Below are 95,260 nucleotides of genomic sequence, written 5' to 3'. Positions count from 1 at the left end.
TTTATTCTACCTGCTCCTTAGCCTTATTGTTTGTGTAAAATGCTGATTTTTACCCGTTTAATTTCCGAGTTCACGTTGCTTTATAGTATAAGTATAGTATGATTCAACAGAATTGCTTCAGCCATGCTTTTGCTGCCTGATCGTCTGTAAAGCTTTTCATCGGAATGGGCGGTGGCTTTAGCTGAAATAGCATGTTCATGATAAGCCTGGAAAGCCCCGGCTTGGATACCATAGCCATCGCCGAATAAATGACGGGCAACTGCGTGGTTGAGAACTTACGCGTTTCTTTGTCCGGAACCGGAGAGTTTGAAAGGTAGATCAACAAGGGCACTCTTTTATGGCCCGTAATCTTTTTCACCAGCGCCACATTGTCCGTAATATTTGCGACAGTACGTTTCAGGCTTTTAGAGAGGGAAACCAGTATACCCTCATCAAACCAGTAGGTGGCAATCTCCCCTTCAAAAACTTCTCTGTCTGTAGGAACCGTCATGGTGTACTTAAAGATTTTAGAGATAAACTTTTCGCTGAAGTATGCACTGCCATTCCATATTTTAACCAAGTATACTCTAGCGCCGTGCACCTTTACAAGTATAAAGTCCTGCTCCCGAAAAGCAAAACGGCCCGAAATCTCTTTCGGGCCGTTTTTATACTTAAGCTTTGAAAATATTATTTGTTGGAGCCAGCGTTGATCATGGCGCAACGGAAGCCGATGGTTGCTGTAGCGGAGTCCTGCGCCATGAAGCGGCGGGTACCTGGCGACAACCAATAGGCAACATCTTTCCAGGAGCCTCCTTTATATACACGTACCTCGTCGTTTACTAACGAATGGAATCCTTCGCTGGAGTCGTAGTTCTCTTTCTCATCCAGGTAACCGTCGCGGCGGAAAGGGTTCAGGTCTTCCACATCCTGGTAAGACAGCGGGCGGTACAGGTCCTGTACCCACTCGTTTACGTTACCAGCCATGTTGTACAGGCCATAGTCGTTTGGCGGATAGCTGTAGATGTAGTCCGTGATCATGGCACCGTCGTTCAGCGCACCGGCAATACCGGCATAGTCACCACGGCCCCGCTTGAAGTTAGCCATAAACTTACCCATCTGGCGGCCATACGGGTTACGCACCTGGTGTCCGTCCCATGGATAAAGTCTTCTGTTGTTCTGGTTTTCGTCGTCCGTATACTGTGTACCGATCAGGGCCTGAGCAGCATACTCCCATTCAGCCTCTGTTGGGAGGCGGTAATTCGGTAGCACGTAGCCTGACTCAATAGACGGCTTCTCCCCTTCCGGAGCATCGCCCCCTTTTTTCTTTCTGCCAAACAAACCACGACCACCGCCGCCATTTGCCTGATTTGCCAGGTTCTCGTTTACCTTAGCCGTTCGCCAGATGCAGTAATCGTTGGCCTGCAGCCAGCTAACACCTACTACCGGGAAAAAGCGGAAGCCCGGGTAGCGCAGGTAGTACGTTACATAAGGGTCGTTAAAAGATAGTTGGCTAGACCAAACAGTAGTATCCGGCAAAGCGGCCTGGTATACTTCCGGCAGCGAGTCTGCTTTCAGGTAATGCAGGTACTCCAGCCAGTGAATATTAGCCACTTCTGTTTCATCCATATAAAAGGATGCTACTGTTACCGTGCGCTCAATGTTATCACGGGTCATGGCGATGTCCTCCTCCATAGAGCCTAAGGTCGTGCGGCCTCCTTCAATAAAGACCAGGCCCGGCGCCTGCGGAAAAGCAGCGTAATCAGCTACCTGGAATGATGCCTCATCCTCATTGTATTCTATACCAGTGGCCGTACTCACATCCCCCGGATTTGTACTGGTAGGTTGGCCTCCTTTAGAACAGGCAGTCAGGCAAAGCCCTCCTATAACCGCAGCCGATAGATACTTAACAAATTTCATAAAATAGTACCCAATTTAGATAAGGTTCTTGTAACGTAATTTAACGTGCAATTATAACTAAAATTAGAATGCCGGACAAACAATGTTTCTGTTAAATTTGCGTCCTAAGCGGCTTTTAAACAAAAAGTTAAGGTCAAGTCGTTCAAAAGTCAGTGAAATTTCATTTGCCCCTCCTACTTGCCTGCTAAAGCCCTGCAGGCCTACATCATGGCTAAAGCCAACCCGAAACTGTTCTAATTGCAGGCCGGCGATAATTGCCAGCGTCTGATCTTGTTCCGGGCCGCCGGTAAGGGGCACTCCTTTATATACTACTCCTAACGTAAGAGGCGTATAGATAGTGTATAAGCCTAGATCCGTGCGGCTAAAATTTTGCTGCCGGGTATACATAACACTCGGCGAAAAGCTCCATTCGAATAACCTGCCTTGATTTTCGTAGGTGCGGGCGTAAAATTTATACCCGGCGTTGGCCGTTAAACGTACGGGCAGCTTAATGGTTTGTCCGAATCCGTAGGCAGGTTTGTTCAGATGCGCCGCTGTCAGCCCGAACCAGAACTGGTTGGTATACACCAGGCCACCCAGTGCAAAGCTCAGGTAATGTGCCGGTTCAAAACTGCTGGCCTCTGCAGAGGTAACAGCAACCATGCCATTATCTGAAAGCTGGTCTCCGAAAACCAGATTATCATAGTTCACCCGGAGCAATGCGATACTTGCCTGCAGGCCTGCTGCCATCGTCCAGTTTTCGGTCAGGCGGGTGTGATAGCCATAGGCCAGGGCAGCCTGGAATTTCTGCAGGCCGCCTATTCCTGCTTTGTCCTGCTGCAATAGGACTGAGATGGCACTTTTCTGGTCCGGCAGCCTGAAATCGCCAGCCAGTTGGTTGGTGATAAAGGCGCCGTTCAGAGAAGGCCACTGGCTTCGGTGCGCCGCTGTAACGCTCCAGCTGTGGTTAAGGCCGGCAAAAGCGGGGTTTAAGTATAGGCTATTGGCGTACTGTTGCGTAAATACCACATCCTGGGCGCTGCTCCGGAAAGAGCAGAAGCAGCAGAAGCAGCAGATAAGAATACAGTTAAAACGCATACAGGGGAGGTATCTTAGTCGCCGGGAGCTTTTTTGCTGCCAAAGTATCAGGCAGAATATGGCCACATACGCAGGCTTTTTACTAACGTTGAAAAATGTGCCGGTTGTATCTTAAACACGGACTGCTGTTAATAAACCGGCAACGGTATTCCTGCTAAAGAAAGGGCAGCCCTATAACTTTTAATAGCCAAAAGCGTTTCGTGCATGGTTTTTGTCACAAATTACATAGTTTAGCCACTATATCCAGAAAACTCTAATTCATTTATATGAGAAAAGTAATAATAGGCTTTTTTATCTTCCTGGCAGTGCTCTTTGCGGCAGCGGCTATCTTGCCGCTGCTCTTTAAAGATAAGATCAAGCAGGCTCTTGATAAGCAGATAGCTCAAAGTATAGATGCACGTGTGGTTTACCAGACCAACGATGTAAGCGTGTCGCTGCTGCGCCACTTCCCTAACCTGTCGCTGAGCGTCGATAATCTGGCCATTATCGGCAAAGATTCTTTCCAGTTAGATACGCTGGCGCAGATTCCGTCTTTTAACATGGGCCTAAACCTGATGAGCGTGATCAGCGGCGATGAGTTGAAGGTAAACTCCATTACTTTAGATCAGCCCGTTATCCACCTGGTGGTGCTCAAGAGCGGCAAAGCCAACTGGGACATCTATATACCCGATACAACCGCCACTACGCCCGCTGATACAGCTGCCTCTGATTTTAAGATGGCGATCAACCAGTGGGAGGTGAACAGCGGTACCCTCTTCTACGACGACCTGAGCATTCCTTTCGGGATGGCCGCATACCATGTAAACCATACCGGCAGCGGCGATTTTGAGCAGAATGTGTTTGACATGGTGTCGCATACCAAAGCAGATGGCGTAACGATGACGTACAATGGCGTAAACTATATCGAAAATGCCAAGTTGGACGGAGATGTGGCCATGGCCATGAACCTGAACAAATCGCTTTATACTTTTAAAGATAACAGGATCCGGCTGAATGAGCTGCCGTTTACTTTTAATGGTTCCATTCTGATGCCGGACAGCACCATTGATCTGGACCTGGCCTTTAAAGCAACGGAAACAGATTTCCGCAATGTCTTATCGGTGGTGCCGGGCATGTATACGGAGAATTTCGATGACATCAAAACCTCCGGTAAGCTGAGCTTTGACGGGTATGTGAAAGGCCGCTATAGTGAAACAAGTATGCCCGGCTTCGGTACAGAGCTAAAAGTGATCGACGGCATGTTCAAATACCCTGACCTGCCCGACGCTGCCCGCAACATCAACGTAAACATGCGCGTCGACAACAAAGATGGCATCGTGGACAACACGGTAGTAGATATACGCCAGCTGCACATGGACCTGGGGAAGAACCCGATAGATGCTAAAATGCTGGTGGAAGGCCTGAACCCGATGAAAGTGGACGGCAATGTGAAAGCGAATGTGGACCTGGCGGAGCTCACCAAAGTATACCCGATAGAAGGTATGATACTGCGTGGCCTGCTGCGGGTGAACGGTACCGCCAAAGGCACTTACAGCGAAAAGAGCATGCCGGTAATTGATGCCGACCTGAACCTGGCCAATGGCTTTGTTAAGTCGAAGGACTTTCCGGCACCGATCCAGCACCTGAATGTGGTGAGTAACGTGCGCAACACTACAGGCAACACCGATGATACCCGCATCAACATCGAAAACTTTAACATGACACTGGACGGCGAGCCGCTGGAAGGCCGGGTGCTGGTAGAGGGCATCGATAAGCCTGCTTTTGATGCCCGCGTAAAAGGTATTCTGGACCTGACCAAGCTGACCAAGATCTTCCCGCAGGAAGGTATGACGGTTTCCGGGCGTATCAATGCCGATGTGGCAGCCAAAGGAAAGCTGAGCGATGTGGAAGCAGAGAAGTATAACAACGTGATTGCTAACGGCACCATGGCCATCAACAACCTGAACTTTGTAAGCGAAGAACTGCCGCAGGGTATCAAAATTACTAATGCAAATGCTGTGTTTAACAACGAGCGCATTAACCTGCAGAACATGAGCGGCTACCTGGGCAAAAGCGACATTCAGGCCAACGGTATCCTTTCGAACTACCTGGGCTATGCCCTGGCCGACAACCAGGCCTTGCGCGGTAACTTCAACATCAGCTCTAACCGTTTTGATGTGAATGAGTGGATGGTGGACGATGAAGGCGCTCCTGCTGACCAATCAACACCAGGTGTGGTGGAGGTGCCGGCTAACCTCGACGTGACCCTGAACATGAATGCCAAGCAGGTGCTGTATACCGATTTCAAGCTGAACGATGTAGGTGGCCGGGTGCTGGTGAAAAACAAAATAGCGAAGCTGGAGCAGGTAAGCTTTAATATGCTGGGAGCTACTTTTGCTACCAGTGGCAGCTACAACACGCAAAGCCTGCAGCACCCGCTGTTTGATATGAAGCTGAACATCGACAACCTCGAATTTAAAGAGGCTTTCAACAACTTCAATACAGTTAAAGCCCTGGCTCCTATCGCTGGCTTGCTGGATGGCAGGTTCTCCACTAACTTCAGTTTTGCGGGTGAGCTGGGGCAGGATATGATTCCGGTGTTCAACACCCTGGATGGTGCCGGTATAATCAACGTGATCCGCGCGGCGGTAAGAAATGTACCCATTGTAGATAAGATTAGCAGCCTCACCCATTTTGAAGAGCTGAAAACCTTTGTGGTGGAGAATAAGAAGATAGATGCCGAGGTAGTGAATGGCAGCTTAGTAGTGAAACCTTTCGACCTGAAAGTGGGCAACACAGAGATGACGGTGGGCGGCACTAACAACGTGAACGGCCAGATCGACTATGTAACAGCCCTGAATGTGCCGGCAGGTAAAGTAGGCCGCGAACTGAATACCCGCCTCGCCAGCTTGCTGGGCAATGAGCAGGTGCAGGCCTCTGACCGCGTCACACTGAAGCTGAATGTAGGAGGCACGCTCACCAACCCGAAAGTAGGACTTGCCGGCGGCTCTGTTAAAACGCAGGCCAAAGAAATGGTGAAGGAAGTCGTGCAGAACAAACTGGACAACGTGAAGCAGCAGGCCCGCGATACTTTGCAGGCCGAACTGACCAAACGCAAGCTGGAAGTGGAGCGGAAAGCACAGGAAGAACTGGATAAGAAACGCGCAGAAGCCGAGAAGCAACTCAAGCAGAAAGCAGCCGACAAAGTAGGAGGCTTCCTGAAAGGACTATCCAAACCAGCTGCCAAGCCTGATACCACGAAAGCAGGTAACTAATCAGGTAAACGGTTTTAAACAAAAAGCTTTTTGAAAAGCATGAAAAAAGGAGGCTCTGGATAGGGCCTCCTTTTTATTTTATCAGCTATGGTACTTCCAAGTCCGGAAGCTAGCCGTTTGCTTCATACTACCCATTTATACTTGGGTAGCTGTTAGCAAGCGCCTGAAAGTCATTTAGGTTAGTATACCTGGCCCATCAGCTCGCGCACATAGGTTACGTAATCTGTATTAGGCGGCGTGTGGCCGTTCTTGCGCAGATCGGTAGCAACTTGAGCCCGGTGATAGGTTGCATGGTTGAAAGCATGTGTCAGGATGTCGAGCACGCGGGTGCTATACTTGTGGCCCAGGCTGTTGCTGTAGTCTATCAAACGGTTAAATTCAGCTTCGTCGGCGTTTTGCACCAGTTCTGCAATTTTATACGAAGCATAGGCATGCAGCTTCTTCAGCTCTTCCAGCGAGTGCTCCTGCCATACTTTTACAGGGCTCTCGGTGCCGGTAATGCGGGCAATCCAGATGGCCTGTGCATTAAGGGCATGGCTAAACAGGCGGCCAGCATTGTCCGGCACATGGGGCAGGCTGCTGAACACGTCCAGCATCGTTTTGTTCGCCCAGATGTTATACTCTGAAAGGTTTTTCAGTACGTCGTTTCCAGTCATTTTTATCAGTATTCTCGTTTATCTTCCCAAATTAAAGTTTCATTCTTACGCTGTTCCGCGAAATCAGGACAGCGGCCGTCTCCTTTCCCTGTAATGCCACCGTCGGGCTCACAAAGTACGTTACCCTGCTCGTCGTATACTTTGCTTGGTATGTCGCAGCAGCGGCTGGTAAGGTAGTATACCTGCTGGTTGTTGTAAGTATAACGATAGATTCTGGCAGGTGGGTTGGCTGGTTTTTCTTCCTGCAGGTGCTGGATCAGCTGGCTTAGCCATGGCGCAGCCAGTGCATTGGCTGTGGCTGCCTCTGATATTTGCGGAGAAATGCCGGGCTTGCAGGCGCATAGCAGGCAAAGCAGCAACGCAAGTAGTACTCCGACCGGTTCCTTTGTTAAGGCCATAAGGCATGTTGATGATAGCAGCGCAAAGGTAACAAACCCGTCGTTTTAAAAGAAGCCCGCCGGTTAACTGTTAAAGTAGGCTAGCCAATAAGGTACAAAAATGATCAGCCCGATCGCCGCTGCCGTAATGGCAGCCATCAACACGGCCCCTGCTGCCAGGTCTTTGGTCTTGCCAGCCAGAAAATGCTGCTCCGGCGATACCAGGTCGGTGAGAGTTTCGATAGCCGTATTGAAAATCTCGGCCATCCATACCAGGCCCACGCAGAAAACCAGCAGGCACCACTCCATGCGGCTTACTTCAAACCGATAAGCCATCACAAACACGATGACGCTGGCCAGCACGTGCAGGTGCATGTTGGGCTCCGACCGGAACACAGCGCTCATACCTTTAGACGCAAATTTGAAGCTGTTATAGCGGGAGCTGAAGAACGAAGGACGACTCATAAACTTTATACTTTTGATGTCGCCTACCTTATACTTGTGTCGGGCGTGTTGAGTTTATTTCACCGCTTCCTGCTATGTAGTTACGCCTATAAACTGCTGTTTTAACGTGTTGGCTGCCTGAAATTTAAATTTTTCGAGTACTTTATTTTATTATAACTAAATTTTTAGTTAATTCATCATACAAATGCAGCGTTCCTATACTTCCTGACTCTTAAAAGGATTCCTATGAAAACTTTACCTGTAAATGCGCTCGTGCTTCTGACAGCCATAAGCCTGCTTTCCTGCACCAAAGATGTGTATAAGCGGCCAATCACCATCGACCAACTGGAGTTTGCCAACAAGGCCGGTCAGGTTTATCAGCAGCAGTTCCAGCAGGTGAATGCCTGGTACCTGCAAAAGCTGGACTCGCTGCAAGCCGCCGACCAGCGCCTGGTGATCGACACAACAGCAAAAAAGAAGTACCACAAGTATAATTATACGTTGGTAGCTTCGCTGCACAGCTTAGACCTGAACGGCAGCCTGGGTGTGTACTACCAGCTATACCTGCAACCTAACAGTGGCATAGGTAAAATAAAGGGCGGCGTGCAGCACGACATGTATAACGAACTAAAACTCTACTCGCCTGCCTCGCTTTTTCAGCAGCATGGCCGCCGCTATTATCAAGACAGTGTGGTGGCAGGTGCAACCACCGGCATCATACCAGTGCATGTGCTATATAAGCCAGAGAATATGGCCGCATCAGGTATAAAGAACTTCGAAATTGAAGGTATAAACTTCTTTAAGGGGCTAAAGAAAAAGCAGCAGCATAGCCTGATACGCATCATCAACAATGCTATTGTGTTGCGGCAGCAGCGTTTGGCACAGGAGAAAGGCAGCCACAGCAAACCATTCAACTACTATGCTCCCTGGCTGCCCGGTGCTGCAAAAACACCTCCTACGTATGCGCTTACCATGGATGTGACGGAGGATATACTAGCCAATAAAATCACGTTAAAGCTGCATTACAAAGCCAATATTGTAGAGCCGAAGTGGTTAGCTTCTGAAATAGCCATCAACCGCCGCGATTTTTTGGACGGGTACTACTACGAAGCGGACAACAGGATAAGTGGTCTGGTTAACTTTTTTGTCGCGCAGCTGGCTGCTGCCGAACCACAGTAAGCGTTGTAAGTTGGAGTTGCCGTGCTTTAGGGTTGTGCAGCCAGCTTTATAGCCTCTGCGTTGATGCAGTAGCGTACGTGGGTTGGTGTGCGGGTATCCTCAAAAAGGTGCCCCAGGTGCTGGCCGCATTGCCGGCAAAGCAGCTGCGTACGGCTGCGGCCATAAGTATCCAGCGGTTTGTGCTGTACGTGCTCCCCTATCTGGCTCCAGAAACTTGGGAAACCAGAGCCGACCTCAAACTTTTTCGCAGCTTCAAACAGGGTTTCCCCGCAGCAGGAGCAAGTATAAATGCCCTGTTCGTGCTCATACCTGGAGGAGTCTATTGGTTGATTTCGAACCATGTGTAGCTAAAAAGGCAAGTGCATTGCTACACTTGCCTTCTCTTGTTTTATTGCTTCTCCAGTTCTTCCACCGGCACAAACTTCATCGACAGCGAGTTCACACAGTGGCGTACGTTTTTCGGGGTCAGGTACTCGCCCTCGAACACGTGGCCCAGGTGCGCGCCGCAGTTGGCACAAACAATCTCGGTTCGTCGGCCGTCGGCGTCGCGAACACGCTTCACAGCACCGGTTATTTCGTCGTCAAAGCTTGGCCAGCCGCAGTGCGACTCAAACTTATACTCTGAGGTATACAGCGGGTTGTTGCAGCGCCGGCACAGGTATACGCCCTCGGCTTTGTTGTGCTCATACTCGCCGGTGCCCGGGTACTCGGTGCCCTTGTTCACGATGATGCGCGCCTCCTCCGGCGTCAGCTTGTTATATTCAGATGGGTCTTTTGCGACTTTCATAGGGATGTACTTTGGGTTGATGCTTTGTATGTGTGTGCTAGTATAAACAGCATACAAGGGCAAAGAGTTTTCCGGATCACTTGGCGGAGGATAAAAGAGGCGCCAGCCATACTTCTACTATATGCAGCTACAGCCAACCCTGTCTACCTCGGCATACCACAGGTAAACGATCTTGCCGTCCATTACCATCAGCAGCCCCCGGGAGGGCGTTTGCAGCTGGTTGTTTAGCGGAAAGGTATCGGCATAAGTAAAGTACAGGCTATTTACGCCTTTTAAGGCGGCAAACGTTTTTTCCTGCGCTGAGCTGGTCGGGCAGTCGAAACAGGCGGGCTTTAGCTGCTGTTGCATCAACTGGTCTACGCTGGGGTAGGCTGCATACACCAGGTCCAGGTTATAGGGGCTCCCGAAAAGCACCTTATCAGTAGCTTTAAAAGGCTTTGTATCCAGCAGGTAGTTGTAGTACTCCAGGCATTCGTTGGCAAAAGAGCCGAAGTTAACCACTTTTGTTTTCGTTCTACGGCCCGTTGTAAAAGCATACAAAGGCTCGCTGGTATTTTTGAAAAGGGAGTCAGCCAAAGCCGGGTGCAGCACGATCTTGTTTTTAGCCGCTGTGTCGACGGCACCAGTCAGTTTGCTGTTGAGCAGCACCTTGTTTTCCAGGGAGATGTCCTGAAAGGTTTGGTCGTTCTGGTCGTATGCCGGAAATCCCAGCACGCCCAGCTCATTTTTCTCCAGTTTAAAGATCGGGAACAGCACCTGTGATGTGGTAAGGGTGCTATGCCGCTCTTCCGGCGACTGCTGCAGGTATTGTTGCAGGGCCAGCAGAAACATCCTGTTCTGCGCTGTCAGCGCCGGGTTTGCCAGCGCTTTTGGTAATACAACGGTCGAGAAGTAATCTACTTTGGCAGAATCTAGTTTTTGCTGTTCCGCCCAATACGCTTGGCACTCCTTCGCCAAAGCCTCATTTACCTGCTCCACTTCCTTTTGGCTGCTGCTATCAACTGCGGCGGCGGGAGCTTCTTTGCCCATTTCAGTTTCTATCTTATCCAGGTCCGGCACCTTTTCTTTCTGCTGGCAGGCAGCCACAAAGAGCAAAACAAGGGATAAGATTAGGTACTGTACGTGTTGTTTCATAGAAGAGGGCTATGCGTAAGGTGCTTGCATAAGGCATTTATTTCGGCACTAAGATAATTAAGTATCCCGATGTGGCGATATGGCAAGCAAAACTCCTGTTAAACAAAAAGTAGCCTCGCAGAAATTAATTTTCTTTCGCTGCACAAGTATAAAATAAGCGTTTGATACCGCAGGTTTGAGCGTAGCGCGAAGGTGTGGCAGCCAGTTTATAACTGGCGAAAGTATGATTGCAGGAAACGCCAGTTACAAACTAGCTGCAGAGTATAAACACAAATTGCGCTGTCGCTAAACTTGCGGAATAGCTAGTTGTTAGTTTCTGCTGGCGCGAGCTTGTAGTTCGTGTTTAGATTTGGGTATGTAAGTACGAGCTACAAGCTCGCACTAGCGAGGGATCGGACATAATATAAGCCTTTTCATTCAGGCGATAATGTTTTGCTCTTAGAATGTGGTACCACCAAATTTCTCTGACAGCAGCCTGTCAAGTTGCTCGATGTCCGCTATCAACACTTTGAAGTCTGGTGTTGCTGCTAACGCATGCTCGTTTTTCTGATACAGCTTTTTCAACTCGGCTATCTTAAAGTAAAAGGATTCGGATTGTAGCTTGATCTCTAGCAGCGCTACCTTTTCTTCAATAGCATTCTTTCTCTGTTTAGCCACTTCTATTATTTCGATAGCCGAAGTATAATCCAGTTCTTTTCGTTGGAGAGATCTTAGGAGTTCGCAATCGTAGCTGGCACATTGCTTCGGTCTGTCTGGGTAAATAGTGCAGCCATCACAGTAGTTGTTGCAGGGCTGAAGAAAGATTCCATCATTACTTGCCTCCTCAATAGCCATTACTTCTTTGATCCTGGGCAACTCTTCAGGACTAAGCTGTACAAAGCCAACTAAGGTGCCGTCGCAACACAGCCCACAAGCCAAACAGATATTGGTTGAATCAATCATACTTACTGCATTTAAGCACTTCTTTCATGTATTGTTTGAAGGTAGCTTAGATTACAGCTAGTACTAGTATAAACGGAACATTAGGCCTTTTAGTCGCCTTTGCTGGAAAAAGCTACAAACTCGCACGAGTAAAACCACCTAAAATGGCAGATCATCTTCCTCGACTTTATATATTTTATAAAGCCTTTGCTCTTCTTTAAGAAGTATGCTCAACCCATCTTGAGAAATCTTATACTTATAGATGTCTTCGCCATTTCCATCTACATCATTCTCTTTTTGAATTAAGCCTAATTTTTCCATTTTGACAGATGCTATATCAACTCTCGGATCCCTGATTTTTAAAGTTTCTTTAATCTGCCACAAACTTAACCCTGTTGGAGAGTCAGTTGCTGTTGCAATAAGTACAGCTAAAAATTTGAAGTCTATTTCAGATAATTCTATGTCTGTAATTTGAAAAGTAGAATTTGAGGTATTGTATGTATTTATACTTCTTACTAAGCCTAAACCTTCAACCTCTTTTTTGATTAGTGAACACGCATAGTTTAATGCAGATGTGACGTCACCATCAGATCTGTTTGGTTCAAAATCAGCAGTTGTTATACCAAGTAGATCTGTGGGAAGATGCAAGTCAGTGTTACGAGGCTTAACTATAAAGCACCTTTCCTTTCCTAAAGTGCCAATAAACAGCCCTAGTTCAAAAACTACGTTATCTCTAACTATCTTCTCTTCAGTATTCCTTATTGTAGCTAAATCGTCAGGAGAGAAAATGAAGATTGCAAAGTCAATAGAAGTTGCCTTCTCAGTAAGAGAATCTATTGTGTTATTTGACAACTTAAATGTTCCGTTTCTCCAAATAGTAACTTCACATGAATGGTCTAGATTTGCATTAATAGCATCAGCAATACTTAAACTTTCAGTTGAACATCCAATAAATAATCTTGGCTTTCTTTCCATCACTATCAACTTTGATTAGAACCTATAAATATACTAAAAGCTACATAAAGTAGTGTAAAACAATAAAAGCAGCCCCTTCCGGAGCTGCTTTTCCTTTATCTGCACAAGTATAAAATCTTGTGTCTTAAGTCCAGCGTCTATTATTTCAAACTGCCGATCATGTCTTCTGGCTTCACCCACTCGTCGAACTGCTCGTTGGTGAGCAGGCCGAGGTCGAGGGCGGCCTGACGGAGGGTGGTGCCTTCTTTGTGAGCCTTCTTCGCGATCTTGGCCGCATTGTCGTAGCCGATGTGGGTGTTCAGGGCCGTTACCAGCATCAGCGAGTTCTCGAGGTTGTGCTTGATGCGCTCGCGGTTTGGCTCTATGCCCACGGCGCAGTGCTTGTCGAAGGAGTCGCAGGCATCGCCGATGAGCTGGGCGCTCATGAGCAGGTTGTAGATCATCACCGGCTTAAACACGTTCAGCTCGAAATGGCCGTTCATGCCGCCCACCGAAATGGCTACATCGTTTCCGATCACTTGGGCGCACACCATCGTCATGGCCTCGGCCTGCGTGGGGTTTACCTTGCCTGGCATGATCGATGAGCCCGGCTCGTTCTCCGGTATCAGGATTTCAGAAATACCGGAACGGGGGCCAGAAGCCAGCAAACGGATGTCGTTGGCGATCTTCATCAGGCTTACCGCCAGCTGCTTCAGCGCGCCGGAAGTTTCTACGATCGCGTCGTGGGCTGCCAGGGCCTCAAACTTGTTAGGCGCCGTGATGAACTCATGGCCGGCAAATTCGGAGATCTTCTCAGCTACAAGCTCTGCATAACCTGCCGGTGTGTTCAGGCCAGTACCCACAGCGGAACCACCAAGCGCTAAAGTGCTCAGGTGTGCCAGCGTGTTGCGCAGCGCCTTCATACCGTAGTCCAGCTGCGCCACATAACCCGATAGCTCCTGCCCTAACGTTAGCGGCGTAGCATCCATTAGGTGGGTGCGGCCGATCTTCACCACATCCATAAACTCCTCAGACTTGGCCTGCAGCGTGTCGCGCAGCTTCTGGATCATAGGCAGCGTGTGCTCCACCACTTTCTTGTAAGCGGCAATGTGCATAGCTGTCGGGAAGGTATCGTTTGATGACTGCGACTTGTTCACGTCATCGTTCGGGTGGATCTTCTTTTTCTCATCGTTGAGCTGACCACCCAGCAACACGTGGGCGCGGTTGGCCACCACTTCGTTCACATTCATATTCGACTGCGTGCCTGAGCCTGTCTGCCACACTACCAGTGGGAACTCGCCCTCCAGCTTGCCTGCCAGAATCTCGTCGCATACTTCCGAAATGATGTCGGCTTTGTCCTGCGACAGTACGCCTAGCTGAGCATTGGCCTGAGCAGCCGATTTCTTTAGTATAGCGAACGCTTCAATTACTTCTTTAGGCATCGTTTGCCCGCCTATGGTAAAGTTATCTTTTGAGCGCTGTGTCTGAGCACCCCAGTATTTGTCTGCAGGCACCTCTACAGGGCCCATCGTGTCTTTCTCTACGCGAACTTGCATCTAATTTTATTTTAGGTTTACGGAATATCTGTTTGTGGCAAAACTACAAAAATATTTTCTTGCACGCTGCGCCTGACGACCGGCCTCCGCATGGCTGCCTTGCCTGCAGCTAAGCGCTACTGCAACAGCTGCTTTGCGGCCGGTAGTTAGTACCTTTATACTTCTTCTCCGGAGCAAAGGCTACAAAAAGGCGGTGTTTGCCGCGCAGCTGTTTGTAAGTTGCCTTAATGGATCACCCGCTTGCCCGACTCCTGCGAGAGCAGCGCGATCATCTCCGGGGGCACTGGCTTCAGGTAGGCTGTGTTGATGTTGTACTGATCGTTAAAGCGGATCACGTACTCCCCTTCTACTCCCAGCGACTGAATGCTGCTGATATCCTTTATGGCATAGGTGCGTTCCTGCAGCAGCACATTCGTAATCCGGATGCTGTCTTCGTGCACCGTTACGTGCCAGCGCATGGCAAACCAGCCAACCACCGCCGAAAGCACCAGCATCACCACGAACAGGATACCATAGGCACGGCGCGAGTTTTGCCCTTCCTGGTGTTGTATGTAGGTTTGGTACAACTCGTAATCGTGGCCCAGCATTGTACTCTGGATGACTTTAAGCGGGAGGAGCGCCAGGGTAAGGCCGATCAGCAGGCCCGGGGCAAAAAGCGCCCGGAAGTTTGGCGTGAGCACATAGGAGGAGCCGTTGAGCGTATATGCGTGCAGAATACTGGCAACAAGGGCCAGCATGCCGGCTGCAAAAACGGACAGCACCACGGCAAACACATAGTAGGCGAGCGTCAGCTTTAGCTCCTGTCGTTGGATGTACTTCAGTTCTTCGGCGTCCAGCACTGCCGGTTGCTGCGCCGGCGACAGGCGGCGCATGGCATAACGGATCACCGGCAGGAGAACGGCGATGGCAAAAAAGCTAAGTAAGAGACTTTTGATTATTTCCAGCATAGGGCAAATAGAATTGCCGCAAAGTTAATACGGTATCCCCAATTTCCGGTAAATAAAACCAAGTAACCAGGCAGGCCCTATTAGCAGAAACTGCAGGTCCTTCAAAAACGATGGTTTTTTGCCTTCCACCTTATGCCCGTAGAATTGCCCGATCCAGGCCAGCACAAAAATGATGAGGCACAGCAGCCAGAGCGGCGTGCCCGTAGCTGCATCCAACACGTGCACCGCCATTAGCACCAGCAGGCATACCAGCGCCATACCGAAGAACATGGTAACAGACAGGCGCAGGTAAAACAGTAGGCCCAGCATAACCACTACTGTTCCAAAATGCACATACGGCTGCACTGCCGGCGGAAAGGGAGCTTTCAGCGCGTCGCTGGGGATGCTGGCCAGCAGCCCGACCACGCTGAAGAAAATAAGCGGAACGCATACCCAGTGGATAAGCTTATTGGTGTGGTTCTGATGGCTCTCGCCATACGCATCGAACCATTGCTGCATGTTTTTCATACGTGTCCGGCTATGTATAACGTTTATCAAGATAGGCTGCAACTGCAACGCTACATCAAAATACATGTTTTCAGGTATAAATCCAAATATAAGTAACTTACAGAGAACAGGCTGCCGTACAGGCCCCGGATCGTTCATAATTTAGCTTGCTGAATGAAGGCTTTTTTGCTACATTTGGCTATAGCAACAAAACTGCACAAGCTGCGGCAACTACCAGCATATTTTTGCTGCTTTGTAATACCGGCATAACCTGTAGCATATGAATTTTGCCAAGCTGGCTTCTTTTGTAAGAGACTATTTTATCGCTATTTTCTCCTTCCTGCTTATTTTCCTGCTTACGATTTTTATTTATTCGGAGACTAAAAAGAAAGCGGAAGAGCGTAGCGCCAAGCTATTCCACATTCGGGCAGATCAGGTCACTGAATCGATCGAGTCGCGGGTGAAGGATTACATACAGATTCTGGTGGGTGGCAAAGCGCTTTTTGTGGCCTCAGATACAGTAAAGCGCGACGACTGGTATACGTACTGCCAGAACCTGAACCTGAAACAGCGCTACCCAGGCATACAGGGCATTGGCTATGCGCAAATAGTGCGCCCTGAAGAAATGGCCCGGCACCAGCAGTTCATCCGCAGCGAGGGCTTCCCGAACTATAAGATCTATCCTGCCGGCGATCGGCCCATCTACTCGTCCATTATTTTTATCGAGCCTTTTACCGGCCGTAACCTACGGGCTTTTGGCTATGACATGTTCAGCGATCCCATCCGGCAGGCAGCCATGCGCATGGCCCGCGATACCAAGCAGCCGGCCATGTCGGGTAAGGTGCGCCTGGTGCAGGAGAACGGAAAAGACGAGCAGGAAGGCTTCCTGATTTACCTGCCGCTGTACTGGCACAACGCTGATCCGGAATCCATTAAGGACAGGCAGCAGCTGATAAAAGGCTTCGTGTACAGTCCGTTTCGCATCAAAGACTTAATGCAGTCTGTGCTGGGCGATAACTTTGAAGACCTGGACATAGAAGTATTCGATGGCAATACATTAAACAAGTCGGCGCTGCTGTTCAGCACCAGCAGTACCTTGTACTCGCAGCAATCAGATAAGCGCAATTACCATACCCTCGGCACCATTTCGGTTGGTAATCATACCTGGCGCGTGTACATTACCGGCAAGCGGGAGTTTGTGCGCACCACCGACACTGAACTGCCCTATTTTATTTTGTGGGGAGGTAGCATTATTAGTTTACTGATGTTCTTCATCATCTGGTCGCTCTCGGCCACCCGGCGCTCTAACCGCCTGAAGCAAACCATTACAGATAATGCCACCGCTGCCCTTTTTATCATGGATGCCCGGGGATACTGTACCTTCATGAACCCTGCTGCGGAAGAAATGACAGGCTTTACTTTTGAGGAGATCACAGCAAAGCCGCTCCACTACATGATTCACCACCACCACCCGGATGGTACTCCTTTCCCAATTGAAGAATGCCCGATAGACAGAGCGCTGCCTACTAACAATAACATGCGCGCCTATGAAGATGTCTTTATCCGGAAAGATGGCAGCTTTTTTAACGTAACCTGTGCCGCACGCCCTATTATAGAAAATGGGGTGCCGGTGTATACGATCATCGAGGTGCGCGATATTACGGACGAAAAGCGGACGCAGCAGGCGATCATTGAAAGTGAGGCACGCTTCAGGACCATGGCTGATAATGCGCCTGTGATGATCTGGGTAGGCGATACCTGGGGAGAGTGCATGTATGTGAACAAGCAATGGACCGACTTTACCGGGCGCACTTTTGAAGAAAGTATAAGCCTGGGCTGGAAAGAAGTGGTGCCGGAGAAGGATATGGCCAGCTACGTCACCAGGTTCCGGGAAGCGGTAGCTGCCGCCGAGACGTTTAAAATTGAAATGCGCATGCGCCGCCACGACGGCAAGCTGCGCTGGGTCATCAATACGGCCATGCCCCGCTTTGGCGTAAACGACGAGTTCTTAGGCTACATCGGCTCCATTATCGACATTACAGAGATAAAAGAGGCCGAACGCAAGATAAAGCAAAACGCGCGGTTGTTGCAGAAGCTCTTCCTGGAAGTGCCGGCGCTGGTGGGCCTGGTGCGGGCACCCGACTACAAGTATGTGCTGGCCAACCCGCTTTACCGCCAGCTTTATGGCAACCGCCCATTAGTAGGCAGAACCATTCATGAGGCGCACTCCATAACAGAAGGAGCCGGCTTTTTTGAGAAGCTCCTGCAGGTATTTGAAACAGGCAAGCCGTTCATCGGGAAAGAGGTGCCCACCACCATTGACCGCCTGAGCACCGGCGAGCACACCGATGCCTACTTTAACTTAGTATACCAGCCCCTGATGGACAGCAACAACCAGGTGGAGGCAGTGCTGGTATTTGCCGTAGAGGTAACAGAACTGGTAGCAGCCCGCAAAAAGCTGCTGGAAACAAACGAGGTGTTGAGCGAGAAGAACACAGAACTGCAGCGCATCAATAACGACCTGGACAGCTTTGTATATACCGCCTCGCACGATCTGAAATCCCCTATCGCGAACATGGAAGGACTGGTAACGCTGCTGCGCGACATTCTGGATGGGAAACTTAACGAAGAGGACAACCAGATTCTGGGCATGGTGGGCGGCTCTATTGACAAATTAAAGCAGACCATTGCAGACCTGGCCGAGATTACCAAAGTGCAGAAAGAGCTGCAGTCGGAAGTAGAGCCGCTTTCGTTTCAGGATATGTTGCAGGACGTAGAAGCGGACGTGCAGCCGCTGGTGCTGGAGTCGGATGCTACCATCATCACCGATTTTCAGATAGCGCATATCCTCTATACCCGCAAGAACCTGCGCAGCATCATCTATAACCTGGTAAGCAACGCCATCAAGTATAAATCGCCGGAGCGCAAACCGGAAGTACACATCAGCACGCACCTCCAGGGTGATTTTGTGGTACTGGAGGTAACCGATAATGGCCTGGGCATTAAGAAAGAGCAGCAGCACAAGCTGTTCAGTATGTTCAAGCGCCTGCATACCCATGTGGAAGGTACCGGCATTGGCCTGTACATCGTGAAGCGCATCATCGAAAACAACGGCGGCCGCATAGAAGTGCACAGCATCTTGGGCAAAGGCACCACTTTTAAAGTATACTTCAGGCAGGAACCTGTTCCGGTGCAGGTATAACTACCTAAACCTGCCGGGTTGCTCGCTGGCCCCGTCGAAGTATAAATCACAAGTATAAATAAGTACAAAACGGAGTTTTCTGCGCCTGTTTTTTGTTCTGATTAGTTGCGCCTGCTATACTTTAAAAGCACAGCTTATACTTCATCTTTACCTGAACAACGCGTAGCAAAAAACGAACATCGAAATAAATGGCTAAGATAAAAACATCCTACTTCTGCCAGAATTGCGGGGCACAGTCCGCTAAGTGGATTGGCAAATGCCCGGCCTGCGGCGAGTGGAACACCTATGTAGAAGAAGTAGTGCAGCGTGAAGAAGTAACGCCTGCCACGGCCTGGAAGGTAGGCACCAGCTCGGCGCAGGTATCGAGCAAACCCAAGCCTATCGCCGACATCAGCTACCGCGAAGAGCAGCGCATCATGACGCAGGACCAGGAGCTGAACCGTGTACTGGGTGGCGGCATTGTGCCTGGCTCCATGGTACTGATCGGCGGGGAACCCGGCATTGGCAAAAGTACGCTGATGCTGCAGATCGCCCTAAGCCTGACCAGCCTGCGTGTGCTATACGTGAGCGGTGAGGAAAGTGAGCAGCAGATAAAAATGCGTGCCGAGCGCCTGGTAGCCCAAACCTCCGACTGCTTTATACTTACGGAAACCGGCACTCAGAACATTTTCAAGCAGATAGAACAGTTGCGCCCGCAGGTGCTCGTCATTGACTCCATCCAAACGCTGCATTCTTCTTTTATAGAGGCAGGCGCGGGCAGTGTGAGCCAGGTGCGCGAGTGCACCGCCGAGCTGCTGAAGTTTGCCAAGGAGAGCGGCACGCCGGTGTTCCTGATCGGCCACATCACCAAAGAAGGCAACCTGGCCGGCCCGAAGATACTCGAGCACATGGTAGATACGGTGCTAACCTTTGAGGGCGACCGCCACATGACGTACCGCATTTTGCGCACCACTAAAAACCGCTTTGGTTCTACTTCCGAGCTGGGGATTTACGAGATGCTGGGCTCCGGTCTGCGCGAGGTAAGCAACCCATCTGAGATACTGATCTCGCAGCGCGAGGATGCTTTCAGCGGCATTGCCATTGGTGGCACGCTGGAGGGTAACCGGCCGCTGCTGATAGAAGTGCAGAGTTTGGTGAGCCCCGCTACTTACGGCACGCCCCAGCGCACCAGCACCGGCTTTGATGCCAAGCGCCTGAACATGCTGCTGGCGGTGCTGGAGAAGCGCGGCGGCTATCGGCTGGGTACGCAGGACGTGTTTCTGAACATTGCCGGTGGCCTGAAGGTGGAAGATCCGGCGCTGGACCTGGCGGTGTGTGCCTCTATTTTGTCTTCTTTCGAGGAGATGCCCATTCCGAGCACGGCGGCTTTTGCAGCTGAAGTGGGCCTGGGCGGCGAAGTGCGGGCCGTTAACCGCGTAGAGAACCGCATCACAGAGGCCGAGAAGCTGGGCTTCAAGGATATCTACATCAGCAAGTATAACAAAAAGGGCGTGGACCTGAGCAAGTTCTCGATCAACGTACACGCTTTTGGCCGGCTGGAGGAGGTATTTGCCAGCCTGTTCGGGTAAGCACTTTGTGCTTTGGCAAGACTATATTTAGCGCTGCTAATAAAATGAAGCGATGATATGATTTTCTGAATAGTATACTTTGTTGCTGCTGCTCCGGCGCCTACCTTGGGTATAGGTATGGCCCCGGACCAGCGCAGCAAAGCAGCTGTCAAGGCGCTGCCTTAGCCGCAATGCCTTTATATGAAGAAAATCTATTTCCTGTATTTACCGGCCCTGCTGCTGCTCGCGCAGGCTGCACTGGCGCAGGACAAAGCCCTGATCACCGGTAAAATTGCAAAGCCGCTTTCAGAAGAAGTGGTGCTGGCCCTGCACCCCAACCCCATGCTGCCTGAAGAAGTGGAACTGACAGCAGTGCTGCAGAACGGGGAGTTCCGGCTGGAAGTACCGCTAACCGGCGCTATAGTGGCAGAACTGCAACATGGCGATGAGGTGGTGCCAGTATACCTGGAGCCCGGCTCCCAATTGCACCTGACCTGTAACGGTGATAAGTTTCTGAAAACGATCCGGTATGAGGGCAAGGGTGCAAACGAGAATAACTACCTGGCGCAGTATACGCGGCGCTTTGATGAGGTGGAAGATTACCAGGTGCTGCCTGACAACATCAAACTCAAAGAAAAGGAGTTTACCGCTTTCCTGGACTACCGCAGGCAGGATCAACTGAAGAACCTCGACAAGTATGGGGCCCAGCACCCGATAGCAGCTACGTTCCGCGACCTGGCTGTGGCTGAGATTGATTTCAGCTATGCCTCCGACAAGATCACGTATGAGCCTCTACGCGAGCACATCCTGATGACAGAGCGGCTGGAAAAGCCTTCTGCTGCCTTCTATGCTTTCCTGGATAAGCTGGACGTCAACAAGCCGGAGAACCTGCTTAGCCCTGCTTTTATCGGGTTTCTGCGCAACTATGTAGCCTATTATACCCAGGAGGCCGGTTACACCCAAAGCAGCAAGCCATACTATAAAGCCAGCTACGACGTGGCAGCGCAGAAGCTACAGGGCCGTGCCCGTGCTCTGGCGCAGGCCTATGTGCTGGAGCAGTCCATCCAGAAGGGCTACCTGCCTTATACCGAGGAGATGTTGCAGGACTTCGGGGGGCACTACCCGGATGCGGCGGTGAATGCCTATTTTACCAAGCTCTACGATGCGCACAAGCAGTTTGCCATCGGCAGCCTCGCACCTGATCTTCAACTGCAAGACGTAAATGGCGACTCTGTAGCGCTGCGTAGCTTTAAGGGCAAGCTGGTGTACCTGAGCTTTTGGCGCACCGACTGCGGCTTATGCATGGTAGAGCAGCCACACCTGCAGGACCTCACCAACCGCATGAAAGGCAAAGGTCTTGTATTCGTAAATATTAGCCTGGACAAAGACGAGAATGCCTGGCGCAAAGCCGTAACCAGCCGCGGCTTGGAAGGGGAACAATTATACTTGAAAGATACGGATGGCGCCTTAGCGCAGCAGTATGGCCTACAGGAGATGCCTGCCTATTTTCTGCTGGATGAGGAGGGCCGCTTTCTAAGTATAACTGCCCGCCGCCCCACAGACCATGAACTCGTAACCGACATCCAGCGCTACTTAAATACTGGGCAGGCATCGGCCACAAAATAGCCTGTATGACCAATGCCAGCAAAAAGCTGCCGGGTGCCGATCAGAGCGCTCGGCGGCTTTTTGTATGTTGCTTTGTACCCTGTGTGTTCCGGGTGGATTAATAACCGTTGCCTGTTTTGCTGCGTACTTTAATCTTACACCTCTCTTGTTAAACAGGAGGTTTCTGAACGGAATTTCAGGTGAAAAATAAGCTACTTTAATTTACAAACTTATGGCATTAATCAATAAGAAAGACATTGAGAAGCTCCTTAATGTACAGAACAATACAAATGCCTTGTGCATTTCCTTTTACTTGCCCACCCACCGCGCCGGAAAAGAGACGCTTAACGGAATGGACAGCATTGCCTTTAAAAATCAGATCCGCAAAGCCAAAGAGCTTTTAGAAAAACATGATGTGCCTGCTGCAGAGGCGGCCGAGTACCTGAAACCGGCCGAAGAACTGCTGAACGATAACAATTTCTGGCGCCACCAGGGCGAAGGCCTGGCGGTGTTCATTACCAAAGGGTTTTCTACGTACTACACGCTTCCGATTTCCATGCCTTCGGAAGTATATGTGCTGAACCAGTTCTACATCACACCTATTGTTCCTATCCTGAGCCAGAATGGCCGCTTTTTTATACTTTGGTTGTACCGCGAGAACCTGAGCTTTTACGAGGCCACCCTCGAAAGCATACGCGAGATAGACGTCAGCTCATTTGTGCCTGAAACCATGACTGAAGCGATGGCGCCTGAAGTACGGGGCAACGATCTGGATTATAACAACAGCAGGGGCACTGTGAACGGGGGCTACATTCTTACTACACAGTCGGGTTCTACCAAAGGGGATTTTGAGCACGCGCGGGTCAGAGAATTTGTGCAGCAGGTGGATAATGGTCTGCAGCAGATTTTGCATGATGCTCATGAGCCGCTGGTACTTGCTGGCGTAGACCACTACTGCACCCTTTTCCGGAAGCACAGCAAGTATAAGAACATTGCAAAAGATGTCATTAACGTAAATGAGAATACCGATGTGACCACCGCACCAAAAGTGATGCACGAAAAGGCGCTGGCCATTGTACAACCTTTAATGCACCAGAGCCACACCGAAGCCTTAGACCGTTATCAGAACGTAGCTGGCACCGGCTCTACTTCCGAAGATATTGCCACGATTGCAGCAGAGGCGGTGCACGGGCGCATCGATACCTTGTTTATTGCTCCCGGTCAGCCCGTTTGGGGAACTTACAACAGTGCGAGCGCGGCGGCAGAGATACACGACGAGTACGAGCGCGGCGACGATGACCTGGTAAACATGGCGGCTATCAAAACCTTGTCGCAGGGAGGCAAAGTATACGTGAGCAACTATGACGGCATGTCCGAAGTGAGCAATGGCGCCAATGTTAAAGCGCTCTTCCGCTACTAAAAGCAGCATACTTTTGGCCTTTCGCGTTGAAAGGCATACTTTAGTGGGGCAGCCTTGTAGGGCTGCCCCTTTTTGTTAACAGGGATTGACAGTTGCTTATGCCGCTTCCGGCGCTTTTTGTTACAGGATGCCACACTTAACCGACGGGCTTAATTTCATATCCAGGCTAACGCCGCTGCGTGCTTTTAATGCGCTGCAGGTGGTGAGCAGTTACGTGCTCTCGAAAGCTACCGGCAAGGCAACCCATTGGGGGCAGCCCATCAGTGTTTCGCTGGAGCCCACCACCTCCTGCAACCTGCGCTGCCCGGAGTGCCCCAGCGGCCTCCGCTCCTTTACGCGCCCTACCGGCATGCTGCCCGACGAACTGTTCCGGCAAACCATCGACCAGCTGCACCGCCGCCTGCTGTACCTCATTTTTTACTTTCAGGGTGAGCCTTACCTGCATAAAAACTTCCTGGACCTGGTGAAGTATGCTTCGTCTAAAGGCATTTATACCGCCACGTCTACCAACGCCCATTTCCTGGATGACGACACCGCACGCCGTACGGTGGAATCCGGTTTGGATCGGCTGATCATTTCAATAGACGGCACTACGCAGGAAACGTATGCCGCTTACCGCATTGGAGGCAAGTTGGATAAGGTGCTGGAGGGCACCCGCCAGGTGGTGAAGTGGAAAAAGGCACTCAAATCGAAGACGCCGCACATTATGTTCCAGTTTTTGGTGGTGCGGCCTAACGAGCACCAGCTGGATGACGTAAAGAAGTTGGCGCAGGAATTGGGCGTAGATGAAGTGGTGTTTAAAACGGCCCAGATCTACGACTATGCACAAGGTTCGCCGCTCATCCCAACCATTGATTATTATGCGCGGTACCGCAACAATGGCGATGGCAGCTATAGCATCAAAAACAAACTGCTGAACCATTGCTGGAAAATGTGGCACTCCTGTGTGATTACGTGGGACGGGCTGGTGGTACCCTGCTGCTTTGACAAAGATGCCGAATACCGGCAGGGCGACCTGAAGCAGCACAGTTTTGCCCAAGTATGGCGCGGCCCAACGTATACACAGTTCAGGCAGTCGCTGCTACGCTCGCGTACTGAGATTGACATGTGCCGCAATTGCACTGAAGGCACTAAAGTATGGGCCTGACGTACGTACGTGATAAGTAAGATTCAATTTAAAGTATATATGACCGACATAAATAATTCACTGCATCTACTGCTGAAAAAGGTTCAGAACTGGGGCGAGCACATCTTTATCATGCTGCCCAACATTTTTGTGGCGTTAATAGTACTGATCATCACCTTTGCGGTAGCACGCTTTATCCGCCACGGCATGGACCGGGTATTCCGCCGGTTTACGCATAGTGCGGCCCTCATCAACCTGTTTACAACCCTGGTGTATATTGCCGTACTGATTATAGGGTTCTTCTTTGTGCTGAGTGTGCTGCAGCTTGATAAAGTAGTGCTCTCGCTGCTGGCTGGTGTTGGTATCATTGGTTTGGCCTTAGGCTTTGCCTTCCAGGATATTGCCGCCAACTTTATCTCAGGGGTAATTATTGCTGTGCAGAAGCCCTTTGGTGTAGGTGATATGATCGAAACAAACGAGTACTTTGGCGTGATCGAGCGCATTACGCTGCGTACTATTGATATCCGACAGACGACAGGTGAGCTGGTGTTGCTGCCTAATAAAATGGTGTTTGAGAACCCGCTGACCAACTTCTCTGCGAAAGGCACCCGCCGCATTGACCTGGAGGTCGGTATCTCGTATGGCGAAGACCTGGAGAAGGTGCAGCAGATAGTAATTGACGCCCTGGAGGATGTAAAGAACCGCCTGAAGAACAAGGACATTGAAGTAATGTATGATGCCTTCGGCGACAGCTCCATTAACTTTAAAGTACGATTTTGGGTAAGTTATAAGCGGCAGGTAGATTACGTGCTGGCCAAAAGTGATGCCATTATCCGCATCAAGAAAGCCTTTGATGCCAAAGATATCCTAATCCCATTCCCTATCCGCACCCTGGACTTTGCTATAAAAGGAGGCGAGAAACTGAGCGACGAGCTAAAGGCAGCTTCCGTAAATTTAAAGAACGGGCAGCAATTAGGCAGCGGCAGGTAACGCCATTCCCCTTAAAACAGCAAAGGCCGGTGCTATACAGTACCGGCCTTTGCTGTTTGAAGCGTCTTTTGTTTACTTATCTTTCTTGTCCAGGTTCTTACCCAGGTCTTCTACCTGCTTCAAAAAGGCATCCACCCCTGCATCGGCATAAGGGCCGTAAGAGTTGGAGATGGTACCTTTGCGGCCAGTGTTTGTTTCAATGGCATATAGGATGGCCAGGTCGTCCGGGTTTGTTTCTCCTTCAAACCGGTAGTGGTCCACAATGCGCACCTGGTCTGGCGAAAAGGTTTCTTTATCGGTCATATTGCAAAGCTTTCCTTCTTCAGAAACCTGAAAATCTGTCTTATAGCCATCTTTAAACAGGCGGTTCTGCACGTTTACCAGCGATCTTTCTTCTACTTTATCTTGCATAGCATATATGTTTTAGGGTTCTACTTCCAAGTATAAAAGTATACGCAGAAATAATTATTAGATACGAAAACGAGCGTGATTAAGTGGCTGGCAAAGCAAAGCGAATGCGCTGAGAGGGTGCGCTGTTGCTTTGTAGCATGCAGATTAGCGGGTTAGCGCCTTCTTCTCCAGGTCTTTCTGGATCTTGTTAAAGTCGATGGTAGCGCAGGAGCCGCAGCCTTTGGCGCAGCCGCTTTTAACCGTAAAGCTGCGGTAGAGCATGCGCCCGATATACGCCAGGGCAGCTATAAAAATGACAAGGATGAGGATATGCTGTACCATGATTTTACAACTACACAAAAGTATAAAAAGTTTACTGGAAGGACTCTTTCCAGTGCTCGGCAATGGTCTCCAGCATTTCGCCGTGTATTTTGCCGTTGCTGGCCACTACTTCTCTGCCAAACACATAGTCGCCGCCCTCGGTGAACTTGGATAACTGCCCGCCGGCTTCCTGCACGATCAGCACGCCTGCCGCTACATCCCAAGGGTTCAGGTTATACTCAAAGAAGCCTTCCAAGCGGCCACAAGCGACATACACCAGGTCCAGGGCAGCAGAGCCCAGGCGGCGCACGCCATGCGATTTGTTCATAAAGCCGGCCATCACCTGCAGGTATTGCTGCATCAGGTTAAAGTCGTAGTAAGGAAAGCCCGTTGCGATAAGCGCATTTTTCAGGGCCGGGGTATCTGTAACGCGTATGGCCTTGTCGTTCAGGAAAGCGCCTCCGTTTTTGAAGGCCGAAAAGCACTCGTCGCGGTTGGGGTCGTAGACTACGCCCAGCACCATCTCGTTCCCGTCGGCAAGTGCTACACTCACGCAGTAAACCGGCATGCCGTGGGTGAAGTTGGTCGTGCCATCCAGCGGGTCTATGATCCAGTTGTAGCGTTCGCCCTTGGTTGTCTCGGTCCCTTCTTCGGTAATAAAGCCGGCCTCCGGCAGCAGCTTCTTTAAGCCATCCACCAGTTTTTGCTCCGCCTGCTTGTCCACGTACGATACAAGGTCGTTAAAGCCTTTCATTTCTACTTTGGAGCGGTCGAAGTTTGTGGCTTCGTGCTGGATAAAGGCTCCTACGCTGCGGGCAAGTATGTTCAGATTCTGCGAAAGCTGGTTCAGGTTCATAGTTAGTGGTTTATACTTTAGTTGCGGTTGTACCTACGCAAAAGCCCTAGTTGCCGCTGCTTTTAGTTACTGTTTTTAGCCGGAATAGCCCGGCGCACCACGGCCATAGCTACAGCAAAAAGAAACAGCAGCAGCGCAGCCCATAGCGCTCCATGCCCGATATACTCGCCGTGGCTGCTGTAAAAGGTCATCTGTTTATTTGATAGGATAGTGCCGCGGAGGGCGTCCTGCACCCACCACTTCGAGCGCTGCACGATCTCTCCTTTCTGGTTGATAAAGCCGGAGATGCCGGTATTAGCCGAGCGGGCAATGCTGCGGCGGTTTTCGATGGCCCGGAGCGTGGCATACTGCAGGTGCTGCTTGTAGCCCGGCGAATCGCTCCACCAGCCATCGTTGGTGAACACGAAGATCATACTGGCGCCGTTGCGCACATACGCCGATACAAATTCGCCATAGATCGATTCGTAGCATATAACTGGTGCGGCGCCTATACTTGGCAGCGGGTTGTAGAAAAACACATCGCGCGTGTCCTGGCTGCCTACGCTGCCCACAGTGCCGCCTAAATCAATGGCCAAGGGGCCGAGAAATTTAAAGAACTGCGGGTAAGGCAGCTTCTCGACACCCGGTACCAGCTTTGATTTGTGGTACAGCTGTATCTGCCCGGCCGCGTTGATGTGCATGCCGGCATTAAAAGAGTCGTAGTAGCCGAACCCCGGCGCATAACGCACGGTAGGGGTGGCATCCTTTTTCTCGCCGTAAAAAGTATAGGTATCGATGCCGGTAACCAGTTCCAGGCCGGGGTGGCGCCGCAGGAAGGCTCGTAACTGCTCAATCGCCGGATACGTGTCCATCTGCTCCTCCCAAAAGCCGTTGTCCTGGCGCAGGGCCGTTTCGGGCCATACCACAAACTTCGTATCAGGGGTGATCTGCTTTTCTGACAAGGAGATCAGGCGCTGCATCTGTTCCTCCGACGGAATATAGTTTTCCTGGCTGGCATATTTCTCCTGGTACGGATCAATGTTGGGCTGCACCACAACTACTTCTACCGGCTGCCCCTGCTCCTGGTAGCTGCCAAGTATAGCATAGGAGATGGCAATTGGCACCAGTATAAGTATAAGCGGCAGGACCAGTTTCTTCCAGGCAATCTGCTGCGGGTAATGCCGGAAGGCCTGGAAAAGCAGCACATTCACGGTGAGCACCCATACCGAGCCGCCCAGAAAGCCGGTATACTCGTACCACTGCACCCACTGGTTTAGGGTAGCAAAGCCGTTGCCCAGCGTCAGCCACGGCCACGACAGGTCCCAGGTGAGATGGAACTGCTCAAAAGCCACCCAGTACACGATAAAAGAGATATAGCCGATGGTGCGGCCCAGGTACTTCTTCGTAAAGTAAAAAGCCATAATGGGCGCACACTGAAACAGTGCATTGAAGACCACCGCCGCAATACCGCCCCCAATGGTCGAGTACATCACCCACCAGGTAGTAAACAGGTTCCAGAAGAACAGGGACAGATAGCCATACTTAAAGAACGTGAAGCCCGGCGACTTATGTGCCCGCTGCTCCACGATCAGGTGCTCCAGGTAAAGCAGTGGCACCAGCCCGAAGAACAGGAAAAAGGCCAAGGGTTTTACCGGCCAGCCCAGCCAAAGTATAACCCCCGTAGCCAGCGACAGCAGCGGCAGTATAAAGGGGCTATTTACAACCCTGTACGACCAGGACGAATTCGCCTTTGATTGCTTTGGTTGTGAAGATATAGATAAGCTCATCTAACGTACCGTTAAGGGTTTCTTCAAACATTTTAGAGATTTCACGTGAAACAGAGGCCATCCGTTCTCCCCCGAAATACTCTTTGAACTGGGTTAACGTTTTCAGCAGGCGGTGCGGCGATTCATAAAAGATCATGGTGCGCTCCTCGGCCACTAAACTTTGCAGGCGTGTCTGCCGTCCTTTTTTTACCGGCAGAAATCCTTCAAAGGTAAACCGGTCGGTGCTGAAGCCGGATTTAACCAGCGCCGGTACAAAAGCCGTTGGTCCAGGCAGGCACTCTATTTTCAGGTCATGCTTCAGGCATTCGCGCACCAGGTAAAAGCCGGGGTCTGAGATGCCGGGCGTGCCTGCATCCGAGATCAGCGCCATCACCTCTCCTGCCTTCAGCCTGTCTACCAAGTGGCCGGTGGCTTTGTGCTCGTTGTGGAGGTGGTGGCTGTGCATGCGTTTCTCAATGCCCAGGTGGTGCAGCAGCTTGCCACTGGTACGTGTGTCTTCGGCCAGGATTACGTCCACCTCCTTCAGTATGCGTATGGCGCGCAGCGTAATATCCTCCAGATTGCCGATGGGCGTCGGCACCAGGTATAAATTCGTTTTTTCCGGTTCCTCCATAGCGGGCAAAGTTACGACAAAATGCTTACAGATTGGTGAACGGCTGCCTCGCTAAATTGCTGAATGGTTGAACGGTTAATTGTTGTAGGTCACAGGATAGACGTTCGCAGGTGTGAAGATATCGCCTGGCGCAAGTGTTCAGCATAGCATGTGCCTTTTATACTAGCAAATCTCCAGATTTTCGCTGTTTCAGATTTCCGATCCGGAACAGCGAAGCAGCTAAGCGACCGCTCTTATCTCAACTAAAAGGCATCCCTTAATTCTCTAACTCTTTAACCCTCTAACTCTTTAACTTTTTAACTTCCCATAGATCACATCGATCTGCTCAGCCAATGCGTGGTCTTTCTCTGTCACCGTATTGCCGGCATCGTGGGTGGTGAGTTCGATGGTTACTTTGTTGTATACATTGCTCCACCAGGGGTGGTGGTTCATCGCTTCGGCGACCTCGGCCACCTTGTTCATAAATGCCATCGCCTGCTTGAAATCTTCAAACGTGAAGCGGTGCGTTAACTTGTTCTCTTCTTCCTGCCACATGGTTTTAGTATTCGTTAAAAGTATAAGTACGGCTGCTGCCCGGGTATGGCAGAACATGGCCTGGGTACAGGCGTATAGTTTAAGATTATCAGATCAGAAACGGACGTAACCTACGAAAGCTATGGAAAACAAACCACATTCTTTTCCGCCCGAGCAAATGAAGCAGCCGGGCGAAGAGTATAGAATGACGCCGGAACCGGAAATTATAAGAGACGGGTACAAGGGCAGTGATAAACTGAAAGACAAAGTGGCGCTGATTACGGGTGGCGACAGCGGCATAGGACGCGCCGTAGCCGTGCATTTTGCCCGCGAAGGAGCCGATGTGGCCATTGTATACCTGAATGAGGATAAAGACGCGCAGGACACTAAACAGATGGTGGAAAAAGAAGGGCGCAAATGCATTGTAATAGCCGGTGACGTAGGCCAAGAGGCCTTTGCCAAAAAGGCGGTGCAGCAAACGGTAAGCGAACTGGGCAAGCTGGATATTCTGGTGAACAATGCCGGCGAGCAGCACGAGCAGAAAGACATCCGCGATATTACAGATGAGCAGCTCAAACGCACCTTTTCCACCAACATCTTTGGTATGTTCTACTTCGTGAAAGCCGCACTCGATCACCTCAAAGAAGGCAGCGCCATCATCAATACTACTTCTGTTACGGCCTATCATGGCAACAAACTGCTGCTCGATTACTCTTCTACCAAAGGAGCTATACTTGCTTTTACCCGCACGCTGGCCCAGATGGTGGCTGATAAAAAGATACGGGTGAATGGCGTGGCACCTGGGCCGATCTGGACACCGTTGATTCCGGCTTCTTTTAACGAGGAAAAAGTGAAGACCTTTGGACAGAAAACCCTGCTGCAACGTGCCGGCCAGCCGTCGGAAGTGGCGCCTGCTTATGTATACTTAGCTTCTGATGACGCGGCGTTTACGATTGGGGAAGTGATCCACATAAATGGCGGCGAGATGGTGACAACCTAGACCGGCGGCGGAACCCAACAGCCGCAAATGGAGTAAAACTATACTATAAGCGCCAGTATGGTGCTGCCGAACTAACCAGATAAAGCTATGGCTGAAGATAAAAAACAGGAAGATAAAGCGTCACTTAAAGGGCAGTCGCCAGAGAACCGGCCTGTTCGGGTGATAGAAGACGATACCAGTGAACAGGAAATGCAGATGGGGCACATTATACCAGGCGCTGATCCGCCCAAGAATGAGCACCAGCGCGGCGGCTTCGGTAACCGCGACGGCAAAGAAGGCTTCGGCAGCGACACCGCTTCTGAAGGACCATCAGCCACCGGCGTAAGCGATTATGCCGACGACGGAACGCCACCACCTGATAACATGCGCACGGAGAGCGAAGGGCGGGGTAGCTGATCTTAAAATAAAACTGAAGGGCACTACCCAACAGCTGCTTCTTCAGGTAATTGTTTCATTTAAAAAAGGAGGACATTATGCCATCATATAAGCACACACAACCCAGTTCAGAAAACCACGGGAAACCGTCGGGAGCAGGACAGAGCAAAGCAGCAGGCGGAAAGCCTGTTGACCCGGGCCAGACCCGCTCAGAGCACGAAGAGCTCAAAAAGAAGTATACCGACGGGCCGGATGATGTGGCGCCTGACGTAGCGCAGAACGGCACCGACGTGAAGACTAACAACCCGAACCGTAACCTGGACAAGACTGAAATAGACAACGGCAAGTATAACTAACCGTAACCCGATCTAAAGAAATAGCACCTGTACCAGCAGGTGCTATTTTTATGTTCTTTTGCCAAAATAACCCGGCTCTAATCCTAAGCTGCAAGTATAAACATGGCCCGATACGCCCTTACCGATATTCATGGCTGCGCCCTTACGTTTAAAGCAATGGTGCACGAGCAGTTGCAATTGCAGCAAACAGACGAGCTGTATATACTAGGAGACCTCGTGAACAAAGGTCCTGGTAGCAAAGAGGTGATCGATTTTATATTGCAGCTCCGCGAGCAGCAGTACCAGGTGTTCTGCCTTCGCGGAAACCATGACCAGATGTTGCTAAAAGCCGCTAAAAAGGGAGAAAAAGCGCTAACTCTTACTGAAACAGAGAAAGAACTGGTCTTACAGAGTTTCGGGATGAAAGCGTTTGAAGACTTGCCCAAGAAGTACATTAAATTCCTCAAGAGCCTGCCTTACTACCTGGTGTTGCCAGACTACTACCTGGTGCATGCCGGCTTTAACTTTAAAGAGGAGGACATTTTCGAGGACAAAGAGGCGATGCTCAACATACGCGGGTATGAGGTGGACTGGAGTAAGCTACAAAACAAACGCTTGTTGCATGGCCACACGCCCACAGCCCTGCACAGCATTAAAAAAGGGGCAGGCCACAAAGACCCTCGCTTGAACCTGGATGCCGGCTGCGTCTATTACCGCAACGCTTCTTTGGGTAACCTGGTCGCCTTGGACCTGGATACACAGGCGCTTTTCGTACAAGCCAACCTCGATCGGCCCTACCCTGTTGCCCGAAAGAGCTAAATCTTACATAGTATAAAACTGTTATTAAATGAAATTTTATAACTATTTTAATATTTAATTTATTTATTATTTTAGCTTTTTTACCTACCTCTCTTAAATGAGTTAGTACTCATATCTTTCCAATCTGTTGATTTCTGATTCAAAGCCTTTTAACATTTTTGAATTTATCTAACGCAGGCTTTTTCTCTATTTTTGTAGTGTATAATGCAAAAACAGCTTATTTAGCGTAAGCAGCGGTTGTATAGTAGAAGCTATATGTATTTTTGAACATAGAATTGGAATGCCATATTTATAAAATTTCAGTGCTTACGAAAATAGTTATAAAAAGTTGCAGGAATGAAAAATAATTTATCTTATTTTGTGAATGTTCTAGCGCCTGAAGTCAGGCGGTATTGTATAATTAGAATTTCATAAAACGTCGTAGCCATGGTGCACCTTTACTCTTCAAGTCGCAAAAAGCTTTTCCTGTCGCTGCTCGTGCAGTGTGTTCTCGTGTTAGGTTTTGTCGTTCAAGGGTATGGGCAAACGGCAATATTCCCGAAAGGTGTGGAGACGTTGGGGACAAGTTCGGCAGCCAGTGCCGGCTCCTATTCAGGCTATACGAATCAAGGCGTTATGAATTTCTCTGGTAATGCTGAGATTATTAATACTACTACAGCTAACTCAAGTGGTTATTCTGGAGCTTCGGGAGATAGCCATGTGAAACTCATAGCAGGAACAAGCTTCACAATTTCGAACATAAATACATCTAAATACAATAATATAAATCTATATTTTGGACTAAAAAGAACTGCTACTCGGGGAGGAACACTTATAACCTCAGATCTTTTAGTTGAATATAGTATAGATGGTACAAGTTGGAAGCCATTGAGTTACGGAGAAATTCCAACAACAACAACTTGGGGCTTAAAAACAGTATCAGGTGTTCCTGCAGCTGAAGCTCTTAGTATTAGATTTACTAGATCAATTACAACTGGATCTGATTTTAGAATAGATGATATTAATTTAACTGGAGCTATCCCCCAAATAACAGGCTTCTCTCCTCAACAAGGTGGTGTTGGTACTAGTATAACTATAACAGGTGTAAGCCTAGGCGAAATAGTTGAAGCATATTTCTATCCATCTTTTACTCCTTTGAATATTATTTCTGCATCTGACACAGAGGTTGTTGTTGAAGTGATAGAAGTTAACTCTGAACCAGCTCAAATAGTGTTATATAATACTGCAAATGATGAATTTATAAGCAACGATTACTTTACATTTATCGCACCCTCTATCACCTCTATTTCACCAATAGCAGGAACTGTTGGAACGCTTATATCAATAAGTGGGGATAATCTTCTTGGGACGTATGAAGTAGCTTTTGCAGGAGGAGTAACGGTTGCACCTAAATCTACTTCTAATAATGTCGTAGAAGTTGTGGTACCGGTAGGCGCACAAACAGGACCAGTAGAAGTGCGAACAGATATCGGCAGTACATCAAGTCCTGAAGTTTTCACAATATACGAACCAGCCATTACGCAGATATCTCCTACAAGCGGAGGAGAAGGTGTTACGGTTACAATAAATGGTACGAGGCTCGCTGCTGGAGGTACTGAAACACCAACAGTTACATTTACCGGAGGTGTAAAGGCTGTCGTAACAAGTTCAACTGATACACAACTAAAAGTCACTGTTCCAGTAGGAGCTCAAACAGGTCCAATCACTGTAACTACAAGCGAAGGAACGGCGCAATCGACCGCTTTCACCGTTACTAAGCCTACTCTTACGATTGTCGCAGATCTTCAACCCTTCAAATCATCTTTAAACCAACCTTCTGCAGCGCAGTCCTATACTATCTCGGGGCAATATCTAGCATCAAATATACAGGTTGCCGCGCCAGCCAATTTCCAGGTTTCCTTAGCTCAGACATCAGGTTTTGGAACTTCTGTGATTGTTCCCGTAAGTTCTCAAGGTACGGCTACTTCTGTTGCAGTATGGGTTAGGTATAATCCCACCACCAGCGGGACGCACAGCGGGAACATCACAAACAGCGCGACGGGTGCAACCACACAATCGGTTGCTGTTAGTGGCACTGTACCTACCATCTCCGTAACCTCCAACTTTACTGATTTTATGGCGAACGCCGGTGCTACATCCACTTCACAGTCCTACACTGTGAGTGGCACGAACCTGAATGGAGCAATTACCATTACCGCCCCTATCGCACAATCCTTTCAGGTATCGTTGGATAATACAACCTTTGGTTCATCTGTTGTCATCCCGCTTGCCAGTGGGTCCACTACTATTAGCGCAACTACAGTATATGTGCGCTACAGTCCGACAGATAGCGAGCTGCACAGCGGCGATATCGCCCATACTTCTTCCGGAGCAACAACGATCTATAAAACAGTAAATGGCCAGCCAAACACAGGAACGCTGCCTGTCGAGTTGGTCGCTTTTGACGTGCAGCAAAGCAACGGCGGCACTTTGCTTACCTGGTCAACTGCTTCAGAAAAGAATAACGCCTATTTTGATATAGAAATGGCAGGCGCTACGAATGAAGACTTTAAGAAAGTAGGGAGCGTAAACAGCAAAGCGGGCAACAGCAGCGTACTTACTACCTATTCTTTTACCGACCACAGCCCGGTGCAAGGCACCCGCTATTATCGCCTCAAGCAGGTAGACGTGGACGGTACTTATACTTATAGCAAAGTAGTGGCAGTAACAGGCGCCACTAACACAAAGCAGCACATTGTAGTAGCGCCGAATCCGCTGAACTATAATTCTAAAATATTCTTTACAGCTACGAACACGGGCAAAGCTGTGCTGCGCCTGTATACAACTGCCGGGGCACAGGTATACTTTAAATCAGTAGACGTGCATAGCGGCCACAACGAAGTGCAACTGCCGCTCTACGACCAGCTGCAGCCGGGCGTATACGTGCTGTCTGTTGAACTGGACGGCACCCGGCAGCAGGTAAGGGTGGTAAAACGCTAACTCCTACGCCTAAAAACAACAGCCCGGTATCCGAAAGGAGCCGGGCTGTTGTTTTTATAGGTGTTGCTTAAATCTGAAACAGCGTCCGGTCCCGTATGTCCCGCATATAAACTTCTGAAACATTGGTTTATTGGGGCGCATCCTTTAATTTTGAGCGCTTTATCTAAACCACGGAATCGATGCAAAAAGACACCGCCATATTTGACCTCATTGCCAAAGAAAAAGCCCGCCAGATACACGGGCTAGAATTGATTGCTTCTGAAAATTTTGTTTCGGAGCAGGTAATGCGTGCCATGGGCAGCGAAATGACCAACAAGTATGCGGAAGGCCTGCCCGGTAAGCGCTATTATGGCGGCTGTGAGATCGTAGATCAGGCAGAGCAACTGGCTATTGACAGGGCAAAGGAGCTTTTCGGGGTAACCTGGGTAAACGTGCAGCCGCACTCCGGGGCACAGGCCAATGCCGCCGTTATGCTGGCCGTGCTCGAGCCCGGCGATAAGATTCTGGGCTTTGACCTGTCGCATGGCGGCCACCTGACCCATGGCTCACCGGTAAACTTCTCGGGCAAGCTTTACAAGCCTTCCTTTTATGGTGTAGAGAAAGAAACCGGCCTCATCGACTGGGATAAAGTAGTGGAGCAGGCACGGAGTGAACGTCCGAAGCTGATCATCTGCGGTGCCTCGGCTTACAGCCGCGACTGGAACTATAAAAAACTACGCGAAGCTGCCGATGAAGTAGGCGCGCTGCTGCTGGCAGATATCTCCCACCCTTCCGGCCTCATCGCTCGTGGTCTGCTGAACAGTCCGTTTGAGCATTGCCATATTGTAACCACAACTACTCATAAAACCCTGCGCGGCCCCCGTGGCGGTATGATCATGCTAGGTAAAGACTTCGAAAACCCGTTTGGCCTGAAAACACCAAAAGGCGAGGTGCGCATGATGTCGTCGCTGCTGGATAGCGCTGTATTTCCAGGTACCCAGGGAGGGCCACTGGAGCATGTGATCGCTGCCAAAGCCGTTGCTTACTACGAAGCACTGTCGGATGAGTACCTGAACTATATCAAGCAGGTGCAGCAAAACGCACAAAGTATGGCCAAAGCCTTCTTAACGCGTGGCTACGAGATCATCTCCGGTGGCACAGACAACCACATGATGCTGATCGACCTGCGCTCCAAAGGGCTCACCGGCAAACTGGCTGAGAATACGCTGGTACAGGCCGATATTACCATTAACAAAAACATGGTGCCTTTTGATGATAAGTCGCCGTTCGTAACGTCCGGAATGCGCGTAGGTACCGCCGCTATTACCACGCGCGGCCTGAAAGAAAATGATATGGAACATATTGTTGAGCTGATTGACACCGTACTGACGCAGCACGACAGCGAAGCCAAAATCAGGGAAGTGCGCCAGGAGGTTAACAATTGGATGCAGCAGTATCCGTTATTCGCATACTAAAAAACTACCACGTATAGCACACCCGATAGATGGATCAGTCTTTTATTGAAGAGGAAAAAGAGCAGAAAGAGATGTCCTTTGTGGACCATCTCGAGGAACTGAGATGGCACATCATCAGGGCAGTAGGATCTATCGTTGTGTTTGCGACCATCGCTTTCCTGGCGAAGAGCTTCGTATTTCATGATATCATCCTGGGGCCGTCGCGGCCTGATTTCCTGAGCTACCGCTTACTATGTGAATTAGGCCAGAAGATGGGTTCCTCTTCGCTGTGCATCGATAAGCTGGGCTTCACCATCCAGAGCCGTGAGATGAGCGGGCAGCTGACCATGCACATCATGAGCTCTCTCATTATTGGTCTGGCGTGTGCTTTCCCGTATGCCTTCTGGGAGATCTGGCGCTTTATCAGCCCGGGGCTATATACGCGGGAGCGCCAAAACTCACGCGGAGCAGTATTCTTCGTGTCTATCCTGTTTCTGATGGGCTTGTGCTTCGGCTACTTCCTGGTGGCGCCTATCTCCATCAACTTCCTGGCAGGCTACCAGGTCGATCCTTCCATCACCAACCAGTTCGACCTGTCTTCTTACATCTCCACGCTCACCACGCTTTGCCTGGCCTGCGCGTTTATGTTTGAGATGCCGGTGATCGTGTTCTTCCTGACCAAAGCGGGACTGGTGACGCCTGAGATCATGAAGCTATACCGGCGCCATGCCATTGTGGTGATCCTGATCGTGGCAGCGATCATTACACCGCCAGACGTGATCAGCCAGATGATGGTAGGCTTGCCGCTGCTAATGCTGTATGAGGTAAGTATAGCCGTGTCCAGGCACATCCGCAACAGCGACATTAAACGATTGAACAAAGAAAACACACAAGCATAATGGCCTATAAAATTGCAATTGGCGGCGACCACGCAGGTTATACTTACAAAGGCATGTTAAAAGATGTGCTGGCAGAGCTGGGGCACCAGGTGCAGGATTTTGGCCCTGATTCTGACGCATCAGTAGATTACCCGGACCATGTGCACCCGCTGGCAAGCGCTGTAGAAAACAAAGAGGCTGATTTTGGCATTCTGATCTGCGGCAGCGGCAACGGCGTAGCCATTACGGCTAACAAACACCGTGGCATACGCGCTGCACTGTGCTGGAATACAGAACTGGCGCAACTGGCCCGCAGCCACAACAATGCCAATGTGCTCTGCATTCCGGCCCGCTTCGTAACCGAGCAGGAAGCAACCGACATGATGCGCGCGTTCCTGAGCACGGACTTTGAAGGAGGCCGTCACCAGACCCGCGTAGACAAAATAGTGAACTGCTAAGCCGTTTATACTTACGTAGGTTATACTTAGAAAGAAGCGCTTGCTGCAGCCCTTTAAGGCTGCAGCAAGCGCTTTGTTGTTTTCTCGGGTATGTGTAGGGACAGGTCGCGACCTGTCCCTACGAAGGAAAGCATCAACCTGCAAGTATAACTCGCCTTACCGGACACGCTCGTACACACCTGCGGAAGTAGTGGCTTTATACTTGCCAAACACAGCCGGCAGCTTGTACTGCAGGGTGGGCATGAGTCCGGCTTTATCTATGATATAGGCAGGTTGCTCCGGCTGCATGTTCTTGTAAATATCAAACACAGTCTGGTATTCAGAGAGATGCCTGAAATCGCGCTGTGCCAGTTGCCAGTTCAGGTAAGGTGTAACCGGTTTGTTATGGGCGTAATAGCTGATGTCATTGCCAAGTACCAGCACGGTGGTGTGGTTTATATTCGGGGCCGGGGTATTGTCGGGTAATAGCAGGGCGGTCTCATTGATTTTCAGGAACCTGTCGAGGCCCAGAAGCTGCCGGTAACGCAGCAGCAGCACCCCGGCCAGTACCACCAGGAACACCAGGTTCAGCACCCACTTCTTACGGGCTGAGGTAAAAAAAAACTCGCTGAAGTAAGCAATAGGCGGCAACATAACCACAAACGTACCCGCCGAAATTTCCCGGCGACTAAAGACCATCACCAGGCTCATCACCAGCCATACCCATAACACCTGCTCAAATTTTACCTGGAACACCAGCCGTTGCGGCAACGATAGCATTGCCAGCAGCGAAAGCCCCAGTACCAGCGCCGGCAGCGCCAGCAGCTTAATCAGGTCGGCGGGGGCAAGTATAAAACTTACCTGAAAGTGCCACGGCTGAAACAGATGTAGCAGCACAAACTCGTTGAGCGCACCGATGTACAAGTAATAAGTTATGACCGCGGCATACGGAAAAGCAAAGCCGCACAGCATGAGCATGGAGCTGCGGAAGGTGCTGGAGGCAAAGAAAATAACAGCGAAGAGGCCAACTACCAGGAACAATGCCAGTGGGAGGTAACTTAGGCCAGCCAGGCCTATCATAAAGCCGCCTACAAACAAACGGTTATTTTCAAATCCCTCCCGCGACATGGTGACAATATAGGGCAGCGAAAGGATGAGGAACGTATTGCCGATAAGCAGCGGCGTGAGCATGCTGAACTCAAACGAGAGGCTGCTAAGTGTAAGATAGATTAGCGCCGGCAGGTAATTTTTTTCGGCATATACGTTGTGGCGGTTCAGGGTGATGTTGAACAGCAGCGCCTGCAAGAGGAGCAATGCCAGGGCTACTGCCCGGTAAACAAGGAAAGAGCGACCGGCCAGCAAATCCACTACCCAGTAGATGAGGGCTGCCAGCGGGGCCGTATTGTCGTAGATCTGGCGGTACATGCCAAAGCCGTCGGCCATGCGCTCGCCTACCAGCATGTGCAGCAGTTCGGGTATTGTAGCCGGCACACCTGCCAGCAGCAGCGGCACCTGCAGGGCCAGAAAAAGCAAAATCAGCAGAAGTAAGCGGGAAGGGAGTATGCTGCGGAAGTAACTAATCAAAGGTAGACGGTGTTAGAAGGAGCATGACATTTGCCTTGCCTGAAATGAGTAAGGCCCTTTTGGGGTAAAAATGCGAAATTAATATGATATTTGCAGCTTCGTATGGAAAGTAAAAGACAACAGAAATTCTCGCGCCTGATTCAGAAGGAATTGGCAGACATCTTTCAGCGGGAGACCACCCATTTGTTTAATGGAGCCTATATCTCGGTAAGCGTGGTACGTGTATCGCCGGACCTGGGCCTGGCACGTGTATACCTGGGCGTGATGATGGCGCCTAACGCAGAGGCCGTGCTGCTGGAGGTGCGCGTAAACACCAAAACCGTTCGCCACCTGCTGGCACAGCGCATCAAAAACCAGGTGCGCGTTATTCCGGAGCTCAATTTTTACCTAGACGACAGCGCCGCTTATGCTGCCCGCATGGATAGCCTCTTTAATGACCTCGACATCCCCCCTGCCGGCGAAAACAAGGGCGTGGACGATGAAATATACCCTAACGACTAGCTTTAGCTTCTCCTCCCCTTTATGCACTACGATCCGATCAAGCGGGTACTTGGCGATGTATTTAACAGAACGCCGTTCCTGCGCCGTGTGTTTTACAACCTGCTGGACCTGCTCCTGCTGCGCACCTGGCATGTACACAAAGAACTGCGCACTTGGGCCGAAGACCGCCGCAACAAAGAGCTGCACATTTTAGATGCCGGTTCCGGTTTTGGGCAGTATACGTATTACCTGTCTGGTATGAGTTCGAAGTGGAACATACTGGCCGTGGACGTGAAAGAAGAGCAGGTGTCGGATTGCAACCAGTTTATGCGGGCCATCGACCGCCACAATGTGCTGTTCCGCATCGGCGACCTGGTGCAATACCGGCAGCCGAACAGCTACGACCTTATCCTGTCTGTAGATGTGATGGAGCATATTCTGGAGGACGTGGAAGTATTCAAGAACTTCCAGGCCTCGTTGCGCTCCGGCGGTATGCTGCTCATCTCCACCCCTTCTGACCAGGGTGGCTCAGATGTGCATGGCGACGATGAAACATCTTTTATAGAAGAGCACGTGCGCGATGGCTATAACATCCAGGAGATACAGGATAAACTAAAGTTGGCAGGTTTCCGGAAGGTAGAAGCACGTTACTCTTATGGTAAACCGGGGCAGATCTCCTGGCGTCTGTCCATGAAGTACCCGATGCTGCTGCTGAATACTTCTAAAATTTTCTTTATACTGCTGCCGTTTTACTACCTGGTTACTTTTCCGTTCAGTTTACTGCTTAACTGGCTGGACGTAAATGGCAAGCATCCGTCTGGCACTGGCCTGATTGTGAAAGCTTGGAAGTGATTTAGCAATCCAGTCAAATAACGCAACCCCGAGCAACGCCTAACGTGCAACGACCAACAAAAGCATGAATGTACCTTTTCTGATAGCGAAGCGATATTTCTTCTCCAGAAAGAAGAGGAACATCATCAGCATTATCTCCAACATCGCCATGATTGGGGTGGCTGTGGGCACAATGGCGCTGATCGTAGTGCTCTCCGTGTTCAACGGCCTGGAAGACCTGATCCGGGAAATCTACTCCAGCTTTGACCCCGACCTGAAGATCACAGCGGTAGAAGGTAAATCGTTTGAGACGGATACCGAATTTATGAACCGCATACGCCATACACCTGGTGTGGCGGTGGTGTCGGAGGTGATCGAAGACAATGCCCTGCTGCGCTACAACGACCGTCAGATGGTGGTGAAGGTGAAAGGCGTAAGCGACAATTTCTTTGAGCAAAATAAGATTGATTCGGCCGTAGTAGAAGGCCACAGCCAGCTGATATTGAACGATACGTACTATGCGCTGGTGGGGCGTGGGGTGCAGTACCAGCTCTCCATCCGGCCTACCAACCAGTTTGTGCCGCTGCAATTCCTCTACCCGCGCAATACCCGCTTCGACCCGCTGAACCCCGAAGGCGCTTTCAACAGCCTGAACATTGCGCCTGGCGGTATTTTCGCTATAGAGCGGCAGTACGACGATGCCTATGTCTTTGTGCCCCTCAACTTTGCAGAGCAGTTACTGGAGTATGGCCGCCGCCGCACCTCTCTCGAGATAAAAGTAGAGGACGGTTTTACGGCAGATAAGGTAAAGCAGTCGCTGGAGGAGGTGCTGGGCAGCAAGTTTAAGGTGCAGAACAGCGATGAGCAGCACACCAGCCTGTTACGCGCTGTAAAGGTCGAAAAGCTGTTCGTGTTCGTCACCTTTGCCTTTATCCTGTTCATCGCATCGCTCAACATCTTCTTCTCCCTTTCCATGCTTGTGATAGACAAGAAGAAGGACATCGCCATACTTGCCTCTATGGGTGCGACCGCCAATACCATCCGGAACATCTTTTTGCTGGAGGGCGCGCTGGTGGCCTGCATCGGAGCAGCCTACGGCCTTACCACCGGCATGCTGGTGTGCAACCTGCAGGAAACGTTCGGGTTAGTAAGTATGGGCATGGCCACTTCGGTGGTAGAAGCCTACCCGGTAAAAATGCACGTGCAGGATTTCGTGCTCACCGGCCTGGCTATTGTCATCATCACGTTGCTGGTTTCCATCCGGCCGGCCCGCAAAGCAGCCGCCATGTCTGTCACCGATAACCTGTAGCGGTCATCTCTCCCGTTCCCTTTTGTAGGTACAGGTTGCGACCTGCCCAGTCGTGCACTAGCAATCATTCCCAGAAATTTACCTATAGCTGCTTCAGACAGTTGTGTTTGGAATTACGCTTGCCAGGGACATCCGTGTCCAAATGAGCAGTAGCGGAATGGCAGAATTTATACTTGTAGCCTCAGGTTATACCTCGCGTTTTCATGCTGTTGCCGTTGCAGGGTCAGGCCGGTGCACGGACAGGACGTATGACTGCCTTGTTTGTAGAAACAACTATGCTGGTTTGCTGTTGCTAAAAAGATTTAGCAGACAGCACCTGTGGCTTGGGTAAAAGCAAGCATTCCTATAGGATATTAGCTGGCTTGAACATATATTTGAAGTCCTAATATTGTCTTTGGCATGAAAGTATACACCACGCAGCCTTTTCAGGTGATATACTCGTTGTTTGAGCACGAGTACCTGGGTTACCTGTTTGAGTCGTTTGTGGTGCAGATCAACACCAAAGGCCAACTCACGCTCCAGCACCAGAACATCTCCGCCAAAAATGCCCAGGAGTTCGCCTCCCGCCTGGATGCCAATGATTTCAAGCTCATTTCGCTGATAGACCAGGTGCAGCAGGACGCTGTGCTGAAAAAATTCTCGCCCAAGAAAGTATCGCCGGTAGATTTTTTCCTGAAAGTATACGATGCCGAAAAAGGCGATAAAACCCTGCAGGATGGGATCAGCCATTACATACAGGGGCGTATGGGTAAAATTCTGGAGCTGCTCCGCAACAAGCAAACCTTTATTATGGGCAAGGACGGGGAGCCCACCTGGAAGCAGATCCGCATTGCGCCGGAGCGTGCCACGGTGCTGTTCCACTTCATGCGCAACGACGACAATACCCACTACTTCCCCACGCTAAAGTATGCCGGCCAAAAGCTGGAGTTCCAGTACCGCAACGCTGCCTTGATCTGCTACGAACCCGCCTGGCTGCTGCTGGATGACGTGGTCTACAGCTTTGAGAAGGCTGTAGACGGTAAAAAGCTGCAGCCTTTCCTGAACAAGAAGTTTATTGTAGTGCCACGTTCGGTGGAAGAGAACTACTACAGCAAATTTGTGGCGCCGCTGGTAGAGTCGTTTGATGTGCACGCCAAAGGCTTCGATATTAGGGCCGAGAAGTATAAGCCAAGCCCTTTTCTCACGTTTACGGAGTTAAGCAGCTCGGAAGCGCCTGCCTTGCTGGCAACAGCCAAGCCGGAGCGCGGTGCGGTAATAAGCGACAAGATCCTGTTCGACCTTTCGTTTAAGTATGGCGATTACCTGGTGCAAACGCAGGAGGCCAAGCGCATCAGTGTAAGTATGGAAAAAACCCCGGACTCATACGTGTTTCACAAGCTTATCCGCGATGTGAACCATGAGAAGGAGTTTGTGAAGGAGCTCGGCAAACGGGCATTGGAAGTGAAGAGTGGCCGGGCCATACTGGACAAGAGCGAAGCGTTTGCCTGGCTAAACAGCAACCTGCACGAGTTGGAGCAACTCGGCTTTACGGTGCAGCAGGGGCTGCAAAATGGTAAGAATTACTTTATCGGTGAGGTATCGGTGCAGGTAGGCATCACTGAAACTAACGACTGGTTTGATATTTACGGAACCGTGCGCTTCGGCGAGTTCTCTATTCCTTTTATCAAACTCAAGCATCATATTCTCACCAAGAATAACGAATACAAGCTGCCCAACGGACAGATCGCCATTATACCCGAAGAGTGGTTCACGCAGTACATCGAGCTGTTTGCCTTTTCGGAAGGCGAGGAACACCTGACGCTTAAAAAGCACCATATGGCCCTGGTAAACGACCTGCAGGACGGCAACCTGGCGACGGTGACGCTTACCCGGAAACTGGAGAAGTTGCGGGAGTTCGATGCTATAGAAGACCAGCCGCTGCCGGCCGGCTTTATGGGAGAGTTGCGCCCTTACCAGAAGGCAGGTTATAACTGGCTGCATTTTGTGCAGAATTATAAGTTTGGCGGCTGCCTGGCAGATGATATGGGCCTGGGTAAAACCGTGCAGACGCTGGCGATGCTACAGCACCGCAAAGAACAGGGAGCCGGTTCGGCCTCGCTACTGGTGATGCCAACCTCGCTGGTGTATAACTGGCTGAACGAGGCACAGAAATTTACGCCCGGCCTCCGCATTCTGAACTATACTGGCACCTACCGCGATAAAAAAGTAGCGCAGTTTCAGGAGTATGATGTGGTGCTGACTTCCTATGGCATTGTGCGCCTGGATGCCGAACTGCTCCGCTCCTACTACTTCGACTATATCATTCTGGACGAATCGCAGGCGATCAAAAACCCGGATTCCAACACCTCGCGCTCGGTACGCTCGCTCAAGTCGCGGCACAGGCTTATACTTACAGGTACGCCCGTGGAGAACAGCACCATGGACCTATGGTCGCAGATGTCGTTTATTAACCCCGGGCTGCTGGGCAACCAGCACTTTTTCCGGAAGGAGTTTTTAAAACCGATTGAGAAGGAGAAGGACGAGCAGAAAACGCGTAAGCTGCATGCGCTCATCAAGCCATTTATACTTCGGCGGCACAAATCGCAAGTAGCCACGGAACTGCCCGCCAAGATAGAGCATACCACCTTCTGCAAAATGACAGAGGAGCAGGAGCACGCCTACGAGGAAACCAAGTCCTACTACCGCAATAAGATTCTGACGAACCTGGAGGAGCACGGGCCGGGCAACACGCAGTTTATGTTGTTGCAGGGCCTCACCAAATTACGGCAGATTGCCAATCACCCGCTGATGACAGACCCCGGCTACGAAGGGGAATCGGGCAAGCTGAAGGAAATACTGCGGATGACGAAGAACGTAGTGGGGAAAGGACATAAAGTGCTTATTTTTAGCCAGTTCGTGAAGCACCTCGATATTATACGGCACGCGCTGGACGAGAGAGGGATTACGTATGCTTACCTGGACGGGAATACTAAAAACCGGCAGGAGCAGGTAGAGCTTTTCCAGAATGATAAGAGTATACAGGTATTCCTGATCTCGCTTAAAGCCGGTGGTGTGGGCCTGAACCTGACAGCAGCCGATTACGTGTTTATACTTGACCCCTGGTGGAACCCGGCCGTGGAGGCGCAGGCCGTAGACCGCGCCCATCGCATTGGGCAGCAGAACACCGTGTTCACCTATAAATTCATCACTAAAGACACTGTAGAAGAGAAGATACTGGCCCTGCAGAGCCGCAAGATACAGCTCGTAACCGACCTGATCAGCACCGACGAAACCATTATCAAAAGCCTTACCAAAGAGGATATTGATAACCTGCTGAGCTAGGAAGTGGCGTGCGTACAGGAGAAAGTATAAAAAAGCCACTGCCACGATAACAGCAGCGGCTTTTCTTTTGCCTGAAGTATAACTTTCGCTACGGTGCCTGGTTAAAGTAGAAAGAGCTTGCACCCGCGGGCGTCTGACAGTTCAAGCCTATGCGCCTCCACCTGCAAACCCAAGTAGCCCAAGATTACCTGACAGTGTTCCACGCTTTTGACGAGCAGCTGTTCCGGAAGCTTTCGCCGCCTTATCCGCGCCTGAAGCTGCTGCGCTTCGATGGCTCTGAGCCCGGCGACATTGTGGCGGTAGAACTGCAAACCGGCTTCAAATCCTTCCGCTGGACCAGCCGCATCCTGGAAAGAAGTATAACTGATACCGAAGCTTATTTTATAGACCAGGGCCAGGAACTGCCGCCGCCTTTGCGCTACTGGCACCACCGGCACCAGGTAAGTAAGCGCGGCAGCGGCGCTACGGTCCACGACATCATCACCTATAGCACCGGCTATAAAGGGCTCGACTTGCTGCTATACCCGCTCATGCTGGCCCAGTTTGGCATGCGCAAACCGGTGTATAGGAAGGTGTTTGGGCGCGTAAAAACTTAAAACCTTTCTCTTGCACCACCAGTTACAGCACAGAGTGTATAAAAGCGTATAGGCAAGTATGAAGAAGGCAGTTATTGTGGGAGCGGGTATCGGCGGAATTGCGGCAGCTGTACGGTTGGCTGTGAAAGGGTACGAGGTAACCGTGCTGGAGGCCAACGAGAGCTTTGGAGGCAAGATGCACGAGTTCTGGCTGGGCGGTTACCGCTTTGATGCCGGCCCGTCGCTGTTTACGTTGCCGCATTTAGTGGACGAACTGTTTGCGCTGGCTGGCCGCACACCTGCCGATTACTTTACCTATACCCGCCTTGACCCCATCACGCATTATTTCTGGCCAGACGGCAGCCGCCTGAAGGCCTATGCGGCACCGGAGCGGTTTGCCAGTGAGGCAGAGCGGCAGCTAGGCGTGCCCCAGCAGGAGGTGCTGAAAGCGCTGGCCCGAAGCCGCCGCTTGTACCAGGGTACTGCCGATACGTTTCTGAAGAAATCACTGCACAAGCTAGATACCTACCTCAGCCCTGATGTGCTCAAAACGCTTGCCTGCCTCCCCGATCTGGGCCTGACCACTACCATGCACCAGGCCAATGCCCGGCAATTTAAAGATGCCCGCTTTGTACAGCTCCTCGACCGCTTTGCCACTTACAACGGCTCCGACCCGTATCAGGCGCCAGGCACACTCAACATTATTCCGCATCTGGAGCATAACATTGGCGCTTTTTACCCGAAAGGGGGCATTTATGCTATTGCCAGCAGCTTGGTAAAGCTAGCCGGCGAACTGGGAGTAACTTTTAAGTATAACGAACCCGTTGAGCGGATACTGGCACTTGGAGGCAAGGTGCTGGGTGTGCAGAGCAGCAGCGAGAGTTATAGTGCCGAAGTGGTCGTCAGCAACATGGATGTGGTGCCCACCTACCGGCGCCTCCTGGCAGACCATCCGGCGCCGGAGAAAACACTGCAGCAGCCGCGCTCTAGCTCGGCGCTGATCTTTTATTGGGGTATCAAACGCCAGTTTCCGGAGCTGCACTTGCATAACATCTTTTTCAGCGGCGACTACAAAGCCGAATTTGATCATATCTTTAAACAGAAGACCATCAGCCCTGATCCAACAGTATACGTGAACATCACCTCTAAACTGGAACCGGAAGATGCGCCGCCCGGCCGCGAAAACTGGTTTGTGATGGTGAACGTACCCCACCACCAGGGCCAGGACTGGCAGCAACTGGTAGCTGTTACACGTGAAACGGTGCTGCAAAAGCTCAGCCGCATGCTCGGAACAGAAATAGAGCCGTTGCTGGAGCAGGAGCAGGTGCTGGACCCCTTGCTGATAGAAAGCCGCACCTCTTCTTTTGCAGGTGCGTTGTATGGTAGCAGTTCTAACAACCGGATGGCTGCTTTTCTGCGGCACCCGAATTTCAGCCCCGATCTGGAAGGCTTATACTTCTGCGGGGGCAGCGTACATCCGGGCGGTGGCATACCGCTATGCTTGCTTTCAGCTAAAATTGTAGGAGATTTAGTGCCTGACGTTCAGCGCGAGGAGAGCCTGTAAGTATGACCGAGATCACACAAAATGCACCTGCTGCCTTTTCTACAGCGCGGCAAAAGTATGGCAAGTATGCGCTACCTGCGGCAGTGGCTATACTGGTTATTTTCCATGCGGTAGGCTTCTGGGGGCTGCTGTATAGTGGCGATCCGGTTTCTTTCCAGCAACTCACCCCATTAAACCTGCTGCTTACCAACGTGCTGCTTTTTAGTTTCCACAGCCGCTGGAGCAGGCAGTTCCTGCTTTTTGCAGTAGTCGTTTTTGGCGTCGGCTTTCTGGCAGAAGCAGTAGGCGTGCACACAGGGCTGCTGTTCGGCAACTATAGCTATGGTGCTGCTTTGGGCACAAAGCTGTGGGAGGTGCCCCTGCTTATCGGGCTCAACTGGCTGATGCTGGTGTACGTTACCGGCCAGATCAGCGGCTATGCTCCGTGGCCCTGGCTTGTAAAAGCGGTATTGGGTGCTGCGCTGATGGTGCTGCTCGATTACTTTATTGAGCCGGTAGCGATGCAGTATGATTTCTGGAGCTGGCGCGGCGGGTATATTCCGCTTTCCAATTATGTAGGCTGGTTTGCCGTTGCCTGCCTGTTACAGTTATACTTCCGAAATGTTCCTTCTATCAAACGCAACCCAATGGCGCTGTATGTCTACCTGGTCCAGCTGCTTTTCTTTGTGGGCCTGTATTGGCATACTTAAACATAGTTGCCCGCAGGTAAAAGAATAATCACATTTGCAGGATTAGGGCAGCAATTTTCCATCCGGCATATAGCCATTGTTCTTTTATAACTATATCTTTATACCCGCTTAACAGAAAACACGGGAGCTAGCCATAATATGACTTTTTTAGAGACTATTTTAGAGGAAATTCTGCGCGTTTTCAAGACAGAGGGTATTGAAGCGAACTCAGAAGAAGATATTATAAAAAAACTGGATATCCGCACCTCTACCTTTCGGGAGCTATTCTCCAGCAAAAAAGAAATGGTAAAGCAGGTTACATTATTTGATGTGGCCGAGCAGAAAAAGGAGCAGGCACGCATACTGGCCAAAGCCAGCAACCCGGTAGAGGAGATCATGCTGCTGTTACAAAACGGCATCAAAAAGCTGGGCGAGATCAATCCGGTTATGATTGAGGAGCTGCAGCATCATTACCCGGATTCCTGGGCCATCAGCACAGATTTCCTGATCAACTATAACCAGCATCTGAATGCCGAAATCATCAACAAAGGAATTCTGCAGGGGTACTTCCGGAAAGACATCAACATCCAGCTGGTAACAAAGATCCTGCTGGAGCAGTTTTTCATGATGATCAATCCTGCTGTATTCCCTCCCAGCCGCTACAACCTGGCCGAAGTGTTCCGGAGCATTTACCTATACTATGTGCGGGGTATCTGCACGGAAGCAGGCGGTAAACTAGCCGAAGAATTTTTTGCTAAAAACAACATGTAGCCCCAGCTTCGAAAAAAAACGGCCCGCTATACTATTATTAGCATATCGGGCCGTTATGTTATAAGTAAAACAGGCTAGCTAATAGATACGCGCACTTTTTGCGTATACTGGCGCAGGCTTGTTTTAAAATCGTTGCCGTTGTCTTGCATGTCATTCAGTATCCAGATGGCTGCCAGCGCATGCGTGAGCTGCTCTCCTTCATCTTCGCCCTCTATGGCTATGGCAGGCTGCTGTTCTTCTACAATAGCGCCTTCGGCTGCCATGAGTTCATCCAGCGTATAGCTCTCCACGAGCTTTTTGATAGCAGGTATTTTCATAAGGTTCTAAACGTCTAATTTATGGATCAGGTCCCGTACGGCCTCTTCTTTGCTGGCGGCTACAGAGTCTACCAGCTTACCATCCTGGAAAATAGCGAAAAAGGGCAGGTTGGTTACGTTCGCCAACTTGCGGGCTTCGGGGTTCTGTTCTGCATTTACATCTAAAAACGCCACATTCGTAAACGCATCGTCGTCTGACATACGCTTATACTTAGGGGCGAACAGGCGGCAGTTACCGCACCAGTCGGCATAATATTTTACAACCACTTTGGGGTTGCTCGTTAATACACTATTAAAATCAGCATCGGTTGCTTTTAATACAGGCATAATGTTACGCTTATTTTGTTCATTTAAATCAGGTACGCACTTAAACATACTGGCTTCAAAAGTAAATGTTTCAAGCCAAATATGCAGCTTATTCTATCCTGTGATAACATCTGGCCGCAGCGAATTGTTTAACCAAGTATAAATTAAACGATACGGCAACTGCGGCAGGAAACTATATCAGCAGCTACTAAAGTTATAGAAAAGAGAGAATTACGATGGGTGCACCTCTTTTTCGCTCAAAATGTATTACATAAAAACAGGGCAAAAGTAGTATCTTTGCAGCCTAAAACCACACACGTACGATGTTAGATAAGTTAGAAGCCATAAATCAGCGGTTTGAAGAGGTAAGCCAGCTGCTCATCCAGCCTGACGTGGCCAGCGACATGAAGAAATTCAAGACGTTGAATAAAGAGTACAAGGATCTCGACAAGATTGTTATTGAATACAAGAAGTATAAGAATATCCTGAGCAACATCGACAATGCCAAGCAGGTAATTGCCACAGAAAAAGACGAAGACTTCCGCCAGATGGCCAAGGAGGAGCTCGACGAGCTGCTGCCCCAGCGTGAGGCGATGGAAGAAGCACTAAAGGAGCTCCTGATCCCGAAAGATCCGAACGACAGCAAAGACATTATCATGGAAATTCGCGCGGGTGCAGGTGGCGACGAGGCCTCTATTTTTGCCGGCGACCTGTACCGCATGTATAGCCGCTTTGCTGAAAAGATGGGCTGGCGCGTAGAACTGATCGATGCTACGGAAGGTACTTCCGGAGGGTATAAGGAAATTATCGTCGGCATGTCGGGCGAAGACGTGTATGGCAAGTTGAAGTTTGAGTCGGGTGTACACCGGGTGCAGCGCGTGCCGGCTACCGAAACGCAGGGCCGCATTCATACCTCCGTTGCCTCGGTGGTGGTGCTGCCTGAGGTGGAGGAACTCGACGTGGAGATTGATATGAACGACGTGCGCAAAGACTTGTTCATGTCTTCGGGCCCAGGTGGTCAGTCGGTAAACACCACCTACTCTGCTGTGCGCCTCACGCACATTCCGACAGGAATCGTAGCGCAGTGCCAGGACCAGAAATCGCAGCTAAAGAACTTTGATAAAGCGCTTGCGGTACTCCGCTCGCGCCTCTACGAAATTGAGTTGGCCAAGAAGCAGGAAGCCGAAGGTGCCCAACGCAAGAGCATGGTAGGTGGCGGCGACCGCTCAGATAAGATCCGCACCTACAACTATCCGCAGGGCCGCGTAACAGATCACCGCATTGGCTACACCGTGTATAACCTGCCAAACGTAATGGATGGTGGAATTGAGGATTTTGTAGAAGAGCTGCGCATTGCCGAAAACGCAGAACGCCTGAAAGAAGGTGCCGCAGCCGAATAAAGCGTAAGATATAGTATAAAAGGATGCAGCCGGACATGTGTGCCGTTGGCTGCATCCTTTTTCTTTTTTATTGCTAACTTGTTGAGCGGTACTTTTCCTCTTCGCTCATCTTCAGATTTACACTTTGAAATACCTGCTCGCCATACTTCCATTACTCCTGCTGTTCTCCCTCTTTTCCTGCGAGCCGGAAGATGAGGTAATTACGACAGACCCTAACGCAGTATTGGAGTTTTCCGGTGATACGGTGCTGTTTGATACGGTTTTTGTAAGCCAAGGCAGCGTTACCAAACGCCTGAAGGTCTTTAACCCCAACCAGAAAGCTGTACGCATCTCCGAAATCATGCTCGCTGGGGCTGCCGCTTCGCCCTACCAGCTTATCATCAATGGCAAGCAAAGCCCTGTGGTAAACGACCTGGAGCTGCGGGGCAAAGACAGCCTGTATGTGCTGGTGAAAGTTAACATTGATCCGTCGGATGTGCACCTGCCTTTTCTGGTGGCTGACTCTATCCTGTTTAAAACCAACGGGCAGCAGCAAAATGTGAAACTGGTGGCTTACGGGCAAAATGCGTATTTCCATCGCAAAGAAGTGCTCGGCACCACTACCTGGCCTAACGACAAGCCGCACGTGCTGCTTGACACAGTGCTGGTGCGGGAAGGCGCTACGTTAACTATACCCAAGGGCACGCACCTTTACGCTGGCAGCAAAGCCGTGCTGCTCGTAAATGGGCGCCTGCTGGTGGAGGGGACGCCGGAAGAGCGGGTAAGCTTTCGTGGCTACCGTCGCGAAGAGGAGTACAAAACGGCGCCGGGGCAATGGGAAGGTATCCGCATCCTGACAAAAAGTGCCGATAACGAGATTAGGTATGCTGATATCCGGAATACGCTTTACGGACTTCGGGTTGGCAATCCCGGAAAAGGCGGAACGCTGGTGACGGGCTGTGTGGTAGCCAATGCGTTTCAGGCTGGCATTGTGGGTTATACGTCGGAGGTGAAGGTGGTGAACACGCTCATTTACAACTGCGGTGCGTATGGTTTCGGTGGCTTAGGCGGTGGCAAGTATGAAGTGCTATACTCTACCATCGTGAACTATGGCAACCGGCTGCCGCGAGAGGTGCCGGCCTTTGTGGTGGCAGACTATATTCCGGGTACCGATGTAAAAGACCAGCCGACGGCGCTGCGGCTGCTGAACTCCATCATATACTCTGAAGGGATGAGAGATGAAATATTGCTGGATGTCGGAACCGATGCTACAGTAGACATCGCCAACAACCTGCTGCGCACGGAGGCTTATCAGGAACAGCTAAACCAGAACGGCAACATTCTGAACACAGCGCCTAAATTCAAATTGCCCGAAAAAGCCAACTTCCGCCTAGATACCTTATCGCCGGCCAGTGGCGCCGCCCAAAGGCTGCCCGGCGTTACCACCGACCTGCCCGGCAAACCCCGGAATGCGACCAAACCGGACATTGGCGCGTATGAACGTATCATAGATTAAAGCATGTACAATTAGAGGGCTTCCCATTGTTTACCTGTTAACATTATGTGGTTTCAGAAAGAGATTAGATTGCCGGCTGTAAAGCGGGGTTATCACCTTATCACCGACCTACTGGTGGCGCAACTACCGGAGCTGGAGGATATAGAAGTGGGCCTGGCGCATGTATTTATCAAGCATACTTCTGCCAGCTTAACGATAAACGAGGATGCAGACCCCACAGTGCGGCAGGATTTTGAAAGCCATTTCAACCACATGGTGCCGGAAAACCAAACCTACTACCGCCATACCACAGAAGGCTCGGACGACATGCCGGCGCACCTGAAAGCGGCCATACTTGGAAGTGCAGTGTCCATCCCAATTTCTGGCGGGCAGCTAAACCTGGGTACCTGGCAGGGCATTTACCTCTGCGAACACCGCGATCATGCTTCCAAGCGCACAGTGGTTGTTACCTTGCAGGGAGCAAGTGGTGAAGATTAGGTATAGCTACCCCGCTACACGCACGAGCCAGAGGTAAATGCAAGTATAAAGTTGTTTGGTAGCAATACGAAAGCTGCTTTGCCATTAAACCCCATCCCACATCTGACCTGACCTATCGCACCACGGTAACTTTCTTCACGACTGCACCATACGTGCTGGTGATGTGCAGGAAGTAAACGCCGGGCGGAAGCTGGTGCACATCAAGTCGTAGTACCCGGTCATGCGTTGCAGCGGATAGCAGTAGCTTGCCAAGTTGGTTAAATACCTGCACCTGGCGTACGGCAATGCGGGCTGCCTGCTCAATAATGATAATATCTGAGGCCGGGTTGGGATATACCTCCAGGTCTTTAACGGTGATATGAATGTACTTTACTTTTGCTTCAGAGCTGCTGAGCTCGCCATTCGTGATGGTGAGCCGCACGCTATACTTACCGGAAGCAGGATAAGTGACGCTTGGGGCCAGCTCCGTAGAAACGGCAGGAGTGCCTCCCTCGAACTCCCACAACCTGGAGGTAGCCCGCACCCCTCTCGAGGCGTCTTTAAAAGCTACAGTTTTGCCTTCTACCGTTAACGTATCGCGCAGCTCGGCCGCCTCAAAATCAGCACGCAGGGTGTTGGTGCAGCCCAAGGAGCTAAGCAAAGGGCGGCGCACGCTGCTTATTACACTGCGCATGTAAGCTACCTGTCCTTTGGTAAAGAGGTTCATACAGGCGTCGTCGGTATAATCCATGTAATTCTGGAACATGTCGCCATAAGGCCCGTTGTCGCAGGAAATGTGCGCTTCGCCGGGGCAGCCATTGTTCTGTTCCAATTGGCTGGGAGTATCGTTTATTCCGTCAGAGTCCGTGCAGGATGAGCCGTTGCCCCAGATGTGCTTCAGGCCCAGCCAGTGGCCGATTTCATGTGTGGCGGTACGGCCGGCATTATAAGCCCACTGGTACTTGTTGGCTGGCGCTGCCCCAACGGAAGCATAATGCAGCACTACCCCATCTACGTCGGCGGGGGTGCCTGGCGAAGAGGCGAAGCCCAGCACGTTATCTGCCAGCTCACAAACCCAGATGTTCAGGTACTCGTCGCGGTTCCATATGTCCTCGCCACCAGTGTCTGTATACATCATGTCATAACCCGTGCTGAAGCTAGATTGGGTCGTATAGGTGCGGGTAATGCCGTTCGTCGGACTACCGTCAGGGTCAACAGATGCCAGGCAAAAGACGACCTTTGTGCTGGCAGCATACGGCCGGAAATAGGCAGGCGTAGCAGCTGTATCGGCATTTTGCCTGTTAAAGTCGGCGTTCAGCACAGCCAGTTGTGAAAAGAGTTGTTCTTCTGAAATATTCTGGCTGGGAGTATGGTACACAACATGGAATACCACTGGTATGGTGATCGCTGCCTGCTGCAGTTGCTGCCCCTTTGGCCGGGCCTCCAGCGCCTGGCTAATGGCCTGCGCTGCCTGCTGCTGCATCATCGCGAATTTAGGATACTGCCGCTGCAGAACAGTTTTAAAGGATTCGGTACCACAGTTACGGCCTTTATTGGGCAATAGCGTGCTTTGTGCCCAGGCCGATATGGACAGGAACAGAACGAGAAAGCCGGTCAGGGTAAAGCTGCGCATGAAAGCTTAGGATAATAAATAAACAGGAAAAGCTTCGCTACACAAGATACTGAATTTCTAAATGACTGAGCGTAAGTAGGATGGAATAATTATAAGGTCGCATCCACGCGGTAGTTCAGCGTGTCGCCAAATACGAGCTTCTGAGCGCCCTCTACCCGGTAACTGCTCAGGTTGCCATTGCTGGGGTCAGCCGTTAGCTGCAGCTTGCGGCGGGTAAAAAACAGCACGTTCTGATCTTTTACCAGTGCCTGCAACCGTGCCAAGTGCTGGCTGGGGCTTAGCAGCAACCGTAGGTAAAGTACCGGTGCTTCTGCATCCTCATGGCGGATATAATGAATAGCGGTGCTGCCATCTGATAAGATACTATCGGTGCGGGTATAATACTCCTGCAAGGTAGGCTTGTTGAGGTCCAGGTCATCGAACATGGACAATTCGTCCGTCCAGTCCACTTCAGCGGTTTCAATCGTTTCTACAGGGGCATTCTCGGTCTTCACTGATTTGAGCACCATCGGTTGCTCCTGCTGCAGTCGTGTTTTCTGCTGCTGCAGGTAGGCACTCAGGTTGTAAGCGCCCTTTTCCAGGCCCGAGGCGGGTGGTGTAGGGCGCTCACAAGCTGTGGTGACCAACAAGAGGCCCAGTAAAAGAGATGGGATATATCTGGCCACCGTTAGATTATTCTTTATCGATTAAAGAAACGCCCGTCATCTCGGATGGCTGTTGTATACCCATCAGGTCCAGAATGGTAGGGGCAATATCACCCAGTTTGCCCTCATGCAGCGTACCTTTAAAGTCGTTGCTCACCAGGATGCAGGGTACCAGGTTAGTTGTGTGCGCCGTGTTGGGCGTGCCGTCGGCGTTAACCATAAAGTCGGCATTGCCATGGTCTGCAATAATGATGCTGTCATAGCCATTCTCCAGGGCAGTCGTTACTACTTTTTCAGCGCACTTATCGGCCGTTTCGCAGGCTTTTACCACGGCTTCGAATACGCCGGTGTGCCCAACCATATCCGGGTTAGCGAAGTTGAGGCAGATAAAGTCAGCCGACTTGTTTTCCAGTTCCGGTACAATGGTATCGCGGAGGTCGTAGGCGCTCATCTCCGGCTGCAGGTCGTAGGTGGCTACTTTGGGCGATGGGCACATCAGGCGCTTTTCGCCATCAAACTCTGTTTCGCGGCCGCCGGAAAAGAAGAAGGTCACGTGCGGATACTTCTCCGTTTCAGCGATGCGGATCTGTTTTTTACCGGCTTTTGCCAATATCTCGCCCAGGGTATTGTTCAGGTTATCTTTTTCAAATACCACGTTTACGCCTTCAAAGCTCTCGTCGTACGTGGTCATGGTAATGTAGTGCAGGTCCAGTTTGTGCATGTCCTGCTCCGGGAAGTCGCGTTGCGTGAGTGCCTGCGTAATTTCGCGGCCGCGGTCGGTCCGGAAATTAAAGCAGATCACCACATCGCCGTCTTTAATAGTAGCAATAGGCTGCCCCTGGTCGTTTACCTTCACAATAGGCTTTATGAACTCATCCGATACGCCGGCGTTATACGAGTCCAGCATCGACTTGATAAGGTTCTGCGAAGGCGAGCCCTCTCCTTTTACCATCAGGTCGTAAGCCAGCTTCACGCGTTCCCAGCGGTTGTCGCGGTCCATGGCATAGTAGCGGCCGATGATTGAAGCGATCGTGCCAGTGCTCTGCTCCAGGTGCTGCTCCAGTTCGTTGATGAATTTTACGCCGCTCTTCGGGTCCGTATCCCGGCCGTCGGTAAAGGCATGGATGTATACTTCGCGAAGCTCCTGGTCGTTGGCAGCAGTGCAAAGCGCCTTCAGGTGGTTGATGTGCGAATGCACGCCGCCATCCGATAGCAGGCCGATAAAGTGTACCGGCTTTTTGTTTTCTTTAGCATAGGCAAAAGCGTCGGCCAGCACAGGTTGTGTGGCAAACTTGCGCTCGGCAATGGCTTTGTTAATGCGCACCAGGTCCTGGTACACCACACGCCCGGCGCCCAGGTTCATATGGCCTACCTCTGAGTTGCCCATCTGTCCGTCGGGTAGCCCCACGTATTCGCCCGAAGCCTGTAGCCTTGTATTGGGATATTTCTGAAGTATAGCGTCAAAAAAAGGCGTATTGGCTTTTGCAATAGCCGAAACCTCCGGATGCGTAGCAATGCCCCACCCGTCTAAAATCACTAAGATTACCTTTTTATCCATGGTGCAAATATAACTATAATCTTTAAATGGCTGCTGATGAATCTGGTTGATGGTTGCGGCCGGTTAACAGGCGCTTACTTTGCAAGCGCTCTATCTATAATGGCTACTCCGCTGCCGGCAAAAAGTTGGGCAGTATGATTTCTGTTTCCTAATATTTCGGATATCCTTTTAACTTTATACTTCTAAGCTGTACCTTGTTACTTGGCATAGTTTTAGCTTCTATCAGGCAAGATCACAAACAGCATATATGAAAAGATTTAGACAAATTGTAGTAACTTTTTCCCTGGTATTAGTAGCCGTGTTCTGGATTTCAGGCAAGGCCATGGCGCAAAACGAGGTGATGAGTAGTGTGAAGTCTGCCATGAAGATCGGATCGGCAAAAGACCTGGCGCGCAACTTCAGCAACGTGATAGAGATTACCCTGGATGGCAGCGAAGCGACTAGCTATAGCAACACGCAGGCCGAGTTTGTGATGAAGAACTTCTTCAGTAAAAATGCGCCGGTAGATTTTGCTGTTAACCACGATGGAACCTCTGAAAAAGGCCAGTTGTACGCCATTGGCACCTATACTTCCCGTGATGGTTCCTATACTGTTCTGATCCGGATGAAGGCTGCGGGCGGCAGGTACCAGATACACTCCATGAACTTTATCAAAGATTAACACGATAAATAACAGTTTTTTAGAAAGGCGCGGCATTAATACCGGGCCTTTTTTTATTTTTGCACTGTGAAAACGACTTACCTGACAAAAGAGAGTATCGATGCGTTTATCGCGGCGGCGCTTGCCGAGGACATCGGCGACGGAGATCACTCTTCGCTGGCCGCGATTCCGGCAGAAGCCGAAAACCAGGCGCGCCTGCTGGTAAAAGACGACGGCATACTAGCAGGTGTAGAGCTGGCTAGGTATATCTTTAAGGCCGTAGACCCTGCGCTGCAGCTGGAAGTGCTGCTGCAAGATGGCGCTGCGGTAAGGTATGGTGATGTGGCCCTGACGGTAAAAGGCAAAGCCCAATCCATACTTACGGCCGAGCGGCTGGTGCTGAACTGCATGCAACGTATGAGCGGCATTGCCACTTATACCCATCACTTGGTAGAGCTGATCAAAGGGACTGGTGCCCAGCTGCTGGACACGCGCAAAACCACCCCCAACTTCCGGATGCTGGAGAAATGGGCAGTGCTGATCGGCGGCGGCGTGAACCACCGTTATGGCCTGTTCGATATGATTATCCTGAAAGACAACCACGTGGATTATGCCGGCGGCATACGCGAAGCTATTACGGCAACACAGCGCTACCTGCAGGAGAAAGGCAAAGAGCTGCAGATAGAAATAGAAACGCGTACGTTGCAGGAGGTGCAGGAAGCGCTGAACACAGGCGGCATTCACCGCATTATGCTCGATAATATGTCCCCTGCCCTGATGCGGGAAGCCGTAGCCCTGATCGGGGGCAAGTATGAAACCGAGGCTTCGGGCGGCATTACGGAGCAAACTATCCGTGCCGTGGCAGAATGTGGCGTAGATTATATTTCGGTTGGGGCGCTGACGCATTCCACCAAAAGTCTGGATCTTAGCTTAAAGGCATTCTAAATTAATTACCTTTGCCCTGCACTGGCGGGGCAGCACCTGCTTGCCTGCTATGCCCTCTGTTTAGAAGGCCGAAGAAGTAAGTTTATGGAGAGGAAAGAGTTACGATAGTTATTAGTTTATGCAGCAACCAAACCAACGCGGTTTTCGGGCGCAGCAGGGAGCTTCCCCGCTGGCCATCCGCACAAAAAAATACCAACTAGATAAAAAAGTATACTCCAGCATGGCGCTGAAACAAGTATGGCGTAAAGACTGGTGGTACCTGCTCATTCCGCTGGTGCTCCTGCTATTGCCAGCTATTTTCAGCTTTTCGTGGTGGTGGGTAGCCGCAGCAGTTGTAGTTACGATTCTGTTTGCCTTGTTGCGCTCGGCGCAGGTTATGGGCGTAACGCAGGTAGAGCAGGGCAATGTGCTGTTTGAGAAAGTGAACTACGAGATAGACCAGCGCCAGATTCTGATGAAGCGCAGTGAGCGCGAAGGTATGGCCCTGACCTGGGACATGATTGGCAAGGCAAGCAAGCAGGATGATGCTTTTATGCTGTGGCTGAAGCCTGCCAGCGCCGAGCAACTACCCAAAGGCTGGAAAGGCTGGTTAGCCAGAACCTTCCAGGTGCCTGTTTTCCTGTACCTGCCGTTCCGCATTTTTACAGGTCCAAATGATGTAAAGCTGATGGAAAGCATGCTGCGCCGTAAGAATCTGACAGCATAATATAGCCCCATCCTGCTTTAAAACGTTAAATAAATGTGTGAAGCCTTTCCTTTTTGTGAGGCCCATGTATAAGTATAAATACAGCAACAATGAATAAGAACGTATTAGTAATCTTTGCCGCCGTATGCGGATTATCTCTGACTTCCTGTGGCGACCCTTCTGACCTGCGCCCCGAGGAAAAAGTATCAGTTGACCTGGTAGAGCCGGGCACCCGCGATACCTATAACGTAGGGAAAGTAAATGCCATACATGATGAGAATGATAAGGAGCAGGTAATGCCGGACCGTGACCTGGGTGGCAATACCATTCAGAAAGGCGACAGCGTTTCTGAGCGGAGCGAAACAAATACCAAAGAAGGCGCAGACAAAGACTAAGCTGCACGCTTTTGCTTGATGATGCCTGCCGTTGCCCATCCGGAGCCGCGGCAGGCATTTTTTTGCCGCGGCTGGCGGCTTATACTTTGCCCGCAGGTATGGGGGTGTTCCCAAATTAAAGCCTATATTTGCAACACAATTGCTTTTAACAGATTTATGGCGCAACAGGACGAATGGTTTAGCACCTGGTTCGACTCCCCGTATTACCACATCCTCTATAACAACCGCAATGCCTCCGAGGCGCAGCTGTTTATGGATAACCTGCTGCGCTACCTTCATCCAAAGCCCCACGAGAAAATACTGGACCTGGCTTGTGGCAAAGGCCGCTACTCGCTATACCTGAGCCAGCAAGGGTTCGACGTGACCGGCATTGACCTGTCGGAGCACAGCATTGCCTTTGCTAAACAATTCGAAAACGACCACCTGCATTTTGAGGTGCACGACATGCGGGAGAAGTACAAGCCGCATACCTTCGACTTTATACTTAACCTGTTTACTAGCTTCGGCTACTTTGATAACGAAACGGAGAATGTGGTGGCCCTTTGTGCCGCAGCAGACAGCCTGAAGCACGGCGGCAAACTGGTGATCGACTTTATGAACACCGACCGAACCATTGCCCATCTGGTAGCCACAGAACAGAAAGAGGTGCAGGGTATTACGTTTCACATACACCGGGGCGTGGAAAACGGCTTTATTGTAAAAACCATCCGCTTCCAGGACCAAGACCAGGAGTATTGCTTTGAAGAACGCGTGCGTGCCCTCCGTATGGAAGATTTTAAAGTATATTTTGCAATGGCAAAGCTGCGCCTGGTGGAGGTGTTCGGCAATTATAAACTAGCTCCTTTTGATAGTGAAAAAAGCGAGCGGATGATCTTTGTCTTAAAGAAATAACCCTCCGGATGATTTTGGCCATACTTGTTCTCTTTTTTGCTGTCATCGGCTCAGGATTCCTGGTAAAGGTGTTCCCGCCTACGCAGGGCCATTGGCTAAAACTGGCGCTGGCTTTCAGCGGAGCGTACCTGTTTTCTATTACCATCATCCACCTGTTGCCCGATGTGCTGCTGGATAGCCCTGATCCGCAGCTTGTAGGCTACTGGGTGCTGGCAGGCTTTTTTCTGCAACTGGTGCTGGAGCTGTTCTCGCATGGCGTAGAGCACGGCCACATGCATACGCATGAGCATGGCCGCGTTGGTTCGATGCCCTTTCTGCTGCTGGGGTCGCTTTTTGTTCATTCTTTTCTGGAGGGAAGTATACTCATAGACCAGGGCAGCCGGCACCTCGGGCATGCGCACCAGAGCAACAGCTTTTATCTGGTGTTACTGGGGGTGGCGCTGCACCACGTTCCGGCGGGCTTCGCCCTGATGTCAGTCCTGCTGTCGCGGCTCAACAATTTCCGGAAAGCTTTTTTGTGGCTGCTGGTCTTTGCCCTGGGGTCGCCTTTGGGTATTGTGGTGAGCAATGCACTGCTGCATGACGCCCCTGACAGTACCTTGTATACTGCTCTTACAGGCTTGGTAGCCGGTAATTTCCTGCACATCTCCACCACCATTCTTTTTGAGAGCAGCCCGGAGCACCACGTCAACCGCAACAAATTGGTAGCTACCCTGCTCGGGCTATTGCTGGCGCTGGTCAGTAATTTTGCCTAAGAAAGCACAAGGCGCCAGCCGCTACTTATACTTCCTGTTATGGTGCGGAGCCATGCTGACACGGGCTACTCCTCTTTCTATCATACGCTACCATGGGTAGTATAGAATGCGTGACCAGCAAGCAACCGCTGCTGTTTAAAGTCCTCCGTTGTGTTGCTGCAATACTTCGCGGCGCAGCAGTAGCTGTTGGGGCGTGGCGGTGGAGTCATCCTGCACTACAAATTTAAGTTCTACAGGCTTTGCTTCGGGTGTAAATACTTGTCTGTAAAGCTGGTTGTGGCGCACGTATGTCAGCTCTACTGGTTGAGGGGTTTTTACCTCCAGCATCGGGCCCAGAAGCTGGTATACATTGTCTTCCGTGAGCTTCTCCCCATTTACAGCCTGCAGAATATCATACTGCTGCAGGCCCATGGTGTTGTCCAGCGGCTCGGCTATCCAGTAGAACTTCTGATCCTTTTCAAATCCCAGCCGGAACTCCCCGAAAGTATACTTAGTGCTCTGCTGTTTGTCGGCATAGCGCCAGCCTATCTTCTGATAGTACTCCTGGTACGGCAGCGGCTTGTTTCCCACTACATAATCCTCAAAAAACTGACCGATTTCAGGATATGAGTTGGCTATGATTACCGGTATCAGCTCGTTATCTTTAAACGGCTTGTTAGGGCCATACTGCTTTGCCAGGTGCAGCAACAGTTCGCGCAGGTCCAGTTGCCCTTTACTGAGTTCCTGCAGCCGGATGTCGAGCAGAAAGCCGATGAGAGCGCCTTTCTGGTATACGTTCGGGTACATGTCCTGAAACTCAGGCTCTATGATGCGGCGGCTCATTTCGGTAAACGACACATCCGGAAACGCACTGGCCCGGCGCATCTTGTCCATCATCTCCTCCTGAAAGTGCTCATATGTTTTCAGGTCTTGCTGCAACTGCACCAGCTGCGCAAAATATTCCGTTACGCCCTCATACAGCCACAGGTGTTGCGACAGTTTCGGGTCTTTAAAGTCAAAGTGTTCGATCTCCTCGCTGTGCACGTTCAGCGGCGTAAGGATGTGCAGGAATTCATGTGAGGCCACATCCAGCACCATGTGCTTCAGCTCTTCCCCGTTTTGCTCCGGCAAAAAATAGAACGAGCTGTAGGAGTGCTCCATCGCACCAAACCCACCATAGCGGCTAAGCGTGGTGTTGCTCCTGCGGGAGAAGTATAAAATAAACTGGTAATGATCTACGGGCATGCCGTCGAAAAAGGCCGAAAGCGCCACCGCCAGCGGCCGGATGATCTCGCGCACGGCAGCGGAAGTCACCATGCCGGATTCGGAGTGCACAGCTATTGCCACGGTGGTGTTGCCGGTGCGGAAACTGACAGTATCGGGCACGCTATACAGGATGGGCGAATCTACGAGGCGAACGTAATCGGATGCTTTTACCTGGTCCTGTTCCGGAGAGGCATGCATAAGTGGCAGGGCTGTTGCTCCGAAAAGTGTGGCAGGCTTCTGAATGTTGATCGTATAGGGCCGCATTTTATAACCCTCCAAATAGCCATAGAAGCCGAAGTGGTTGATAACAAAATTGTTGCCTGCCTGAATATTGGTGCCACCCGGCTGAAAGATGTAGTTGTCGTTCTTCTCCACATCCCAGGTGTCATCTACCAGGTACTCCAGGTGGTCCAGCTTCTGTGCTTTCTCGATCAGGAAGAGATTATTGCCCCTTCGGCTGGTCTTTAATTGGTGCCCTTTGGCATCGTAGGCGGCAAATTTATGCACAAAGCGGCCATAGTCTTTCCGGGCATAAGACCCCGGAATTACGCTGGGCATGATATAGGTGGCCTGCTCCTCCTTTACCGCCGGCGTGTGTACCACCACTTTCACCTGGTCGTTGCGGACATGTGTCAGGTCGAGTGAGATGGTATAAGCCTGTTGTGCTATCGCGCCAACGGATAGTAGCAGCAGAGAGGCGGCCAGGAGAATGCATTTCATGTATGTGCGTTTATCTACAACGGAGGCATGGCCCCTGTAAACAGCAGTAGCTACCTTAAAGGTATAAAAGTTACGGTACTTTACGGTATGTAAATAGACATTGGTACGATACAAGTGGCTGCTGCACAACGTTCACTTGCAGGGGAAGTATACTAGTATAAACCTAACATGCACTTAGTTATGAAACTTCTGAAGTACTTTGCAGTGGTTGTGTTGCTGTTGGCTTGTCAGGCAGCCGAGGCACAAACCAGTAACCTGGATGTTTTTGCAGGAAAACTGAAGAAATATGCCGCCACACACCAGGCTAACGGCAAGTGGACCATGCCTGTGCTGAAATCAACTGCCGGACAAGCGCTGATGCCCTCCCCTAAACTTATCGGCTACATGGAAGACTCGGATACGGGCCTGCGATATTATCCTAAGCTAGGCAAGATATGCGATCCGGAAACAAGCTATACGTACGATCTGCGAACGAAGAAAATATACAAGGGCAAGGAGGAGATAAAAATTAAAATGCTTTAGAGAGAAGTTTCATGCAGCATTTTAGGAGCTGTGTCCACACTGATAAGCCGGTTACAGCAAGTAACAGGGAGAGCAAACTACATAATGGTGGAGAGGAGCGTTGCCACCAGTGCTTTTACGGTTAGCATTACAGCGCCGGTGTTTACCGGGGCGTCTGTTGCATCTTCTTCACCTGAAAAGGCATCGCGCAGGTAAGCAATCGGGCTTTCCAGCACTTCAGCATCCAGCACTGACCTTTCCTGTGGCTTGGTAACAGCTTTGGCTTTAGGCTTGGCGGCTGCCGGCGTTCCAGGGGTTACCTGCGGTGAAGCAGGTGCCGTTTGGTTCGCTGTGGCAGTATTGGTCGGAGCCGTAGTAGCAGGAGCATCCAAGGCTAAAGCAGGCGGTGCCAGGCATACAAGCGCAAGAGCTGCCAATGCTACAGAAGTACGTACCGATTGCCACAGATTGATCATGGTCAAAAGTAGTTTTTAATATTTAAAAATACAAGAATACGGTAGGATGTTTTAGAGAATACGTTATTTTATATATTAAGGCTATCCGCCTGACCTTTAGTAACATAATGGTAACGTACTGGAGGGCGCTAACGCTTGGCGGGAGCGGGTTTGATAACCTTGATACGGACAGGTACCACACCTGCTTTTATCGAGTGAAGCCGCCTGGCTGCCTTTTCTGAAAGGTCTACGATGCGGCCTTTAACAAATGGGCCGCGGTCAGTGATCCGCACTTTTATACTTTTATGGGTTTCCAGGTTTGTTACCTTGATTTTGGTGCCAAGTGGAAGCTGTTTGTGAGCTGCTGTCATTCTGCCGTGGCGGTAGGGTTTGCCATTGGCCATTTTGTGACCTTGTAATTTGCGACTGTAGTAAGAGGCTTTGCCTTCTTCGGTGTAGCCGCGCTCACCAAACGCAGGCCTGCCGGCACAGGAGGCAAGCATGAAACTCATAAGTAGCAGCAGCAATAAAAGGCGAACTACAGCAATCAGGCGGGTACGGGGAAAAAAGAGAGGGAGCATAATGTAATAGTAATAGGGATGCAGCCGCAGTTTAGCACACAAGACATATACTGCCGGGCACAGCTACTGCCGCCGCCTACAATAGCAGGGCTATAGCCAAAGATAAACATTATGATTTAAACCTCCTGCTCCGGAGCAATAAAAGCAATGAGCGGTGCTCCCCTGACTGAGAAACACCGCTCATTGCTTTTGTAAGTATTTTCGTGGCTACTACTGCTGTACCTGGTAATTGTATACTTCAATTGCCTGCGTCAGCTTATCTTTCTGGAAGAGGTTGATCACAAACTGAGCTCCCAATACACCTGCTCCGGCATACATAACAGGCGAGATTTGTACAGCGCCATTCCCGTTAGAATTTTTGGCAGTAACAAGCCCGCCGACAGCCAGCAAACCGGCACCCAGAATAGTGACGCCGGTGTTTACCAGTTTATCCTTGCGGTACTTGCGTAGCAGGGCCATACTGGCGGCGTTGTCTGAAAGGGCGTCCTGTAGGTTGTTATAGTCAAACAGGTATAAGGGCCCGTTGTCTTTCGAGAAAAAGTAGATGCGGCGGCGGCTGGTGTTGGGGCCTCCGTAGCCAAACGGGCCATACCCATACCCGTAGGGGCTATAATCATAGGTGGTGCGCGAAGTATAAAACTTATCAATACGCGGCCCGTCAAGGAGGCGTTTGGCGAAAGAGTCGTAGCTGTTGCCCGCCTCTACCCGCGCAAAATAGCCTTCATCATCCTGAAAAGCGGCCACCATACTTGGGTTGACCTTCAGGGTATCGTTGAGTAGAAAGTGATTTTGTTTGAAGATGGGAGATTTATACTGCAGCTTATTGGCATACAGCACCTCTCCGTTCTGTAACTGAACGAAATACTTGCCAGGGCGGGAGTACTCTGTCTGGGCTTTTGCAGCCAGGCCGGTTAGCAGGCAAAGCAGCAGGAGGTAAAAGGCGTTTCTTTTCATAAATAATCAGCAGCAAAATAAGTGCCTGGCTATTAGTTAGCTTTAGTTAAAAAGTAAGAACAACATCAGCAGCATACCCAAGAGCGCCAGGTATACCCAACGCATCAACTGGCCCCGGTATTTGCTAGGCATCATGTTGCTCACCAGCATCACAACGATTAAAAGGCCTAAAATATATAAGAGTATAAACGTAACAGCTTTAACCCAGTTGGGCACAATGGTGTTTTCGGGCTGCACCTGGTCGCTCATACCCATACCTGATAAAACATAGCTCAGGCCAAAGTACATCACCAGCTCAAATACGATAAAGTAAAACAACCAGCTAAGCCAGTTATACTTGCCATTGCTCATAACTTACAGGCTTTTATAAAAATGATAACTTTTGATGTGGAACCCCTCGCGGAAGTAAAACCGGTGCGCTGCCGCATTGGTTACGTAAGCATCCAGCATCACAGTGTCGCAGTGGTGGCGCACCGCCTCCTGCTGCATCCAGTCAGCAAGTAATTTGCCCAGCCCTTGGGCGCGGTAAGCTTCGTGTACCACAAAATTATCTACTTCTAAGTATTTGCCGCTGTACAGCTTGGTATTGATCCAGAAGCCGGACAGGCCCACACAAGTACCGTGCTCCGTGTACACGCCGATCATACGGTATCCGTTTGGCAGCATCTGGGAAAGCAGCTGCTCGTAACGGGCCAAGCTCATGGCGGGGTTTAGCTGTAAGATAAGGGGATGCTGTGCCAGCATTGGCTCCAGCCCCTGAAGTTCTGCCAGCCTGAAAGCCGTGGCGGCTGTCTCCTGTTTATTCATGTAGAAGCGCAGAGGAGGGTTGATAACGGGTGATATACTCCTGTATAGCTGCTACAGGGACATGGCCAGCCAGGGATACCGCTCGTTTTTTGCCCTTGGCGAGGGTCAAAAGCAGCGTCTGCCCGGTAACAGTTATAGAGGCGATCTCCTGCCAGGCATAAAAAGGCTTCTGGAAAGGCGTTAGCCACAGCCGTACTCCCTGGCGCGAAAAAGTGACTGCTGCATTGTTTTTAGTTTGGATTCTTACCACCACAGCCACGATAAACAAGATACAGGCTACCAAAAAAGGCCACCCCAGCCGGGTGGAGCCTTGCGTAAATTGCAGGTAGGCAATGCTGCCCATCACGAGGCTCTCTATCAGGTAAGTGGCCACCCCCAGGTGCCGGATACGGTGGCTGAGCCAATGATGGAAGCACACAATCAGGAACACCGCCAGAGACGAGGCAAAGTATAAAGCGATAAAAGGGGCGTATTCGTGTGCATGTTCCAGTTTGCTTATGCCTTTCATCAGAATCACAAAGGCAGTCAGCAAATGTGTTAGCGTGTCGAGCTTCTGGTTAGGGCGCGGCGCAACAGGCACTTGCAACAGTTTTTCTTGTGGGTCCATGCTCATTTTATCCGGGCTTAACAAAGATAAGCTTCTGGCGCAAATTGCCTGCATGTAAGTTACAATTTACTTAAACGCGCCTGTACAATTATAAGAATATAATTGTACAGATACATTTTTTGAAACAATACCCCCTACTCATCGCGTTAGAATACCAGGAGACAGTAGGGATATGAAATTATTACGGAACATTAAATTAGATAATTATAATTTCTATAACAGCGGAGCAACGAGAAAAATATTTAGTGTGGGGTATGAGAACCTCACTACATTTGTTTATTACCAGGATGCGAGCAACAGGTATACTCTGGTGATTGCCAAAGGGGACGACCCACCGCTGATTGTGGAAAAGAAAATAACCAGAGCCGAAGCGTTCCGGTTGATGAACACCCGACCATAAAATGGCCGGGCTTTTCTGCTTTAAGTCCCTCCTAGCCCTTGAGCTGTAACTTTTTACCTGTTTCCTCGCTCTCCATACCAGTCTGAAAGTACTGCCGCTTCTCTATTTTGGTTTGTACGGATAGTTGTAAGCAGTTGAAGAACTCCTTGCAGGTTGCATTTTGTTGTCTCCGAAGTATAAGTTGTGATTTTAGTAGGTTTTGTGGTAAACCTTTGGAAATAGTAGCAATACACGGCACTTTTTCGGAGCCTAAGTTGCTCTAGTATAAACACAGCCCAAAAACCAGGTATGTCTGAAAAAGAAACCATGTCGGATGTAAACGAAGTGCAGCACATGTTTCTGCATGTGGAGAGCAGCGATGCCATCTGTATGCTAAATATAGCAGGGCACCCTTACCGCCTGCGCGAGTTGATCTTTATGATGGTGCAAAATGGTTGCCGCGTTATGCAAACCAATGCCGACGCTTACCAAACGTTTCTGTACGATAAAGAGACGGTGGAAATCTACGACTTTCTGAGTTCTATCATCAAAGCCAAGTTTTTATAACCTGCTAAGCAGCATATAGTTGGTCAGTAAACAAGAGAGGCTCCACCAATGGAGCCTCTCTTGTTTACTGACTTGTATAGCTATTAGGATTGTTTGATTTCAATTTCACGGGCCTGCCCTGCCGACTCATGATACGGTAATTTTACCTGTAGCTGCCCTTCGTGGTAAACAGCTTCGATTTTGCTAAGGTTTACCTGCGGAGGCAGCGTAAATGTTTTGTTAAACAGCGGGGCTGCCATTTCCGGATTATCCTCGCTGTGTAAGGTAGATAGTACTGTTAGTTGGTTGTTGTGCAGCACCACCCGAAATGATTCAGGGTTTACACCTGCGGCCCATACTTCAATAACGGCCCCTTTCTTATACTTCTTTATATCCACGTAAGTCTCACTTACACCACCACCTACTGTGTTCAGCAAGTCGATTTGAAGGGCGATGTTTCGTAGCAGTTCTTTATCTTTTATAAGTTTCATGTCTTTCTCCTCTTTCTTATCTGAGGAGAATAATGCAAATGCGGTGCCAAGCTCACTAGCAGCTTATACTTGCGATCATAAGCAGTATACTATGCCAATGTGGCTTGCGATAGGTGTAGTTCATCACATCGGTAGGCCATATTGACAGCTGTCGATCTAAAATAGCTCTTTATAGTGCAATTACCTTTAACAGCAGGTATGTTATTCCAGCACAACACCTGCGGCTGCAACTAATCTGGTAAGGCCCTGATCGCCCAGAGATAACAGGCATGCTTTTCCGGTGACCAGGTGGCGTTAAGAGGTATCGTTATAACTACATTTTCCCAGCACAACAAAGTGGCTTTCCCTTTATGGGAAAATTACTGGCCTGGCGAATTGCACCAAAAATAATTTTCTCTGCTTTGCTGCAAGTGCTGAAAGGCTTCTAATAAGCAGTATAGTAGATATTTAATGGATTTGTTCCCGATACAGGCTTCTGCATGTCGCAGGGTGTAGGCGCCTTAGGGCGGGGGTGGCATGCTTCTTTCTTAAGGGGAGAAGCATTAGAGATTACAAGCTTACCACATGAAAAACTTATACATTGCATTCCTTCTCCTGGTCCTTTCTGCTAACCAGGCTTTTGCTCAAACCTTTTCTCAGGCATACGACAGGGTTATACTATACCACGAAAACTTTTCCGGCACGGTGAGCGGCATCACCTCTAATAGCACTTGGGAAATTAACACAATAGCTCCTTTAAGCAATTCAGCGCAGGCTTCTGGTGGCGCTTTCGCCCACACAATTCCTTACAATACTACGAATCCCAAAATATTATACCTCGATAACGCAATTTCTACGGTGGGTTTCAAAAACATTGGCATCATCTGGACCAACTTCCGCACTAAAATCAAGAACAACGTAAACAATAACGCCACCATCACCCTATATTATAGCATTGATAATGGCCCTTATACCGCTGTCGCTTACTTTCCGCAGAGTGAGAACGTGTATAACCAGTGGAACCTAGTAAACAATGGAAGCTTTATTCAACTGCCTGCTGCTGTAGCTAATAAAGCCAATGTACGCTTTTACTGGAGTGTAAATACACCAAGCAAGTTTGGCGACGACTATGCGCTGGATGACATTACTCTCGTCGGCACACCGGACGACGACCAGAGTACGCCTGAAGATGACCTCTCTACCTTTGACTGGAGCACGCGTGCTGTAAATGAGAACCCGTTCGTTACTTCTTCCTCCACGGCAGCGACTCCCTACACAGTAAATGGTATTTCGCTGCGCTGGACGCTTACTGCAGGTGCCGGCGTAAGTGTTAGCAAGGCGGCAGTAGATGATGCTACCTTTCAGGCACCTGTTAAAACGCTCTCTTTAACCCAGTCAGGTGCTTCAGCTACCGTAGGTACCACGGTTCAGTTGGACTTCAGTGACTTTGTAAAAGACCTTACCTTTACCCTTTTCGACGTAGACCAGGCCAGCGGCCAGTTTCAGGATCATGTGGTAATTACGGGCGTTACCTATAGCGGGGGTGTTGTGATGCCTAAAAATAAGATTCAGTATACGTCCAAACACAGTTACAACGCCACCAGTGGGGTTATAACAGGTATATCGGGCACCGATGTGGCCGCTGCGTCTGACGAGGGGAACATAAAAGTATCTTTCGGTGTGCCAGTGTCGCGCGTTAAGATCACCTATTATAATGACGATGCGGCAAAAGGCAACCAGGGCATTGCGATCCACAACCTTTACTGGCGCCGCAACCGCAGCGTAATTACCTTGCCTGTAGAGCTGGTTTATTTTAAAGGGCAGGTTGCCAGCAGCACCGGCAAGTTCCAGTGGGTAACAGCCAGCGAGAAAAACAACGACAGGTTTGAGGTGGAGCGCAGCGAAGATGGCAGAAACTTCCTGAAAATCGGCGAAGTAAAAGGCCATGGCAACAGCAGCAGCGCTATTAACTACAGTTTTATAGATACCAACCCGGCACCCGGCACTAATTATTACCGCCTGCGCCAGGTAGATACTGACGGTACTACCTCCTTTTCGACAGTAGTGGCGCTGGCATTCTCATCGGCTTCATCGCAAACCTTATCAAAAACGTCCCAAGCGTCAGTATATCCTACATTCGCTACTACAGAGGTAACCGTTCGCGTGAGCGAAGCCGCTCGTATACAAGTGCTTGATGCGACAGGTAAGCCCATCACCTCCTTAACCAGCCCGGCCTCAGGCGAACTCATTTTACCGGTACAGCACCTCCAGCGTGGCGTATACTTTGTGACAATATATACCGGGCAGCAGCGCGAAACACTCCGTTTTGTGAAGCAGTAAAGCTATGCCCATACAGGAGCCAGCAAGGTGTAGGCAGCAGCAGTAACATAACGATGCCTGCACAGGCCCGTAAATATAAAGAGACACATTTTTAAACGAACCAATAACACTATGAAAACAACAACTAGGAGAACAACCACCATTACAGCTTTTGCATTGGCAGTAGGTATGCTTACTGCCTGTAACGATCCAAAAGGAACAGTAGAAAACGATACCATGACCGAGGCTACCGCTGATACGGCGGTTATGTACCAGGACAACAACGGACGTGTAGAGGCTGATGGCGTACAGGTAAAAGATATTGGGGACGATTTCTGGAATAACGTAGACTTTGAAGCGCCGGTAGTAGAGGTAGCCACCCTGAAAGGTGTGGACGTAGAAAAACGCGCGACTGAAGATTACACCATCTACACAATGGACGAACGGGTAATGTTTGATACCGATAAAGCAACCATCCGGGAGAATGCTGAACCTAAAATCCAGGAGATCGCTAACGAAATAAAAAATATTCCGGGGAACGGCCCTATTCGTATTTATGGCTACACCGATGCCCGTGCCAGCCAGGATTACAATATGGAGCTTTCCGAAGACCGTGCTAAATCAGTACAGGACTGGCTGCAAAGTAAAGGCGGTATTGATGCCTCGCGTATTAGTATTCAGCCAATGGGCGAGAAAAACCCTATTGCCACCAACGAAACAGCTGCCGGTCGTCAAAAGAACCGCCGCGTAGCCATTGTAGTGGCTACCACCTAATCGGTGGGGCTGCTTGCCCGCTTTATCTTCTACTTTTCAGATGCCGCTTCTGCGTAAGCCTGGCTCGGATTTATGATGCATCCCTACTTTAAGAACCCTTGCGTAAGCCTATACTATAGCCGGGAAGAAAAACTCGGCATGGCGGAATGGGAAGGGCATTTGCGGGGTGCTGATTTTCGGGAGGCCATGCTGCTGTGCCTTGAACTGATGGATCGGTTCGGGCTGAAGGGATGGCTGGAAGACGACCGAAAGGTACTGACCGTAGATGCCGCTGACCTGCAGTGGAGCAAAGGCGTGCTAACAGTGCGGCTTAAGACCATACCGCTGCTACGCCTGGCCCGGTTGCCTTCTGAGGTCGCCCAGCCGACACTCTCTGATGGCGTAAAAGTGGGCGTTCGGCTGGACTCCGGCAGCAGCCTGGCACTGCGCGACTTTAAGGAGAAGCAGGCAGCACTGGACTGGCTGCAGGAGATAGCCTTAGGTATTGCAGTAATGTAGCCAGGCAAACGCCTGCAGATGTACAACTTGCCTGCCTCCGCTGCTGCGAAAACTATATCAGGGAGGCCCCGTAAGTTTAAGGCAGAACACAGACAAACAAATACTATGAAAAAAACAATAATTGCTGCTTCCGTATTGACTACGTGCTTTTTTAGTGCCTGTAACAATCCGAAAGGCGGCGTAGAGAAAGATACGCTTGCTGATGCGACAGCAGATACTGCTGTGATGTATCAGGATAAGAACGGGCAGGTAGCTGCCGATGGTGCGGAAGTAAAAGAATGGGGCGATGTTGATTTTGACGCGCCTACTATTAGCCTTCCTGGCTTTAACGATGCGGATGTAGAAGTACGTGGAAATGATACTTACAACATCTACGCAATGGATGAGAAGGTACTCTTTGATCTGGATAAAGCTACCCTCCGCCCCGGGGCAGAAGACAAACTGCGCGACATTGCCAACTCCATCAAGAGCTTAGGCAACAGTGGCGCGATCAGGATCTACGGCTATACCGATTCACTGGCAAGTAAGTCTTATAACAAGGAACTCTCGGAAGATCGGGCGAACACTGTAAAAGACTGGCTGCAGAACAACACGGACATCGATGCCTCGCGCATGAGTATTCAGCCCATGGGCGAGAAAAACCCTGTGGCGACCAACGAAACCGCTGCTGGCCGCCAGGAGAACCGCCGTGTAGCCATTGTAGTGGCTAAAAACCCGAACGGCTAAGAACATTTCATTATTTTATACCTGACAGAAAGGGCTGCTGTGCAAACAGTGGCCCTTTTGTTTTATAATTTAGGGCTTCGCAGAAACAGGGAATGTGGTAGATCACAAAACTTATAAGCAGAAGTATAGTTTATAGGGGTAAACGGTCTGCGAAGTATGGCCATGTGGCTGCACAAAGCCATAGGAGCTTAACGGTCCGTTACCTAAGTATAAAGGATTTGTTGTATCTAGCAACAAGTCTTGTACCGGAATACGAAAACAATATGCTACAACTATACTATAAAACGGAGTTTATTCGGGTAAGCTATGAAGAGGAGTGGCAGTTGGGAGTAGCCGAGTGGAATGGCTTTGTCAGCAGCGGCGAACTCCGGAAGGCGGCACTGAACTCGCTCAATTTTGTGCATGAAAAAAATATTACCCGCTGGCTGGCCGACCGCCGCAAGATGCGCGCCATCCGCCAGCAGGACCAGCAATGGACAGTAGAGGAATTCATCCCGAAGATGATGGCCAGTCCTCTTCGCCGGCTAGCCACTGTGATTTCGGAAGATATGTTCAACAAAATGGCCTTAGAGCAGATAATTCGCCGCAGCAGTGGCTTCGGAGATATTGCCCTCCGCGACTTCGATAATTTTGCCGCTGCTATGGCGTGGCTGAAAACGCCGCTATCGGAGAATGCAGCGCCGAATACACTATTACCTATAAATGACAATGAAAATATAAATAAGAGAATACTTCTATTATTTATATTTTTAGATTAAATTTCCTGCTTCGATTTTAGAAAAATGATGCAGGTATACTTTACGAACAGCTTTATAAGCCTTCAATATGATAAACAAGCCCAATTAGGCAAAGCAGTATGGCGGGGATCCTTACGAGGGCCAGAACTACGGGAAGCTTTTCTGCTGTGCCTGGAAATGATCGATCGTTTTACATTAACCCGCTGGCTGGCAGACGACCGCCTGATGCTATCTATTGCTCCTGCTGACCTGGAGTGGAGCATGAAATTATTTGTACCCCGTTTGGCGGGCAGCTCCATCCTGCGTTTTGCCCGCCTTCCTTCTAACTCTGAAAGCAACCGCAGGGATGTAGAGTTCATGATCAAAAAAGGTCAGAGTCCCGACCTGGTCGTGCAGCTTCGTGATTTTGCCACTGAGGCTGAGGCAATGGACTGGCTGATGGAGCTACCCTAAGTATAGCAACAGCCAACGGTAGCCCCTCACCCTAAACCATCAAGTAGCGCATGCATGAGCGGGCGCTGCTTACAGCAGTAGGAGCTTCTTCTTAAGTATTTTGCCATTCTGAAGCGTAAGCGCAACGATGTACAGGCCTGCTGGCAGACTGTTCCTTTTCAGGCGTATGCTGTGGCTTGCTATAGCCTGTTGCCATACCAGTTGGCCGGTGGCGTTTAGTAGTTGCAGGTTAACGGGCTGCGGTTGGCTTTGGTCTAACAGAATAGCGACATCATTTCCTGCCGCTGGGTTCGGCCAGATGGTAATCAGCCTGCTACCTGCCTTGTAGTCTTCGGCCAGGCCGGTCACCTGCAGGTTCAGCATGTTAGACATGGCAATGACACTGGTAGCTGCAAGTCTGCCGCCCACTATCCCCGGGCCACAGTTCGCATCCAGCTCAATGCCAATGCGGTATATTTTTTCCTCCGTAGCGGGAGCTCTGTCGATGTACCGGTCTTCCTGTCCGGTAAGTTCGGCTATAGGCAGCAACGCAGTTTCCTCCTCGCCTCTGTAAATGATCGTTTTAGTTGCAGGAGCGCCCTCATACTTATTCCATGTCAGGTTCACCTCGCCTGTAGTGCCTAAACTGGCCTGCAGCAAAACTGTTTTATGATAACTTTCCTGTATCGATTCGTTGCCACAGGCATCCACCGCCTTTATCGCATACCGCTCTGTCTTTGCATTCGGGTGTGAGGCCGGATCGATAAAACTTGCAGGGGCATCAAAGGCGACAGTACCTATTTTGACAGCACCTCCTACGGCATCTTTGTAAATGTTGTAGCCCGCCGTGTTCTGGTCAGCCGTTTTACTCCAGACGATCTTGTTCTTGCCCGTGTCTTTGTCTGCCGTTACATAGCACACCTATAGTTACTGTAACCGGTTCTGTCGCATACAAGCAGCCGATTTCGTTGGTAACCTCCACGCGGTACTCCCCCGTTTGGTTAGCTGTAATGGAGCGGGTGGTCTCACCGGTACTCCACTTATAGCTGGCAAAGCCTTCGCCGGCACTAAGCGTAAGTGACTCTCCGGGGCAGAGGTTCGTTTCTCCTGAAGCGGTAATGCTTGTCTGTATTCCGCAATTTTCCACATTCTGTCCCTTTCCTCTATACACAATCAGACAAGGCGACAGCTCTACCACTACTGTTTGCTGCAAAGGGGTGTTTTTCAGGGAAAAGGCTTTGCCGCCCGGCATTTTTTCTTCCGTTATTAATGTCCCGTCTTTTTCAAAGGTTGCTCTATATGCCTGGCTGCCTTTGGTGCCTAATGTTATAAAGGTTTCGTCAGCCAGGTGCTCAATAAATGCCATCTCATAGTTAACATCCGTTTCACCGTATGTTTTTGACCATGCTGTCTGGCCATCGGGTGAAAGGCGAATCAGAAGCCCACTTTTGATTTCTGTTTCGAAGTCTTGTGCATAGCCGGCAATGATAAAATCCCCGTTCGTAGCTTCCGTAACGGCATATGCTTCGTCATTCCAGGCAATGTCCAGCTTTCTGTTCCACAGCTCGTTTCCGGAGGCATCGAGGCTTACCACCAGCACATCCTTTTTATAGTTCTGGGAATTCTGCGCCCAGCCAACTACCAAAAAGTTGTTGTCCCTTGTTTTTATAATAGCATTCGACTCTGTTATTTCAGTGCTCCTGAACACCTTTCGCCACTGTAGCTGCCCACTTGCATCTACTTTGTATAAATAACTTTTACCTGCGCCACTTCCTACGGCATAAAAGTCTCCGTCTGCAGTTTCCGTAATAGCTCTGGCGTTATACACCTCTTTGTTACGCCATACTACGTTACCTTCTGCATCAGCTTTTATAAGCTCAAAGCCACTGTATAAGTTGGTGGAGATAATGTATCCCTGGTCGCGTGTGCTTTCTATAAGTTCAAATTTATCGCCGGTCGTTTTACTGGCAGATCTGCCAAGGTCTTTCTCCCAAACTTTAGCTCCGCTTACCGTATGGTACTTTTGGAGGAGCATTCTTTGGACAGCAGTACCACTTGTAGAGATCGTTAAGACAACTGCAGTATTATCATCTGCAACCCTAACAGCCATAGGGCCACCCGGACAAATTTGTGTTGATTGGGCTGCACACCAGAGTGGAAGGCACAGCAGAAGCGTGAGTAAGCGTGTTTTCATACGTAGTAGCGTTGCGTAATTCGTGCAAATATAAAACGCTAATATAGGAATACCAATATTATACTATTCTTAGTATGAAAGTCTGTAAGCAGTTGCTGTGGCGCGACAGTAACAGGTGTGCTGAGTTATTTGTAAAGCGGCAACTTAGTCACCTGTCAAACCTATTAACCACCGCCATAGCTCCCTTTCTGGCAGAAGACGAACGATAGCTTTGGATCTTACAACGTGCGCAGCTCCTGTGAGTGTCTGGTAGGGAAAGGCGGTGGCTTGGCAGGCGCAGATGAAGTTAGACGCTCACGGGTCTGGAAGACGCCGCGAGGTCTTGAGCATTTTCTTGAGCATTGCATTAAAAGCTTTTCATGAATCTCTTTGTGTATAAGTTATTGGTTTTCATTGCTTAGTAAAAGTTGTGGGAAAATAAATACTGTAAAGGCTTATTATATATAATTTGTCTTTACGTACTTTAAGCAAAAGAAAAGGCTACTCTAACAGAGTAGCCCCTTTCTAGTGATGTTGAAGTTATCTACGTTTTGCGTAGAAATGAAACACGCCACCGTCCTTCTTATAGACCTTCATACCTTTTATGGTAATGAAACGTGTAAACACTTCAACATAATCAGGATGGTCTTTCAATGACTCCTTTTTCATGTTTGAGATGAATAAGGTGAGACATTACTAGCGGAGGCCTTCTCAACTAGAACCCACTAAGTTCGAGCTTAGTGGGCTTTTTTTGCTCCATCCGTAAGCGTATTTTCAATCTAATATCAGCAGCTCTTCATTTCACAGTCCGCAACATAGGACGTACGTGACTTGCGCAAAATAAAGGGAGAGCCAATCAGCCCTCCCTCTACTTTATACTATGATCCGCAAGCTTCGCAAGCGTCCGGGTTATCTAAACTGCAGCTCATGTCGCTGCGGTTCTGATCCTGGTACACTGGCGAGAGCGTTTCGGCGGCCTGCTTCTCTACGGTAAACTTAATGGCGTCTACGGCAGACTTGGTGCGCAGGTAGTACATGCCGGTCTTCAGGCCTTTCTTCCAGCTGTAGAAGTGCATAGAAGTCAGTTTGCCGAAGTTCACGTTCTGCACGTGCAGGTTCAGCGACTGGCTCTGGCAGATGTAGGCACCACGGTCAGCGCTCATGTCGATCACGGTACGCTGGCTGATCTCCCATACTGTTTTGTACAGGTCCTTGATGTTCTGCGGAATGTTCGGGATATCCTGCACCGAGCCGTTGGCCGCGATGATATCCTGCTTCATCTTATCATTCCAGATGCCCAGCGCGATCAGGTCTTTCAGCAGGTGTTTGTTCACCACCATAAACTCGCCTGAAAGCACACGACGCAGGTAAATGTTAGACGTATAAGGCTCAAACGACTCGTTGTTGCCCAGGATCTGCGCGGTAGAAGCAGTTGGCATTGGTGCTACCAGCAGTGAGTTGCGCACGCCGTGCTCGATCACTTCCTGGCGCAGTTCTTCCCAATCCCAGCGGCCAGACTCCGGCGTTACGCCCCACAAGTCGAACTGGAACTTACCTTCTGACAGCGGCGATCCTTTAAACGTCTCATAAGGGCCCTGTTTCTTTGCCAGGTCTTTAGAAGCCGTCATGGCAGCAAAGTAAACGGTCTCGAAGATATCCTTGTTCAGTCCTTTCGCCTCGTCACTCTCAAATGGCATGCGCAGGTGTATGAACGTATCGGCCAAACCCTGCACGCCCAACCCGATCGGACGATGGCGCAGGTTAGAGTTGCGTGCTTCCGGAATCGGGTAGTAGTTAATATCAATTACTTTGTTCAGGTTCTTGGTAACATGGTAGGTTACATCAAACAGCTTCTGGTGATCGAAAGTCTTATGGCCATCCTCCTCTTTTATAAAGCGGGGCAGCGCCAGCGAAGCCAGATTACACACGGCCACCTCGTTCTCGTCGGTATACTCCATGATCTCGGTGCACAGGTTCGAGCTCTTGATAGTACCCAGGTTCTGCTGGTTGCTCTTACCGTTAGCGTTGTCTTTATAAAGGATGTATGGCGTGCCTGTTTCGATCTGCGACTCCAGCACTGCAAACCACAGGTCCTGCGCTTTTACCGTTTTGCGGGCACGGCCTTCGCGCTCATACTTCTCATAAAGGCGCTCAAAATCTTTGCCCCAGCACTCGCTCAGGCCAGGCGCTTCGTTCGGGCAGAACAGGCTCCAGTCGCCGTTCTCCTCCACGCGCTTCATGAACAGGTCTGGCGTCCAGAGGGCGTAGAACAGGTCGCGGGCGCGGTTTTCTTCCTTGCCGTGGTTCTTTTTCAGGTCCAGGAACTCGAAAATATCGGCATGCCATGGCTCCAGGTAAATCGCGAAAGCACCCTTGCGCTTGCCGCCACCCTGGTCTACGTAGCGGGCCGTATCGTTAAACACCTTTAGCATCGGGATGATACCATTGGAGGTACCGTTGGTCCCTTTGATGTAAGAGCCGGTGGCCCGCACGTTGTGGATGCTGAGGCCAATGCCGCCGGCGCTTTGCGAAATCTGGGCGCACTGCTTCAGCGTGTCGTAAATGCCGGGAATGCTGTCGTCCTTCATCGTTAGCAGGAAGCAGGAAGACAGTTGTGGCTTCGGTGTGCCGGCGTTAAACAGCGTTGGTGTTGCGTGGGTAAACCACTTCTCTGACATGAGGTTATAGGTCTCAATAGCAGATTCGATGTCCTCTTTGTGTATGCCCACGGCCACACGCATGAGCATGTGCTGCGGGCGCTCCACTACCTTGCCGTCCAGGCGCAGCAAGTAGGAGCGCTCCAGCGTTTTGTAGCCGAAATAGTCGTAGTTGTAGTCGCGGTCGTAAATGATCGTCGAGTCGAGCTGAGCGGCATGCTTGCGGATGATCTCATATACATCTTTGGCGATCAACGAGGCGTTCTCTCCTGTTTTCGGGTCCTCATAAGTATAGAGGCGCTTCATGGTGTTGGAGAACGACTTGCTCGTTACCTTGTGCAGGTTTGAGATCGCAATGCGAGCGGCCAGCACGGCATAGTCCGGGTGTTTGGTGGTGAGCGAGGCGGCTGTCTCAGCGGCCAGGTTGTCCAGCTCCACGGTGGTTACCCCGTCGTAAATGCCGTCAATCACCTTTTTGGCCACCTCAATCGGCGACACGTAATCCATGTGCAGGCCATAGCACAGCTTCTCAATACGCGCGGTAATCTTATCAAATTTGACGGATTCGCGACGGCCGTCTCGTTTTACTACTAACATAGGCTATACATTTAGCGAGGGTCAAGGCCTCGGTTACAGGTTGAAATACAAGTACTGGTATGTGTAAAGCTTCTGCCGAAGCAGAAGAACGTTGTGTTCAGGATAGTATACAGTCAGCCCATACGGATGTAGAAGTATAAGCCGTTGCAGTACAATCAATTATCGGTTAAGCCAAATGCTTTTACTATATAGTGGGGCTGAGATGCCCCTGCAGCTGGCGGTGATGCCAGCCGTTGCCCCGGAATGCCTGCAGCCGCTACGTTTGCGCCCTCCTCAGCACCCGGCATGTTACGCTTGCTTTAGGTAAAGCGAAGCAGATTCCTTTCGCCTTCCTAAATATAGAAGTTTTAACGTATTCTTAAAAATCCTCGTCCATCGAGAACACATTTTTATCAGAGCCTCCGAGCACACCGGCTTTTTGGTATTCGCCCACGCGCTTTTCGAAGAAGTTGGTCTTGCCCTGCAGCGAGATCATCTCCATAAAGTCGAATGGGTTGGTGGAGTTGTATATTTTGGCGCAGCCGAGCTCGCCCAGCAGGCGGTCCGCTACAAACTCGATGTACTGGCTCATGAGCTTGGCATTCATCCCAATCAGGTCGACGGGCAGCGCATCGGTCACAAACTCCTGTTCTATACTTACCGCATCGCGGATAATCTCCTGCACACGGCTCTCCGGCAGTTTGTTCTGCAGCATAGAGTACAGCAGGCAGGCGAAATCGCAATGCAGGCCTTCGTCGCGGCTGATCAGCTCGTTAGAAAAGGTAAGTCCCGGCATCAGCCCTCGCTTCTTCATCCAGAAGATTGAGCAGAAAGAGCCGGAGAAGAAAATACCTTCCACGGCGGCAAATGCTACCAGGCGCTCGGCAAAGTTTTCGCTCTCTATCCACTTCAGGGCCCAGTCACCTTTGCGGCCTACTGCCGGCACGGTTTCCAGGGCATTAAACAGGTGGTCTTTCTCACTCTGTTTTTTTACATAAGTATCGATCAGCAGCGAGTACGTTTCCGAGTGAATATTTTCCATCATGATCTGGAAACCATAAAAGCACCGCGCCTCTGGTATCTGCACCTCGTTCATGAAGTTGACGGCCAGGTTCTCGTTCACAATGCCGTCAGAGGCAGCGAAGAAAGCCAGCACATGGCTGATGAAATGACGTTCGCCATCGTTCAGGTTTTCCCAGTCTTTCAGGTCTTGGCTCAGGTCAATTTCCTCAGCCGTCCAGAAGCTGGCTTCCGCCTTCTTATACATCTGCCATACCTCATCGTTCTGGATCGGGAACAGGACAAAACGGTTCGGATTCTCTTTGAGTATGGGTTCCATAATTGCGTAGCTTTTATAAGTTAAAAATTTGGCCAGTCATCGCTTGCACAACCTGCCGTTCATCAAAATTGTTTATGGCGAAGCCTCGTGGCCAGCCCGCTGTATCAGGAGTTCAAATATAGAAAATTGAACTTGAAAACGAGGGTGAAAGTTGTTCAATTTATGCACAGCTGGGTAAGTGGTTGTGGTACTGTATTTTAGCGCGTAATACACAGGTTTATCCACATTGTTAACAAACTATATAGTCGTGCTAATGTATTGCTGGATAGGTGTTTATGCGGTCTAAAGAGCCTTTGAGTTCGTATATCACGCTGCTTTTGTGGCTATGGCACAAGTTGTTGGCGCAGGTTACCTGCAGGCGCCCGGAAGCACACAGATAATAATTTGGCTAAGTATAAAAGTGCAATGCGTGTGGAAAAGTGAAATTTGTTCAATGCGTTGAATAGTAGCTGTTTGTAGCTCTTTTGGCCGGTGTTATACGTAGGTGCTGAAGATTTCAACAGCGTTATCCACAAGTATGTGCAGAAGTTGTTATTACGCACAGAACAATTTATGCAGCAGGGCGTTGCATTTTTCAAATAAGTGCCGTACTTTTGCAGACTAAATTTTAAACATACATTGAAGCTGATGTACGCAATTGTAGAAATCGCAGGTCAACAGACCAAAGTAGAGAACGGCAAGTTCATCTACGCTAACAAGCTTTCCGGCAATGAGGGTGACGCCGTTGAGTTCACCAATGTTCTTCTTACTGATGATAACGGCACGATCAGCCTGGGCGCCCCTTTTATTGATGGCGTAAAGGTAGTAGGCAAGATCCTTGGCGACGTGAAAGGCGACAAAGTGATCGTTTTCAAAAAGAAGAGAAGAAAAGGATACCGTAAGAAGAATGGCCACCGCCAGCAATTTACGAAGGTCCTGATCGAGAGCATTGGATAAGCAGTAAGAAGAAATTTATCGTAGAATCTTTTTGGGGGATGCACCCGCTACCCTGAATTAAATAGTAAAACAACATGGCACACAAAAAAGGAGCTGGTAGTTCTAATAACGGCCGCGAGTCGCATTCCAAACGACTTGGTGTTAAGATTTACGGTGGTCAGGATATCATCGCCGGCAACATCATTGTAAGACAGAGAGGCACTGCGCACCACCCAAGCGCAAACGTAGGTATGGGCAAAGACCACACCTTGTTTGCACTGGTTGACGGTGTTGTTCAGTTCAGAAAAGGCAAAAAGAACCGTTCATACGTTTCTGTATTGCCTAAAGTAGAAGCTGTAACAGCAGAAGCCTAAGCATTGCACGCTGCCAGCTGGTGGCACTTGAAAAAGGGAAGCTCTTGAGCTTCCCTTTTTTATTTTAAGCTAGTTTGCAACCAGGGCTGCCGCTTTGCCCTTGCCGGGCATGGTGGCCATACTTCCTGCCCGCCCTCCTTTGGCATAAGAAAACAGGCCCACTGCCAGGCCGACTACAACCACCACATACGCGGTAGCCATACTATAAAACGATACGGGTATACTGATCAGCACAAGTATAAGACCCGCCAGCCACAGCAGCCCGAATTTTACCGGCGAGGCAGTAGGAACCGGTGGGGTATACGTGGTGCTAAAGCCAAGCAGGTGGAGTAATTTAGGTGCTTCCGCAGTTAACAGCATCAGGTTTAGCAGCAGAAAGAAACTGAGCACATAAGGCGTGCCGGGCCATTGCTGCGACACTGTTACCATCAGGATATTCAGGAGCATCGGCAGCAAGGCAATAGCACCGATGGTGCGGTATCGGAGCGTCAGCAAAATAAAGCCGACAGCGATCTGCGAGTAAGCGATAAAGCGGGCGAAAAGACCGAGGCCATACTGTGCCAGCCTTTCTTCCAGCCACACAGGCCCGATGAGCCCGGGAAATTTGTGTCCGAAGTAAAGCTTGGCCATACCCGCCGTGAAAAAGATAAGGCCCAGAAAGACGCTGGTGCCGTTCAGGAAAAATGTTTTGAGACGCATCGTTTCAGTGCTTGGTAGCGAAGGTACTGTAAAAACAAGGTACCGCTTTTAAGTTGCCAACAGCTAGAAACTAGATGAAGCAGAAAATTTAATAGACGATTAACTGCATTTCATAGGCCAGGTGGTGCTATACTACTATTTATACTTAGCCAAGTAGGAAATGCAAGGCGACCGGGCAAGACCGGAAGAAATGCAAAATGCAACAAAATTTTATATTCTGCGGATATAGGCTTAACTTGCAGCTTCTTATCAAGAAAGACCGAGGGATAGGGCCCGCAGACGTCTTAGCAACCTTGTGATAGCTTGGTGCTAACTCCCTTCTGAAGCAACCGCTTTGGAAAAGATAAGAGAGTCCATCCTGCCTTTGGGTGTCCTTCTTGATAAGCAGAATTGCTGACGACTTACGAGAAGAAAGACATCCATGATACAGAACCATCCCATCCACCAGCTGCTTCGCGAACGTGTACTAGTGCTCGACGGCGCTATGGGTACCATGATCCAGCGTTACCAGCTTTCTGAAGCCGACTTCCGCGGAGAACGTTTTAAACACCACGCCAGCGATCTGAAGGGCAACAACGACCTGCTCTCCATTACCCGCCCCGACATCATCAAAGCCATTCATACCGAGTACCTGGAAGCAGGCGCCGATATCATCGAGACGAACACTTTCAGCGGCACCCGCATCGCCATGGCCGATTACCACCTGGAGGAGCTGGTGTATGAGCTGAACTACGAATCGGCCCGGCTGGCGCGGGAGGCAGCAGATGAAATAGAGGCGAAGGTACCAGGCAAGCCGCGCTTTGTTGCCGGCGCTATCGGCCCCACTAACCGTACCGCTTCGCTTTCGCCGGATGTAAACAACCCCGGCTACCGTGCTATTACGTTTGACCAGTTAGTGGACGCTTACTATGAGCAGGTGCGTGGCCTGGTAGAGGGTGGTGCCGACCTGCTTTTAATCGAAACGGTATTTGATACGCTCAACTGCAAGGCAGCCCTGTTTGCAGCACAACAGTACGTGCAGGACGGTGGCAAGGAGCTGCCGATCATGGTATCCGGCACGATCACGGATGCCAGCGGCCGCACCTTGTCGGGCCAGACGGTGGAGGCATTCTGGAACTCTATTTCGCATGCGCCTATACTTAGCGTGGGCTTTAACTGTGCGCTGGGCGCACGCCAGCTCAAAACGCACATCCAGGAGCTCTCGCGTATTTCCAACACCTACATCAGCGCCTACCCCAACGCCGGTCTGCCCAATGCCTTTGGCGGATATGATGAAACTGCGCAGCAAATGGGTGCCATTGTAGAAGAATATTTAAAGGAAGGGCTGGTTAACGTACTAGGTGGTTGTTGTGGCACCACGCCAGTGCACGTGCAGGTTATTGCTGACCTCGCTGCCAAGTATAAACCGCATACACCACCCGAAATTGCCCCGCTTCCGCGCTTCAGCGGTTTGGAGCCGCTCACCATCACCCCGGAAATGTTATTCGTGAATGTGGGGGAGCGCACCAATGTAACCGGTTCCAAGAAATTCTCACGCCTGATTGTAGACGGTAAGTTTGAAGAAGCCCTTTCCGTGGCGCAGCAGCAGGTAGAAGGCGGCGCCCAGATCATTGACGTGAACATGGACGAAGGCATGCTGGACTCGGAAGAGGCCATGACCAACTTTCTAAACCTGATCGCTTCCGAGCCCGATATTGCCAAGCTGCCTATCATGATCGACTCTTCGAAGTGGACGGTGCTGGAAGCAGGCCTGAAGTGCGTGCAGGGCAAATCGATCGTGAACTCTATCAGCTTAAAGGAAGGCGAAGAGAACTTTAAGCAGCAGGCCCGCAAGGTGCGCCAGTACGGTGCCGCTGCCGTGGTGATGGCCTTCGATGAGCAGGGCCAGGCGGATACTTTGGAGCGCCGCATTGAGATCTGCAGCCGTGCCTACCGCATCCTCACTGAGGAGTGTAGTTTCCCACCGCAGGACATCATTTTCGACCCGAACATACTAGCTATTGCTACCGGTATCGAAGAGCATAATAACTATGCCGTCGAGTACCTGGAGGCGGTGAAATGGATTAAAGCCAACCTGCCGCACGCGCTGGTGAGCGGGGGCGTGAGCAACCTGTCGTTCTCCTTCCGGGGCAACGATGCCGTGCGCGAAGCCATGCACACCGTATTTTTATACTATGCCGTGCAGGCCGGTATGGACATGGGCATTGTGAACGCCGGCATGCTGGGCATTTACGAAGAGATACCGCTGGAACTGCGCAACCTCATAGAAGACGTGATCTTTAACCGTCACCCGGATGCCACCGAGCGCCTGGTAACCTATGCCGACACGGTAAAGAGCAAAGGCAAAACTGCTGCAGTTGCTGATACAGCCTGGCGCGATGCACCGGTAGAGGCGCGCCTGAAGCATGCGCTGGTGAAAGGCATAGTAGAATTTATTGAGGAGGACACCGAAGAAGCCCGCCAGAAAGCTGTTAAAACGCTGGATGTGATCGAAGGGCCGCTGATGGCCGGCATGTCGGTGGTAGGCGATTTGTTTGGCGCCGGCAAAATGTTCCTGCCGCAGGTGGTAAAGAGCGCCCGCGTGATGAAAAAGTCAGTGGCTTACCTGCTGCCGTTTATGGAACAGGAGAAGCTGGCTTCTGATACCTCTAAGTCCACGGCAGGCACCATTCTGATGGCTACCGTAAAGGGCGACGTACACGACATCGGCAAAAACATTGTGGGTGTGGTGCTGGCCTGTAACAACTACGAGGTGATAGACCTGGGCGTGATGGTGCCACTGGATAAGATACTATCCGAGGCTGAAGCGCAGCAAGCGGACATCATTGGCCTGAGCGGTCTGATTACGCCGTCGCTGGACGAGATGGTGTACGTGGCGCAGGAGATGGAGCGACGCGGCATGACCATTCCGCTGCTGATCGGCGGAGCCACTACCTCTCGTGTGCATACCGCCGTAAAAATTGCGCCGCAGTACAGCGGGCCGGTGGTGCACGTGCACGATGCCTCGCGCAGCGTGACGGTGGTGAGCAGCCTACTGGGCAGCGACCGGGACGCCTATGTGGCGGAGATCAAGGCCGAGTATGCGAAGTTGCGGGAAGACCACCTGAGCCGCACCAAAGACCGCGCTTTTGCAAGTATAGCCGAGGCCCGTGCCAACAAGTATAAAGTAGACTGGGAGGCCACGCAGCCGGTTAAGCCACGCTTGATCGGCAACAAAGTATACGAGAACTACCCGCTTTCCGAGATCGTGCCATACATCGACTGGACGCCGTTCTTCCATACCTGGGAACTGAAGCGGCAGTACCCGAAAATACTGGATGATCCGGAACTAGGTGTGGAAGCGCGCAAGCTGTTTGCCGATGCCCAGAAAATGCTGCAGGAGATTGTAGACAAGCAACTGCTGGAAGCCCGCGCGATAGTGGGCTTCTACCCAGCTAACGTAGAGGCTGACGATACCATCGAAGTATACACCGATGACACACGTGAAACTATACTCACGGAGTTCCATACGTTGCGGCAGCAGGGCAAAAAGGGCGGCAATGTGCCAAACCTGGCCTTTTCTGACTTTATCGCTCCGAAAGAAACAGGTATACCGGATTACATCGGCGGCTTTGCCGTGTCGGTGGGCTTTGGCATCGAAAAGCTGGTAGACAAGTATGAGGCCGACCACGACGACTACCACTCCATTATGGTAAAAGCCCTGGCTGACCGGCTGGCAGAAGCATTTGCGGAACTGATGCATGCCAAGGTGCGGAAAGAGCTTTGGGGTTATGCGCCTGAGGAACAGCTGGGAAGTGAGGAGTTGATAAAAGAGCAATACCAGGGCATTCGTCCTGCGCCCGGCTACCCCGGCTGCCCGGACCATACCGAGAAGATCACGCTGTTCAACCTGCTGGAAGCGCAGGAAGCCGGTATTGTGCTGACGGAGAACCTGGCCATGTACCCGGCTTCTTCAGTAAGCGGTTTATACTTCTCGCACCCGGATTCGCGCTATTTCGGCCTCGGCAAAATAGGCGAAGACCAGGTAGCTGACCTTGCCCGTCGCAAAGGCATGCCGCAGGAGGAAATGGAACGCTGGCTGTCGCCGAACCTGAACTACGAACCAACGCCAGTAGCGCAGCAGCAGGCGGTGTAGCAGGAGTTATCCAACTACCCCTGCCCCTCCTTTTCTAAGGAGGGGAGCCTGCTTTTGCTTTGGTTGAAGTATAGGCATTGCAGCTTTAGATATACCGGAACACCTCTCTACCCTCCTCGAGGAGGGAATTTGGCTGTTGGAGGGGAAAAGTATAGTTTGTATAACATCAGCTTGACCTCCCTTCTACCAAGGTTCTTTCAGAATGAGAGAAAAGAGAAAACAAGGATGAAAGAAACCGTAGTAAGTAAAGCTCCCCGCCTTAGACAAGCGAGAACGCGAGTTCAAAGTTTGCGAGCGTAGCGCTGAGGGGGACCCGGTAAGAAAGCAGTTTAGCGGAGATTAAACGAGGCAAAGCAAACAATTCAGCCCTCCGGTTATTTAACAATTAGAAAGCATCACCCTAAAACGATAGATGAAAGTAACAGAGCATTTTAAGAACGCCAACGGCAAAACGCTGTTCTCTTTCGAAATACTGCCGCCGCTTAAAGGCGAAAACGTTCAGACACTCTACCAGCACATCGACCCGCTGATGGAGTTTAACCCGCCTTTCATCGATGTAACCTATCACCGCGAGGAGTACATCTACAAGCAGCATGACAATGGCCTGCTGGAGAAGCGCTCTACCCGAAAACGGCCGGGCACTGTAGGCATTTGTGCGGCCCTGCAAAGCCATTACAAAGTAGATACGGTACCCCACCTGATCTGCGGCGGCTTTAACAAAGAAGAAACCGAGAATGCACTTATCGACCTGCACTTCCTGGGCATCGACAATGTGCTGGTGCTGCGCGGCGACTGCGTAAAAAATGAGCCTCGCTTTATACCTGAGGAGGGAGGACACAGCTATGCTACGGAGCTGATCGAGCAGGTAGCGGGTATGAACAACGGGCGCTATTTAGATGATGAGCAGGTGAACACCAACGGAACAAGTTTCTGCATTGGCGTGGCTGGCTACCCCGAAAAGCACTCAGAAGCACCCAACCTGAAGGCGGACCTGCGTTGGCTGAAGCGGAAGATAGAACTTGGGGCTGATTATGTGGTAACGCAGATGTTCTTCGACAACCAGAAGTACTTCGATTTTGTGCGGCTGTGCCGCGAAGAAGGCATTGACGTGCCCATCATACCAGGTTTAAAGCCAATCACTACCAAATCGCAGCTCTCGGTGCTGCCCAGCGTATTCCACATCGATATCCCCTGCGACCTGGCAGATGCGCTGGAAACCTGTGCCGACAACAAAGCTGCCGCACAGGTAGGCGTAGAGTGGGCCGTGAAACAGTCGAAGGAACTGATGGCGTTTGGGGTGCCCTGCCTGCACTATTACTCGATGGGCAAATCCGGCTCCGTACGGAAAGTGGCCGAACAGCTGTTTTAAGAACTTAACGTAAAGCAACGCACTCCTGCTTAAGGAAGTATAGCCGGACAATGGCGGCACAAGTATAGGCTTTATACTTGTGCCGCCACATTATGCACATGCTGGTGCAGCAGTCTGTTGCGGCCTTGCTACAAGTATAGGTCAAAAAGCGATTCCCAGGCAAAAGCCAAGTCCCCGGATACCCAGCAGCATGTCGTCTACCTTTGCCTTTGCTCCTTGGTCCGTAACGGTTGCCTCGATATAATTCTTATCTCCTATTTCTATCCAGGATTCCAACTCGTCCTGCAAAGCGCTCTTTTCCGCTGCCGTCATAGAAGAAAGGTCGGCCGTAGCGGGGGCATCTACCTTTAGCTTGCCGGCGTGTCCTCCTATGATGTACCAGTCGAAGGTGATACGTTTAGCGATCAGCCATTGAGCGCCCAGCATCACCCCGCCGGCGTAGCCTGTTGCGGTGCCTTTAAACGGCAGCAGGTACGTTTTTCCGCTGGTCGTGTAATCATAGGCATAATCAAAGTCGATGTTGGTGTAGCGGCCATACAGCGACAAGTAGAGGCCGCGAGCGCCGGGATGTCTGCCACCGTAAAATCTGAACTCGCCTGTATAGGTATTGTTGGAGGTAGTAATTTTAGAGAGGTCGTCGGTGATATCGGGTTCGTCCAAAGCGTTGCTCACCTTTTCCGTCAGCCTCAGCGAGCCCAGGTTGGTTTCAGGCATAAAGCGGTATCCGGCCACAAACGTAATTTTGCGGGTGAGGGAGCGCTCATAACTCAGGCTATAGTTATGGAAGGCAAGTGATGAAAGGTTGATTTTGAGGATGTTCTTCCGGAACACTTCGTCCTCGCTTGCTGCTGCCGTTGTAGCATGCGTGTATGCCGTTGCGCTGGACGTGAACGCCTGGTTGCTGGTATAAAGGCCAGTAGCAGTGTTGCCATTGACCTGGGCAAAAGCGCAGGAAGCTGCCATCGCCAGTAAAATCGTAAAGAAAGCTTTCATGTGCAGGAGCGTTATGGTAAAGTATAGATTCCATAAAAGAAGGGCGTCCTGATTTAGAAGGTGCTATAGGCTATAGCAACATGCAACGGCAGGAATTGCATGTAAAGGCATAAATGGGTATATACTAAGTTTATTTAGTACGATCAAAAGATAAGATAAGTTCTAAAGCCTAGTAGCTGATTACTTGACAAGTATACTGGCGCTAACTGGTTTATACTTCCTGCTCCTCTACCAGCAGGTCCAGCGTGATCTGGTCGGCCAGCAGTTTGCCTTTATCAGTGAGGTATAGCACATTTCCCTTTATAATTGCCAGCTTTTTGTGCTGCAGGTCCTGCAGGTAAGCAGCATGAAGCGTTTGTATATCATACCCATACTCCTCCTGCATTTTATACAGGTCGCAGCCCCAGGTGGTACGGAGGGTGGTGAGCAGGTAGTCGTTGGCCTGGTCAGCAGCGGAGAGTTCTTCCAGTTCAAACGGCACGGTGTCCTGTGCAATTGCATCTACATACTTCTTGTTATGCGCTACATTGTACTGGCGGGAGTGGCCGTTAAAGGAGTGCGCGCTGGGGCCTACACCCAGGTAGTGCACGCCGCGCCAGTAGTTGCTGTTGTGTTTTGATTCATAGCCGGGCTGGCAGAAATTGGAGATCTCGTACTGCACAAAGCCCTGCTGCCGCATCTGCGCCAGCAGCATCTCAAATTGTTCGGCCGTATACTCATCCTCGGCGGGCTTGAACTTTCCTTTTTTGCTCCAGCGGCCTAGCGCCGTGTCGGGCTCTATGGTGAGGGCGTAGCAGGAAACATGCTGCACGCCAAGCGAAAACAGCGTCTGCATATCCTGTTGCCAGGTAGTATGGTCCGGAGACGGGATGCCATAGATCAAATCAACCGTAATGTTGTCGAAACCGGCAGCTTGCGCATCTTGCACGCTGTTTATACTTTCTGCGGCAGTATGGGCGCGGTTCATCAGGCGCAGGTGCGGCTCATGGAACGATTGCAAGCCAATGCTCAGGCGGTTGATGCCGGCTGCGCGGAGCTCCTGCAACTTGGCCGGCGTCAGGTCATCGGGGTTGGCCTCCAGCGTAATTTCCACCTCCTCCGAAACTATAAACAGCTCCCGGATTGTTTGCAGCAGCAGTTGAAGTTCCTGCTTGTTGAGTAAAGAAGGCGTGCCGCCGCCAAAGTATATGGTCTGCACCAGCTGCCCCTGTAGGTAATCTTGCCGCAATGCCAGTTCCCGGGCAATAGCCTGCACCGTCTGCTCCTTTAGCCCCATAGACGTGCTGAAGTGGAAGTCGCAGTAATGACACGCTTGCTTGCAAAAAGGAATGTGGAGGTAGATGCCGGCCAATGGTAGGAGCTAAAAGGTGAAGGTGCTGATGAGATAATGTTTATATTTCCGTATTTGTTCAATGGCAGTAAGTTTTACCTTTACAAGGTGGGCCAACACTAAAGGGCACAGGCCATACATACCAGCTCCTGCTTTAATCCTGATAGTTCAACCCGCGAACGCAGTACCATCTTCAACACAAATGTATAAAATCATTGCCTTAATTTGGTGTTTGCTTTTGTGCCTACCTGCTGTGGCACAACTGCAGGGCAAAGCAGCGCCTGAGCACTTGCCGCCAACACAGCGGAAGGTGGCGCTACGGTTTTATACTTCTGCCGCAGATAAACAAACGCTCCGTAAGTATACTTACACAGGGCTACTTCCAGATTCGGTAGCTGCGCGGCAGGAAGTGCAGTCGCTAATTTATGAGTTGCAGCAGGATGCCTACCTGCTGGCTTCGGCCGACAGTTTATACTTGCGCGGCGATACGCTCCACGTGAAACTCTATGTGGGGCAGCCATTTGCCTGGGCACAGCTGCGCAATGGCAACCTGAGCGAGGGGGTGCTGGTAGAGTCAGGATTCCGGGAAAAGTTTTACCATAACACGCCTTTTAAGCCTGCCGAATACGTGAAGCTGCAGCAGCGCATCCTGGACTATGCCGAGCGCAGCGGTTATCCTTTCGCCTCTGTCTGGCTTGATTCGATCCATATCAAAGATAATGAGATTGAGGCGGCGTTGATGGTAGAGAAGGCCTTTGTAGTTACTTATGATTCGTTGCAGGTGATGGGCGGGAGCAAAACGCAACCTAAGTTTCTGATGCGCTACCTGCAGTTATACCCGGGCCAGCCTTACAACCAGCAGCAGGTTGAGGCGTCGCAACGGATGCTCACCGCTTTGCCCTACATCAAGGTAACGCGGCCGCCGCAGGTGCGCTTCGCCCGCAACAAAGCGCGCGTCTACTATTTCCTGGAAGACCGGCAGGCAAATCAGCTGGACGGCATCGTCGGTTTTCTCCCCGACCCTACCCGCAGCGATAATAAACTATTGATCACTGGCGAGGCCAACCTGAACATCCGCAACATCTCAGGTACTGGCAAAAGCCTGGGGCTGCAATGGCGGCGCGTCAACAAAGGCTCGGTTATCCTGAATGGCGAATACCTGCACCCTAACCTGTTTGGGACGCCCTTTGAACTGGGCGCGAAATTTAATCTGCTCAAGCAGGACTCGTCATATATCACGGTGCAGCCGCGCCTGCAACTAGGCTATTATACTTTAAAGTATGGCAAATTTAGTGTGTTCAGCGAATGGCGTAATTCGCGTATCTTGTCGGCCGCCAACCGGCAGCAGTTGCAGCGCCTGGACCTGGCCGATGCCCGCACCACCACCTATGGACTGAACTACCTCTGGAACAACCTTGACGACTTTTACTTTCCGCGGCGCGGCCGGCTGGTGGAAGTGCAGCTGACAGCGGGTAGCAAACAATTGCTGCGAAACGCCGACTTGGAGAAAAGCTTCTACGATACCCTGGACCTGAAAACAAGCCAGCTAAGTATAAGCGCCCAATTAGAGAACTTCCTGCGGCTTGGCAAAAACAGCGCATTGCTCACGCGGCTACATGGCGAGGCCCTGCTCAACGACCAGATCTTCCTGAACGACATGTACCGGCTAGGTGGCCTCTCCTCCCTCCGCGGCTTCGACGATTACTTTTTCTTTGCGTCCTCCTACGCTGTGGGTACGCTGGAGTACCGCCTCTTCACCGCTGCAGACTCGTACGTGCAGTTGTTCTATGATCAGGGCTATTACCGCAGCGACCTGGAAACATCACGAACCAGTGGCTTTCCGTTAGGCGTCGGTGGGGGCATCAGCTTTAGCACCGGGGCTGGCATTTTCCAACTAGTTTATGCCTTGGGCAAATCGGCGCAACAGCCACTATCGTTTAAATATTCGAAGATACATTTCGGCATAACCAGCAAATTTTAAAAAAGACTAACTTTTTTGCAGAAAATAGGTAAGTATAGCTTGCATGGTAAAAACATTCGTTATACTTTTGCATCACAATAACAGTGCGGGGTGGAGCAGTTGGTAGCTCGTTGGGCTCATAACCCAAAGGTCACAGGTTCGAGTCCTGTCCCCGCTACCTCAGATGAAAACAAAGGCTTGTAGGTTTTACCTGCAGGCCTTTGTTGCTTTTGGGCCACTCCTGTCTTCGCCTGTTATCTTATTTTCGACTGCTGCTGGTGTGCCTGATGCGCTTATAGGGGATATTTAAATAGTAAAAAATTGCTAAAGGTGTTTAAACAAATGTTGTAGATAGTTTTCCTTCCATGTATCTTTTGTAGATAGAAAACAGATGCCTTATACAAAGAGGCCTGTCACTTGACTGATGGAATGGTTGTAACATAGTAACCTCTGCTAACATGAAAAAAGTTTTACTATCTGCCGCCCTTATTTTACTCTTCTACAGCCAGTCCTTTGCACAGGGGTGCGTGGCCATCCGGAGCAACGGCATGATGTCGTGTACGTTGGAACATCCTGCCGACGAGGCGGCGGCAAAAGGGTGGCAACTGAACGTGGCCGGCCGGTACTTTAAGTCATTCCGGCACTTTAGGGGCGATGAGGAGCAAAAGGAGCGCCTCGAGAAGCATACCGAGGTTATCAACTGGCAGTATAGCCTGGACCTGACCCTGCTGCGCCAGTTCGATAGCAGATGGTCAGTGGGGGTGGGGCTGCCGCTGCTGGCCAACAAGCGGTCTTCACTGTATGAGCACGGGCGGCAGGAGCGGCATAGCAGCAATTCGGCCGGTATTGGCGACATGCGGATCGTGGGCTATAGATGGCTGCTGAACCCGCTGCAGACCAAAGGAAACGTGCAACTCGGGGTGGGGGTGAAGCTGCCAACCGGAAACTACCGGTTTGAAGACACCTTCTACAACGTCGGTCCGGATGGAGGCACCGAGCAGCGGCCCGTAGACCAGTCGATACAGCTTGGGGACGGCGGCATAGGCGCTGTAACAGAACTAAACGCTTTTTATACTTTGGGCCAATTCCTCAGCGCCTATGGCAACGTGTATTACCTGTTTAACCCCCGCGGCCAAAACGGCACCCGCACCTACCGCGAAACGCTCTCCCCGATGCTGGCCAACGAAGCCATCATGAGCGTGCCGGACCAGTACATGGTGCGACTTGGTGTGAGCCATAACTTTACAGGGCATTTAAAAGGATTAGTAGCCTCAGTAGGCGGACGAATGGAAGGCGTGCCTGTGGAGGATGTCTTTGGGAGCAGCAGTGGCTTCCGCCGTCCGGGTTATGTGCAGTCGCTGGAGCCGGGGGTAAGCTACTTTGTAAGCAAGGTGAATGTATTTGCCACAGTACCCATGGCCCTAAAGCGAAACCGCCTCCAAAGCGTGACAGACAAGGAAAACAGCCTTGCCACCGGTAAAGACGTGCATGGCGACGCGGCTTTTTCGGATTATGCGGTAAACATAGGCTGCGCCATTAAATTTTAACCATGCCAGGAGGTATTCCTTGCTACCCATTGTATGGTTCGAGGCGGATACAGTGCATCAACCTGCCTCACGCTCCTGCCTGAACTGGACGCAGAGGTCACATTCGTGCAAGCCCATTTTTGCCGCACCTCTACAGGTAGCAGTCTCTTGGCTCTCCCCGGCAAGGTTCAGGTATGGGTTTATACGTTGGGCAATTTCGCTAAGGCAAGCTTAACAGCGCTGTTGTAAATTGCTGGCGTTACAAGTTGTTGGCTCCAAAATCCCAACTGGTTCATCTTGCTCGTGGTTCCATCCGGAAATTTCGTAAATTCATATCTTATGTCGGAGTTCTTATCAGAAAACCCTTGCGGCTCCTGCGCATTGAGCGGATAGAATACCACGCGTCTGGTTACCCGGAAGGTTTCCAGGTTTAAGCCTGCCGGAGCGCGCCGCAGTTGGGAGAGCATTTGCTCGCTGAACGGAACGTTCTCCAACTTTAGGGAGATAACCCGGAGGTCTTTGTTAAACACGATTCGTAAAACAGCTTTGCTGAATTGCTGAATCCATTTCTCGCATACCTGCTTAAACAGTTCGTACTGATTGTAGCCGGAAAGTTTTTTCGTCCTTTGATAATTCTGCTCGAAAACTTTCCGGATAAGCTTGTCCTTACTGATCATCGGCACCAGCAATTCGGCCAGTTCTCTATAGTTGGAATTGAGTGTGATTTTCAGGTTAGAAAAAAACTCCTTTTCATCTACAATGTAGTTGATCAGGTCGTTCTTGCTTTTTAAAGCCGCATACTGCTCCTGTCTTTCCTTATAGCTATTGATGAGGTTGGCTAAGCTCATGCTCCCTTTCGTTATTTTAAGCAAGGTGCCCACCACCGGAATGTCGCCGGCGAAATCAGCCGCTACGTCAATCACTTCTTTCGCCACCTCAAACGCGAACTTCGGCGATATGCCCTGCA

90 protein-coding genes, 1 tRNA gene and 1 riboswitch (1 of these 92 cut by a window edge) are annotated in these 95,260 nt (G+C 50.5%); of the genes, 49 read left to right on the top strand and 42 right to left on the bottom strand.

Features of this window, described 5'->3' with window-relative positions; all coding sequences use genetic code 11:
* Positions 1-103 precede the first annotated feature (103 nt).
* The 3 genes from ABDW72_RS06405 to ABDW72_RS06395 all read right to left on the bottom strand — a co-directional run bounded on the left by ABDW72_RS06405 (position 104) and on the right by ABDW72_RS06395 (position 2,973).
* The gene (locus ABDW72_RS06405; RefSeq protein WP_347157646.1) at positions 104-700 is read right to left on the bottom strand and encodes a DUF7793 family protein; all 597 of its coding nucleotides are present in this window, start codon (positions 698-700) and stop codon (positions 104-106) included.
* The gene (gene gldJ / locus ABDW72_RS06400; RefSeq protein WP_347157645.1) at positions 667-1,896 is read right to left on the bottom strand and encodes a gliding motility lipoprotein GldJ; all 1,230 of its coding nucleotides are present in this window, start codon (positions 1,894-1,896) and stop codon (positions 667-669) included. Before gldJ ends, ABDW72_RS06405 begins: the two co-directional genes overlap by 34 nt.
* Before the next feature lie 63 nt (positions 1,897-1,959).
* On the bottom strand, positions 1,960-2,973 hold the full coding sequence (locus tag ABDW72_RS06395) for a PorP/SprF family type IX secretion system membrane protein (RefSeq protein WP_347157643.1): 1,014 nt from the start codon (positions 2,971-2,973) through the stop codon (positions 1,960-1,962).
* A 266-nt stretch (positions 2,974-3,239) separates the two neighbouring features.
* Between ABDW72_RS06395 and ABDW72_RS06390 the strand changes: the two genes are divergently transcribed.
* On the top strand, positions 3,240-6,227 hold the full coding sequence (locus ABDW72_RS06390) for an AsmA family protein (protein WP_347157641.1): 2,988 nt from the start codon (positions 3,240-3,242) through the stop codon (positions 6,225-6,227).
* A gap of 179 nt (positions 6,228-6,406) precedes the next feature.
* On the opposite strand, the gene ABDW72_RS06385 is transcribed toward ABDW72_RS06390, so the two are convergent.
* The 3 genes from ABDW72_RS06385 to ABDW72_RS06375 form a co-directional block, all read right to left on the bottom strand.
* Positions 6,407-6,883 (bottom strand): DinB family protein, encoded by a 477-nt coding sequence (locus ABDW72_RS06385; protein ID WP_347157640.1) that lies wholly within the window; start codon positions 6,881-6,883, stop codon positions 6,407-6,409.
* Between the two features lie 5 nt (positions 6,884-6,888).
* Positions 6,889-7,281 (bottom strand): DUF6970 domain-containing protein, encoded by a 393-nt coding sequence (locus ABDW72_RS06380; protein ID WP_347157639.1) that lies wholly within the window; start codon positions 7,279-7,281, stop codon positions 6,889-6,891.
* Positions 7,282-7,344: 63 nt separating this feature from the next.
* Complete coding sequence (locus ABDW72_RS06375) at positions 7,345-7,725, bottom strand: diacylglycerol kinase family protein (RefSeq protein ID WP_347157638.1); 381 nt, start codon at positions 7,723-7,725, stop codon at positions 7,345-7,347.
* Between the two features lie 225 nt (positions 7,726-7,950).
* Here ABDW72_RS06375 and ABDW72_RS06370 point away from each other — a divergent pair, with 225 nt between their 5' ends.
* Positions 7,951-8,883: a hypothetical protein gene (locus tag ABDW72_RS06370; RefSeq protein ID WP_347157637.1), complete on the top strand. Its 933-nt coding sequence runs from the start codon at positions 7,951-7,953 to the stop codon at positions 8,881-8,883.
* Between the two features lie 26 nt (positions 8,884-8,909).
* Here ABDW72_RS06370 and ABDW72_RS06365 read toward each other — a convergent pair whose 3' ends face one another.
* The 8 genes from ABDW72_RS06365 to ABDW72_RS06330 form a co-directional block, all read right to left on the bottom strand.
* Positions 8,910-9,224, bottom strand: a complete 315-nt coding sequence (locus tag ABDW72_RS06365; protein ID WP_347157636.1) for a peptide-methionine (R)-S-oxide reductase — start codon at positions 9,222-9,224, stop codon at positions 8,910-8,912.
* 47 nt (positions 9,225-9,271) lie between these two features.
* Positions 9,272-9,670: a methionine-R-sulfoxide reductase gene (locus ABDW72_RS06360; RefSeq protein WP_347157635.1), complete on the bottom strand. Its 399-nt coding sequence runs from the start codon at positions 9,668-9,670 to the stop codon at positions 9,272-9,274.
* 117 nt (positions 9,671-9,787) lie between these two features.
* Positions 9,788-10,804 carry a hypothetical protein gene (locus ABDW72_RS06355; RefSeq protein ID WP_347157634.1) on the bottom strand — a complete coding sequence of 339 codons (1,017 nt, stop codon included), beginning with the start codon at positions 10,802-10,804 and terminating at the stop codon, positions 9,788-9,790.
* 438 nt (positions 10,805-11,242) lie between these two features.
* A complete protein-coding gene (locus ABDW72_RS06350; protein ID WP_347157632.1) occupies positions 11,243-11,746 on the bottom strand; it encodes a YkgJ family cysteine cluster protein in 504 nt (167 codons plus the stop codon).
* A 138-nt stretch (positions 11,747-11,884) separates the two neighbouring features.
* Positions 11,885-12,700 carry a TIR domain-containing protein gene (locus ABDW72_RS06345; protein ID WP_347157631.1) on the bottom strand — a complete coding sequence of 272 codons (816 nt, stop codon included), beginning with the start codon at positions 12,698-12,700 and terminating at the stop codon, positions 11,885-11,887.
* Positions 12,701-12,840: 140 nt separating this feature from the next.
* The gene (fumC, locus tag ABDW72_RS06340; RefSeq protein ID WP_347157630.1) at positions 12,841-14,235 is read right to left on the bottom strand and encodes a class II fumarate hydratase; all 1,395 of its coding nucleotides are present in this window, start codon (positions 14,233-14,235) and stop codon (positions 12,841-12,843) included.
* 224 nt (positions 14,236-14,459) lie between these two features.
* Entirely contained in the window at positions 14,460-15,182 is a 723-nt protein-coding gene (locus ABDW72_RS06335) for a hypothetical protein (RefSeq protein WP_347157629.1), read from the bottom strand.
* Positions 15,183-15,206: 24 nt separating this feature from the next.
* Complete coding sequence (locus tag ABDW72_RS06330; RefSeq protein WP_347157628.1) at positions 15,207-15,689, bottom strand: Mpo1 family 2-hydroxy fatty acid dioxygenase; 483 nt, start codon at positions 15,687-15,689, stop codon at positions 15,207-15,209.
* Positions 15,690-15,948: 259 nt separating this feature from the next.
* Here ABDW72_RS06330 and ABDW72_RS06325 point away from each other — a divergent pair, with 259 nt between their 5' ends.
* From ABDW72_RS06325 to ABDW72_RS06300, 6 genes are all read left to right on the top strand, one after another.
* Positions 15,949-18,870, top strand: coding sequence for a CHASE domain-containing protein (locus ABDW72_RS06325; RefSeq protein ID WP_347157627.1), 2,922 nt, complete (start codon positions 15,949-15,951; stop codon positions 18,868-18,870).
* A 188-nt stretch (positions 18,871-19,058) separates the two neighbouring features.
* The gene (radA, locus tag ABDW72_RS06320; RefSeq protein WP_347157626.1) at positions 19,059-20,438 is read left to right on the top strand and encodes a DNA repair protein RadA; all 1,380 of its coding nucleotides are present in this window, start codon (positions 19,059-19,061) and stop codon (positions 20,436-20,438) included.
* Between the two features lie 180 nt (positions 20,439-20,618).
* Entirely contained in the window at positions 20,619-22,043 is a 1,425-nt protein-coding gene (locus ABDW72_RS06315) for a TlpA family protein disulfide reductase (protein WP_347157625.1), read from the top strand.
* Between the two features lie 211 nt (positions 22,044-22,254).
* On the top strand, positions 22,255-23,442 hold the full coding sequence (locus ABDW72_RS06310) for a baeRF3 domain-containing protein (RefSeq protein WP_347157624.1): 1,188 nt from the start codon (positions 22,255-22,257) through the stop codon (positions 23,440-23,442).
* Positions 23,443-23,569: 127 nt separating this feature from the next.
* On the top strand, positions 23,570-24,589 hold the full coding sequence (locus ABDW72_RS06305; RefSeq protein WP_347157623.1) for an SPASM domain-containing protein: 1,020 nt from the start codon (positions 23,570-23,572) through the stop codon (positions 24,587-24,589).
* Between the two features lie 39 nt (positions 24,590-24,628).
* Positions 24,629-25,558: a mechanosensitive ion channel family protein gene (locus tag ABDW72_RS06300; protein WP_347157622.1), complete on the top strand. Its 930-nt coding sequence runs from the start codon at positions 24,629-24,631 to the stop codon at positions 25,556-25,558.
* Between the two features lie 72 nt (positions 25,559-25,630).
* Here the strand turns inward: ABDW72_RS06300 and ABDW72_RS06295 are convergent, their stop codons facing one another.
* The 6 genes from ABDW72_RS06295 to ABDW72_RS06270 all read right to left on the bottom strand — a co-directional run bounded on the left by ABDW72_RS06295 (position 25,631) and on the right by ABDW72_RS06270 (position 30,038).
* Positions 25,631-25,969, bottom strand: coding sequence for a hypothetical protein (locus tag ABDW72_RS06295; protein WP_347157621.1), 339 nt, complete (start codon positions 25,967-25,969; stop codon positions 25,631-25,633).
* A gap of 144 nt (positions 25,970-26,113) precedes the next feature.
* Positions 26,114-26,290 (bottom strand): FeoB-associated Cys-rich membrane protein, encoded by a 177-nt coding sequence (locus ABDW72_RS06290; protein WP_347157620.1) that lies wholly within the window; start codon positions 26,288-26,290, stop codon positions 26,114-26,116.
* A 31-nt stretch (positions 26,291-26,321) separates the two neighbouring features.
* Positions 26,322-27,125, bottom strand: a complete 804-nt coding sequence (locus ABDW72_RS06285) for an inositol monophosphatase family protein (RefSeq protein WP_347157619.1) — start codon at positions 27,123-27,125, stop codon at positions 26,322-26,324.
* A gap of 62 nt (positions 27,126-27,187) precedes the next feature.
* Entirely contained in the window at positions 27,188-28,891 is a 1,704-nt protein-coding gene (lnt, locus tag ABDW72_RS06280) for an apolipoprotein N-acyltransferase (protein ID WP_347157618.1), read from the bottom strand.
* Positions 28,818-29,504, bottom strand: coding sequence for a 16S rRNA (cytidine(1402)-2'-O)-methyltransferase (gene rsmI, locus ABDW72_RS06275; RefSeq protein ID WP_347157617.1), 687 nt, complete (start codon positions 29,502-29,504; stop codon positions 28,818-28,820). The genes lnt and rsmI overlap by 74 nt, the downstream gene beginning before the upstream one ends.
* A gap of 288 nt (positions 29,505-29,792) precedes the next feature.
* Positions 29,793-30,038: a 4a-hydroxytetrahydrobiopterin dehydratase gene (locus ABDW72_RS06270; protein WP_347157616.1), complete on the bottom strand. Its 246-nt coding sequence runs from the start codon at positions 30,036-30,038 to the stop codon at positions 29,793-29,795.
* 121 nt (positions 30,039-30,159) lie between these two features.
* Here ABDW72_RS06270 and ABDW72_RS06265 point away from each other — a divergent pair, with 121 nt between their 5' ends.
* The 8 genes from ABDW72_RS06265 to rpiB all read left to right on the top strand — a co-directional run bounded on the left by ABDW72_RS06265 (position 30,160) and on the right by rpiB (position 38,294).
* A complete protein-coding gene (locus ABDW72_RS06265; RefSeq protein WP_347157614.1) occupies positions 30,160-31,017 on the top strand; it encodes an SDR family oxidoreductase in 858 nt (285 codons plus the stop codon).
* An 87-nt stretch (positions 31,018-31,104) separates the two neighbouring features.
* On the top strand, positions 31,105-31,413 hold the full coding sequence (locus tag ABDW72_RS06260; protein ID WP_347157612.1) for a hypothetical protein: 309 nt from the start codon (positions 31,105-31,107) through the stop codon (positions 31,411-31,413).
* A 77-nt stretch (positions 31,414-31,490) separates the two neighbouring features.
* A complete protein-coding gene (locus ABDW72_RS06255; protein ID WP_347157611.1) occupies positions 31,491-31,748 on the top strand; it encodes a hypothetical protein in 258 nt (85 codons plus the stop codon).
* A 102-nt stretch (positions 31,749-31,850) separates the two neighbouring features.
* A complete protein-coding gene (locus tag ABDW72_RS06250; protein ID WP_347157610.1) occupies positions 31,851-32,546 on the top strand; it encodes a metallophosphoesterase family protein in 696 nt (231 codons plus the stop codon).
* Positions 32,547-32,972: 426 nt separating this feature from the next.
* Positions 32,973-35,525, top strand: a complete 2,553-nt coding sequence (locus tag ABDW72_RS06245) for a T9SS type A sorting domain-containing protein (protein ID WP_347157609.1) — start codon at positions 32,973-32,975, stop codon at positions 35,523-35,525.
* A gap of 179 nt (positions 35,526-35,704) precedes the next feature.
* Positions 35,705-36,979 carry a serine hydroxymethyltransferase gene (gene glyA / locus ABDW72_RS06240; protein WP_347157608.1) on the top strand — a complete coding sequence of 425 codons (1,275 nt, stop codon included), beginning with the start codon at positions 35,705-35,707 and terminating at the stop codon, positions 36,977-36,979.
* A gap of 29 nt (positions 36,980-37,008) precedes the next feature.
* Complete coding sequence (gene tatC, locus ABDW72_RS06235; RefSeq protein ID WP_347157606.1) at positions 37,009-37,857, top strand: twin-arginine translocase subunit TatC; 849 nt, start codon at positions 37,009-37,011, stop codon at positions 37,855-37,857.
* Positions 37,857-38,294, top strand: a complete 438-nt coding sequence (gene rpiB / locus ABDW72_RS06230; RefSeq protein WP_347157605.1) for a ribose 5-phosphate isomerase B — start codon at positions 37,857-37,859, stop codon at positions 38,292-38,294. The genes tatC and rpiB overlap by 1 nt, the downstream gene beginning before the upstream one ends.
* A gap of 156 nt (positions 38,295-38,450) precedes the next feature.
* On the opposite strand, the gene ABDW72_RS06225 is transcribed toward rpiB, so the two are convergent.
* Complete coding sequence (locus ABDW72_RS06225; protein ID WP_347157603.1) at positions 38,451-39,857, bottom strand: LTA synthase family protein; 1,407 nt, start codon at positions 39,855-39,857, stop codon at positions 38,451-38,453.
* Between the two features lie 102 nt (positions 39,858-39,959).
* Between ABDW72_RS06225 and rbfA the strand changes: the two genes are divergently transcribed.
* The 8 genes from rbfA (at position 39,960) to ABDW72_RS06185 (ending at position 49,376) form a co-directional block, all read left to right on the top strand.
* Complete coding sequence (gene rbfA, locus ABDW72_RS06220) at positions 39,960-40,358, top strand: 30S ribosome-binding factor RbfA (protein WP_347157602.1); 399 nt, start codon at positions 39,960-39,962, stop codon at positions 40,356-40,358.
* A 21-nt stretch (positions 40,359-40,379) separates the two neighbouring features.
* Positions 40,380-41,189 (top strand): class I SAM-dependent methyltransferase, encoded by an 810-nt coding sequence (locus ABDW72_RS06215; protein ID WP_347157601.1) that lies wholly within the window; start codon positions 40,380-40,382, stop codon positions 41,187-41,189.
* Positions 41,190-41,253: 64 nt separating this feature from the next.
* Positions 41,254-42,477 (top strand): ABC transporter permease, encoded by a 1,224-nt coding sequence (locus tag ABDW72_RS06210; protein ID WP_347157600.1) that lies wholly within the window; start codon positions 41,254-41,256, stop codon positions 42,475-42,477.
* A gap of 399 nt (positions 42,478-42,876) precedes the next feature.
* Positions 42,877-45,798, top strand: coding sequence for a DEAD/DEAH box helicase (locus tag ABDW72_RS06205; protein ID WP_347157599.1), 2,922 nt, complete (start codon positions 42,877-42,879; stop codon positions 45,796-45,798).
* Between the two features lie 149 nt (positions 45,799-45,947).
* Positions 45,948-46,394 carry an SRPBCC family protein gene (locus ABDW72_RS06200; protein WP_347157598.1) on the top strand — a complete coding sequence of 149 codons (447 nt, stop codon included), beginning with the start codon at positions 45,948-45,950 and terminating at the stop codon, positions 46,392-46,394.
* A gap of 58 nt (positions 46,395-46,452) precedes the next feature.
* The gene (crtD, locus tag ABDW72_RS06195; protein WP_347157597.1) at positions 46,453-47,937 is read left to right on the top strand and encodes a 1-hydroxycarotenoid 3,4-desaturase CrtD; all 1,485 of its coding nucleotides are present in this window, start codon (positions 46,453-46,455) and stop codon (positions 47,935-47,937) included.
* A 2-nt stretch (positions 47,938-47,939) separates the two neighbouring features.
* A complete protein-coding gene (locus ABDW72_RS06190; RefSeq protein WP_347157596.1) occupies positions 47,940-48,626 on the top strand; it encodes a carotenoid biosynthesis protein in 687 nt (228 codons plus the stop codon).
* Between the two features lie 138 nt (positions 48,627-48,764).
* Complete coding sequence (locus tag ABDW72_RS06185) at positions 48,765-49,376, top strand: TetR/AcrR family transcriptional regulator (RefSeq protein WP_347157595.1); 612 nt, start codon at positions 48,765-48,767, stop codon at positions 49,374-49,376.
* 74 nt (positions 49,377-49,450) lie between these two features.
* Here the strand turns inward: ABDW72_RS06185 and ABDW72_RS06180 are convergent, their stop codons facing one another.
* Together ABDW72_RS06180 and ABDW72_RS06175 are read right to left on the bottom strand one after the other, a co-directional pair.
* A complete protein-coding gene (locus ABDW72_RS06180) occupies positions 49,451-49,693 on the bottom strand; it encodes a DUF6952 family protein (RefSeq protein ID WP_347157593.1) in 243 nt (80 codons plus the stop codon).
* Positions 49,694-49,699: 6 nt separating this feature from the next.
* Positions 49,700-50,020 carry a thioredoxin family protein gene (locus tag ABDW72_RS06175; protein ID WP_347157592.1) on the bottom strand — a complete coding sequence of 107 codons (321 nt, stop codon included), beginning with the start codon at positions 50,018-50,020 and terminating at the stop codon, positions 49,700-49,702.
* A gap of 302 nt (positions 50,021-50,322) precedes the next feature.
* On the opposite strand from ABDW72_RS06175, the gene prfA reads away from it, so the two are divergent.
* The 3 genes from prfA (at position 50,323) to ABDW72_RS06160 (ending at position 53,371) form a co-directional block, all read left to right on the top strand.
* Positions 50,323-51,399, top strand: a complete 1,077-nt coding sequence (prfA, locus tag ABDW72_RS06170) for a peptide chain release factor 1 (RefSeq protein WP_347157590.1) — start codon at positions 50,323-50,325, stop codon at positions 51,397-51,399.
* 124 nt (positions 51,400-51,523) lie between these two features.
* Entirely contained in the window at positions 51,524-52,894 is a 1,371-nt protein-coding gene (locus ABDW72_RS06165) for a hypothetical protein (RefSeq protein WP_347157589.1), read from the top strand.
* A gap of 45 nt (positions 52,895-52,939) precedes the next feature.
* Positions 52,940-53,371 (top strand): secondary thiamine-phosphate synthase enzyme YjbQ, encoded by a 432-nt coding sequence (locus ABDW72_RS06160; protein WP_347157588.1) that lies wholly within the window; start codon positions 52,940-52,942, stop codon positions 53,369-53,371.
* Between the two features lie 112 nt (positions 53,372-53,483).
* Here ABDW72_RS06160 and ABDW72_RS06155 read toward each other — a convergent pair whose 3' ends face one another.
* The 3 genes from ABDW72_RS06155 to gpmI all read right to left on the bottom strand — a co-directional run bounded on the left by ABDW72_RS06155 (position 53,484) and on the right by gpmI (position 57,185).
* Entirely contained in the window at positions 53,484-54,983 is a 1,500-nt protein-coding gene (locus ABDW72_RS06155) for a M43 family zinc metalloprotease (protein WP_347157587.1), read from the bottom strand.
* Positions 54,984-55,072: 89 nt separating this feature from the next.
* Positions 55,073-55,648 (bottom strand): hypothetical protein, encoded by a 576-nt coding sequence (locus ABDW72_RS06150; protein ID WP_347157586.1) that lies wholly within the window; start codon positions 55,646-55,648, stop codon positions 55,073-55,075.
* A 7-nt stretch (positions 55,649-55,655) separates the two neighbouring features.
* Positions 55,656-57,185: a 2,3-bisphosphoglycerate-independent phosphoglycerate mutase gene (gene gpmI / locus ABDW72_RS06145; RefSeq protein WP_347157585.1), complete on the bottom strand. Its 1,530-nt coding sequence runs from the start codon at positions 57,183-57,185 to the stop codon at positions 55,656-55,658.
* A gap of 247 nt (positions 57,186-57,432) precedes the next feature.
* Here gpmI and ABDW72_RS06140 point away from each other — a divergent pair, with 247 nt between their 5' ends.
* From ABDW72_RS06140 to ABDW72_RS06115, 6 genes are all read left to right on the top strand, one after another.
* Entirely contained in the window at positions 57,433-57,846 is a 414-nt protein-coding gene (locus ABDW72_RS06140) for a DUF4783 domain-containing protein (protein WP_347157584.1), read from the top strand.
* 66 nt (positions 57,847-57,912) lie between these two features.
* Positions 57,913-58,770 carry a carboxylating nicotinate-nucleotide diphosphorylase gene (nadC, locus tag ABDW72_RS06135; protein WP_347157583.1) on the top strand — a complete coding sequence of 286 codons (858 nt, stop codon included), beginning with the start codon at positions 57,913-57,915 and terminating at the stop codon, positions 58,768-58,770.
* Positions 58,771-58,888: 118 nt separating this feature from the next.
* Positions 58,889-59,476: a hypothetical protein gene (locus ABDW72_RS06130; RefSeq protein ID WP_347157582.1), complete on the top strand. Its 588-nt coding sequence runs from the start codon at positions 58,889-58,891 to the stop codon at positions 59,474-59,476.
* Between the two features lie 89 nt (positions 59,477-59,565).
* Positions 59,566-59,850, top strand: a complete 285-nt coding sequence (locus ABDW72_RS06125) for a hypothetical protein (RefSeq protein WP_347157580.1) — start codon at positions 59,566-59,568, stop codon at positions 59,848-59,850.
* A gap of 156 nt (positions 59,851-60,006) precedes the next feature.
* Positions 60,007-60,741 (top strand): class I SAM-dependent methyltransferase, encoded by a 735-nt coding sequence (locus ABDW72_RS06120; protein ID WP_347157579.1) that lies wholly within the window; start codon positions 60,007-60,009, stop codon positions 60,739-60,741.
* A gap of 8 nt (positions 60,742-60,749) precedes the next feature.
* Positions 60,750-61,496, top strand: a complete 747-nt coding sequence (locus ABDW72_RS06115; protein ID WP_347157578.1) for a ZIP family metal transporter — start codon at positions 60,750-60,752, stop codon at positions 61,494-61,496.
* Positions 61,497-61,631: 135 nt separating this feature from the next.
* Here ABDW72_RS06115 and ABDW72_RS06110 read toward each other — a convergent pair whose 3' ends face one another.
* On the bottom strand, positions 61,632-63,461 hold the full coding sequence (locus tag ABDW72_RS06110) for a M61 family metallopeptidase (RefSeq protein ID WP_347157577.1): 1,830 nt from the start codon (positions 63,459-63,461) through the stop codon (positions 61,632-61,634).
* Between the two features lie 180 nt (positions 63,462-63,641).
* Between ABDW72_RS06110 and ABDW72_RS06105 the strand changes: the two genes are divergently transcribed.
* On the top strand, positions 63,642-63,983 hold the full coding sequence (locus ABDW72_RS06105) for a hypothetical protein (RefSeq protein ID WP_347157576.1): 342 nt from the start codon (positions 63,642-63,644) through the stop codon (positions 63,981-63,983).
* A gap of 77 nt (positions 63,984-64,060) precedes the next feature.
* Here the strand turns inward: ABDW72_RS06105 and ABDW72_RS06100 are convergent, their stop codons facing one another.
* From ABDW72_RS06100 to ABDW72_RS06075, 6 genes are all read right to left on the bottom strand, one after another.
* Positions 64,061-64,438 carry a hypothetical protein gene (locus tag ABDW72_RS06100; protein WP_347157575.1) on the bottom strand — a complete coding sequence of 126 codons (378 nt, stop codon included), beginning with the start codon at positions 64,436-64,438 and terminating at the stop codon, positions 64,061-64,063.
* 128 nt (positions 64,439-64,566) lie between these two features.
* Entirely contained in the window at positions 64,567-64,929 is a 363-nt protein-coding gene (locus ABDW72_RS06095) for a septal ring lytic transglycosylase RlpA family protein (protein ID WP_347157574.1), read from the bottom strand.
* Between the two features lie 279 nt (positions 64,930-65,208).
* Complete coding sequence (locus tag ABDW72_RS06090) at positions 65,209-65,952, bottom strand: hypothetical protein (protein ID WP_347157573.1); 744 nt, start codon at positions 65,950-65,952, stop codon at positions 65,209-65,211.
* 42 nt (positions 65,953-65,994) lie between these two features.
* A complete protein-coding gene (locus ABDW72_RS06085) occupies positions 65,995-66,303 on the bottom strand; it encodes a hypothetical protein (protein WP_347157572.1) in 309 nt (102 codons plus the stop codon).
* Between the two features lie 3 nt (positions 66,304-66,306).
* Complete coding sequence (locus tag ABDW72_RS06080) at positions 66,307-66,759, bottom strand: GNAT family N-acetyltransferase (RefSeq protein ID WP_347157571.1); 453 nt, start codon at positions 66,757-66,759, stop codon at positions 66,307-66,309.
* On the bottom strand, positions 66,752-67,372 hold the full coding sequence (locus tag ABDW72_RS06075) for a hypothetical protein (protein ID WP_347157570.1): 621 nt from the start codon (positions 67,370-67,372) through the stop codon (positions 66,752-66,754). The genes ABDW72_RS06080 and ABDW72_RS06075 overlap by 8 nt, the downstream gene beginning before the upstream one ends.
* 166 nt (positions 67,373-67,538) lie before the next feature.
* Between ABDW72_RS06075 and ABDW72_RS06070 the strand changes: the two genes are divergently transcribed.
* Both ABDW72_RS06070 and ABDW72_RS06065 read left to right on the top strand, forming a co-directional pair.
* Complete coding sequence (locus ABDW72_RS06070; protein WP_347157569.1) at positions 67,539-67,766, top strand: hypothetical protein; 228 nt, start codon at positions 67,539-67,541, stop codon at positions 67,764-67,766.
* A 288-nt stretch (positions 67,767-68,054) separates the two neighbouring features.
* Positions 68,055-68,312 (top strand): hypothetical protein, encoded by a 258-nt coding sequence (locus ABDW72_RS06065; RefSeq protein ID WP_347157568.1) that lies wholly within the window; start codon positions 68,055-68,057, stop codon positions 68,310-68,312.
* Positions 68,313-68,395: 83 nt separating this feature from the next.
* Here ABDW72_RS06065 and ABDW72_RS06060 read toward each other — a convergent pair whose 3' ends face one another.
* Complete coding sequence (locus ABDW72_RS06060) at positions 68,396-68,782, bottom strand: Hsp20/alpha crystallin family protein (protein WP_347157567.1); 387 nt, start codon at positions 68,780-68,782, stop codon at positions 68,396-68,398.
* Positions 68,783-69,346: 564 nt separating this feature from the next.
* Here ABDW72_RS06060 and ABDW72_RS06055 point away from each other — a divergent pair.
* From ABDW72_RS06055 to ABDW72_RS06030, 6 genes are all read left to right on the top strand, one after another.
* Positions 69,347-71,101 carry a T9SS type A sorting domain-containing protein gene (locus ABDW72_RS06055; RefSeq protein ID WP_347157566.1) on the top strand — a complete coding sequence of 585 codons (1,755 nt, stop codon included), beginning with the start codon at positions 69,347-69,349 and terminating at the stop codon, positions 71,099-71,101.
* A 111-nt stretch (positions 71,102-71,212) separates the two neighbouring features.
* Positions 71,213-71,854: an OmpA family protein gene (locus ABDW72_RS06050; protein ID WP_347157565.1), complete on the top strand. Its 642-nt coding sequence runs from the start codon at positions 71,213-71,215 to the stop codon at positions 71,852-71,854.
* A 72-nt stretch (positions 71,855-71,926) separates the two neighbouring features.
* The gene (locus ABDW72_RS06045) at positions 71,927-72,352 is read left to right on the top strand and encodes a hypothetical protein (protein ID WP_347157564.1); all 426 of its coding nucleotides are present in this window, start codon (positions 71,927-71,929) and stop codon (positions 72,350-72,352) included.
* 105 nt (positions 72,353-72,457) lie between these two features.
* Entirely contained in the window at positions 72,458-73,078 is a 621-nt protein-coding gene (locus tag ABDW72_RS06040) for an OmpA family protein (RefSeq protein ID WP_347157563.1), read from the top strand.
* A 263-nt stretch (positions 73,079-73,341) separates the two neighbouring features.
* Positions 73,342-73,836 (top strand): hypothetical protein, encoded by a 495-nt coding sequence (locus tag ABDW72_RS06035; RefSeq protein WP_347157562.1) that lies wholly within the window; start codon positions 73,342-73,344, stop codon positions 73,834-73,836.
* A 24-nt stretch (positions 73,837-73,860) separates the two neighbouring features.
* A complete protein-coding gene (locus ABDW72_RS06030) occupies positions 73,861-74,268 on the top strand; it encodes a hypothetical protein (protein WP_347157561.1) in 408 nt (135 codons plus the stop codon).
* Between the two features lie 69 nt (positions 74,269-74,337).
* Here the strand turns inward: ABDW72_RS06030 and ABDW72_RS06025 are convergent, their stop codons facing one another.
* The 4 genes from ABDW72_RS06025 to ABDW72_RS06010 all read right to left on the bottom strand — a co-directional run bounded on the left by ABDW72_RS06025 (position 74,338) and on the right by ABDW72_RS06010 (position 80,992).
* Positions 74,338-75,168 carry a T9SS type A sorting domain-containing protein gene (locus ABDW72_RS06025; protein ID WP_347157560.1) on the bottom strand — a complete coding sequence of 277 codons (831 nt, stop codon included), beginning with the start codon at positions 75,166-75,168 and terminating at the stop codon, positions 74,338-74,340.
* On the bottom strand, positions 75,113-76,282 hold the full coding sequence (locus tag ABDW72_RS06020; protein WP_347157559.1) for a hypothetical protein: 1,170 nt from the start codon (positions 76,280-76,282) through the stop codon (positions 75,113-75,115). The genes ABDW72_RS06025 and ABDW72_RS06020 overlap by 56 nt, the downstream gene beginning before the upstream one ends.
* A gap of 1,016 nt (positions 76,283-77,298) precedes the next feature.
* On the bottom strand, positions 77,299-79,674 hold the full coding sequence (locus ABDW72_RS06015) for a ribonucleoside-diphosphate reductase subunit alpha (protein ID WP_347157558.1): 2,376 nt from the start codon (positions 79,672-79,674) through the stop codon (positions 77,299-77,301).
* 358 nt (positions 79,675-80,032) lie between these two features.
* Complete coding sequence (locus ABDW72_RS06010; RefSeq protein ID WP_347157557.1) at positions 80,033-80,992, bottom strand: ribonucleoside-diphosphate reductase small subunit; 960 nt, start codon at positions 80,990-80,992, stop codon at positions 80,033-80,035.
* Between the two features lie 627 nt (positions 80,993-81,619).
* On the opposite strand from ABDW72_RS06010, the gene rplU reads away from it, so the two are divergent.
* Together rplU and rpmA are read left to right on the top strand one after the other, a co-directional pair.
* Positions 81,620-81,928 (top strand): 50S ribosomal protein L21, encoded by a 309-nt coding sequence (gene rplU, locus ABDW72_RS06005; RefSeq protein ID WP_347157556.1) that lies wholly within the window; start codon positions 81,620-81,622, stop codon positions 81,926-81,928.
* 74 nt (positions 81,929-82,002) lie between these two features.
* Positions 82,003-82,281 (top strand): 50S ribosomal protein L27, encoded by a 279-nt coding sequence (gene rpmA / locus ABDW72_RS06000; protein WP_347157555.1) that lies wholly within the window; start codon positions 82,003-82,005, stop codon positions 82,279-82,281.
* Between the two features lie 69 nt (positions 82,282-82,350).
* Here the strand turns inward: rpmA and ABDW72_RS05995 are convergent, their stop codons facing one another.
* Positions 82,351-82,980, bottom strand: coding sequence for a hypothetical protein (locus ABDW72_RS05995; protein WP_347157554.1), 630 nt, complete (start codon positions 82,978-82,980; stop codon positions 82,351-82,353).
* 243 nt (positions 82,981-83,223) lie between these two features.
* Positions 83,224-83,330: riboswitch (SAM riboswitch) on the top strand.
* A 71-nt stretch (positions 83,331-83,401) separates the two neighbouring features.
* On the opposite strand from ABDW72_RS05995, the gene metH reads away from it, so the two are divergent.
* Both metH and metF read left to right on the top strand, forming a co-directional pair.
* Complete coding sequence (gene metH, locus ABDW72_RS05990; protein ID WP_347157553.1) at positions 83,402-87,115, top strand: methionine synthase; 3,714 nt, start codon at positions 83,402-83,404, stop codon at positions 87,113-87,115.
* Between the two features lie 412 nt (positions 87,116-87,527).
* Positions 87,528-88,484 (top strand): methylenetetrahydrofolate reductase [NAD(P)H], encoded by a 957-nt coding sequence (gene metF, locus ABDW72_RS05985; protein WP_347157552.1) that lies wholly within the window; start codon positions 87,528-87,530, stop codon positions 88,482-88,484.
* A 141-nt stretch (positions 88,485-88,625) separates the two neighbouring features.
* Here metF and ABDW72_RS05980 read toward each other — a convergent pair whose 3' ends face one another.
* Together ABDW72_RS05980 and hemW are read right to left on the bottom strand one after the other, a co-directional pair.
* Positions 88,626-89,477, bottom strand: coding sequence for a DUF3575 domain-containing protein (locus ABDW72_RS05980; protein WP_347157551.1), 852 nt, complete (start codon positions 89,475-89,477; stop codon positions 88,626-88,628).
* A 211-nt stretch (positions 89,478-89,688) separates the two neighbouring features.
* The gene (gene hemW / locus ABDW72_RS05975; protein WP_347157550.1) at positions 89,689-90,828 is read right to left on the bottom strand and encodes a radical SAM family heme chaperone HemW; all 1,140 of its coding nucleotides are present in this window, start codon (positions 90,826-90,828) and stop codon (positions 89,689-89,691) included.
* Between the two features lie 232 nt (positions 90,829-91,060).
* Between hemW and ABDW72_RS05970 the strand changes: the two genes are divergently transcribed.
* The 3 genes from ABDW72_RS05970 to ABDW72_RS05960 all read left to right on the top strand — a co-directional run bounded on the left by ABDW72_RS05970 (position 91,061) and on the right by ABDW72_RS05960 (position 94,314).
* Positions 91,061-92,788, top strand: coding sequence for a BamA/TamA family outer membrane protein (locus ABDW72_RS05970; RefSeq protein ID WP_347157549.1), 1,728 nt, complete (start codon positions 91,061-91,063; stop codon positions 92,786-92,788).
* 84 nt (positions 92,789-92,872) lie between these two features.
* Positions 92,873-92,945, top strand: a tRNA-Met gene (locus tag ABDW72_RS05965).
* A 280-nt stretch (positions 92,946-93,225) separates the two neighbouring features.
* The gene (locus ABDW72_RS05960) at positions 93,226-94,314 is read left to right on the top strand and encodes a hypothetical protein (protein ID WP_347157548.1); all 1,089 of its coding nucleotides are present in this window, start codon (positions 93,226-93,228) and stop codon (positions 94,312-94,314) included.
* 179 nt (positions 94,315-94,493) lie between these two features.
* Here ABDW72_RS05960 and ABDW72_RS05955 read toward each other — a convergent pair whose 3' ends face one another.
* A protein-coding gene (locus tag ABDW72_RS05955; RefSeq protein WP_347157547.1) for a hypothetical protein crosses the window boundary here: on the bottom strand, positions 94,494-95,260 show its 3' portion. Its footprint extends 472 nt past the window's final position; the window shows 767 of its 1,239 coding nt (coding positions 473-1,239); the start codon falls outside the window, past its right edge; its stop codon occupies positions 94,494-94,496.

Source organism: Pontibacter chitinilyticus, assembly GCF_039748935.1.
GTDB classification, from domain to species: Bacteria; Bacteroidota; Bacteroidia; order Cytophagales; family Hymenobacteraceae; genus Pontibacter; species Pontibacter chitinilyticus.
Note: the sequence above shows the minus strand (reverse complement) of the source record. Positions and strands in the feature narration are given on the sequence as shown.

What these genes read in the sequence shown, in the direction of transcription:
- rsmI (WP_347157617.1), bottom strand. Translation starts at nt 29,504, where the DNA reads ATGGAGGAACCGGAAAAAACGAATTTATACCTGGTGCCGACGCCCATC.
- ABDW72_RS05960 (WP_347157548.1), top strand. Translation starts at nt 93,226, where the DNA reads ATGAAAAAAGTTTTACTATCTGCCGCCCTTATTTTACTCTTCTACAGC.
- ABDW72_RS06115 (WP_347157578.1), top strand. Translation starts at nt 60,750, where the DNA reads ATGATTTTGGCCATACTTGTTCTCTTTTTTGCTGTCATCGGCTCAGGA.
- ABDW72_RS06350 (WP_347157632.1), bottom strand. Translation starts at nt 11,746, where the DNA reads ATGATTGATTCAACCAATATCTGTTTGGCTTGTGGGCTGTGTTGCGAC.
- ABDW72_RS06015 (WP_347157558.1), bottom strand. Translation starts at nt 79,674, where the DNA reads ATGTTAGTAGTAAAACGAGACGGCCGTCGCGAATCCGTCAAATTTGAT.
- ABDW72_RS06210 (WP_347157600.1), top strand. Translation starts at nt 41,254, where the DNA reads ATGAATGTACCTTTTCTGATAGCGAAGCGATATTTCTTCTCCAGAAAG.
- gldJ (WP_347157645.1), bottom strand. Translation starts at nt 1,896, where the DNA reads ATGAAATTTGTTAAGTATCTATCGGCTGCGGTTATAGGAGGGCTTTGC.
- tatC (WP_347157606.1), top strand. Translation starts at nt 37,009, where the DNA reads ATGGATCAGTCTTTTATTGAAGAGGAAAAAGAGCAGAAAGAGATGTCC.
- ABDW72_RS06185 (WP_347157595.1), top strand. Translation starts at nt 48,765, where the DNA reads ATGACTTTTTTAGAGACTATTTTAGAGGAAATTCTGCGCGTTTTCAAG.
- ABDW72_RS06370 (WP_347157637.1), top strand. Translation starts at nt 7,951, where the DNA reads ATGAAAACTTTACCTGTAAATGCGCTCGTGCTTCTGACAGCCATAAGC.
- ABDW72_RS06095 (WP_347157574.1), bottom strand. Translation starts at nt 64,929, where the DNA reads ATGAGTTTCATGCTTGCCTCCTGTGCCGGCAGGCCTGCGTTTGGTGAG.
- rplU (WP_347157556.1), top strand. Translation starts at nt 81,620, where the DNA reads ATGTACGCAATTGTAGAAATCGCAGGTCAACAGACCAAAGTAGAGAAC.
- ABDW72_RS06065 (WP_347157568.1), top strand. Translation starts at nt 68,055, where the DNA reads ATGTCTGAAAAAGAAACCATGTCGGATGTAAACGAAGTGCAGCACATG.
- ABDW72_RS06055 (WP_347157566.1), top strand. Translation starts at nt 69,347, where the DNA reads ATGAAAAACTTATACATTGCATTCCTTCTCCTGGTCCTTTCTGCTAAC.
- fumC (WP_347157630.1), bottom strand. Translation starts at nt 14,235, where the DNA reads ATGCAAGTTCGCGTAGAGAAAGACACGATGGGCCCTGTAGAGGTGCCT.
- ABDW72_RS06200 (WP_347157598.1), top strand. Translation starts at nt 45,948, where the DNA reads ATGCGCCTCCACCTGCAAACCCAAGTAGCCCAAGATTACCTGACAGTG.
- ABDW72_RS06080 (WP_347157571.1), bottom strand. Translation starts at nt 66,759, where the DNA reads ATGAATAAACAGGAGACAGCCGCCACGGCTTTCAGGCTGGCAGAACTT.
- ABDW72_RS06070 (WP_347157569.1), top strand. Translation starts at nt 67,539, where the DNA reads ATGAAATTATTACGGAACATTAAATTAGATAATTATAATTTCTATAAC.
- ABDW72_RS05995 (WP_347157554.1), bottom strand. Translation starts at nt 82,980, where the DNA reads ATGCGTCTCAAAACATTTTTCCTGAACGGCACCAGCGTCTTTCTGGGC.
- ABDW72_RS06395 (WP_347157643.1), bottom strand. Translation starts at nt 2,973, where the DNA reads ATGCGTTTTAACTGTATTCTTATCTGCTGCTTCTGCTGCTTCTGCTCT.
- ABDW72_RS06035 (WP_347157562.1), top strand. Translation starts at nt 73,342, where the DNA reads ATGCTACAACTATACTATAAAACGGAGTTTATTCGGGTAAGCTATGAA.
- ABDW72_RS06120 (WP_347157579.1), top strand. Translation starts at nt 60,007, where the DNA reads ATGGCGCAACAGGACGAATGGTTTAGCACCTGGTTCGACTCCCCGTAT.
- ABDW72_RS06250 (WP_347157610.1), top strand. Translation starts at nt 31,851, where the DNA reads ATGGCCCGATACGCCCTTACCGATATTCATGGCTGCGCCCTTACGTTT.
- ABDW72_RS06355 (WP_347157634.1), bottom strand. Translation starts at nt 10,804, where the DNA reads ATGAAACAACACGTACAGTACCTAATCTTATCCCTTGTTTTGCTCTTT.
- ABDW72_RS06265 (WP_347157614.1), top strand. Translation starts at nt 30,160, where the DNA reads ATGGAAAACAAACCACATTCTTTTCCGCCCGAGCAAATGAAGCAGCCG.
- ABDW72_RS06360 (WP_347157635.1), bottom strand. Translation starts at nt 9,670, where the DNA reads ATGAAAGTCGCAAAAGACCCATCTGAATATAACAAGCTGACGCCGGAG.
- ABDW72_RS06215 (WP_347157601.1), top strand. Translation starts at nt 40,380, where the DNA reads ATGCACTACGATCCGATCAAGCGGGTACTTGGCGATGTATTTAACAGA.
- rpmA (WP_347157555.1), top strand. Translation starts at nt 82,003, where the DNA reads ATGGCACACAAAAAAGGAGCTGGTAGTTCTAATAACGGCCGCGAGTCG.
- ABDW72_RS06060 (WP_347157567.1), bottom strand. Translation starts at nt 68,782, where the DNA reads ATGAAACTTATAAAAGATAAAGAACTGCTACGAAACATCGCCCTTCAA.
- ABDW72_RS06180 (WP_347157593.1), bottom strand. Translation starts at nt 49,693, where the DNA reads ATGAAAATACCTGCTATCAAAAAGCTCGTGGAGAGCTATACGCTGGAT.
- rbfA (WP_347157602.1), top strand. Translation starts at nt 39,960, where the DNA reads ATGGAAAGTAAAAGACAACAGAAATTCTCGCGCCTGATTCAGAAGGAA.
- metF (WP_347157552.1), top strand. Translation starts at nt 87,528, where the DNA reads ATGAAAGTAACAGAGCATTTTAAGAACGCCAACGGCAAAACGCTGTTC.
- ABDW72_RS06130 (WP_347157582.1), top strand. Translation starts at nt 58,889, where the DNA reads ATGCAGCAACCAAACCAACGCGGTTTTCGGGCGCAGCAGGGAGCTTCC.
- ABDW72_RS06365 (WP_347157636.1), bottom strand. Translation starts at nt 9,224, where the DNA reads ATGGTTCGAAATCAACCAATAGACTCCTCCAGGTATGAGCACGAACAG.
- ABDW72_RS06020 (WP_347157559.1), bottom strand. Translation starts at nt 76,282, where the DNA reads ATGCTCCTCCAAAAGTACCATACGGTAAGCGGAGCTAAAGTTTGGGAG.
- ABDW72_RS06375 (WP_347157638.1), bottom strand. Translation starts at nt 7,725, where the DNA reads ATGAGTCGTCCTTCGTTCTTCAGCTCCCGCTATAACAGCTTCAAATTT.
- glyA (WP_347157608.1), top strand. Translation starts at nt 35,705, where the DNA reads ATGCAAAAAGACACCGCCATATTTGACCTCATTGCCAAAGAAAAAGCC.
- ABDW72_RS06300 (WP_347157622.1), top strand. Translation starts at nt 24,629, where the DNA reads ATGACCGACATAAATAATTCACTGCATCTACTGCTGAAAAAGGTTCAG.
- ABDW72_RS06100 (WP_347157575.1), bottom strand. Translation starts at nt 64,438, where the DNA reads ATGATCAATCTGTGGCAATCGGTACGTACTTCTGTAGCATTGGCAGCT.
- ABDW72_RS06050 (WP_347157565.1), top strand. Translation starts at nt 71,213, where the DNA reads ATGAAAACAACAACTAGGAGAACAACCACCATTACAGCTTTTGCATTG.
- ABDW72_RS06040 (WP_347157563.1), top strand. Translation starts at nt 72,458, where the DNA reads ATGAAAAAAACAATAATTGCTGCTTCCGTATTGACTACGTGCTTTTTT.
- ABDW72_RS06125 (WP_347157580.1), top strand. Translation starts at nt 59,566, where the DNA reads ATGAATAAGAACGTATTAGTAATCTTTGCCGCCGTATGCGGATTATCT.
- ABDW72_RS05980 (WP_347157551.1), bottom strand. Translation starts at nt 89,477, where the DNA reads ATGAAAGCTTTCTTTACGATTTTACTGGCGATGGCAGCTTCCTGCGCT.
- ABDW72_RS06260 (WP_347157612.1), top strand. Translation starts at nt 31,105, where the DNA reads ATGGCTGAAGATAAAAAACAGGAAGATAAAGCGTCACTTAAAGGGCAG.
- ABDW72_RS06075 (WP_347157570.1), bottom strand. Translation starts at nt 67,372, where the DNA reads ATGAGCATGGACCCACAAGAAAAACTGTTGCAAGTGCCTGTTGCGCCG.
- ABDW72_RS06345 (WP_347157631.1), bottom strand. Translation starts at nt 12,700, where the DNA reads ATGGAAAGAAAGCCAAGATTATTTATTGGATGTTCAACTGAAAGTTTA.
- ABDW72_RS06140 (WP_347157584.1), top strand. Translation starts at nt 57,433, where the DNA reads ATGAAAAGATTTAGACAAATTGTAGTAACTTTTTCCCTGGTATTAGTA.
- ABDW72_RS06255 (WP_347157611.1), top strand. Translation starts at nt 31,491, where the DNA reads ATGCCATCATATAAGCACACACAACCCAGTTCAGAAAACCACGGGAAA.
- prfA (WP_347157590.1), top strand. Translation starts at nt 50,323, where the DNA reads ATGTTAGATAAGTTAGAAGCCATAAATCAGCGGTTTGAAGAGGTAAGC.
- rpiB (WP_347157605.1), top strand. Translation starts at nt 37,857, where the DNA reads ATGGCCTATAAAATTGCAATTGGCGGCGACCACGCAGGTTATACTTAC.
- ABDW72_RS06045 (WP_347157564.1), top strand. Translation starts at nt 71,927, where the DNA reads ATGATGCATCCCTACTTTAAGAACCCTTGCGTAAGCCTATACTATAGC.
- ABDW72_RS06245 (WP_347157609.1), top strand. Translation starts at nt 32,973, where the DNA reads ATGGTGCACCTTTACTCTTCAAGTCGCAAAAAGCTTTTCCTGTCGCTG.
- radA (WP_347157626.1), top strand. Translation starts at nt 19,059, where the DNA reads ATGGCTAAGATAAAAACATCCTACTTCTGCCAGAATTGCGGGGCACAG.
- ABDW72_RS06090 (WP_347157573.1), bottom strand. Translation starts at nt 65,952, where the DNA reads ATGAAAAGAAACGCCTTTTACCTCCTGCTGCTTTGCCTGCTAACCGGC.
- ABDW72_RS06305 (WP_347157623.1), top strand. Translation starts at nt 23,570, where the DNA reads ATGCCACACTTAACCGACGGGCTTAATTTCATATCCAGGCTAACGCCG.
- ABDW72_RS06310 (WP_347157624.1), top strand. Translation starts at nt 22,255, where the DNA reads ATGGCATTAATCAATAAGAAAGACATTGAGAAGCTCCTTAATGTACAG.
- ABDW72_RS06385 (WP_347157640.1), bottom strand. Translation starts at nt 6,883, where the DNA reads ATGACTGGAAACGACGTACTGAAAAACCTTTCAGAGTATAACATCTGG.
- ABDW72_RS06030 (WP_347157561.1), top strand. Translation starts at nt 73,861, where the DNA reads ATGATGCAGGTATACTTTACGAACAGCTTTATAAGCCTTCAATATGAT.
- gpmI (WP_347157585.1), bottom strand. Translation starts at nt 57,185, where the DNA reads ATGGATAAAAAGGTAATCTTAGTGATTTTAGACGGGTGGGGCATTGCT.
- ABDW72_RS06380 (WP_347157639.1), bottom strand. Translation starts at nt 7,281, where the DNA reads ATGGCCTTAACAAAGGAACCGGTCGGAGTACTACTTGCGTTGCTGCTT.
- ABDW72_RS06270 (WP_347157616.1), bottom strand. Translation starts at nt 30,038, where the DNA reads ATGTGGCAGGAAGAAGAGAACAAGTTAACGCACCGCTTCACGTTTGAA.
- metH (WP_347157553.1), top strand. Translation starts at nt 83,402, where the DNA reads ATGATACAGAACCATCCCATCCACCAGCTGCTTCGCGAACGTGTACTA.
- ABDW72_RS06110 (WP_347157577.1), bottom strand. Translation starts at nt 63,461, where the DNA reads ATGAAATGCATTCTCCTGGCCGCCTCTCTGCTGCTACTATCCGTTGGC.
- ABDW72_RS06335 (WP_347157629.1), bottom strand. Translation starts at nt 15,182, where the DNA reads ATGCTGGAAATAATCAAAAGTCTCTTACTTAGCTTTTTTGCCATCGCC.
- ABDW72_RS06010 (WP_347157557.1), bottom strand. Translation starts at nt 80,992, where the DNA reads ATGGAACCCATACTCAAAGAGAATCCGAACCGTTTTGTCCTGTTCCCG.
- ABDW72_RS06330 (WP_347157628.1), bottom strand. Translation starts at nt 15,689, where the DNA reads ATGAAAAACATGCAGCAATGGTTCGATGCGTATGGCGAGAGCCATCAG.
- ABDW72_RS06175 (WP_347157592.1), bottom strand. Translation starts at nt 50,020, where the DNA reads ATGCCTGTATTAAAAGCAACCGATGCTGATTTTAATAGTGTATTAACG.
- ABDW72_RS06155 (WP_347157587.1), bottom strand. Translation starts at nt 54,983, where the DNA reads ATGCGCAGCTTTACCCTGACCGGCTTTCTCGTTCTGTTCCTGTCCATA.
- ABDW72_RS06295 (WP_347157621.1), bottom strand. Translation starts at nt 25,969, where the DNA reads ATGCAAGATAAAGTAGAAGAAAGATCGCTGGTAAACGTGCAGAACCGC.
- ABDW72_RS06205 (WP_347157599.1), top strand. Translation starts at nt 42,877, where the DNA reads ATGAAAGTATACACCACGCAGCCTTTTCAGGTGATATACTCGTTGTTT.
- ABDW72_RS06315 (WP_347157625.1), top strand. Translation starts at nt 20,619, where the DNA reads ATGAAGAAAATCTATTTCCTGTATTTACCGGCCCTGCTGCTGCTCGCG.
- lnt (WP_347157618.1), bottom strand. Translation starts at nt 28,891, where the DNA reads ATGAGCTTATCTATATCTTCACAACCAAAGCAATCAAAGGCGAATTCG.
- ABDW72_RS06160 (WP_347157588.1), top strand. Translation starts at nt 52,940, where the DNA reads ATGTGGTTTCAGAAAGAGATTAGATTGCCGGCTGTAAAGCGGGGTTAT.
- ABDW72_RS06190 (WP_347157596.1), top strand. Translation starts at nt 47,940, where the DNA reads ATGACCGAGATCACACAAAATGCACCTGCTGCCTTTTCTACAGCGCGG.
- ABDW72_RS06290 (WP_347157620.1), bottom strand. Translation starts at nt 26,290, where the DNA reads ATGGTACAGCATATCCTCATCCTTGTCATTTTTATAGCTGCCCTGGCG.
- crtD (WP_347157597.1), top strand. Translation starts at nt 46,453, where the DNA reads ATGAAGAAGGCAGTTATTGTGGGAGCGGGTATCGGCGGAATTGCGGCA.
- ABDW72_RS06325 (WP_347157627.1), top strand. Translation starts at nt 15,949, where the DNA reads ATGAATTTTGCCAAGCTGGCTTCTTTTGTAAGAGACTATTTTATCGCT.
- ABDW72_RS06285 (WP_347157619.1), bottom strand. Translation starts at nt 27,125, where the DNA reads ATGAACCTGAACCAGCTTTCGCAGAATCTGAACATACTTGCCCGCAGC.
- ABDW72_RS06105 (WP_347157576.1), top strand. Translation starts at nt 63,642, where the DNA reads ATGAAACTTCTGAAGTACTTTGCAGTGGTTGTGTTGCTGTTGGCTTGT.
- ABDW72_RS06390 (WP_347157641.1), top strand. Translation starts at nt 3,240, where the DNA reads ATGAGAAAAGTAATAATAGGCTTTTTTATCTTCCTGGCAGTGCTCTTT.
- ABDW72_RS06085 (WP_347157572.1), bottom strand. Translation starts at nt 66,303, where the DNA reads ATGAGCAATGGCAAGTATAACTGGCTTAGCTGGTTGTTTTACTTTATC.